This is a genomic window from Paenarthrobacter nitroguajacolicus (genome assembly GCF_031455195.1).
GTDB lineage: Bacteria > Actinomycetota > Actinomycetes > Actinomycetales > Micrococcaceae > Arthrobacter > Arthrobacter nitroguajacolicus_D.
This window is the reverse complement of the sequence record NZ_JAVDSH010000003.1, coordinates 170240-284252: the sequence shown is the minus strand read 5'-3', so window position 1 is coordinate 284252 and position 114013 is coordinate 170240. Positions and strand designations below refer to the sequence as shown.

General features: G+C 62.4%; 111 protein-coding genes and 1 tRNA gene (2 of these 112 cut by a window edge). 85 read left to right on the top strand and 27 right to left on the bottom strand.

Translation table 11 applies throughout. The annotated features are described in order from the left end of the window. From rpoB to J2Y68_RS08690, 8 genes are all read left to right on the top strand, one after another. Positions 1 to 334: the final stretch of a DNA-directed RNA polymerase subunit beta gene (gene rpoB / locus J2Y68_RS08725; protein WP_144648597.1), read on the top strand. Its footprint begins 3173 nt before the window's first position; 334 of the gene's 3507 nt are visible here — the last part of the coding sequence; its start codon lies off the left edge, out of view; it ends in the stop codon at positions 332 to 334. Positions 335 to 439: 105 nt separating this feature from the next. Next, entirely contained in the window at positions 440 to 4339 is a 3900-nt protein-coding gene (locus tag J2Y68_RS08720) for a DNA-directed RNA polymerase subunit beta' (protein WP_309992221.1), read from the top strand. A gap of 414 nt (positions 4340 to 4753) precedes the next feature. Then, on the top strand, positions 4754 to 5128 hold the full coding sequence (gene rpsL / locus J2Y68_RS08715) for a 30S ribosomal protein S12 (RefSeq protein WP_009358312.1): 375 nt from the start codon (positions 4754 to 4756) through the stop codon (positions 5126 to 5128). A 1-nt stretch (position 5129) separates the two neighbouring features. Continuing rightward, positions 5130 to 5600 carry a 30S ribosomal protein S7 gene (gene rpsG, locus J2Y68_RS08710; RefSeq protein ID WP_003803829.1) on the top strand — a complete coding sequence of 157 codons (471 nt, stop codon included), beginning with the start codon at positions 5130 to 5132 and terminating at the stop codon, positions 5598 to 5600. Between the two features lie 69 nt (positions 5601 to 5669). Further along, positions 5670 to 7784 carry an elongation factor G gene (fusA, locus tag J2Y68_RS08705; protein WP_309992218.1) on the top strand — a complete coding sequence of 705 codons (2115 nt, stop codon included), beginning with the start codon at positions 5670 to 5672 and terminating at the stop codon, positions 7782 to 7784. A gap of 231 nt (positions 7785 to 8015) precedes the next feature. Beyond that, the gene (gene tuf, locus J2Y68_RS08700; RefSeq protein ID WP_167263535.1) at positions 8016 to 9206 is read left to right on the top strand and encodes an elongation factor Tu; all 1191 of its coding nucleotides are present in this window, start codon (positions 8016 to 8018) and stop codon (positions 9204 to 9206) included. Positions 9207 to 9360: 154 nt separating this feature from the next. After that, positions 9361 to 13557, top strand: coding sequence for a hypothetical protein (locus tag J2Y68_RS08695; protein ID WP_309992213.1), 4197 nt, complete (start codon positions 9361 to 9363; stop codon positions 13555 to 13557). Between the two features lie 28 nt (positions 13558 to 13585). Next, positions 13586 to 13714 (top strand): hypothetical protein, encoded by a 129-nt coding sequence (locus tag J2Y68_RS08690; protein WP_283091469.1) that lies wholly within the window; start codon positions 13586 to 13588, stop codon positions 13712 to 13714. 31 nt (positions 13715 to 13745) lie between these two features. On the opposite strand, the gene J2Y68_RS08685 is transcribed toward J2Y68_RS08690, so the two are convergent. Next, positions 13746 to 15179 carry a GH1 family beta-glucosidase gene (locus J2Y68_RS08685; protein WP_309992210.1) on the bottom strand — a complete coding sequence of 478 codons (1434 nt, stop codon included), beginning with the start codon at positions 15177 to 15179 and terminating at the stop codon, positions 13746 to 13748. Between the two features lie 383 nt (positions 15180 to 15562). Here J2Y68_RS08685 and rpsJ point away from each other — a divergent pair, with 383 nt between their 5' ends. The 23 genes from rpsJ (at position 15563) to map (ending at position 28452) form a co-directional block, all read left to right on the top strand. Then, positions 15563 to 15871: a 30S ribosomal protein S10 gene (rpsJ, locus tag J2Y68_RS08680; protein WP_003803825.1), complete on the top strand. Its 309-nt coding sequence runs from the start codon at positions 15563 to 15565 to the stop codon at positions 15869 to 15871. Between the two features lie 17 nt (positions 15872 to 15888). Then, complete coding sequence (gene rplC, locus J2Y68_RS08675) at positions 15889 to 16539, top strand: 50S ribosomal protein L3 (RefSeq protein WP_211712127.1); 651 nt, start codon at positions 15889 to 15891, stop codon at positions 16537 to 16539. Between the two features lie 4 nt (positions 16540 to 16543). After that, positions 16544 to 17161 carry a 50S ribosomal protein L4 gene (gene rplD, locus J2Y68_RS08670; RefSeq protein WP_211712128.1) on the top strand — a complete coding sequence of 206 codons (618 nt, stop codon included), beginning with the start codon at positions 16544 to 16546 and terminating at the stop codon, positions 17159 to 17161. Further along, entirely contained in the window at positions 17158 to 17463 is a 306-nt protein-coding gene (gene rplW / locus J2Y68_RS08665; RefSeq protein ID WP_011775593.1) for a 50S ribosomal protein L23, read from the top strand. Before rplD ends, rplW begins: the two co-directional genes overlap by 4 nt. Before the next feature lie 29 nt (positions 17464 to 17492). Continuing rightward, a complete protein-coding gene (gene rplB / locus J2Y68_RS08660) occupies positions 17493 to 18332 on the top strand; it encodes a 50S ribosomal protein L2 (protein WP_011775592.1) in 840 nt (279 codons plus the stop codon). Positions 18333 to 18344: 12 nt separating this feature from the next. Continuing rightward, on the top strand, positions 18345 to 18626 hold the full coding sequence (gene rpsS / locus J2Y68_RS08655; RefSeq protein ID WP_011775591.1) for a 30S ribosomal protein S19: 282 nt from the start codon (positions 18345 to 18347) through the stop codon (positions 18624 to 18626). 39 nt (positions 18627 to 18665) lie between these two features. Further along, on the top strand, positions 18666 to 19031 hold the full coding sequence (gene rplV, locus J2Y68_RS08650) for a 50S ribosomal protein L22 (protein WP_018776683.1): 366 nt from the start codon (positions 18666 to 18668) through the stop codon (positions 19029 to 19031). After that, on the top strand, positions 19032 to 19853 hold the full coding sequence (gene rpsC / locus J2Y68_RS08645; RefSeq protein ID WP_011775589.1) for a 30S ribosomal protein S3: 822 nt from the start codon (positions 19032 to 19034) through the stop codon (positions 19851 to 19853). Then, the gene (gene rplP / locus J2Y68_RS08640) at positions 19854 to 20270 is read left to right on the top strand and encodes a 50S ribosomal protein L16 (RefSeq protein ID WP_003803795.1); all 417 of its coding nucleotides are present in this window, start codon (positions 19854 to 19856) and stop codon (positions 20268 to 20270) included. Positions 20271 to 20272: 2 nt separating this feature from the next. Next, a complete protein-coding gene (gene rpmC, locus J2Y68_RS08635; protein ID WP_014922387.1) occupies positions 20273 to 20593 on the top strand; it encodes a 50S ribosomal protein L29 in 321 nt (106 codons plus the stop codon). Beyond that, entirely contained in the window at positions 20590 to 20886 is a 297-nt protein-coding gene (rpsQ, locus tag J2Y68_RS08630) for a 30S ribosomal protein S17 (RefSeq protein WP_142938371.1), read from the top strand. Before rpmC ends, rpsQ begins: the two co-directional genes overlap by 4 nt. Positions 20887 to 21238: 352 nt before the next feature. After that, on the top strand, positions 21239 to 21607 hold the full coding sequence (rplN, locus tag J2Y68_RS08625) for a 50S ribosomal protein L14 (RefSeq protein ID WP_003803789.1): 369 nt from the start codon (positions 21239 to 21241) through the stop codon (positions 21605 to 21607). 3 nt (positions 21608 to 21610) lie between these two features. Further along, positions 21611 to 21970, top strand: coding sequence for a 50S ribosomal protein L24 (gene rplX, locus J2Y68_RS08620; protein ID WP_026539810.1), 360 nt, complete (start codon positions 21611 to 21613; stop codon positions 21968 to 21970). Continuing rightward, entirely contained in the window at positions 21970 to 22548 is a 579-nt protein-coding gene (gene rplE, locus J2Y68_RS08615) for a 50S ribosomal protein L5 (protein WP_011775585.1), read from the top strand. The genes rplX and rplE overlap by 1 nt, the downstream gene beginning before the upstream one ends. Before the next feature lie 78 nt (positions 22549 to 22626). Beyond that, on the top strand, positions 22627 to 23025 hold the full coding sequence (rpsH, locus tag J2Y68_RS08610) for a 30S ribosomal protein S8 (protein WP_309992205.1): 399 nt from the start codon (positions 22627 to 22629) through the stop codon (positions 23023 to 23025). 18 nt (positions 23026 to 23043) lie between these two features. Further along, on the top strand, positions 23044 to 23580 hold the full coding sequence (gene rplF / locus J2Y68_RS08605) for a 50S ribosomal protein L6 (RefSeq protein ID WP_018776680.1): 537 nt from the start codon (positions 23044 to 23046) through the stop codon (positions 23578 to 23580). 3 nt (positions 23581 to 23583) lie between these two features. Further along, positions 23584 to 23967 (top strand): 50S ribosomal protein L18, encoded by a 384-nt coding sequence (gene rplR / locus J2Y68_RS08600; RefSeq protein ID WP_011775582.1) that lies wholly within the window; start codon positions 23584 to 23586, stop codon positions 23965 to 23967. Positions 23968 to 23996: 29 nt separating this feature from the next. Next, positions 23997 to 24668, top strand: a complete 672-nt coding sequence (gene rpsE, locus J2Y68_RS08595) for a 30S ribosomal protein S5 (protein WP_211712129.1) — start codon at positions 23997 to 23999, stop codon at positions 24666 to 24668. Positions 24669 to 24670: 2 nt separating this feature from the next. After that, positions 24671 to 24877: a 50S ribosomal protein L30 gene (gene rpmD, locus J2Y68_RS08590; RefSeq protein ID WP_018776677.1), complete on the top strand. Its 207-nt coding sequence runs from the start codon at positions 24671 to 24673 to the stop codon at positions 24875 to 24877. Then, positions 24877 to 25359 (top strand): 50S ribosomal protein L15, encoded by a 483-nt coding sequence (gene rplO, locus J2Y68_RS08585; RefSeq protein WP_211712130.1) that lies wholly within the window; start codon positions 24877 to 24879, stop codon positions 25357 to 25359. Before rpmD ends, rplO begins: the two co-directional genes overlap by 1 nt. 185 nt (positions 25360 to 25544) lie before the next feature. Next, entirely contained in the window at positions 25545 to 26855 is a 1311-nt protein-coding gene (gene secY / locus J2Y68_RS08580) for a preprotein translocase subunit SecY (RefSeq protein ID WP_211712131.1), read from the top strand. Positions 26856 to 26860: 5 nt separating this feature from the next. Next, positions 26861 to 27430, top strand: coding sequence for an adenylate kinase (locus tag J2Y68_RS08575; protein ID WP_309992615.1), 570 nt, complete (start codon positions 26861 to 26863; stop codon positions 27428 to 27430). Positions 27431 to 27624: 194 nt separating this feature from the next. Continuing rightward, a complete protein-coding gene (gene map, locus J2Y68_RS08570; protein ID WP_309992197.1) occupies positions 27625 to 28452 on the top strand; it encodes a type I methionyl aminopeptidase in 828 nt (275 codons plus the stop codon). Positions 28453 to 28514: 62 nt separating this feature from the next. Here map and J2Y68_RS08565 read toward each other — a convergent pair whose 3' ends face one another. From J2Y68_RS08565 to J2Y68_RS08555, 3 genes are read right to left on the bottom strand one after another with little or no spacing between them, the layout of a single operon-like run. Further along, the gene (locus J2Y68_RS08565; protein ID WP_309992194.1) at positions 28515 to 29861 is read right to left on the bottom strand and encodes an ABC transporter substrate-binding protein; all 1347 of its coding nucleotides are present in this window, start codon (positions 29859 to 29861) and stop codon (positions 28515 to 28517) included. 48 nt (positions 29862 to 29909) lie between these two features. Further along, positions 29910 to 30818 carry a carbohydrate ABC transporter permease gene (locus tag J2Y68_RS08560; RefSeq protein WP_309992191.1) on the bottom strand — a complete coding sequence of 303 codons (909 nt, stop codon included), beginning with the start codon at positions 30816 to 30818 and terminating at the stop codon, positions 29910 to 29912. Then, complete coding sequence (locus J2Y68_RS08555; RefSeq protein ID WP_309992188.1) at positions 30815 to 31804, bottom strand: carbohydrate ABC transporter permease; 990 nt, start codon at positions 31802 to 31804, stop codon at positions 30815 to 30817. The genes J2Y68_RS08560 and J2Y68_RS08555 overlap by 4 nt, the downstream gene beginning before the upstream one ends. A 239-nt stretch (positions 31805 to 32043) precedes the next feature. Between J2Y68_RS08555 and J2Y68_RS08550 the strand changes: the two genes are divergently transcribed. The 8 genes from J2Y68_RS08550 to J2Y68_RS08515 all read left to right on the top strand — a co-directional run bounded on the left by J2Y68_RS08550 (position 32044) and on the right by J2Y68_RS08515 (position 37362). Further along, positions 32044 to 33024: a P1 family peptidase gene (locus J2Y68_RS08550; protein WP_309992185.1), complete on the top strand. Its 981-nt coding sequence runs from the start codon at positions 32044 to 32046 to the stop codon at positions 33022 to 33024. Positions 33025 to 33218: 194 nt separating this feature from the next. Further along, positions 33219 to 33440, top strand: a complete 222-nt coding sequence (gene infA, locus J2Y68_RS08545; RefSeq protein ID WP_011775571.1) for a translation initiation factor IF-1 — start codon at positions 33219 to 33221, stop codon at positions 33438 to 33440. Positions 33441 to 33512: 72 nt separating this feature from the next. Next, positions 33513 to 33626 (top strand): 50S ribosomal protein L36, encoded by a 114-nt coding sequence (gene rpmJ, locus J2Y68_RS08540; protein ID WP_011775570.1) that lies wholly within the window; start codon positions 33513 to 33515, stop codon positions 33624 to 33626. A gap of 195 nt (positions 33627 to 33821) precedes the next feature. After that, a complete protein-coding gene (gene rpsM / locus J2Y68_RS08535) occupies positions 33822 to 34199 on the top strand; it encodes a 30S ribosomal protein S13 (protein ID WP_011775569.1) in 378 nt (125 codons plus the stop codon). Between the two features lie 51 nt (positions 34200 to 34250). Beyond that, the gene (gene rpsK, locus J2Y68_RS08530) at positions 34251 to 34652 is read left to right on the top strand and encodes a 30S ribosomal protein S11 (protein WP_014922380.1); all 402 of its coding nucleotides are present in this window, start codon (positions 34251 to 34253) and stop codon (positions 34650 to 34652) included. Positions 34653 to 34801: 149 nt separating this feature from the next. Next, positions 34802 to 35812, top strand: a complete 1011-nt coding sequence (locus J2Y68_RS08525) for a DNA-directed RNA polymerase subunit alpha (RefSeq protein ID WP_011775567.1) — start codon at positions 34802 to 34804, stop codon at positions 35810 to 35812. A gap of 66 nt (positions 35813 to 35878) precedes the next feature. Next, positions 35879 to 36439 (top strand): 50S ribosomal protein L17, encoded by a 561-nt coding sequence (gene rplQ, locus J2Y68_RS08520; protein ID WP_211712137.1) that lies wholly within the window; start codon positions 35879 to 35881, stop codon positions 36437 to 36439. 32 nt (positions 36440 to 36471) lie between these two features. Next, positions 36472 to 37362 (top strand): tRNA pseudouridine synthase A, encoded by an 891-nt coding sequence (locus J2Y68_RS08515; RefSeq protein ID WP_309992180.1) that lies wholly within the window; start codon positions 36472 to 36474, stop codon positions 37360 to 37362. A 123-nt stretch (positions 37363 to 37485) separates the two neighbouring features. On the opposite strand, the gene J2Y68_RS08510 is transcribed toward J2Y68_RS08515, so the two are convergent. The 9 genes from J2Y68_RS08510 to J2Y68_RS08470 form a co-directional block, all read right to left on the bottom strand. Beyond that, positions 37486 to 38364 carry a type II secretion system F family protein gene (locus J2Y68_RS08510; RefSeq protein WP_309992177.1) on the bottom strand — a complete coding sequence of 293 codons (879 nt, stop codon included), beginning with the start codon at positions 38362 to 38364 and terminating at the stop codon, positions 37486 to 37488. A gap of 10 nt (positions 38365 to 38374) precedes the next feature. After that, positions 38375 to 39313: a type II secretion system F family protein gene (locus J2Y68_RS08505; RefSeq protein WP_309992174.1), complete on the bottom strand. Its 939-nt coding sequence runs from the start codon at positions 39311 to 39313 to the stop codon at positions 38375 to 38377. Between the two features lie 2 nt (positions 39314 to 39315). Continuing rightward, positions 39316 to 40758: a CpaF family protein gene (locus J2Y68_RS08500; protein ID WP_309992171.1), complete on the bottom strand. Its 1443-nt coding sequence runs from the start codon at positions 40756 to 40758 to the stop codon at positions 39316 to 39318. Beyond that, complete coding sequence (locus J2Y68_RS08495) at positions 40755 to 41954, bottom strand: AAA family ATPase (protein ID WP_309992168.1); 1200 nt, start codon at positions 41952 to 41954, stop codon at positions 40755 to 40757. Before J2Y68_RS08495 ends, J2Y68_RS08500 begins: the two co-directional genes overlap by 4 nt. Then, positions 41951 to 42718: a Flp pilus assembly protein CpaB gene (cpaB, locus tag J2Y68_RS08490; RefSeq protein WP_309992166.1), complete on the bottom strand. Its 768-nt coding sequence runs from the start codon at positions 42716 to 42718 to the stop codon at positions 41951 to 41953. The genes J2Y68_RS08495 and cpaB (J2Y68_RS08490) overlap by 4 nt, the downstream gene beginning before the upstream one ends. A 54-nt stretch (positions 42719 to 42772) precedes the next feature. After that, a complete protein-coding gene (locus J2Y68_RS08485; protein WP_309992163.1) occupies positions 42773 to 43735 on the bottom strand; it encodes a Tad domain-containing protein in 963 nt (320 codons plus the stop codon). Between the two features lie 71 nt (positions 43736 to 43806). Continuing rightward, entirely contained in the window at positions 43807 to 44214 is a 408-nt protein-coding gene (locus J2Y68_RS08480; protein WP_309992160.1) for a TadE/TadG family type IV pilus assembly protein, read from the bottom strand. 95 nt (positions 44215 to 44309) lie between these two features. Beyond that, a complete protein-coding gene (locus J2Y68_RS08475) occupies positions 44310 to 44504 on the bottom strand; it encodes a Flp family type IVb pilin (RefSeq protein WP_309992158.1) in 195 nt (64 codons plus the stop codon). Between the two features lie 323 nt (positions 44505 to 44827). Next, positions 44828 to 45472 carry a prepilin peptidase gene (locus J2Y68_RS08470; protein WP_309992156.1) on the bottom strand — a complete coding sequence of 215 codons (645 nt, stop codon included), beginning with the start codon at positions 45470 to 45472 and terminating at the stop codon, positions 44828 to 44830. A 287-nt stretch (positions 45473 to 45759) separates the two neighbouring features. Here J2Y68_RS08470 and rplM point away from each other — a divergent pair, with 287 nt between their 5' ends. The 3 genes from rplM to glmM all read left to right on the top strand — a co-directional run bounded on the left by rplM (position 45760) and on the right by glmM (position 48283). Continuing rightward, positions 45760 to 46203 carry a 50S ribosomal protein L13 gene (rplM, locus tag J2Y68_RS08465; RefSeq protein ID WP_024817563.1) on the top strand — a complete coding sequence of 148 codons (444 nt, stop codon included), beginning with the start codon at positions 45760 to 45762 and terminating at the stop codon, positions 46201 to 46203. 38 nt (positions 46204 to 46241) lie between these two features. Further along, the gene (rpsI, locus tag J2Y68_RS08460) at positions 46242 to 46751 is read left to right on the top strand and encodes a 30S ribosomal protein S9 (RefSeq protein ID WP_024817562.1); all 510 of its coding nucleotides are present in this window, start codon (positions 46242 to 46244) and stop codon (positions 46749 to 46751) included. Positions 46752 to 46918: 167 nt separating this feature from the next. Continuing rightward, positions 46919 to 48283 carry a phosphoglucosamine mutase gene (gene glmM, locus J2Y68_RS08455; RefSeq protein ID WP_309992150.1) on the top strand — a complete coding sequence of 455 codons (1365 nt, stop codon included), beginning with the start codon at positions 46919 to 46921 and terminating at the stop codon, positions 48281 to 48283. Between the two features lie 64 nt (positions 48284 to 48347). Here the strand turns inward: glmM and J2Y68_RS08450 are convergent, their stop codons facing one another. Together J2Y68_RS08450 and coaA are read right to left on the bottom strand one after the other, a co-directional pair. After that, positions 48348 to 49130, bottom strand: a complete 783-nt coding sequence (locus tag J2Y68_RS08450; protein WP_309992614.1) for a M15 family metallopeptidase — start codon at positions 49128 to 49130, stop codon at positions 48348 to 48350. A 64-nt stretch (positions 49131 to 49194) separates the two neighbouring features. Next, the gene (coaA, locus tag J2Y68_RS08445; RefSeq protein ID WP_211711187.1) at positions 49195 to 50166 is read right to left on the bottom strand and encodes a type I pantothenate kinase; all 972 of its coding nucleotides are present in this window, start codon (positions 50164 to 50166) and stop codon (positions 49195 to 49197) included. A 139-nt stretch (positions 50167 to 50305) separates the two neighbouring features. On the opposite strand from coaA, the gene glmS reads away from it, so the two are divergent. The 8 genes from glmS (at position 50306) to J2Y68_RS08405 (ending at position 63018) form a co-directional block, all read left to right on the top strand. Continuing rightward, entirely contained in the window at positions 50306 to 52189 is a 1884-nt protein-coding gene (glmS, locus tag J2Y68_RS08440; RefSeq protein ID WP_309992147.1) for a glutamine--fructose-6-phosphate transaminase (isomerizing), read from the top strand. Between the two features lie 4 nt (positions 52190 to 52193). After that, on the top strand, positions 52194 to 52541 hold the full coding sequence (locus J2Y68_RS08435; protein ID WP_284986492.1) for a holo-ACP synthase: 348 nt from the start codon (positions 52194 to 52196) through the stop codon (positions 52539 to 52541). A gap of 17 nt (positions 52542 to 52558) precedes the next feature. After that, positions 52559 to 54136, top strand: a complete 1578-nt coding sequence (locus J2Y68_RS08430; protein ID WP_309992143.1) for an NAD(P)H-hydrate epimerase — start codon at positions 52559 to 52561, stop codon at positions 54134 to 54136. A gap of 68 nt (positions 54137 to 54204) precedes the next feature. Beyond that, entirely contained in the window at positions 54205 to 56511 is a 2307-nt protein-coding gene (gene glgX, locus J2Y68_RS08425; RefSeq protein ID WP_309992140.1) for a glycogen debranching protein GlgX, read from the top strand. Beyond that, positions 56508 to 58820 (top strand): malto-oligosyltrehalose synthase, encoded by a 2313-nt coding sequence (gene treY, locus J2Y68_RS08420; protein ID WP_309992139.1) that lies wholly within the window; start codon positions 56508 to 56510, stop codon positions 58818 to 58820. Before glgX ends, treY begins: the two co-directional genes overlap by 4 nt. 58 nt (positions 58821 to 58878) lie before the next feature. Beyond that, positions 58879 to 60651, top strand: coding sequence for a malto-oligosyltrehalose trehalohydrolase (gene treZ, locus J2Y68_RS08415; RefSeq protein WP_309992612.1), 1773 nt, complete (start codon positions 58879 to 58881; stop codon positions 60649 to 60651). Between the two features lie 76 nt (positions 60652 to 60727). Next, positions 60728 to 61765 (top strand): L-glyceraldehyde 3-phosphate reductase, encoded by a 1038-nt coding sequence (mgrA, locus tag J2Y68_RS08410; RefSeq protein WP_309992136.1) that lies wholly within the window; start codon positions 60728 to 60730, stop codon positions 61763 to 61765. A gap of 167 nt (positions 61766 to 61932) precedes the next feature. Beyond that, on the top strand, positions 61933 to 63018 hold the full coding sequence (locus tag J2Y68_RS08405) for an inositol-3-phosphate synthase (RefSeq protein ID WP_309992134.1): 1086 nt from the start codon (positions 61933 to 61935) through the stop codon (positions 63016 to 63018). 100 nt (positions 63019 to 63118) lie between these two features. Here J2Y68_RS08405 and J2Y68_RS08400 read toward each other — a convergent pair whose 3' ends face one another. Beyond that, complete coding sequence (locus J2Y68_RS08400) at positions 63119 to 64807, bottom strand: formate--tetrahydrofolate ligase (protein WP_309992131.1); 1689 nt, start codon at positions 64805 to 64807, stop codon at positions 63119 to 63121. A gap of 100 nt (positions 64808 to 64907) precedes the next feature. Then, complete coding sequence (gene mshA, locus J2Y68_RS08395) at positions 64908 to 66152, bottom strand: D-inositol-3-phosphate glycosyltransferase (RefSeq protein WP_309992128.1); 1245 nt, start codon at positions 66150 to 66152, stop codon at positions 64908 to 64910. A gap of 111 nt (positions 66153 to 66263) precedes the next feature. Here mshA and J2Y68_RS08390 point away from each other — a divergent pair, with 111 nt between their 5' ends. After that, positions 66264 to 66782, top strand: a complete 519-nt coding sequence (locus tag J2Y68_RS08390) for a GNAT family N-acetyltransferase (protein WP_309992610.1) — start codon at positions 66264 to 66266, stop codon at positions 66780 to 66782. 4 nt (positions 66783 to 66786) lie between these two features. On the opposite strand, the gene J2Y68_RS08385 is transcribed toward J2Y68_RS08390, so the two are convergent. After that, a complete protein-coding gene (locus J2Y68_RS08385; RefSeq protein ID WP_309992125.1) occupies positions 66787 to 68166 on the bottom strand; it encodes a family 4 glycosyl hydrolase in 1380 nt (459 codons plus the stop codon). 46 nt (positions 68167 to 68212) lie between these two features. Between J2Y68_RS08385 and J2Y68_RS08380 the strand changes: the two genes are divergently transcribed. The 6 genes from J2Y68_RS08380 to tsaD all read left to right on the top strand — a co-directional run bounded on the left by J2Y68_RS08380 (position 68213) and on the right by tsaD (position 73489). Further along, on the top strand, positions 68213 to 69307 hold the full coding sequence (locus tag J2Y68_RS08380; protein WP_309992122.1) for a carbohydrate kinase family protein: 1095 nt from the start codon (positions 68213 to 68215) through the stop codon (positions 69305 to 69307). A 70-nt stretch (positions 69308 to 69377) separates the two neighbouring features. After that, entirely contained in the window at positions 69378 to 70628 is a 1251-nt protein-coding gene (alr, locus tag J2Y68_RS08375) for an alanine racemase (protein WP_309992119.1), read from the top strand. Next, positions 70625 to 71209, top strand: a complete 585-nt coding sequence (gene tsaE / locus J2Y68_RS08370; RefSeq protein WP_309992117.1) for a tRNA (adenosine(37)-N6)-threonylcarbamoyltransferase complex ATPase subunit type 1 TsaE — start codon at positions 70625 to 70627, stop codon at positions 71207 to 71209. Before alr ends, tsaE begins: the two co-directional genes overlap by 4 nt. Further along, complete coding sequence (gene tsaB / locus J2Y68_RS08365; RefSeq protein WP_309992114.1) at positions 71209 to 71880, top strand: tRNA (adenosine(37)-N6)-threonylcarbamoyltransferase complex dimerization subunit type 1 TsaB; 672 nt, start codon at positions 71209 to 71211, stop codon at positions 71878 to 71880. The genes tsaE and tsaB overlap by 1 nt, the downstream gene beginning before the upstream one ends. 29 nt (positions 71881 to 71909) lie before the next feature. Beyond that, a complete protein-coding gene (gene rimI, locus J2Y68_RS08360; RefSeq protein ID WP_309992113.1) occupies positions 71910 to 72365 on the top strand; it encodes a ribosomal protein S18-alanine N-acetyltransferase in 456 nt (151 codons plus the stop codon). Beyond that, positions 72362 to 73489, top strand: a complete 1128-nt coding sequence (gene tsaD, locus J2Y68_RS08355) for a tRNA (adenosine(37)-N6)-threonylcarbamoyltransferase complex transferase subunit TsaD (RefSeq protein WP_309992110.1) — start codon at positions 72362 to 72364, stop codon at positions 73487 to 73489. The genes rimI and tsaD overlap by 4 nt, the downstream gene beginning before the upstream one ends. A 33-nt stretch (positions 73490 to 73522) precedes the next feature. On the opposite strand, the gene J2Y68_RS08350 is transcribed toward tsaD, so the two are convergent. After that, a complete protein-coding gene (locus J2Y68_RS08350; protein ID WP_309992108.1) occupies positions 73523 to 74674 on the bottom strand; it encodes a glutamate--cysteine ligase in 1152 nt (383 codons plus the stop codon). A gap of 165 nt (positions 74675 to 74839) precedes the next feature. Between J2Y68_RS08350 and J2Y68_RS08345 the strand changes: the two genes are divergently transcribed. From J2Y68_RS08345 to J2Y68_RS08335, 3 genes are read left to right on the top strand one after another with little or no spacing between them, the layout of a single operon-like run. Further along, a complete protein-coding gene (locus J2Y68_RS08345) occupies positions 74840 to 75991 on the top strand; it encodes a GTP-binding protein (protein WP_309992104.1) in 1152 nt (383 codons plus the stop codon). Positions 75992 to 76020: 29 nt separating this feature from the next. Continuing rightward, complete coding sequence (gene ykgO / locus J2Y68_RS08340; protein WP_011775528.1) at positions 76021 to 76143, top strand: type B 50S ribosomal protein L36; 123 nt, start codon at positions 76021 to 76023, stop codon at positions 76141 to 76143. 39 nt (positions 76144 to 76182) lie between these two features. Further along, complete coding sequence (locus J2Y68_RS08335) at positions 76183 to 76995, top strand: shikimate 5-dehydrogenase (protein ID WP_309992100.1); 813 nt, start codon at positions 76183 to 76185, stop codon at positions 76993 to 76995. A gap of 4 nt (positions 76996 to 76999) precedes the next feature. On the opposite strand, the gene J2Y68_RS08330 is transcribed toward J2Y68_RS08335, so the two are convergent. Further along, complete coding sequence (locus tag J2Y68_RS08330) at positions 77000 to 78226, bottom strand: class I SAM-dependent methyltransferase (protein WP_309992097.1); 1227 nt, start codon at positions 78224 to 78226, stop codon at positions 77000 to 77002. Between the two features lie 67 nt (positions 78227 to 78293). On the opposite strand from J2Y68_RS08330, the gene J2Y68_RS08325 reads away from it, so the two are divergent. The 3 genes from J2Y68_RS08325 to groL all read left to right on the top strand — a co-directional run bounded on the left by J2Y68_RS08325 (position 78294) and on the right by groL (position 80843). Beyond that, positions 78294 to 78656 carry a hypothetical protein gene (locus J2Y68_RS08325; RefSeq protein ID WP_309992094.1) on the top strand — a complete coding sequence of 121 codons (363 nt, stop codon included), beginning with the start codon at positions 78294 to 78296 and terminating at the stop codon, positions 78654 to 78656. Between the two features lie 192 nt (positions 78657 to 78848). Then, the gene (gene groES, locus J2Y68_RS08320; RefSeq protein ID WP_211711208.1) at positions 78849 to 79145 is read left to right on the top strand and encodes a co-chaperone GroES; all 297 of its coding nucleotides are present in this window, start codon (positions 78849 to 78851) and stop codon (positions 79143 to 79145) included. A gap of 84 nt (positions 79146 to 79229) precedes the next feature. After that, positions 79230 to 80843 (top strand): chaperonin GroEL, encoded by a 1614-nt coding sequence (gene groL / locus J2Y68_RS08315; RefSeq protein ID WP_309992090.1) that lies wholly within the window; start codon positions 79230 to 79232, stop codon positions 80841 to 80843. Between the two features lie 299 nt (positions 80844 to 81142). Here groL and J2Y68_RS08310 read toward each other — a convergent pair whose 3' ends face one another. Next, positions 81143 to 82129 carry a DUF389 domain-containing protein gene (locus tag J2Y68_RS08310; protein ID WP_309992087.1) on the bottom strand — a complete coding sequence of 329 codons (987 nt, stop codon included), beginning with the start codon at positions 82127 to 82129 and terminating at the stop codon, positions 81143 to 81145. Between the two features lie 182 nt (positions 82130 to 82311). On the opposite strand from J2Y68_RS08310, the gene J2Y68_RS08305 reads away from it, so the two are divergent. From J2Y68_RS08305 to J2Y68_RS08255, 11 genes are all read left to right on the top strand, one after another. Next, positions 82312 to 84414, top strand: coding sequence for an acyltransferase family protein (locus tag J2Y68_RS08305; RefSeq protein ID WP_309992608.1), 2103 nt, complete (start codon positions 82312 to 82314; stop codon positions 84412 to 84414). Next, positions 84411 to 86492, top strand: coding sequence for an acyltransferase family protein (locus J2Y68_RS08300; RefSeq protein ID WP_309992085.1), 2082 nt, complete (start codon positions 84411 to 84413; stop codon positions 86490 to 86492). The genes J2Y68_RS08305 and J2Y68_RS08300 overlap by 4 nt, the downstream gene beginning before the upstream one ends. A 240-nt stretch (positions 86493 to 86732) precedes the next feature. Continuing rightward, positions 86733 to 88244, top strand: a complete 1512-nt coding sequence (gene guaB, locus J2Y68_RS08295) for an IMP dehydrogenase (RefSeq protein ID WP_309992082.1) — start codon at positions 86733 to 86735, stop codon at positions 88242 to 88244. 93 nt (positions 88245 to 88337) lie between these two features. Then, positions 88338 to 90215, top strand: coding sequence for an ABC transporter ATP-binding protein (locus J2Y68_RS08290; protein WP_309992079.1), 1878 nt, complete (start codon positions 88338 to 88340; stop codon positions 90213 to 90215). 71 nt (positions 90216 to 90286) lie between these two features. Continuing rightward, the gene (locus J2Y68_RS08285; protein ID WP_211711214.1) at positions 90287 to 91423 is read left to right on the top strand and encodes a GuaB3 family IMP dehydrogenase-related protein; all 1137 of its coding nucleotides are present in this window, start codon (positions 90287 to 90289) and stop codon (positions 91421 to 91423) included. A 94-nt stretch (positions 91424 to 91517) separates the two neighbouring features. Further along, a complete protein-coding gene (locus J2Y68_RS08280; RefSeq protein ID WP_309992076.1) occupies positions 91518 to 93272 on the top strand; it encodes a glycerol-3-phosphate dehydrogenase/oxidase in 1755 nt (584 codons plus the stop codon). 48 nt (positions 93273 to 93320) lie between these two features. After that, a complete protein-coding gene (locus tag J2Y68_RS08275; protein ID WP_211711216.1) occupies positions 93321 to 93809 on the top strand; it encodes a PTS sugar transporter subunit IIA in 489 nt (162 codons plus the stop codon). A 60-nt stretch (positions 93810 to 93869) separates the two neighbouring features. Then, positions 93870 to 94727 (top strand): SURF1 family protein, encoded by an 858-nt coding sequence (locus J2Y68_RS08270; RefSeq protein WP_309992072.1) that lies wholly within the window; start codon positions 93870 to 93872, stop codon positions 94725 to 94727. Continuing rightward, entirely contained in the window at positions 94724 to 95224 is a 501-nt protein-coding gene (locus J2Y68_RS08265) for a DUF3817 domain-containing protein (RefSeq protein WP_309992069.1), read from the top strand. Before J2Y68_RS08270 ends, J2Y68_RS08265 begins: the two co-directional genes overlap by 4 nt. Positions 95225 to 95333: 109 nt before the next feature. Next, positions 95334 to 96923, top strand: a complete 1590-nt coding sequence (gene guaA, locus J2Y68_RS08260) for a glutamine-hydrolyzing GMP synthase (RefSeq protein WP_309992066.1) — start codon at positions 95334 to 95336, stop codon at positions 96921 to 96923. Positions 96924 to 97083: 160 nt separating this feature from the next. Further along, positions 97084 to 101247 (top strand): DUF4011 domain-containing protein, encoded by a 4164-nt coding sequence (locus tag J2Y68_RS08255; protein WP_309992064.1) that lies wholly within the window; start codon positions 97084 to 97086, stop codon positions 101245 to 101247. Between the two features lie 38 nt (positions 101248 to 101285). Here J2Y68_RS08255 and cpaB (J2Y68_RS08250) read toward each other — a convergent pair whose 3' ends face one another. From cpaB (J2Y68_RS08250) to J2Y68_RS08240, 3 genes are all read right to left on the bottom strand, one after another. Continuing rightward, complete coding sequence (gene cpaB, locus J2Y68_RS08250; protein WP_309992062.1) at positions 101286 to 102080, bottom strand: Flp pilus assembly protein CpaB; 795 nt, start codon at positions 102078 to 102080, stop codon at positions 101286 to 101288. A 69-nt stretch (positions 102081 to 102149) separates the two neighbouring features. Continuing rightward, a complete protein-coding gene (locus tag J2Y68_RS08245) occupies positions 102150 to 102428 on the bottom strand; it encodes an FmdB family zinc ribbon protein (RefSeq protein WP_309992059.1) in 279 nt (92 codons plus the stop codon). A gap of 154 nt (positions 102429 to 102582) precedes the next feature. Further along, the gene (locus tag J2Y68_RS08240; RefSeq protein ID WP_309992056.1) at positions 102583 to 103185 is read right to left on the bottom strand and encodes a 5-formyltetrahydrofolate cyclo-ligase; all 603 of its coding nucleotides are present in this window, start codon (positions 103183 to 103185) and stop codon (positions 102583 to 102585) included. Between the two features lie 131 nt (positions 103186 to 103316). Here J2Y68_RS08240 and galU point away from each other — a divergent pair, with 131 nt between their 5' ends. The 5 genes from galU (at position 103317) to J2Y68_RS08215 (ending at position 106784) form a co-directional block, all read left to right on the top strand. Then, on the top strand, positions 103317 to 104222 hold the full coding sequence (gene galU, locus J2Y68_RS08235) for a UTP--glucose-1-phosphate uridylyltransferase GalU (RefSeq protein WP_309992053.1): 906 nt from the start codon (positions 103317 to 103319) through the stop codon (positions 104220 to 104222). A gap of 6 nt (positions 104223 to 104228) precedes the next feature. Then, complete coding sequence (locus tag J2Y68_RS08230) at positions 104229 to 104855, top strand: GNAT family N-acetyltransferase (RefSeq protein WP_309992050.1); 627 nt, start codon at positions 104229 to 104231, stop codon at positions 104853 to 104855. 130 nt (positions 104856 to 104985) lie between these two features. Then, the gene (locus tag J2Y68_RS08225) at positions 104986 to 105867 is read left to right on the top strand and encodes a hypothetical protein (RefSeq protein ID WP_309992606.1); all 882 of its coding nucleotides are present in this window, start codon (positions 104986 to 104988) and stop codon (positions 105865 to 105867) included. A gap of 8 nt (positions 105868 to 105875) precedes the next feature. Beyond that, entirely contained in the window at positions 105876 to 106676 is an 801-nt protein-coding gene (locus J2Y68_RS08220; protein WP_309992047.1) for an SDR family oxidoreductase, read from the top strand. Between the two features lie 35 nt (positions 106677 to 106711). Further along, positions 106712 to 106784, top strand: a tRNA-Ala gene (locus J2Y68_RS08215). Positions 106785 to 106985: 201 nt separating this feature from the next. On the opposite strand, the gene J2Y68_RS08210 is transcribed toward J2Y68_RS08215, so the two are convergent. Next, positions 106986 to 107516, bottom strand: coding sequence for an aminotransferase class IV (locus J2Y68_RS08210; RefSeq protein WP_309992045.1), 531 nt, complete (start codon positions 107514 to 107516; stop codon positions 106986 to 106988). 539 nt (positions 107517 to 108055) lie between these two features. On the opposite strand from J2Y68_RS08210, the gene J2Y68_RS08205 reads away from it, so the two are divergent. Genes J2Y68_RS08205 through J2Y68_RS08180 form a run of 6 tightly spaced genes read left to right on the top strand, consistent with a single transcriptional unit; the run spans position 108056 to position 112267 of the window. Continuing rightward, the gene (locus tag J2Y68_RS08205; protein WP_211711232.1) at positions 108056 to 108598 is read left to right on the top strand and encodes a PadR family transcriptional regulator; all 543 of its coding nucleotides are present in this window, start codon (positions 108056 to 108058) and stop codon (positions 108596 to 108598) included. A gap of 5 nt (positions 108599 to 108603) precedes the next feature. Continuing rightward, positions 108604 to 110310, top strand: a complete 1707-nt coding sequence (locus tag J2Y68_RS08200; RefSeq protein WP_309992042.1) for an ABC1 kinase family protein — start codon at positions 108604 to 108606, stop codon at positions 110308 to 110310. A gap of 59 nt (positions 110311 to 110369) precedes the next feature. Continuing rightward, the gene (locus tag J2Y68_RS08195) at positions 110370 to 110894 is read left to right on the top strand and encodes a universal stress protein (protein ID WP_309992039.1); all 525 of its coding nucleotides are present in this window, start codon (positions 110370 to 110372) and stop codon (positions 110892 to 110894) included. Beyond that, positions 110881 to 111324, top strand: a complete 444-nt coding sequence (locus J2Y68_RS08190) for a fluoride efflux transporter FluC (protein ID WP_309992036.1) — start codon at positions 110881 to 110883, stop codon at positions 111322 to 111324. The genes J2Y68_RS08195 and J2Y68_RS08190 overlap by 14 nt, the downstream gene beginning before the upstream one ends. Then, positions 111321 to 111692 carry a fluoride efflux transporter CrcB gene (gene crcB, locus J2Y68_RS08185; RefSeq protein ID WP_309992034.1) on the top strand — a complete coding sequence of 124 codons (372 nt, stop codon included), beginning with the start codon at positions 111321 to 111323 and terminating at the stop codon, positions 111690 to 111692. Before J2Y68_RS08190 ends, crcB begins: the two co-directional genes overlap by 4 nt. Before the next feature lie 44 nt (positions 111693 to 111736). Beyond that, on the top strand, positions 111737 to 112267 hold the full coding sequence (locus J2Y68_RS08180) for a ferritin (RefSeq protein WP_309992031.1): 531 nt from the start codon (positions 111737 to 111739) through the stop codon (positions 112265 to 112267). Positions 112268 to 112300: 33 nt separating this feature from the next. Here the strand turns inward: J2Y68_RS08180 and zapE are convergent, their stop codons facing one another. Both zapE and corA read right to left on the bottom strand, forming a co-directional pair. Continuing rightward, the gene (zapE, locus tag J2Y68_RS08175; RefSeq protein WP_309992028.1) at positions 112301 to 113452 is read right to left on the bottom strand and encodes a cell division protein ZapE; all 1152 of its coding nucleotides are present in this window, start codon (positions 113450 to 113452) and stop codon (positions 112301 to 112303) included. Further along, positions 113449 to 114013: the 3' portion of a magnesium/cobalt transporter CorA gene (corA, locus tag J2Y68_RS08170; protein WP_309992024.1), read on the bottom strand. 431 nt of this gene lie beyond the right edge of the window; the window shows 565 of its 996 coding nt (coding positions 432-996); the start codon falls outside the window, past its right edge — the gene reads right to left on this strand; its stop codon occupies positions 113449 to 113451. Before corA ends, zapE begins: the two co-directional genes overlap by 4 nt.

The following is a 114013-nucleotide window of genomic DNA, read 5'->3' as shown; positions in this document are numbered from 1 at the left end:
GCGCTTCGGTGAAATGGAAGTGTGGGCGCTCGAAGCTTACGGTGCCGCCTACACGCTTCAGGAACTCCTCACGATCAAGTCGGATGACATCCACGGTCGTGTGAAGGTCTACGAAGCCATCGTCAAGGGCGAGAACATCCCTGAGCCTGGCGTTCCCGAGTCCTTCAAGGTCTTGATCAAGGAAATGCAGTCGTTGTGCCTGAACGTGGAAGTTCTTTCCACGGACGGAACCACGATCGAAATGCGTGACTCTGATGACGCAGTCTTCACGGCTGCGGAAGAACTGGGCATCGATCTGTCTCGTGCAGAGCCCAGTTCCGTAGAAGAGGTTTAGCAGCTGTTCCGGCGGGACAGTTCATCAGGACTGCCCGCCGGAACATCTCCCTCTTCCCGTAACCAAGACTTCAGAATTTAGAGAACAAGAGAGAACAGGGACCATATGTCCAGCGAATCCTCCTTCGGCCTCATGCAGATCGGCCTCGCCACCGCGGAAGACATCCGCGGATGGTCTTACGGTGAGGTCAAGAAGCCGGAAACCATCAACTACCGCACCCTCAAGCCTGAGAAGGACGGACTCTTCTGCGAGAAGATCTTCGGACCGTCCCGCGACTGGGAATGCTACTGCGGTAAGTACAAGCGCGTCCGCTTCAAGGGCATCATCTGCGAGCGTTGTGGCGTTGAAGTCACCCGCGCCAAGGTGCGCCGTGAGCGCATGGGCCACATCGAACTGGCTGCGCCGGTAACCCACATCTGGTACTTCAAGGGCGTTCCCTCGCGCTTGGGCTACCTTTTGGACCTGGCACCGAAGGACCTTGAGAAGGTCATCTACTTCGCTGCCTACATGATCACGAGCGTTGACACGGAAAGCCGTCACGCCGAACTGCCGAACCTCCAGGTTGAGCATGACCTCGAGAAGAAGCAGATGGTGGACAACCGCGACAGCGACATCGCCACGATCGCCCGCGACCTTGAGGACGAGCTTGCCCGTCTTGAAGGCGAAGGCGCCAAGGCTGCCGACAAGAAGAAGGCCCGCGACTCTGCTGACCGCCAGATGGCGAACGTCCGCAAGCGTGCCGACGCCGACATCGAGCGCCTCGAGCAGGTCTGGGACCGCTTCAAGAACCTTAAGGTCGCCGACCTCGAAGGTGATGAAGGCCTTTACCGCGAACTGCGCGACCGTTACGGCCTGTACTTCGAAGGCTCCATGGGTGCCGAGGCAATCAAGAAGCGCCTTGAGACCTTCGACATGCAGGCTGAGGCTGAGTCACTGCGCGACACCATCCAGAACGGCAAGGGCCAGCGCAAGACGCGTGCCCTGAAGCGCCTGAAGGTTGTCAACGCGTTCCTGACCACCAACAACAGCCCGCTCGGCATGGTTCTCGACGCCGTCCCGGTGATCCCGCCGGAACTGCGCCCGATGGTCCAGTTGGACGGTGGCCGCTTTGCGACCTCCGACCTCAACGACCTCTACCGTCGTGTGATCAACCGCAACAACCGACTCAAGCGCCTGCTTGACCTCGGTGCTCCGGAGATCATCGTCAACAACGAGAAGCGCATGCTTCAGGAAGCTGTTGACAGCCTCTTCGACAACGGTCGTCGCGGCCGTCCGGTAACGGGTCCGGGCAACCGTCCGCTGAAGTCCCTGAGCGACATGCTCAAGGGCAAGCAGGGCCGTTTCCGCCAGAACCTCCTCGGCAAGCGCGTTGACTACTCCGGCCGTTCGGTCATCGTCGTCGGCCCGCAGCTGAAGCTGCACCAGTGTGGTCTGCCCAAGCAGATGGCCCTGGAGCTCTTCAAGCCGTTCGTGATGAAGCGCCTGGTTGACCTCAACCACGCCCAGAACATCAAGTCCGCGAAGCGCATGGTGGAGCGTTACCGTCCGCAGGTCTGGGACGTGCTCGAAGAAATCATCACCGAACACCCGGTGCTGCTCAACCGTGCACCTACCCTGCACCGCCTCGGTATCCAGGCGTTCGAACCGCAGCTTGTTGAAGGCAAGGCCATCCAGCTTCACCCGCTGGTTTGTGGCGCGTTCAACGCTGACTTCGACGGCGACCAGATGGCAGTCCACCTGCCGCTGAGCCCCGAAGCCCAGGCTGAAGCCCGCATCCTGATGCTGTCCTCGAACAACATCCTGAAGCCTTCCGACGGTCGTCCGGTGACCCTGCCTTCGCAGGATATGATCATCGGCCTGTACCACCTGACCACCAAGCGCGTCGGTTCTGCCGGTGAGGGCCGCATCTTCTCCTCGGTTTCTGAAGCGATCATGGCGTACGACGCCCGTGACCTGCACCTGAACTCCCAGGTCAAGATCCGCCTTGACGACTTCGTGCCGTACGCCGGTTGGGAAGCTCCGGAAGGTTGGGAGCCCGGTCAGCCGGCTCTCGTTGAAACCTCCCTGGGCCAGGTCATCTTCAACCAGACCCTGCCTGAGGATTACCCGTGGGTTGAGGCTGTTGCCGACAAGGGCGAACTGTCCCGAATCGTCAACGACCTCGCTGAGCGCTACCCGAAGGTTGTTACGGCGGCAACGCTGGATAACCTGAAGGACGCCGGTTTCTACTGGGCCACCCGTTCGGGTGTCACGGTTGCCATCTCCGACATCGAGGTACCGACTTCCAAGCCTGCCATCCTGGCCGGTTACGAGGCCATGGCTGCCAAGATCCAGGGCCAGTACGACAAGGGCCTGATCGACGACGACGAGCGTCGCCAGGAACTGATTGAGATCTGGAACAAGGCAACCAACGAGATCGCCCAGGCGATGCGCGACAGCCTGTCCCCGATGAACACCATCAACCGCATGGTGTCCTCCGGTGCACGTGGTAACTGGATGCAGGTCCGCCAGATCGCGGGTATCCGTGGTCTTGTGGCCAACCCTAAGGGTGAGATCATCCCGCGTCCGATCAAGTCCTCCTACCGCGAGGGCCTGTCGGTGCTGGAATACTTCATCGCCACGCACGGTGCCCGTAAGGGTCTGGCCGATACCGCTCTCCGTACCGCCAACTCGGGTTACTTGACCCGTCGTCTGGTGGACGTTTCGCAGGACGTCATTGTCCGCGAAGAGGACTGCGGTACCGAGCGCGGCCTGGTCACTCCGATCGCCGTGCCGGACGCCAACGGTGAGCTCGTCATGGACGAGAACGTCGAGAACAGCGCCTACGCACGTACGTTGGCTGTCGACGTCGTCGATGCCCAGGGCAATGTCCTGGCTGCCGGCGGCACCGACTGTGGTGACGTTGTCATTGACCAGCTGCTTGCTGCAGGCATCACCGAGGTCAAGGTCCGCTCCGTACTCACCTGTGAGTCCAAGGTCGGTACCTGTGCACTTTGCTACGGCCGTTCGTTGGCTACGGGCAAGACCGTGGACATCGGCGAGGCCGTGGGCATCATCGCCGCACAGTCCATCGGTGAGCCGGGTACCCAGCTGACCATGCGTACGTTCCACACCGGTGGTGCTGTTTCCGCCGGTGGTGGCGACGACATCACCCAGGGTCTGCCCCGTATCCAGGAGCTCTTCGAAGCCCGTACTCCGAAGGGTGTCGCACCGATTGCTGAAGCAGCCGGCCGCATCACCATCGAAGAGTCCGAGCGCCAGATGCGCCTGGTCATCACTCCGGACGATGGTTCCGAAGAGATTGCCTACCCGGTGCTGCGCCGTTCACGTCTCCTCATCGAGGATGGCGAGCACGTCAGCGTCGGCCAGAAGCTGATCAACGGTCCTGTGGACCCGAAGCAGGTTCTGCGCATCATGGGTCCGCGTGCTGCACAGAAGTTCCTTGTGGACGAAGTACAGGGCGTTTACCGCAGCCAGGGTATTGGTATCCACGACAAGCACGTCGAGGTTATCGTCCGCCAGATGCTGCGCCGCGTGACCGTCATCGAATCCGGCGACTCCGACCTGCTCCCCGGTGAGCTTGCAGAGCGCGCCCGCTTCGAGGACGAGAACCGCCGCGTCGTGTCCGAGGGCAAGGCACCGGCTTCCGGTCGTCCGGAACTCATGGGTATCACCAAGGCCTCCTTGGCTACCGAGTCCTGGCTGTCGGCTGCTTCCTTCCAGGAAACCACCCGCGTCCTGACGCAGGCGGCCATGGAAGGCAAGAGCGATCCTCTGCTCGGCCTCAAGGAAAACGTCATCATCGGTAAGCTCATCCCGGCTGGTACGGGCCTGCCCCGCTACACAGAGGTCACTGTGGAGCCGACGGAAGAAGCAAAGGCAAGCCTGTTCACGGGCCCCAGCGCTTTCACCGACTTCTCCTATGACGCCCTGGGTGGCGACGGCGCTCCCGAGTTCCACGCCATCCCGTTGGATGACTACGATCTCGGCAACGACTTCCGCTAAACACGGTTGTTAGCGCTTTGACGGTCGGGTCCCGCACTTTCGAGTGCGGGGCCTGACCCGTTTAACGCGCCTTCCGCCGGGGTGACCCGGGGGCGTGGAGGACGACGGCGGCAGCCCGCTTCCGCCGTCGTCCTCCATACACCCGATTAAGGTGCGAGATCAAGCCGTGCTAGACTTTTGGTAATTGTTCTGTGTGGCAGTGGATGAAGGCCGCCGCAGCATCATTTTGGTTTTGTTCTCATGGTGCTGGGTGGAGCCTGTTTCCGGGTTGCGGGCAACATGCGCAACGAATGCCGCACTTTTGCACGCCTACCGGAGTTTCGGCCGGCTGCACGAGCAACGCCAAAGTTCCCACGTTTACACCGGCTGGCGCCGATGTGTGGGGGCAGAGATCAAACAACGGAGAACACGAAAGTGCCTACGATTAACCAGCTGGTCCGCAAGGGCCGCACGCCGAAGGTCTCCAAGACCAAGGCTCCCGCGCTGAAGGGCAGCCCGATGCGCCGCGGTGTTTGCACCCGCGTTTACACCACCACCCCCAAGAAGCCGAACTCGGCTCTTCGTAAGGTGGCACGTGTGCGCCTCAACGGTGGCGTTGAAGTTACCGCCTACATCCCCGGTGTTGGCCACAACCTCCAGGAGCACTCCATCGTGCTCGTCCGTGGTGGTCGTGTGAAGGACCTTCCGGGTGTCCGCTACAAGATCGTCCGCGGCGCACTCGACACCCAGGGTGTCAAGAACCGCAAGCAGGCCCGCAGCCGTTACGGCGCAAAGATGGAGAAGAAGTAATATGCCTCGCAAGGGTCCGGCCCCGAAGCGGCCGCTAGTTTCCGATCCCGTTTACGGCTCCCCGTTGGTCACGCAGCTGATCAACAAGGTTCTGGTTGACGGCAAGAAGTCCACCGCAGAGCGCATCGTTTACGGCGCACTCGAAGGTGCACGTGCCAAGTCCGGCGGCGACCCCGTTGCCGCCCTCAAGAAGGCCATGGACAACGTCAAGCCTTCCCTCGAGGTGCGTTCACGCCGTGTTGGTGGCGCCACCTACCAGGTTCCGGTTGAGGTCAAGCCGGGCCGCTCCACCGCCCTCGCTCTGCGTTGGCTCGTGGGCTACTCCAAGGCCCGCCGGGAGAAGACCATGACCGAGCGCCTCCAGAACGAAATCCTGGATGCCTCCAACGGTCTCGGTGCCGCTGTCAAGCGTCGCGAAGACACCCACAAGATGGCCGAGTCGAACAAGGCCTTCGCACACTACCGCTGGTAAAACTTCCCGAACGCCGCCGGCTCCACCGAGCCGGCGGCGGACGTGTAGTCCATCCGAAAGGGAGACCCCGTGGCACAGGACGTGCTTACCGACCTTAACAAGGTCCGCAATATCGGCATCATGGCCCACATCGATGCCGGCAAGACCACCACTACCGAGCGCATCCTGTTCTACACGGGTGTGAACCACAAGATCGGCGAGACGCACGATGGCGCCTCGACGACTGACTGGATGGAACAGGAAAAGGAACGCGGCATCACCATCACGTCTGCCGCCGTGACTTGCTTCTGGAACCAGAACCAGATCAACATCATCGACACCCCGGGCCACGTGGACTTCACGGTCGAGGTTGAGCGCTCCCTGCGTGTCCTCGACGGTGCAGTTGCAGTGTTCGACGGCAAGGAAGGCGTGGAGCCGCAGTCCGAGACTGTTTGGCGCCAGGCTGACAAGTACAACGTTCCGCGTATCTGCTTCGTCAACAAGATGGACAAGCTGGGCGCAGACTTCTACTTCACCGTAGACACCATCATCTCCCGCCTTGGTGCCAAGCCGCTGGTTATGCAGCTGCCCATCGGCGCCGAGAACGACTTCATCGGTGTGGTTGATCTCCTCGAAATGCGCGCCCTGGTTTGGCCTGGCGACGCTAAGGGTGACGTCACCATGGGTGCTTCCTACGAAGTGCAGGAAATCCCGGCGGACCTCCAGGCCAAGGCCGAAGAGTACCGTGCACAGCTCGTTGAGACTGTGGCCGAGGCTTCCGAAGAGCTCATGGAGAAGTACCTCGAAGGTGAAGAACTCACCCTTGAGGAACTCAAAGCCGGCATCCGCAAGATGACCATCAACTCTGAGCTCTACCCGGTCTTCTGTGGTTCTGCCTTCAAGAACCGCGGCGTTCAGCCGATGCTGGATGCTGTTGTCGACTACCTGCCGAACCCGCTCGACGTCCCGCCGATGATCGGTCACGATCCCCGCGACGAAGAGAAGGAACTGACCCGCAAGCCGTCTGCAGACGAGCCGTTCTCGGCCCTCGCCTTCAAGATTGCTGCGCACCCGTTCTTCGGCCAGCTGACCTTCGTCCGCGTGTACTCCGGTCACGTTGAGGCCGGCGCCCAGGTGGTTAACTCCACCAAGGGCAAGAAGGAACGTATCGGCAAGCTGTTCCAGATGCACGCCAACAAGGAAATGCCTGTCGAGGGCGCTACTGCCGGCCACATCTACGCAGCCATCGGTCTGAAGGACACCACCACGGGCGACACCCTGTGCGATGCCAACAACCAGATCGTCCTCGAGTCCATGAGCTTCCCGGAGCCCGTGATCTCGGTTGCCATCGAGCCCAACACCAAGGGTGACCAGGAGAAGCTCTCCACGGCCATCCAGAAGCTCTCCGCTGAGGACCCGACCTTCCAGGTCTCCCTCAACGAAGACACGGGCCAGACCATCATCGCCGGCATGGGCGAACTCCACCTGGATATCCTGGTGGACCGCATGCGCCGCGAGTTCAAGGTCGAGGCAAACGTTGGCAAGCCGCAGGTTGCTTACCGCGAAACCATCAAGCGCGCCGTCGAGCGCCTTGACTACACGCACAAGAAGCAGACCGGTGGTTCGGGTCAGTTCGCTAAGATCCAGATCGCGATCGAGCCCATGGACACCGCTTCAGGCGAGCTGTACGCGTTCGAGAACAAGGTCACTGGTGGCCGCGTTCCGCGCGAGTACATCCCGTCGGTTGACGCCGGTATCCAGGATGCACTGAACGACGGCGTCCTGGCCGGTTACCCGGTTGTTGGCATCAAGGCCACGCTGATTGACGGCGCGTCCCACGATGTTGACTCCTCGGAAATGGCGTTCAAGATCGCCGGACGTATGGCTTTCAAGGAAGCTGCACGCAAGGCGAACCCTGTTCTGCTCGAACCGCTGATGGATGTTGAGGTCCGCACACCTGAGGAATACATGGGTGATGTTATTGGTGACCTGAACGCCCGCCGTGGCCAGATGCAGTCCATGGAGGACGCAGCAGGTGTGAAGGTTATCCGTGCACACGTTCCGCTGTCCGGCATGTTCGGCTACATCGGCGACCTCCGGTCCAAGACCCAGGGTCGTGCTGTGTACTCCATGACGTTCAACAGCTACGCGGAGGTCCCGAAGGCAGTAGCCGACGAGATCATCCAGAAAACCCGCGGCGAGTAATCTCCCGGTAACGGATGCAATTCCGGTCCCGGGAAGGCATCTAAGCGTCTGAGGCGGGGCTGCGGCGGAAGCTGCAGCCCGGCCCCTGCGCAAACAGGCTCTAGGAACTAAGATTGGTTCCTGAATCTGCAATTTCACCAAAACCAAGCCCCCAAGTAGACTTGCTAAAGTTTCTGCCGCGAAAAGCGCGGCCGAGGAGCACTTCACTTGAAATCGTTCTAGGAGGAACCTGTGGCAAAGGCAAAGTTCGAGCGGACTAAGCCGCACGTCAACATCGGCACCATTGGTCACGTTGACCACGGTAAGACGACGCTGACTGCCGCCATTTCCAAGGTGCTGTACGACCAGTACCCGGATCTCAACGAGCAGCGCGACTTCGCGTCGATCGACTCCGCTCCGGAAGAGCGCCAGCGCGGTATTACCATCAACATCTCCCATGTGGAGTACCAGACCGAGAAGCGCCACTACGCACACGTAGACGCCCCCGGTCACGCTGACTACATCAAGAACATGATCACCGGTGCTGCCCAGATGGACGGCGCAATCCTCGTGGTTGCCGCAACCGATGGTCCGATGGCTCAGACCCGTGAGCACGTTCTGCTCGCCCGCCAGGTTGGTGTTCCCTACCTGCTGGTCGCACTGAACAAGTCCGACATGGTTGATGACGAAGAACTCCTCGACCTCGTCGAAATGGAAGTTCGTGAGCTCCTGAGCTCGCAGGGCTTCGATGGCGATGAGGCTCCGGTTGTTCGCGTTTCCGGTCTCAAGGCTCTGGAAGGCGACCCGGTTTGGGTCAAGTCCGTCCAGGACCTGATGGCAGCTGTCGACGAGTCCGTTCCGGACCCCGTACGTGACCGCGACAAGCCGTTCCTGATGCCGATCGAAGACGTCTTCACGATCACCGGTCGTGGCACCGTTGTAACGGGCCGCGCCGAGCGTGGAACCCTCGCCATCAACTCCGAGGTCGAGATCGTCGGCATCCGCCCGGTCCAGAAGACCACGGTTACCGGTATCGAGATGTTCCACAAGCAGCTCGACGAAGCATGGGCCGGCGAGAACTGTGGCCTCCTGCTCCGCGGTCTCAAGCGCGACGATGTCGAGCGTGGCCAGGTTGTCGTCAAGCCGGGTTCCATCACCCCGCACACCGACTTCGAGGCTAACGTCTACATCCTGTCCAAGGACGAAGGCGGACGTCACAACCCGTTCTACTCCAACTACCGCCCGCAGTTCTACTTCCGCACCACGGACGTGACCGGCGTTATCACCCTGCCGGAAGGCACGGAAATGGTTATGCCTGGCGACAACACTGAGATGACCGTTGCGCTCATCCAGCCGATCGCTATGGAAGAGGGCCTCGGCTTCGCTATCCGCGAAGGCGGCCGCACCGTTGGTTCGGGACGTGTCACCAGCATCATCAAGTAGTTCCTACTTGTAGATCAGTGACGTTCCGGCCCAGCCGGTAGTTACGCACAAGAAGAGCCCCACCGCTTCGGCGGTGGGGCTCTTCTTTGCTATAGTTTCTCTATCGACTGGATAAACGCGGCAGGTTTGAGGCCGACAGATCTAAGGACCTTCCATGAATGGACTGCTCGTTTTGCTGCTCCTGGTCATCACCGGGGCGATTGCTTATGCCCTGGGACTTAGGAAGGGGAGCAAGAGCCGGCCGCCCTATCCAACCAGCAATATCTCCGCCGGACCGGACCCGGCAGGCGGATCGAACGCCTACCGGGCGGGCTACCTGGCCGGGCACGTGGCGGGCTGGCGCGACGCCGAAGCCCGGCGGGACCCTGTGGCAGAGACGACCAGGCAGGTACCGGACCTCCACATTGGAGCTTCGTTTCCGAATGCCACCCCAGCGGCGACGATGCCTCTGCAGCCGCCGACTTCCGTCACACGCCCGTATTCCGTGGTTCCGCCCACGCCCCCGCAGCAGGCGCCCTACCAGCCTGCTCCCCGGCAGGCAGCGCCCCACCCGCCAGCGCCCCGGCAGCCCATGGTGGCCAGCGTCCAACAGCCCCCTGTCCCTCGGGAGACGCCGGAAGCTGCCGCAGCCCGCAAGGAGAAGCGGGACCAGCAAAACATCAACATCACGCTCTACGTCGCGAGTCTTTTGCTGGTAGCTGCGGGCGCCTTGTTTGTGGGTACGAGCCTGCCTGAACTTTTCCGCTTTATGGGCATCTGGTTCATTACGGCTTTGTTCTACATCGCCGGACTCATCATCCACGCCAAGGTTCCCCGGCTCCGTCCGGCCGCTGTAGCTTTCGTCGGAACGGGTCTGGCACTTATCCCGGTGACGGGCCTGGCCATGTACAACTTCGCCCTTCACGATGGTCCTGCCGCTTGGTTGGTGACGTCGTTGTTGGGGATCGCGATCTACTCTTATACCGCCGTTCGGCTGGACAACAAGGTCCTCGCATTTCTTTCCCTCAGCTTTGTGGTCTCCACGGCATGGTCAGGGGTTTCCATCCTCGGAGGTGCCCTGGTGTGGTACTTCATCGCGATGATCGGCGTGGCCGTACTGCTGACCCTGGGTGCGTTGTTGCGTCCGCGTTGGATACCGCCTCTCTATATCCGTCCGCTGATGATGCTGCATCCTTTTGTCGTCCCTGCGGTTGCCATAGCTGTGACGTTGACTCCGGCTCTTCTGTCCCGTGGCGAGTATGCACTGGTTATGGCGGTTTGTGGCACCTACTTCACGGTTATGGCCTTTGTCCCTGGCGGACTTTTCCGGCTCCAGCACGTCTATGCTGCCCGGCTCGCCTTCACATTGGCGCTGCTGGGAGTTGTGTGGGATCTGTCCGCGGACGTAAGCCTGGTGATGTTCGCCGCCATCGTTTGCCTCGGCGTGCAGTCGCTGGGAGTCGCGTTCGCGGGGGAGAGGGTTGCCCCGCGGTACTGGTGGAACGACGCCGTGTCGTGCCTGGGCTTGCAACTGGTGACGGCGGCGGCCCTGACAGTGGTCCTGGGGATCGGTCAGTTCGATCTTCCCCCTTACCTGCCGCTGTTTGTCACGATGCTGACAGCCATGGTGGTGGGGTGGAAGGCAGGCGGCCGTGTGGAGTTCGCGCCGGGGGTAGTCCTGGCTGTGGCTCTTCCGTTCATGGGGGTGCTCGGCGCGTGGCCCCTCTCAGGGCTCCTGCTATCTGCCGGGCTGTACTGGTTCCTCCGGGGGGCCATCCAGCCGGGTGCGCTTCGTCAGCACTTGGTTCTTGCTGGACGTATCGCCCTGACGCTGAGTGCGCCAGCAGTGGCGGCCGGCATCTTTGAAGAGAGCGCCAACCGGGTTGCTGCCTCTGTGCTGGCTTTCATCGGTGCCGCCGTCCTCCAGCAAGTAGCCAACGCACTCCTGATGGGAGGGGGAGTCCGGCTCCTGGCACCGTGGGCCTCGATCGCAGCGTTCGGCGGTTCCGGGATGGCTGGGCTACTGATCCTGCCGGTAGTCGATCACGTTGCAGGCAGGCCTGCCGTGGTTACGGCTGTCTATTTGGTCCTGCTGGCAGGCGTCGCCTCTGGATACTTGCTCTTCCGCCGGGACGCTGAAGGTGACGGCCCGTGGCGACCCGCTTTGTGGGAGTTCCTTGCCCCGACTGCGGTCCTCGTATCTGGGGTGGTGGGCGCGGTGTCGGTTTCCCTCGCCCTGGGCAACGTGGTCCTCCTGGTCGGGATCGGATATATCTGCTTGACTGCTCTGAGGCTCGTCCCGTCCTTGCATCGTCAGTGCTACTGGTGGCTGGGTCGGGCATCGGCTACCTTACTGGCCGCATCAGCAATCTACGATGCCACTCGCGACAGCGGAGGCTTGCAGGTAGCGGGGGAGGTTCCGTCGGTCGCGGTCGTCGTCGTCGCCATGTGCGCACTTCAGCTTGTCCTCCCGCTGCTGCCGGGCATGCGCCGACGGTACCCGCAAGCTTCCATGGTTGATGCAGGGGTCGTCCTGACGGTCATGGCTGCCGCCACCTCGCTCCTGACACTCGCAGGCAGCGTGGGACTCCTTCTAAAGCATGGGTGGCAGCCAGGCTTTACCACGACGGCCACAGCCCTGGCCGCTGTTGCCTGCGGAATGGTGCTTCGCCGCCATTCCGCCGCCTGGATCTTCGCCCCGGTTTCCCTGGTGCTGCTCCTGGCACTTCGGATGCAGAGTATCCGTGATGTCGAAATCCTGTTGGGAATCTTCGCGGCTTACAGCGGATACATGGTGTCTGTTGTCCGTGAGCGTCGTGTCCGTGGGGGATACCTGTTGGGTGTCCGTGTCCTTGCGACCGCGTTCGTGGGCGTTCTCGCGGCTGATATCACGGACTCTGCCACGACCGTGTCCTTGGTGATCGCGCTGGCCCTTGTGGTCCAGCACGTAGCTGGGTTGGCCGTGCGGAGCCGGGGTACCGATGTCGCCTTCCAGCAGGTAACAGTATGGGCCACCTTGGGCGTTCAGCTCGCCCTCCCGGTGGGCTACCTGCTGATGCGGAATTTCGACGGCGGCGGCCGGTGGGTGGTGCTCGTCGAGTTGGCGCTGGTCCTGGCTTGCGCCCCGATTGCCCGGCGTTACCTCAAGGTGCATGGCTCAGAGTACTTCGTCATTGCTGCCGCTGGCCTCGGCGTGGTCCTCGCTGGCCCGGCCGCCAACTTTCCCACCGCCACGTGGTTGCACCAGCCGCTCCTGGATAAGTACCAGGTACCCATGGTGCTTCTTGCGCTGTCCACTGCGAGCACTGTGGCGCGGTGCATCGTCAGGTCCCGAGGCTCCGGCGCCGATACCCGTGCGCAGGGCAGCGATCGATGGTTCTGGCTGTCCTCCGCATTGGGCTTCGTCGTCGTCGGCGGCCTGTTCTCGACCGGCGTCTCGCTGACCCTCACCGGGCTGTCGATGCTGGTCCTGGCATTGGCGCTCTTCGCAGCCTCCCACATCGAGAAGGTCCCCGCCCTCTACGCTGTAGCGGCGCCGGCCGTGCTCATGGGCTCCATAGCCGCCGTCGATGGTTTGCTGGATGGACTGCCCTTGGGTGTCTGGGCCGCATTCATGCCGTGGCTTCTGGGCGGGGTGGGCGCGTCTGTACTCCTGTACTCCGCGAAGGCGCTCGGGGGCCGGGATATTGGTGGCGTACTTTGGCGGCGTAACGCGTTGGCGGGTACCGCCGTCGTCGGTTTGGTTTCCTCCGCTGCGGTGGGCCTGCTACGGGACGGGACCGCCCTGGTTGGAGCGGCCCTCATCATCGCAGCGGGCCTGCTGGCGGTTGTCGAGATTCCCTACAGCAAATGGGTGGCCGCTGAGCTCGCGGGGGTGCTCTCGTTGGCTGCTTTCCAGCGCGCGCTGCTGTTTGTGGACAATTCCCGGCCCGACTGGTTCTGGGCGATCCAGTGGTACGTCATTGCGTTGGCTGTTCTAGCAGGACTGCGCTACCTCAGGGGGCAACGGAGCGATGGACTGCTCCGGCTCTGCGTGGCAGCAGGTGCCCTGTCGCTGACATCCCTGGGAACGATCTTCGGCGGCACTCCGGCGCAGCAACTCTATGTGCTCGTGGCACATGTGGTTGTTCTTGCGGCTGGCCTGCTGCTGGCCGAAAGGATCATTGTGTGGTGGGGTGCAGCCGGGGTTGCGCTCAGCATCATGTGGGCGCTGCGTTCTTACGCCTTCGCCATGTTGGCCCTCGTTGCGCTGGGGCTGATTGTGCTGGCGGTCTGGCGGCTGAACAAGCGACCCCATGCTGGTGCGGCAGCGGAGCGCCCGGACAGCAATCCGGATGACGTCCCGTCGCAGGCCAAGGACGGGATCCGATAATGTTGCAGTCTACGGAGAGGAGCCGTGCATGGAATTCCTGATAGTTCTCGCAGTCATTGCAGCAATTGGTGGCGGGGTCGTGTGGGGACGCAAGAACTTCCGCACCGAAATCGATCGTGCCAAGCGCATTAGGCGCGCCAACAAGAACAACCAATAGCGCCCGAATGAAGCTATTTAACCGATCTGGGCTATAACCCGCGGGCCCGGGCACGGCCCAGCGCACGGTACCAATAGAACGAGTCCTTGGGTGTCCTTTCCAAGGTGTCGAAATCCACGTGCACCAGTCCGAAGCGCTGGGAGTAGCCGGCCGCCCACTCAAAGTTGTCCAGCAATGTCCACACGTAGTAGCCGCGAAGGTCTACGTCCTCTGCGATTCCGCCTGGTCCTGTTGCCGTCAGGGCATGCCCCAGATGGTCCGCGAGGTAGGAGATGCGGTTCGCGTCCTCGATGGGGCCGTCCACTTGGGGAGGTTCGGGGAAGCTCGCTCCGCCCTCAGTGATGAACAGGGGAGGCAGCGCATCGCCGTACCGGTCCTTCATTTCACGCAGGAGCAAAGCCAGACGTTCCGGGGCCACTGGCCAGCCAAAACCTGTGGTCTCGTACTCCTGGTACGCCGCCAGATGGAAAGGAACCTTCGCCATCTCGGTTGAGGTTCCCGTAGGGATCTCGGCCGGACCCGGACCGATGGCTACCTTGATCGGGTAGTAGTAGTTGAGCCCATAAAAATCCAACGGTTGGCTGATGAGCTCCAGGTCGCCGTCGTGGATTGTGCCCAAGGATCGGAACCACGGTTTCATCGGCAGTGGTGGTTTGGGGTATTGGCCAAGCAGTATCGCATCGGCATAAATTCGGTTGAGGATCAGGTCCAGGGCCTGCGCCATCAGGCGGTCGCCAAGGCTGCTGCTGGCCGGCTGCACGGGGGAGTGCATGTTGGACACTCCGATCTGACCTTTAACGCCGGCACCCCGAAGGGCCTGAACTGCGAGCCCGTGTCCCAGCAACTGATGATGTGCGGCAGGCAGTGAATCGAACAACAACTGGCGGCCGGGGGAATGGACCCCCAGCGCGTATCCCTGCAGAGTCACGGAAACAGGCTCGTTCATGGTGACCCAGTACTCCACCCGGTCGCCAAAACGTTCCGCCACGGCGGCGCAGTAGACGGCGAAGCGTTCGGCCGTTTCCCGGTTCATCCACCCACCGGCGTGCTCAAGTTCAAGCGGGGTGTCCCAATGAAACAACGTGGCCATGGGGGAGATCCCGGCGGCCAGCAGCTTGTCGATCAGGCGATCGTAAAAGTCCAGTCCCCGCGGGTTTACGGCGCCTTTGCCGCCGGGCTGGATGCGCGGCCACGAGAGTGAGAACCGATACGAATCCACGCCCAGTTCCTGCATCAGGGCGATGTCCTCATCCGCGCGGTTGTAATGGTCGCAGGCTATGGTGGGGGAGTCGCCGTCGACGATTGCTCCTGGCTTCTCCGCGAAGGCATCCCAACCAGACGGTCCCCGGCCGTCCGCGGTCAGTGAGCCCTCGATCTGGAAGGCGGCGGCTGCGACGCCAAGCACGAAACCCGGGCGGAGGCGGGCCGCGAGATCCTCCACCGAACCTTGATCCTGGACGGTCATGTCCCAATCTTCCTCAGCCTGGGGCGGGCGGGCAATGGCCTTCACGGGGCCGATTGGCCTTTGCCCCAACTTTCCGCCATACTGGATGAGTTGTTCAAGCGCTTCTTCGTGTCCCGATCCGGATAATGCCGGGTGTCAGGGTCCAGGTCGAAGCCCAAACATAACCCTGAACCCCATGGAATGCGGTCGAGTCTGCGTGGAAATCGCGACACGCCCGACCGCGGGGGTCGGTGCGCCGGCAGGTTGAGGAACCCGGAATATCCGGATTCAGCTTGTGCGGCGTGTGGTGGTAGATCCTCAAACGCCTCGGCGGCCACATCAACAGGTAAGTAAACAGAGCAGCCCTAACTAGAGCAGCACTAGCTGAAAGAGAGTCAGGCGACATGGCGGGACAAAAAATCCGCATCCGGCTGAAGTCATATGACCACGAGGTCATTGATGTTTCAGCGCGGAAGATCGTTGAGACGGTCACGCGCGCAGGCGCAACGGTAGTCGGCCCGGTGCCGCTGCCCACGGAGAAGAACGTTTACTGCGTAATTCGCTCTCCTCACAAGTACAAGGACAGCCGTGAGCACTTCGAAATGCGTACTCACAAGCGTCTGATCGACATCATCGACCCCACGCCGAAGGCCGTTGACTCGCTTATGCGTCTCGACCTGCCTGCCGACGTGAACATCGAAATCAAGCTCTAGGGAGGTGCTGAGAGACTATGACCGCAACCCGTAACGTAAAGGGCCTGTTGGGCACGAAGCTCGGCATGACCCAGGTCTGGGACGAGAACAACAAGCTCATCCCGGTAACTGTCGTCCAGGCTGACTCCAACGTCATCACCCAGCTGCGCAACGCAGAGGTAGATGGCTACGTCGCCGTCCAGATCGGCTACGGCCAGATCGATCCCCGCAAGGTCACCAAGCCGCTGGCTGGCCACTTCGAAAAGGCTGGCGTCACCCCTCGTCGCCACGTCGTCGAACTGCGTACCGCAGACGCCGCATCCTACGAGCTGGGCCAGGAGCTCTCTGTTGAGATCTTCGAAGCCGGCCAGAAGATCGACGTCGTCGGCACCTCAAAGGGTAAGGGCTTCGCCGGTGTTATGAAGCGTCACGGCTTCCACGGCGTTGGCGCTTCCCACGGTGCCCACAAGAACCACCGTAAGCCTGGCTCCATCGGTGGCGCATCCACCCCGAGCCGCGTCTTCAAGGGCCTGAAAATGGCCGGCCGCATGGGCGCCGAGCGTCACACCACGCTGAACCTCACGGTTCACGCTGTTGACGCTGAGAAGTCGCTGCTCCTTATCAAGGGTGCCGTCCCCGGTGCCCGCGGCCAGGTCGTACTCGTACGCACCGCCGTGAAGGGAGCCTAGTTAAATGACTAGCACTGTCAAGGTAGACCTGCCTGCAGAGATCTTCGACGTTCAGACCAACGTGCCGCTGCTGCACCAGGTCGTCGTCGCACAGCTCGCTGCCGCACGCCAGGGTACCCACAAGACGAAGACCCGTGCCGAGGTTTCCGGTGCAGGTCGCAAGCCGTTCAAGCAGAAGGGTACCGGCCGCGCCCGTCAGGGTTCCATCCGTGCTCCTCACATGACCGGCGGTGGCGTTGTCCACGGTCCGACCCCTCGTGACTACAGCCAGCGCACCCCCAAGAAGATGAAGGCTGCTGCACTCCGCGGCGCCCTGTCTGACCGCGCCCGCAACGGCCGCATCCACGTCATCGCTGAACTGGTAGCCGGCACCAAGCCGTCCGCCAAGGACGCACTGGCTTCGCTGCGCTCCGTCACTGAGCGCAAGAACCTGCTCGTCGTAATCGAGCGCGCCAACGATGTTGCTGCACTGTCCGTGCGCAACCTCCAGGATGTTCACGTTCTGTACGCAGACCAGCTGAACACCTACGACGTGCTTGTCTCCGACGACGTGGTCTTCACCAAGGCTGCTTTCGAGGCGTTCATCGCTGACAAGGCAAAGAACGAGGAGGCCTCCAAGTGAGCGTAACCACCATCAAGGACCCGCGCGACGTCGTGCTTGCACCCGTCGTATCGGAAAAGAGCTACGGTCTGATCGACGAAGGCAAGTACACCTTCCTGGTGGACCCTCGCTCGAACAAGACCGAGATCAAGCTGGCCGTCGAGAAGATCTTCTCGGTCAAGGTTGACTCGATCAACACCATCAACCGTGCCGGTAAGCGCAAGCGCACCAAATTCGGCTGGGGACAGCGCAAGAGCACCAAGCGTGCAATTGTCACCCTCAAAGAAGGCACAATCGACATCTTCGGCGGTCCGCTCGCGTAGCGGAGACCACTTTAACGAGGAAATAAATTATGGGAATCCGTAAATACAAGCCGACTACCCCGGGCCGTCGTGGCTCGAGCGTAGCCGACTTCGCTGAAATCACGCGATCGACTCCGGAAAAGTCGTTGCTGCGTCCGCTGCACAAGACTGGCGGCCGTAACAACTCCGGTAAGATCACCACCCGCCACAAGGGTGGTGGGCACAAGCGCCAGTACCGTCTGATCGACTTCCGTCGTCACGACAAGGACGGCATCAACGCCCGCGTTGCCGAAATCGAGTACGACCCGAACCGTACGGCTCGCATCGCACTCCTGCACTACGTTGATGGCACCAAGCGTTACATCATCGCTCCGAACAAGCTGTCCCAGGGTGACTTCGTCGAGGCTGGTCCCGACGCTGACATCAAGCCGGGCAACAACCTGCCGCTGCGCAACATCCCGGTTGGTACCGTAATCCACGCAGTTGAACTGCGTCCGGGTGGCGGCGCCAAGATGGCTCGTTCCGCAGGTGCTTCGGTACAGCTCGTTGCAAAGGAAGGCCGTTTCGCCCAGCTGCGTCTGCCCTCCGGCGAAATCCGCAACGTTGACGTGCGCTGCCGCGCAACCGTCGGCGAGGTCGGCAACGCCGAGCAGTCGAACATCAACTGGGGTAAGGCCGGCCGTATGCGCTGGAAGGGCGTTCGCCCGACTGTCCGTGGTGTAGCCATGAACCCGGTTGACCACCCGCACGGTGGTGGTGAAGGTAAGACTTCCGGTGGACGTCACCCGGTCAACCCGAACGGCAAGCCCGAGGGCCGTACCCGCCGTCCGAACAAAGAGAGCGACAAGCTTATTGTTCGTCGCCGCCGTACTGGCAAGAACAAGCGATAGGAGCCTGGACACATGCCACGCAGCCTGAAAAAAGGTCCTTTCGTTGACCAGCACCTCTTTGTGAAGGTCGCACGGGAAAACGATAAGGGCACCAAGAACGTCATCAAGACCTGGTCCCGCCGTTCGATGATCATCCCCGACATGCTCGGGCACACGATCGCCGTACACGACGGACGCAAGCACATCCCGGTGTTTGTCACTGAGTCGATGGTCGGGCACAAGCTCGGCGAATTCGCTCCCACGCGGACATTCCGCGGCCATGTTAAGGACGACCGTAAGGGCAAGCGCCGCTAAGGCGCCTGACTTTACGTCTTAGACGAGAGAAGGAAAGCAATGGAAGCCAAGGCTATTGCGCGTCACATCCGCGTAACGCCTATGAAGGCCCGGCGCGTCGTCAACCTTGTTCGTGGTAAGCAAGCGAATGAGGCTCTGGCAATTCTGAAGTTTGCCCCCCAGGCAGCTTCGGAGCCGGTATTCAAGGTACTTCAGTCGGCAATGGCCAACGCACGCGTCCTCGCGGACCGTGACGGCGTTGCATTCGACGACAGCGACCTGTTCATCAGCGAAGCATTCGTTGATGAAGGCCCGACCATGAAGCGGTTCCAGCCGCGTGCCCAAGGCCGCGCCTACCGCATCAGGAAGCGGACCAGCCACATCACGTTGGTCGTGGCAACCCCCGAGAAAGAGGAGGCTCGCTAAGTGGGACAGAAAGTAAACCCGCACGGGTTCCGACTCGGCATCACCACCGACCACGTTTCGCACTGGTTCGCTGACAGCACCAAGCCCGGACAGCGCTACAAGGACTTCGTCCGCGAGGACATCAAGATCCGTCAGCTCATGTCCACCGGCATGGAGCGCGCCGGCATCGCCAAGGTCGAGATCGAGCGCACCCGTGACCGTGTCCGCGTGGATATCCACACGGCACGCCCGGGCATCGTCATTGGTCGCCGCGGCGCCGAAGCAGACCGCATCCGCGGCGAGCTCGAAAAGCTCACCGGCAAGCAGGTTCAGCTGAACATCCTCGAGGTCAAGAACCCCGAGATGGAAGCACAGCTTGTTGCCCAGGGCATCGCTGAGCAGCTGACTTCCCGCGTGGCTTTCCGCCGTGCGATGAAGAAGGCAATGCAGTCCGCGCAGCGCGCAGGTGCCAAGGGCATCCGTGTTGCTTGCTCGGGCCGTCTGGGTGGCGCAGAAATGTCCCGCTCGGAGTTCTACCGCGAAGGCCGTGTGCCCCTGCACACCCTCCGCGCGAACATCGACTACGGCTTCTACGAAGCCAAGACCACCTTCGGCCGTATCGGCGTAAAGGTTTGGATCTACAAGGGTGACGTCACTGCCAAGGAACTGGCTCAGCAGGCAGCTGCTGCTCCGTCCCGTGGCCGTGCAGGAGACCGTCCGGGCCGCCCGGGTGGCGACCGCCGTCGTCGTAACGACCGTCCGGCAGCTGAGGCAGCACCTGCTGCCGTTGAAGCACCGGCCGCTGAAGCTGCTGCACCCGCAGCAGAAGGAGGACAGGCTTAAATGCTTATCCCACGTCGAGTCAAGCACCGTAAGCAGCACCACCCGGGTCGTTCCGGCGCTGCTACGGGTGGCACCAAGGTCAGCTTCGGTGAGTACGGTATCCAGGCTCTCAGCCCGGCATACGTAACCAACCGTCAGATCGAGTCCGCCCGTATCGCGATGACCCGCCACATCAAGCGTGGCGGTAAGGTCTGGATCAACATCTACCCGGACCGTCCGCTGACGAAGAAGCCTGCTGAAACCCGCATGGGTTCCGGTAAGGGTTCTCCGGAATGGTGGGTCGCAAACGTCAAGCCGGGCCGGGTTCTCTTCGAACTCTCCGGTGTCAATGAAGAGGTAGCTCGCGAGGCCCTGCGCCTGGCAATCCACAAGCTGCCGTTGAAGGCACGCATTGTGCGTCGCGAAGGTGGTGAATAGAAATGGCAGTAGGGTCGAAGGATCTCGCACCCGCACAGCTGGACGGTTTCGACAACGAGCGTCTCGTTGAAGAACTCCGCAAGTCCAAGGAGGAGCTGTTCAACCTGCGTTTCCAGTCCGCCACCGGACAGCTGGAGAACCACGGTCGCCTGCGCGCGGTAAAGAAGGACATCGCACGCATCTACACCGTTCTCCGTGAGCGCGAGCTGGGCATTCGTGCCGAGGTTGCCGCACCGGTTGTGGAAGCCAAGGAAGAAAAGAAGTCCAAGAAGGCTGCCAAGGCTGAAAAGGCCGAGGTTGAAGCTGGAGAGGACGCCAAGTGAGCGAGAAGGAAACTGTGACGGAAGCAGCAGCCAGCGCTGAACAGCGCGGTTACCGTAAGACGCGTCGCGGCTACGTTGTCTCTGACAAGATGGAAAAGACCATCGTTGTTCAGGTTGAAGACCGCGTGAAGCACGCTCTGTACGGCAAGGTTATTCGCCGCACCTCGAAGGTCAAGGCTCACGACGAAGAGAACACCGCCGGCATCGGCGACCTCGTTCTCATCTCTGAGACCCGCCCGCTCTCCGCTACCAAGCGGTGGCGCCTGGTGGAGATCCTCGAAAAGGCAAAGTAAATCCGACGTCGGGCATCGCCTGGCAGGATTCAGCGGAAGGCCCGTATTCCCTTGGGAATGCGGGCCTTCCCGCGTTCACCCTCGGTTCGGATTCAAGCTCTAATCGTGCTAGGATATTGAGTTTGTATGGCGCCACTTGTGCGTCGTCCACTACCTCGTAAACAATCGTGCCGCTGCATACTGCCCCGCGCAGAGTTTTCTGCAAGGGAAGCTGATGCTTGTGGCACGGGCGTTTAGGCCTGTTCTGGCAAAATCCAGGCAGGTCAAGAGACACCCCGATCAACCGTTCCGCAAGGCTCATTCCGTATGCATGATTTCGGTCTGAGAACCGGCGCGACGCAAGGAGTAGAAATTGATTCAGCAGGAGTCGCGACTGAAGGTCGCCGACAACACGGGTGCTAAGGAAATCCTTACCATTCGCGTTCTCGGTGGATCTGGCCGTCGCTACGCAGGCATTGGCGACGTTATCGTCGCAACCGTCAAGGACGCTATCCCTGGCGGCAACGTAAAGAAGGGCGACGTCGTTAAGGCGGTCATCGTCCGTACCAAGAAGGAACGCCGCCGTGCGGATGGTTCCTACATCAAGTTTGACGAAAACGCAGCTGTGATCCTGAAGAACGACGGTGACCCCCGCGGTACCCGTATCTTCGGCCCGGTTGGTCGTGAACTTCGCGACAAGAAGTTCATGAAGATCGTTTCGCTGGCCCCGGAGGTGCTTTAGTCCATGGCTAAGATCAAGAAGGGTGACCTCGTTCAGGTCATCACCGGCGCCAAGCAGGAACGCGGCGGCGACCGCGGCAAGCAGGGCAAGGTCCTGCGCGTATTCCCGGACACCAACCGCGTGTTGGTAGAGGGCATCAACCGCGTCACCAAGCACACCAAGGTCGGTCAGTCGCAGCGCGGCACCAAGACCGGTGGCATCGAGGTCGTAGAGGCCCCGATCCACGTTTCCAACGTTGCTTTGGTTGACCCGTCGACCAAGAAGCCGACCCGTGTTGGTTTCCGTCTCGACACCGTTGAGAGGGATGGCGCTACCAAGACCGTCCGTATCCGCGTGTCCAAGGCCACCGGGAAGGACATCTAATGACTGAGACTCTCGAGACTCCAGTAAAGATCGTTCCGCGTCTGAAGACCAAATACGCAGAGACCATCAAGAAGTCCCTGCAGGACGAATTCAGCTACGCGAACGTCAACCAGGTTCCCCGCCTGGTGAAGGTTGTAGTGAACATGGGTGTTGGAGATGCCGCCAAGGACTCCAAGCTGATCGACGGCGCTGTCCGCGACCTCACCCTGATCACCGGCCAGAAGCCGCAGGTAACCAAGGCCCGCAAGTCGATCGCACAGTTCAAGCTGCGCGAAGGCATGCCGATCGGTGCACACGCAACTCTGCGTGGAGACCGCATGTGGGAATTCGTGGATCGTCTGGTTTCGCTGGCACTGCCGCGTATCCGTGACTTCCGCGGCCTCAACGGCAAGCAGTTCGATGGCAACGGCAACTACACCTTCGGTCTGACCGAGCAGGTTATGTTCCACGAAATCGACCAGGACTCCATCGACCGCGTTCGCGGTATGGACATCACGGTCGTCACTACCGCCAAGACCGACGACGAAGGCCGCGCGCTGCTCAAGGCGCTTGGTTTCCCGTTCAAAACCGAAAACTAACTACGTGACAGGTCCGGCTGTGCACGCCCTTGAGGGCAAGCGCAGCGGAAACCGTTACGAGGAAGGGCTATAGCCCAAATGACTATGACAGATCCTGTCGCAGACATGCTCACGCGTCTGCGCAATGCAAACTCGGCATACCACGACACCGTGACCATGCCGTACAGCAAACTGAAGGCACGCGTTGCCGACATCCTTAAGGCCGAGGGCTACATCGCCGGCTGGAAGGAAGAGGAAGCAGAGGTTGGCAAGAAGCTGACCATCGACCTCAAGTTCGGTCCTAACCGCGAGCGTTCAATCGCTGGTGTCCGCCGCATCTCCAAGCCGGGTCTCCGCGTTTACGCGAAGTCCACCAACCTGCCGCACGTGCTGGGTGGCCTGGGTATCGCAATCCTGTCCACCTCTTCCGGCCTCCTGACTGACAAGCAGGCCGGCAAGAAGGGCGTGGGCGGCGAAGTCCTCGCGTACGTCTGGTAACGGGAAAGGAAGAGAATAATGTCACGTATTGGACGTCTCCCCATCACCGTTCCTGCCGGAGTTGAGGTCAAGCTCGATGGCTCCGTCATCAGCGTCAAGGGATCCAAAGGCGAGCTGAGCCACACTGTGGCCAGCCCGATCGAGGTCTCCCTGGAAGAGAACACTCTCACGGTCACCCGCCCGAACGACGAGCGCAACTCGCGTTCGCTGCACGGCCTGACCCGCACCCTGATCGCCAACATGATCCAGGGCGTTACCGAGGGCTACGAGAAGAAGCTTGAAATCGTTGGTACTGGTTACCGCGTTCAGGCCAAGGGTTCTGACCTGGAGTTCGCTCTGGGCTACAGCCACCCTGTCAACGTCTCTGCACCCGAAGGCATCACCTTCGTAGTAGAGGGTCCGACCAAGCTCTCTGTTGCGGGTATCAACAAGCAGCAGGTCGGCGAGGTTGCTGCCAACATTCGCAAGCTGCGCAAGCCCGACCCCTACAAGGGCAAGGGTGTCCGTTACGCCGGCGAAGTCATCCGCCGCAAGGTCGGAAAGGCTGGTAAGTAAACCATGGCCATCGCAATTAACAAGAAGCGTTCGAACAAGAGCAAGTCTGCTGCACGCAGCCGTCGCCAGCTTCGTATCCGCAAGCGCATCACCGGTACGGCTGTACGTCCTCGTTTGGTCGTCAACCGTTCGGCACGTCACGTATTCGTCCAGGTTGTCGATGACAGCAAGGGTGTAACCGTGGCTTACGCTTCCACCCTGGAAGCTGACCTTCGCGCATTCGACGGAGACAAGACTGCCAAGGCCAAGCGCGTCGGCGAGCTCGTTGCCGAGCGTGCCAAGGCTGCAGGCGTCGAGGCTGTTGTCTTCGACCGTGGCGGTAACAAGTACCACGGCCGCATCGCCGCCGTCGCTGACGGTGCTCGCGAAGGTGGGCTGGCACTGTGACCGTTGAAAATAACGAAAAGGACATTCAGGTGACTGAAGCTGTAGCTGCTGAAGCAACTGAGACCGCACCCGCTACCGATGACCGCCGTGGCGCTCGTCGCGGCGAGCGTGGCGACCGTGGCCAGGGCCGCGGCGACCGTGGTGGCCGTGGTGGCCGCGACGGCGGTCGTGAAGCCGAGAAGAGCCAGTTCGTAGAGCGCGTTGTCACCATCAACCGTGTTGCCAAGGTCGTCAAGGGTGGTCGTCGCTTCAGCTTCACCGCTCTCGTCGTCGTCGGTGACGGCAACGGTATGGTCGGCGTCGGCTACGGCAAGGCCAAGGAAGTTCCCGCAGCAATCGCAAAGGGCGTTGAAGAGGCCAAGAAGTCCTTCTTCCGCGTTCCCCGCGTTGGCAGCACCATCCCGCACCGCGTGCAGGGTGAAGCTGCTGCAGGTGTCGTCCTGCTGCGTCCGGCTTCCGCCGGTACCGGTGTTATCGCTGGTGGTCCGGTCCGCGCGGTATTGGAGTGCGTGGGCATCCACGACATCCTCTCCAAGTCGCTCGGTTCTTCCAACGCGATCAACATCGTTCACGCGACCGTTGCCGCTCTGAAGCAGCTCGAAGAGCCCGCTTCCGTGGCTGCCCGCCGTGGCTTGCCGCTGGACGAGGTTGCTCCTGCTGCTCTGGTGCGCGCGCTCCAGAACCAGAAGGCAGGTGTTTAGTCATGGCTAAGAACCTGACTCCCTCCGACGCCAAGTTGGAGATCACCCAGATCAAGGGCGTCATCGGCGCCAAGCAGAACCAGATTGCGACCCTTCGGTCCCTCGGCCTGAAGCGCATCGGACACACCGTTGTCCGTACCGCTGATGCCGTGACCGTTGGCATGCTCAACACGGTTCCGCACCTCGTGAATGTAGAGGAGGCGAAGTAATGGCAGAGAACAAGACCGCCGCAGAGGCTGCTGAGAAGCAGAACGCTCTGAAGGTCCACCACCTGCGTCCCGCCCCGGGTGCCAAGACCGCCAAGACCCGTGTTGGTCGTGGTGAAGGCTCCAAGGGTAAGACCGCTGGTCGCGGTACCAAGGGTACGAAGGCCCGCTACCAGGTAAAGGCTGGCTTTGCCGGCGGCCAGCTGCCGCTGCACATGCGCCTGCCGAAGCTGCGCGGCTTCAAGAACCCGTTCCGGGTTGAGTTCCAGGTTGTAAACCTGGAAAAGCTCAACGAGCTGTTCCCGGAAGGTGGCGCTGTCACCGTTGAGTCCCTGGTTGAGAAGGGTGCCGTTCGCAAGAACCAGCCCGTAAAGGTGCTTGGCACCGGCGACATCACCGTCAAGGTCGACGTCACCGCCCACGCATTCTCCGCCAGCGCTACGGAGAAGATTGCTGCAGCAGGCGGAAGCACCACTGCTCTCTAAGAGCCAGTGGGGCAAAAGCCCGTTGTAAAAGGATCCCGGTATGCGGGGCTTCGGCCCTGTATACCGGGATTTTTTGCGTGATTGTGGACTCTCGATTATTACGACGGCGTCACAAGCAGTTAGACTCGGTTGTTGGGTTTCATTGAGTCCCATCACATCCTTGTACTTTCTACTCAGGAGGACGCTTGCTAAGCGCATTCGGCCGGGCGTTTCGGACGCCTGATTTGCGACGCAAGTTGTTGTTCACGCTGGGAATCATCACAATCTTCCGCTTGGGAGCTTTCATCCCCTCGCCTGGTGTGAACTACCAGAATGTCCAGCAATGCTTGAACAACGGTGACACCTCGCAGGGCATCTACCAGCTGGTGAACTTGTTCAGCGGCGGCGCGTTGCTGCAGGTTTCGATCTTTGCCTTGGGCATCATGCCCTACATCACGGCGAGCATCATCGTGCAGTTGCTCCGGGTTGTCATTCCCCGGTTCCAGCAGCTCTACGAGGAAGGTTCCTCCGGGCAGTCAAAACTGACGCAGTACACCCGGTACCTGACCATCGCCCTCGGCTTGCTGAACGCCACCACCCTGGTGTCGCTGGCCCGGTCCGGACAGTTGCTGCCTGGCTGTAACCTGCCCATCATTCCCGATGAGAGCATCATTACAACCCTCCTGTTGATCATCACGCTGACCGCAGGCACGGGCCTCATCATGTGGATGGGCGAGCTCGTCACCGAGCGCGGAGTCGGCAACGGTATGTCCCTCCTCATCTTCACGTCCATCGCTGCGGGCTTCCCCCGCTCACTGGGTTCCATCTGGGAGACCAAGGGCGCCGGAACGTTCTTCATCGTTCTTGCCATCGGTCTGCTCACTGTGGCGCTGGTGGTCTTCGTGGAGCAGTCCCAGCGCCGTGTCCCGGTCCAGTACGCCAAGCGTATGATCGGTCGACGCACCGTGGGCGGAACCAGTACCTATATCCCCATCAAGGTGAACATGGCCGGCGTCGTGCCCGTCATCTTTGCTTCCTCCATGCTGTACCTGCCGGGCCTGATCTCACAGTTCAACCAGCCCAAGCCGGGGGAGCAGATTGCTCCATGGGTCGAGTGGATCAACAACAACCTCACCCGTGGCGACCACCCCATCTACATGGCGCTCTACTTCGCCATGATCGTGTTCTTCACGTACTTCTATGTGGCCATCACCTTCAACCCTGAAGAAGTGTCGGACAACATGAAGAAGTACGGCGGGTTCATTCCGGGCATCCGGGCGGGTAAACCGACCGCGGACTACCTGCAGTACGTGCTTTCCAGGATCACTCTTCCCGGAGCCTTCTACCTTGGCTTCGTGGCGTTGATTCCGCTGGTCGCACTCGTCCTGATCAATGCCAACCAGAACTTCCCGTTCGGTGGCACATCAATCCTGATCATGGTGGGTGTTGGCCTGGAGACCGTCAAGCAGATTGATGCGCAGCTACAACAACGTCACTACGAAGGGCTTTTGCGATGACGAGAATGCTGATCATTGGACCTCCCGGTTCGGGTAAGGGTACGCAGGCCGAGCGCATTTCCGAGCGCCTCGGCGTAGTCGCCATCTCCACCGGCGACATCTTCCGTGCCAACGTCAAGGGCGAAACCCCCTTGGGCATTGAAGCCAAGAAGTACATGGATGCCGGCGACTTCGTTCCGGACAGCGTCACGAACAAGATGGTTCGCGACCGCCTCGGCCAGGACGACGTCGAGAACGGCTTCCTGTTGGACGGCTACCCGCGCACAACGGCGCAGGTTGACTACCTTGACCAGATCCTCGCTGAGGGCCAGCAGGAGCTCGACGTCGTGCTCCAGCTGACTGCCGACGACGAAGAACTGGTTGCCCGTCTTCTGGGCCGTGCCAAGGAAACCGGCCGCTCCGACGACAACGAGGCTGTGATCCGTCACCGTCTCGACCTGTACCACGAGCAGACCGAGGCCGTCGTCGCCAAGTATGCCGAGCGCGGCATCCTGACACAGGTTGACGGCATTGGCGGTATCGACGAAGTTACCGACCGTGTCCTCACGGCGATCGAGTCGGCCAAGGCTGTCTAGTACGTTCTCCACATAGCCGGGTTACCGGCGCTGGAGTGAGGGGTGGGTCCCGTACCGTTTGGTGCGGGACCCACCTTTTTTGTTCCCGCTCATTCGGTGGGCAGAAGCCAATTTCGGTCCAGCCCACGGATACGGGAAAATAGTTGAAGCACGGGGCCCGGCGGGTCCCACCAGCAAACCTTCCGAAGGAGAACATGGCGTTCGGTCAGCCCCGTATTGAATACAAGTCCAACGAGCAGATGCGCACCATGCATCAGGCAGGCCTCGTGCTGAGCCGTGCGCTGGACGCTGCTGTTGCGGCGGCTAAGGCCGGAGTCACCACCAAGGACCTGGATGACGTGTTCGCGGCGGTCCTCAACGAGGCCGGCGCGAAGTCGAACTTCCTTGGCTACCACGGCTTTCCGGCCACCATCTGCACGTCAGTGAATGAAGAGGTGGTTCACGGCATCCCCGGTGGCCGTGTCCTGCAGGACGGGGACATCATTTCCATCGACGGCGGCTGCATTGTGGATGGATGGCATTCAGATTCCGCACGGACAGTCATCGTTGGAACCGCAAATCCTGAAGACCAGCGCCTCTCCGACGTCACGGAAGCCGCCATGTGGCGTGGAATCGCTGCTTTGGCGACCGGCAAGTTCGTGGGGGACATTGGCAACGCAATCGACGACTACGTATCTTCTGTCCAAGGCAAGCCCCTTGGCATTCTCGAAGACTACGTAGGCCACGGTATTGGGTCTGAAATGCACATGGCCCCGGACGTCCTGAACTACAGGACCGGTCACCGCGGCCCCAAGATCCGGCCAGGCCTGTGCCTGGCCATTGAGCCAATGTTGGTTCGCGGCGACATTGAAACCGCCACCCTCGACGACGACTGGACAGTGGTCACCACCGACGGCAAGCGCTCCTGCCAGTGGGAGCATTCGGTCGCCGTGCATGAGAAGGGCATTTGGGTCCTGTCTGCCCCGGACGGCGGAGCAGGCAAGCTGGCGCCGCTCGGCGTCGTGCCTGTCCCGATCCCGTAACGGCACCATGAACAGGAGCCGGGCTGCTGAAGCAGCCCGGCTCTCTTCGTGTCCGAGGAGGGTTATGCCTTCAGCTTGGGCTTGACGTCCTTGGTGTAGATGCCTTCGAGCGTCTTCTTAAGTTCGGTCATGGTGGCCTGCACGTCGCCCTGCTGGGTGAGGATCTTCGCAGCGGCCTTGGCCATTTCCTGGTCCGCGCCCGGAAGGAACACCCTTGCGTTGTCCTGGACCTTGGTGACCGCGAGCTGGTCCATGGCAATCTTGATCTGCGGCGTGGTGGCCAGGACGGTGGACATGTCTGCGGAAAGCCGCGTGGGCATGTACCCGGTGGCGGCGGAGAACGCAGCAGTGTTCTCGGGTTCAGTCATGAACTTGAGGAACGTCGCGGCGGCCAGCTGCTCCTCCTTGCTGATCCCGCTCGGAATGCCAAGCCCTGCGCCGCCAGTGGGGCAAACGCCGCTGGGAACCTCGGGACCGCCGGGGAGGAACCCGACACCGACGTTGAACTTGGCAGCCTTCAGGACACCCAACAGGGAACCGGTGGAGGAGATCGTCGACGAGGTGATGCCGGCGGCGAAGTCGTCAGCAGCTTCCTTCGACGAAACGCCGGCCCAACCGTCCTTGTAGATGGAGTCCTGTGCCCACTGCAAGGCAGCCACGGATTCTTTGGAATCGCAGGTGATGTCCCACTCTTTGGACCAGCTTCCGCCCCAGCCCCACAGGTTGTTCTGCAGCGTCCAGCCGGCGTAGCCGGCCAAAGCCGGGTAGATGTAGGCGTACTGCGCGCCGGAGGTGGCCTTCAGCTTCGGGGCCCACTCCGCGAATTCCTGCCAGGTTGCCGGAGCGCGGTCCGGAAGCCCTGCCGCCTTGAAGTGGTCCTTGTTGTAGTAGAACAACGGGGTGGATCGGCCATACGGGAGTGCCCATTGTTTGTTGTCGTACTTGTAGTCGTCAACCAGGGACTTCTGGAAATCGTCGATCTTGATGTCCAGTTGCTTGACCAGTCCGTCAATGGGGATGATGCTGCCGTTGGAGAAGTAGCGGAACCACCACACGTCGGAAAGGACCACCAAGGCAGGCAGTCCCGACTTTGCCGCCTGTGAGGTCTGGAACTTCTGGGCAATCTCTTCATAGTTGGCGCCGGCAGTGACCAGGTTGACCTTGATGTCAGGGAACTTGGCATGGAACTTCTCGATAATGGCTTTTTCCACGTCCTGCGACTTGCCCGGGTGGTTGGTCCAGAAATCGATGGAGGCAGCCGGCTTTACGCCGCTGAAGTCGATGGTTGCGGTGTCGACGGCGTCTGCCGTTCCCGCCGTCGACGGTCCGCCACATGCGGCGAGGGCCGCTGCTCCGGCCCCGAGGCCCGCAAGTCCCAGGAAATGTCGGCGGTCAAGGTTGGTGCGCATGGTGCTTCCTTTCAATAACGTACTTCGATGCGAGTGGTGGTGGGAGAATCAACCGGTGACGCTTCCCTGCGTCAGGCCGGCAACGATGTAGCGCTGGAGTGCGGCGAACACCAGCAGGATGGGAACGATCACCAGGACGGCGCCGGCCATGAGGATTCCCCAGCCGGCTCCGTTGCTTTCGGAGTTCTGCAGCAAGGTGAGGCCCACGGGCAGGGTCATCGTTTCTGGGCGGTCGGTGATGATGAGGGGCCAGATGTAGTCATTCCATTCGCTGACCACCGTCACCAGTGCCACCGTCGCGATGGACGGTACCGACACGGGAACGATGATCTGCCACAGGCGCCGCCAATGGCCGGCGCCATCGATCTCAGCCGCTTCGAGGATTGAGGGTGGCAGGGTCAGGAAGTGTTGCCGAAGGAGGAAAGTGCCGAACGCGGTGCCGAGGCCGGGAAGGATGATGCCCCACAGGGTGTTCTTGCCTCCCATGCCCGCTATCAGGATGTAGTTGGGCAGGATGGACACCTGCGCCGGGACCATCAGGGCAACCAGGATGAGCACGAAGATGACGTTCTTGAACGGAAAACGCACGAACACCAAGGCGTAGGCGGTCAGGATCGCCAGGATGACCTTGACGGTGGAACCAACCACGGTAACGATCAGGCTGTTCGCGAAGAACTGGGCGAACGGAACGGTGGTCATCGCCGTGGCATAGTTCTCCAGGTTCAATGACTCGGGCAGGATCTTCAGGTCCATGGTGACGATTTCGCCCGGTTGCTTGAACGAGCTGAGCAGCATCCACAGCAATGGCAGGGCCACCACAAGCGTGGCGATGATCAACGGGACGTAGCCGGCGGCGACGGTCTGGAGAAGATTCGCGGGCGAAAACGGCCGGGCCCTTCGGGGTGGCTCAGCTTCATGCGGGGAAACGACGACGGCGGCTGGTGACGGTGCGCTCATGAGTAGTGGACCTTTCGCTCAACGAACCGCAGTTGGAGGACCGTGATGATCAGCAGGATGGCGAAAAGGATCACCGAGATCGCCGCCGAATAGCCCGCCCTGTTGTAGGCGCCGAAAGCCTGGAGATAGGCCTCATAGATCAGCGTGCTGGTGCCATTGCCCAGCGGAGTCATAATGCGGATCAGGTCAAATGCCTGCAGCGAACTAAGCATGGTGGTGATCAAGAGGAAAAACGTGGTGGGGGAGAGCAGCGGGAGCGAGATGTTGAGGAACCGGCGTAAACCGTTCGCCCCGTCCAATGCCGCAGCTTCCATCACGTCCCGCGGCAGCGACTGAAGTCCGGCCAGATAGACCACGGCGCAATAACCCAGGTTCTTCCAGACATACACAATGATGACCATCACCAACGAAAGCTGTGGGTCGTTGATCCACTGGGGGCTCTGCTGCCCCAGGCCCCGAAGGATCCATGCAAGGACTCCGTAGCCGGGATCGAAGATGAACAGCCACACCAAACCGACGCCCACTCCGGAGAGCACGTACGGCGCAAATACAGCGGACCGCGCGAAGGTGGTGCCGCGAACCTTCGAGTTCAATGCGAGGGCAACCAACAAGCCGAGCATCATGGAGCCGCCCACCGTAATCACGGTGAAGACTGCAGTGGTCCCGAGGACTTTGGACGCATCCTCGCTGGTGAAGAACGTGACATAGTTCTGCAGCCCCACGACCGTGGCCGAAGCAGAACCCAGCGTCCAATCCAACGTGGAGTAGTAGATGTTATTAATCAGCGGCCAATACGTGAAGGTGCCAATCAGCACCAGGTTGGGAAGGGCCATGGCCAGGAAGACAACGAAGTCCTTGCGGCTGCGGCCGGACCAGCGCCGTCTCTCCCGGCTTGGCCCGGGCGTCGCAACTGGCGGGGCGGGAGCCGCAGCGTCCGGGCCTTCCGCAGGCGCGGTGCTGCTCTTGTGAATCAGTGGGGCAGTCATGGGTCACTAACGTTTTCGGGCGAATGTGGGGTCCGCCAGCGCCCGGACCGGGGCGGCGAAGACAGGCCTAGCTCACCACACGGGAGCGGTCTGTCGGGGCCAAAACTGCGTCCATCAGCGATAGTTGTCTGACACTTCCCAGCCCGTTTACTCGGCGTTCCCCGCGTGTTCGTATTTGAGGCTCGGCTCCCACTTGTTGCCTCGGCGAGTCGCTGGCGCGTCCGGTGGAGAATGGAGCCATGAATTCAATCACCGATGTTGCTGGCGTACGGGTTGGTCATGTGCAGAGGGTCGGGGATGGGTGGTTGTCTGGGGTGACGGTGGTTCTTCCGCCCGTGGGGACGGTCGGATCGGTCGATGTGCGGGGCGGCGGGCCGGGGACGCACGAGACCGACGCCTTGGATCCCACCACGCTTGTCTCCACCGTGGATGCCGTGGTGTTGACCGGTGGCAGCGCCTTCGGCCTGGTTTCCGCGGCGGGCGCCCAACGCTGGTGTGAGGAACAGGGGCGGGGCTTTGCCGTCCCGGGAACCGTGGTGCCAATTGTTCCGGCCGCCGCGATCTTCGACCTCGGGCGTGGTGGCGACGTGCATGCACGGCCCGACTCCGACATGGGTTACCAGGCAGCCGCCGCGGCGTTCGCCTCCGGTGACCATGCCGCCGTCGAGCGTGGAAACGTTGGTGCCGGAACCGGTGCCGTCATTGCCCGCGGCCAGTACAAAGGCGGTGTGGGGACGTCATCGATCACCCTCGAGGGTGGAGTGGTTGTGGGGGCCATCGCAGTCGTCAACGCCTTGGGGTCGCCGGTGTTTCCTGCGGCTGGGCCGAAACCCTCTGCGCGCTCGGGCCCCACCTCAGACGCGCGCGGCCGGGCTCCGGCCCAGCCGCAGGGCCTCAACACCACGTTGGTGGTGATCGCGACGAATGCCGTGCTGGATGTTGCCGAGTGCACGCGGACGGCATCTGCCGGGCATGCCGGGCTGGCCCGGGCCCTGGATCCGTCCCACACCCTTGCCGACGGTGACACCGTGTTCGCGTTGGCGACTGGCGCCGTCGGGCTTGACCGCAGTACTGAACAAGCGAGGCAAGTCTCCTTGATAACGCTCCAAAGCGCGGCGGCGGAAGCGGTTCGTTTGGCCATTCTGGATGGCGTCCTGGCGGCGGAAGGCGTCACGACGGCGGCAGGTGATTTTCCGGCGTTCGGGACTGCGGGGGAGTGACGGCGGCGGATGCTTGCGCTACCATGGACGGATTTAACTTTCCGGCCCGATTGGCGTAGAGTTATTTGTTGGTTGTCTGTGCAGCCACGCCCTTTTTAGTGTCGTGGTTCCAAGGGGGCCAAGCAAACAAAAAACGTCCGCTGGATCTTCGGTGCCTACTGGAGGACAGCGGCAAACAACAGTTAGCGGAGGATATGGCCAAGAAGGACGGGGTCATTGAGATCGAGGGCGTTGTGACTGAGGCGCTGCCCAATGCGATGTTTCGCGTTGAGCTCACCAACAAGCACGTCGTTCTCGCACACATCTCTGGGAAGATGCGACAGCACTACATTCGAATCCTCCCCGAGGACCGGGTAGTGGTTGAGCTGAGCCCATACGACCTCACACGTGGTCGTATCGTCTACCGCTACAAGTAAATTGCTGGGCGGCAAGGCAACAGTGCCTAAGCCGCTCCAGCAGATCAACTGCAAAACACGCAAAGGAACGCCATGAAGGTCAAGCCGAGCGTCAAGCAGATCTGCGACAAGTGCAAAGTGATCCGCCGTAACGGCCGGGTCATGGTGATCTGCGAGAACCCGCGCCACAAGCAGCGCCAGGGCTAATTCCCCTTCGGGAATCAGTGTCCGCAAGGACAAACCTGGGCTGCTAGCCCACGCAAGTAAATAAAGGCAGCACAAGCTGTGCCAGGACTGCATTACAGAGCCTGGTCAGCGAACCCCCGGTCGGAGGCTGGGGCCACACTGAACGTGTGGGTGTACTGCCTACGACCTCCGGTTTATTCAAGGAGTACTGCCACTATGGCTCGTCTCGCTGGCGTAGACATTCCCCGCGAAAAGCGGTTGGAAATTGCGCTTACTTACATCTACGGCGTGGGCAAGACCCGTGCACACGAAACCCTGGCTGCCACCGGCATCAGCGCTGACGTTCGCGTCAAGGACCTGACTGACGCCGAGCTGGTCCAGCTGCGTGACTACATTGAAGGCAACTACAAGGTTGAGGGTGACCTTCGCCGCGAGGTAGCCGCTGACATCCGCCGCAAGGTAGAGATCGGCAGCTACGAAGGCCTGCGTCACCGCAAGGGCCTGCCCGTACGCGGACAGCGTACGAAGACCAACGCCCGTACCCGCAAGGGCCCGAAGCGCACCGTCGCCGGCAAGAAGAAGGCCGGACGTTAATCCCTCGGGATTGATCCGGTTTTCCCCCGATAACTTTCTGTAGGAGAAACAATGCCCCCGAAGACTCGTGGAGCGGTTCGTAAGCCGCGTCGCAAGGATAAGAAGAATATCGCGCTTGGCCAGGCGCACATCAAGAGCACCTTTAACAACACCATCGTGTCCATCACGGACCCGAACGGTGCTGTCATCTCATGGGCTTCCGCCGGTGAGGTTGGCTTCAAGGGCTCCCGTAAGTCCACCCCGTTTGCTGCCCAGATGGCTGCCGAAGCTGCTGCAAAGCGCGCTCAGGAGCACGGTCTGCGCAAGGTTGACGTATTCGTCAAGGGCCCGGGATCCGGACGCGAAACCGCAATCCGTTCGCTTCAGGCCGCTGGCCTCGAGGTTGGCTCCATCCAGGACGTCACCCCCAGCGCCCACAACGGTTGCCGCCCCCCGAAGCGTCGCCGCGTCTAATTAGGTCTTCCCTGCCTGACCGGCCGGGCCTGCTGTGAATGGTTTCGACCCTTCATAAGCATGGCCCGGCTGGTCAGGCTGGAAACCGAAGCCGATTTCCACCACCTGTGTTGCGTCATATAGCGGATGCTCGCCGAAAGGAAACCTAAGTGCTCATTGCACAGCGCCCCACCCTGTCTGAAGAAGTTGTATCCGAGAACCGCTCCCGTTTCATCATTGAACCGCTGGAGCCGGGCTTCGGTTACACCCTCGGAAACTCCCTCCGCCGTACCCTGCTCTCCTCCATCCCCGGTGCCGCTGTAACCAGCATCCGGATCGATGGCGTGCTGCACGAGTTCACCACGGTTCCGGGTGTCAAGGAAGATGTCACCGAGATCATCCTGAACATCAAGAACCTTTCGGTTTCCTCCGAGCACGATGAGCCGGTTGTTGCTTACCTGCGCAAGCAGGGCCCCGGAGTCGTCACCGCCGCGGACATCGCTCCGCCGGCCGGCGTCGAATTCCACAACCCGGATCTGCACATTGCCACTCTGAACTCGAAGGGCAAGTTCGAACTCGAACTGACCATCGAGCGCGGCCGTGGCTACGTTTCGGCAGCTCAGAACAAGTCCGGCGACTCCGAGATCGGCCGTATTCCGGTTGACTCGATCTACTCGCCGGTCATGAAGGTAACTTTCCGCGTGGAAGCTACCCGTGTTGAGCAGCGCACCGACTTCGACAAGCTCATTGTCGACGTCGAGACCAAGCAGGCAATCGCTCCCCGCGATGCTGTTGCTTCCGCAGGTACCACCCTGGTGGAACTGTTCGGTCTGGCCCGTGAGCTGAACACCGCAGCTGAAGGTATCGAGATTGGCCCGTCGCCGACGGACGCTGCCCTGGCAGCCGACATGGCTCTGCCGATCGAGGATCTGGACCTCACGGTCCGTTCCTACAACTGCCTCAAGCGTGAGGGCATCCACACCGTGGGTGAACTCGTTGCCCGCTCCGAGGCTGACCTGATGGACATCCGTAACTTCGGTGCGAAGTCCATCGACGAGGTCAAGGCAAAGCTCGTCGAACTGGGTCTGTCCCTCAAGGACTCCCCTCCCGGTTTCGATCTCGCAGCCCGCGCCGCAGCCATCGAAGAGGACGACGCCGCGTTCAGCGACGACGAGCTCTAAACAGCAGATCTTGGCCGCCGGGTCCAGCAATGGACCTGACCGGCTTACACAACAGGAGAAATAACTATGCCTACCCCCACTAAGGGTCCGCGCCTCGGAGGCGGCCCGGCTCACGAGCGCCTCATGCTCGCGAACCTGGCAGCTGCTCTGTTTGAGCACAAGCGCATCACCACCACGGTTACCAAGGCCAAGCGCCTCAAGCCGTACGCAGAGCGTCTGGTCACCTTCGCCAAGCGTGGCGACCTCGCTTCCCGCCGCCGCGTTCTCGGCCTGATCAGCGACAAGGGCGTTGTCCACGAGCTGTTCACCGACATCGCCGGCGCCGTTGCCAACCGCGATGGTGGCTACACCCGCATCACCAAGATCGGCAACCGCAAGGGCGACAACGCTCCCATGGCTGTCATCGAGCTCGTCCTTGAGCCGGTTTCCCCGAAGCAGGCCGTTGTTGCTGAAGCAACCAACGCTGCTGCCAAGGCTGCTCCGGCTGCTGAAGCTCCGGCTGCCGAGGAAGAGGTTGTTGAGACCGAAGCTGCTGAGACCGAAGAGGCTCCGGCCGCTGAGTCTGACGCTGCTGAAGCTGAAGCTGCTGAAACCGAAGAGGCTCCGGCCGCTGAGGACAAGAAGTAATTCTCTGAATTCTTCCCAGTAGACTTAAGTCTATGAACGAACGAAAACCCGCTGCCCCCGTTATGGGGGGCGGCGGGTTTTTGCGTGTCCGGCTGGATCTTTCGTACGACGGCGGTCCCTTCAGCGGCTGGGCACTGCAGCCTGGTCTTCGCACGGTGCAGGGGTCGCTTGAGGAAGCACTGACGCTCCTGCTGCAGCGGCCAGTCCGCGTGACGGTTGCCGGCAGGACTGACGCCGGGGTCCATGCCCGTGGGCAGGTAGTTCACCTGGACCTGACAGAAGCCGAGTGGCTGTCACTGCCGCGAGGGCACGAACTCGATCCCGCCGTCGCGCTTTTGCGTCGTCTCCGTGGTGCGTTGAGCCGGATTCTTGGCGACCTGACCGGCGCTGTGGAGGTGCACGACGCCGGCCTGGCGCCCGAAGGTTTCGACGCCCGCTTTTCTGCGTTGTGGCGTAGATACAGTTACCGGATTGCCGACGGTCCGGAACGCTGGGACCCTGTCCTTCGAAGCATTACCTTGTGGCACAAGTCCGCTGTGGATGTCTCTGTAATGAATGAAGGTGCCACGGCTCTGTTGGGGCTGCAGGACTTTCGTTCTTATTGCAAACCCCGCGAAGGTGCCACGACGGTCCGTGAATTGCAGAAGTTCTCGTTTGCGCGGGGGAGCGACGGCGTCATCGTGGCCACCGTCCAGGCGGATGCCTTTTGCCACAACATGGTGCGGTCGTTGGTAGGTTCTGCGCTGCGTGTGGGTGAGGGCCTGGAATCGCCGGGCTGGCTGCACGCTCGATTGTTGGAACGGAAGCGGGATGCCAAATCCGTTCTTGCTGCGCCCCACCCGCTGGTATTGGAGGAAGTTGCGTACCCGTCGGATGGCGAGTTGCTGGGGCGGGCTGAACTGACGCGGGCGCGCCGGGAGTAGCTCGCTGGTTGGGGCCCGGACGTTGGAGGACCCCCTCCCGGCTCTGGGTACCGGAAGGGGGCCGTTGTGGCACTCCGCGGTCTGGGATCCGCGAAGTGCCGGTCTGTTTCCCTGCGGGAAGGATCAGCTGAAGGTTTGCATGATCTTGATGGCGGCAGGGCCCAGAAGGACTATGAACAGCACCGGGAAGATGCAGAACAGCAAGGGGAAAAGTACCTTCACAGGGAGCTTCATGGCCTTCTCTTCGGCGTTCTGCCGGCGCTTGACCCGGGCTTGCTTTGCTTGTGCACGGAGGACGTTGGCGATGCCAATGCCGTACTTGTCGGCCTGAATGATGGCCAGGACAAAGCTGCGAACGTCTGGCACAGCGCAGCGATCAGCCAGTGCCTCGTAAGCCTCACGCCGTGGTCGTCCCACCTGCATATCCTGGAGTGTCCGCACCAGTTCCATAGCGAGCGGTCCTTCGCCGTGAATCGACGCCCTCTCCATGGCGGACTCGAAACCCAGCCCCGCTTCAACCGATATGAGCATCTGATCCAGGGTGTTGGGAAATTCGAGCTTGATGGCGTCCTGCCTCTTAATCCCCATGTTCACAATCAAGAGATCCGGCAAGAAGTACAGGAGCACACCCAAAATCAAACCGAAGACCATGGCTGCACCATTCTCACTGGCCAGAACCAGCATGATGCCTGTGAGTGCGCCGATGAGGGCAAGCAGTGGTTTGAAGGCAATGACCTTGCTCAGCGGCATGGAACTGGGCCGCCCGGCCAAGGCCAGCCAATGGTCCAGTTTGGCTTCATAACTGCCGGGCATCAGTCTTTTGGCTGGCCCAAGCATAAAGGGGGAGCGTTGGATCTTGGGCTCACCGCCGCGGCCAAACCCGGAGCCAAGGTTGGACTGGATGGACACCAGACCTTTCCGGTCAATCGATGCCAGGGACCATGCGAAGTACGCAATCGGTGTGACGATGAGCGCAATGAAAAGCCATACCAACGGAGTCATGATGGGCCTCCTAGAATTTGATCTTTATGGTGCGGCTCATCCAGAAACCACCCACGGCGAATAGCAGGCAGCTGAGCACAGTCATGGCTATCCCCAAAGGGTGGTCGACGAAGAGACGCATATATGTGGGATTCATGACGGCGACGGCTAGCGCCACTACAACTGGTAGGGCCATGAGGATCAAGGCAGACATCTTGCCTTCGGCACTTAGGGACCGCACATGTCCCTTGATCTCACTGCGTTCACGAATTGTCCCTGACACCTGTTCGAGGACTTCTGCCAAGTCGCCACCCACTTCGCGGTTTATCTGGACGGCCTGGCCAATCCATCGAAAGTCTTCACTTTGCATTCGTGTCGCAACATCTTCGAGGGCCTGCCGGGGGTCTTTGCCTATTCTGACCTCGTTGACTACCCGTGCCAGCTCTTCGGATGTGGGCACTTGTGCTTCACGTGCTGCCGCTTCCAACGACCGCATGATGCTGTGGCCCACACGGAGTCCGCCGATTAACATCTGAATGGTGTCCGTTAGTTGGTCCTCAAACGCGGCCCGTCGCTTCGCCGTTTTGGCGATCAGTATGAACTTGGCGCCGAAGGGGACTGCAATCCCCAGAAGAACGCCGATGATCGGGCTGATGAGCAGCCATCCGAAACCTCCCAGGATCAGGAGGGCGATGCCAACCACCACCGTGATGTCAGCCGGGGCCTGTTTGACCCCTGCGTTGTACAGAACCGCCCTATTAAAGGGCCCACCGGACTTGCCAATCGCGCCATCAACCCAGCGGACGGCCGACTCGGACACACGGCCCACGGCTGAAGGGTCCAACGTTGTTTCGATACGCCGGCGTTCAATCGGAATAGCAGCATTCTTCGGCTTCAGGACCACAACCACCAACAGCATCAGTGAGCCTACGCACAGGCCGATTGCTGTAAAGAACACCCAAGTCTCCACGGCTACCTCCTCCCCACGGGCAACGCCGATACGCCGAAGGTGGATGGTGAAACCGAAATTCCCAACTCAACAAACCGGTCAAGGAACCTGGGCCGTATGCCAGTGGGAAGTGCTTTGCCTAGAAAGCGACCCTGGGCGTCAAGGCCTGCCGAGTAGTCGAAAAGGAAAGCATCCTGCAAGGTCACAACGTCTCCTTCCATGCCCTGGACCTCGGTCACGTGAGTTACCCTGCGGCTGCCATCCCGCAGTCGAGTGACCTGAACAATAAGGTCGACGGCTGAGGAAACTTGTTCTCGGACGGCACGCAGGGGAAGGTCCATGCCCGCCATCAGCACGAGGGTCTCCAAGCGGGCTATGGCGTCACGGGGAGAGTTGGCATGGACTGTGGACAACGATCCGTCGTGGCCCGTATTCATTGCCTGCAGCATGTCCAGGGATTCGCCGCCGCGCACTTCGCCAACGATGATGCGGTCGGGACGCATGCGGAGGGAGTTTCGGACGAGATCGCGGATGCTGATAGCACCCTTTCCCTCGATGTTCGGTGGACGGCTCTCCAAGCGGACCACATGTTGTTGCTGCAGTTGGAGTTCTACAGCATCCTCGATAGTGACAATGCGGTCCGATTCAGGGATGAACGACGACAGGACATTCAGCAACGTCGTTTTACCTGTACCAGTGCCTCCCGAAACAATGATGTTGAGCCGTGCCTGCACGCAAGCGCTTAACAGCTCCGCCATCTCCTGGCTTACGGAGCCCCACTCGATGAGGTTCCGTACTGTGATGGGGATATGGCTGAACTTTCGGATCGTCAGCGATGGACCGTTGACTGCCAGTGGAGGGATGATGGCGTTGACTCGGGATCCGTCTTCCAACCGGGCATCGACAAGGGGCGAAGACTCGTCAATTCGGCGCCCCACCTTGGAGACGATCCGTTCGATGACCTTCCGGAGATGGGCATCGGAGCTGAACTGCAGATCGGTTAGGGCGAGATGTCCATGACGTTCCACGTAGATCTGGTCGAATCCATTGACCATCACTTCAGTTACCGATGGGTCCTCCAGTAGACGTTGAAGCGGCCCGAAGCCCATTACTTCATCAGCTATTTCGCGGATGAGGCGACGCCGTTCCTCGGGTGACAACGGGACCTGCTCGTCATCGATGACTGCTGAAAGCTCATCAACAGCGAAGGAACGCAGGTCCTCTTCGGAGGACGAGGTATCCCCGGTCCTGTTGCCCATCCTTTCAAACAGAGCCGAGGCTGCGCGTCGCTTGAGGCCGGCCAGCGCATCAACGGCTGGGGCTGCCGGAGTTCCGCCCAAAAATGGGCCGGAGACCAGCGACGCGGCTGGCCCCTCGCCAGCCACAGAGTTCTCGGGGAGCGGGGAATCGGCGAAACCTGCCGCCGCAAGCGGATTGTTCCTGGTCAGTCTCTCGGACAGTTTCATGACACCACCACCCTGCGGTGCAGCTTATTTTGCGGCGCCGACTCCAACCGGGGATCGAAGCGTTGGACGAGCTTTCGCAATCCTTTGGTTGCGACCTCTCTGGCGGTACCTTGAAGGACCGGAACACCTCGGTTTGTCGAGTACGGGAGAGTCCGGGAGCGGGGAATGACTGTGTCAACGGGCACCCCAATGGTGGCTTCAACGTCCTGGACTGAAAGACCGCTCTTTCTGTCCGCGAAGTTCAATACGGTGTGACGGCCCTGCGGCAGGAGCTGAAGTTCCTTCAACACACTGAAGCATTTCCGGAGGCCCCGAATGCTTGGCACATCCATCCCACAGACCCAAACGCCGTCGGTTGCCAGTTCCAGTGTGGCGAGGCAGTGTTCGCCCAAGCCCGGTGCCGTATCCACAACGACGTACTTGAACTCCGTGGCCAACTGATTGAGGAGGCGGGTCACATGGTCGGCCGTGATGTAGTCCGAATCGGACGGCTTCTGTGGTGCGCAGAGCGCATAGATTCCGGCTGGATGGACTGTCAGGAACGCCTTGAGGACCATGGAGTCCTGGGCGGCCGCACCGTGAACTGCCTCAGTGATGGAGTGCTCCGGTTCCAAGAGCAGGCCGGAGGCAACATCCCCGAACTGCAGGTCCAGGTCCACTATCACCACACTCATCGGTGCAAGCGCCCCGAGACCAATGGCAAGGTTAGTGGCCACGGTTGTTTTGCCCACGCCACCCTTAGGTGACATTACGGCTATGATGCGCCCCTTTTCCTGTCCCGGATCTGCAGCGGGTTGCATACCTCGCCGCCGACTAGCAGCTGCCAGACACGCACGCTCCAGGAGGATGCGAAGCTCGTTGACTTCGGCGTCTGGGGCTACGACATCCCTGACCCCTGAATGCATGGCTTTCAGGACGATATCCGCACTCGGCTCTGCCACCATTAGCAGGCTGATCTCCGGGTACTGGAGGTCGATGACCGTGGCCAGTTTGAAAGCATCGTCGGGATTTACACCCGGGCCGAGGATCATTACCTCCGGGGGAGCACCTGTCAATTGCTTGAAGAGTTCGTCCGTACCAGCTTGGAGGATAGAAGGGGATAACGTTTGCAGGTCGCCGTGAAGTGCCCCTGAGATGGCCTGGCGTACGCGGGCTTCAAAGTCTCTGACGGCGGTGATGGCTACGAATCGGCTCATTGGAGCAGCCCTCCGAATGTGGTGGTTGGGGGATCGCTCTTGGCGGTCTTCTCATTCTGCTTCGAGAGCCACAAGGTCCCGAACTCCGCACCAAAGACCATCTTTGAAGCGTTGGCGTCGCTGAGGGCAACAGTTACATAGGCGGATCCATTTGGCAGTGCGACTCCCTTATCTGCACCTGCCGATTTCTCAGCGTCAGGTGCGGCCTGCTGGACAGCAGTGACCAGGACGTCGTGATAGAGGAGCTCGGTAAAGTTCTTCCAGCCGGTGAGGCCGGCTGGAAGATTCGCGCCGGCCGCTATGGCGTCATCCACTTTGAAGGATGCGTATACCGTAACGGTATCGCCGGCCTCGATACGGCCTCCGAGGATGCGCTCCGGCGAAAGGACGAAAGTGGACTCCTGCAGCCCTTCTGGGACCGGCACGGTGCCAGGTGCCAGTTCCTTGGGGCTTACTAGTTTCATTCCCAGTAACTGCTCGCCGGGCTGCAAGTCAGCGGACGTCACCTTGCCTGTTTGATCTGTAAGGGCGCTGATGGTCCCGGGCGCAACTGCCGATTGAGGCAGCGTTTCGACTTTGACTTTGGACTGAATCTCTTCAGCCTTGGTGCCGGCCGGAATGCGTTCCTTTACTACCAGAACGCTCACGGGATCGAGCCCTTCTTGTGCACGTTTGTCGGCCCCCTGAACGTAAGTGACCAGTAAGACAGTGCCAATGACTGCCAGAAGCAGTGCTGCGATGCCTCCCAGTAGGCGTGTTTTCACTTTGTAGCTCCTTTCGGGTTCTTGCGCGGTTATTGAGCAGGCACACCTGAGTGCCTACCTGGTGAGCGTCACAACAGATGCTCCATAGTTCGGAAGGCCACCCGTTGCTTGGGAACCCTCTTCGAGAGATACGAAACGGGAGAAGTAGCCTTGGAGGGCTCGACAATTGTTGTTGCAGCCGGGCGCGGCCGGATCCAGCTGCTGGCCGCCGTCGAATTTGTAGCCGGTTACCTGGAATGCGGCGAAACCAACCAGCGTGTATTTGGTCTTGTTCCCGTTTTGAGCAGCCGTTCTGAAGAGTGGTATCAGCGCGGGCTCATCCATGATGTGGGCCAGGACGGAGTTGCAGGCACCCGCAGTGGGGAAGTGGTTGCCCGGTTGACCCGTAACGACGGCGCTGATGCTGATATCGGTTGTGCACCCGGAGTTGGTTTCAAGCCAACCGAATCCACCTGGCTGATAGCCGTTCTGTGCAACGCAACCGCCTACTGCAGGTGCATTCGTGTCGTACCGAAGGGTCACGTGCGTCGGGATAGGGTCTCCCGAGAAGTTTCCAGTCGAATTCAGGGATGCCAGTTGTGCGGGTGAGAGGTACTTTTTGAAGACGCACTCGCTCGCGGTCCACGGGAGTGTTGTGGCGCTTGTTGGCGAACCCCACGTGGCTTCGGCCGTAGCGCCAACCTGCGCAGTTTGGACACCCAGCGCCCGTGCAAACATTAACGAGAAACTGTTGGCACCGGTTCGCGCATCCCGGGCATTGGTCACCACACGGACTCTGGTAGCCGCCGGGAATGTCACCACGGCACCGCTGGAGTTGTCGTTCGCGTTGCTGTTGGCGAACTGGCTCCCGGTTGCGGCGCTGCTTCCGCATGCGCCTTCCGCACAGTCCGTAGCGATAGCCAAGGCAGCTGCGTCGGCCCCATTTTGGAGCTGGGCCTTCTCGGCATAGACGGCGCCAACATCCACTGCAAGGGCAGCAAAACCGAGAAGGACCACCATCATCAGTGCAACCAGCACAGAGACGGCACCTCGCTCCTTGTCCTCGCATTGGGCTTTGCCGGCAGTAGGGGCATTTGCCGGCGAACAAGTTATCCGCCGCATCGCATGACCCCCACTCCTGTCATAGTGATCGGGAAGATGCCTGGAGCTCCAAAGAAGCCCGAGTCCAGGAAACCGGACATCGAACGAAGCGAAACACGGGTGGTCACCGTGACGTTTGAACCGGGTGCGCAGCTTGCGGCGTTGTTGGTGACAGTCACACCCAGGCCGTTGAGCCCCGGGGCCGCAGCCAGCGCCGTGCCGGTGACATTGAGGCCGCCCTCCCTGTAATGAACCGCGGCATACCGGGCACCCTCACGAGCCGCTTCGGTGAGGGACACCTGGACGTTGTAGGCACGGCCAAACTCCATGATGCCAAGAAGGATCAGCAGCAGTAGGGGAAGGACAATTGCCATTTCAACGGCAACTGCTCCTTTTTCCTTGGTTCTCGCTTTCATTGTTTTTCTCCCAGAGCCAGAAAGAACGATGCCTTAAAGGGCGTTGGCCGGTCGTGATGGCATTTCAGCCTCACGACCGACCGTCCCTTGACTCGCTACGGCGCCAACGTGATGCCGTTGAAAAGGGCGAGAACCCGGCCACCAAGCAGGAACGCTGCGCCGCCGACCACTACGGCGATGGCGGCGACCATGATGCCGTATTCAACCATCGTGGCTCCCTTCTCCTCCTTGGTGAAGCGGTCCTTGACGCCGGCGATGTACGAAGTGATGGTGAACATAAAAGTAGACATTGGAAAATCCTTCCCAGAAAAAGTGAATGCAAAATAGGTTATAGGTCCAGCAAATTATCGGAATTTGCTTCGACTTCCGAACTACCCCCATGTTTCCTTTAGCGGTTCGGAATTCGATGACATAAGAATTCACCCTGGGTGGCCGTCGCGACAATGCGTAGCCGTACTCGATTTCCTGGTAAGGGCTCTACTTGGCGGGGCGTGCCCGAGCTGGGAAGTACTCAGTTTTGGGGGTGCGAGGGGCCAAAACTACCTGGTTTTGACAGTGGCCTTATTAATTGCGAAGGAGTAGTCAGCCTTGGTTAGTGCGTACTCAGTTGGAGCTAGGCCATGACCATGGCAACGGCCAGGGCGGCGATGACCATGGCAGGTCCGTGGGCGGTTTCCCTCGGTTTTTCCCCGCGTCGCAGGCGTAACATCAGCACCGTGAGCATCCCGCCCACCACGAATCCCAGCAGCCCGCCGTAGAGTACCTGCGCCCAACCCAAGTAGCCCAAGTACAGGCCCAAGGGAGCTGCGAGCTTTACGTCGCCCATTCCGATGCTCCCGGGCGAAAAAAGTCCCAGAATCAGGTAGCCGGCGAACAAGATGGCCCCACCCGCCAGGGCACGGAGCAGCTCGCTCCACGCAGGAGCCAGCGTTGCGGCGGTCGCGAGAAGACCCCCGCCACCACCAAGCAGGAGCAGAACCAGCGGATTCGGCAGCAAATGCAGCGTGAAATCAATGCGGGAAAGTTGCACCCCACAAAGCGCCAGAAAAAGGAAAGCCGGCAATTCGGCAGAGAAGCCAAACCGCCACGCGAGCAAGCCAAACAGCAAGGCGGTGACGGCCGCCGTCGTGATCCGGACCCTGGGGGAGGGGATTCCGCCAAGCCGCGGCAGCCAGGCGTGGATGAGGGACTCGGCCAGCGGGCTCAACAGCAGACCGGGCAGGGCAAGCAGGAGCGGAAAGGCAAGTCCATCGGTCACGTGTTCCCCCTCATTAACACAGGTACCCCCATGTGCGGTAACCCCATTTTGACCCGGGCGCCCCGTTGAAGGTATTGTTTAGAGTCGTTGTGCGTGTCCTATCTCGATGACACATGCCTTATGGGGGATCCAGTTGCAGGATCGCTAACTCCTGAGGCATTTCGAGATCCTGGGATGACTGGTACATAGAGCCCTCACCTCTGCTCCGGTAGCGCATACATAGTAGGTACACGCCTTATTGCGTGTCGCCTAAAACATGAACGCCAGAACAAGAACGAGGCAAAACCGTGCGTACGTACACCCCGAAGCCCGGCGATATCAACCGCCAGTGGCACGTCATTGACGCCACCGACGTTGTCCTTGGTCGTCTTGCCAGCCAGACCGCAACACTGCTGCGCGGAAAGCACAAGCCGACCTTTGCGTCCCACATGGACATGGGCGACTTCGTCATCATCATCAACGCTGAAAAGGTTGCCCTCACCGGCGCCAAGCTGGAGCAGAAGCGCGCATACCGCCACTCCGGTTACCCGGGCGGCCTGACCTCCGTCAACTACGCCGAACTGTTGGAATCCAACCCGGTTCGCGCTGTTGAGAAGGCCATCAAGGGCATGCTCCCCAAGAACTCCCTCGCTGCACAGCAGTTGGGCAAGCTCAAGGTCTACCGTGGCGCTGAGCACCCCCACGCTGCACAGCAGCCGAAGACTTTCGAAATCACCCAGGTCGCCCAGTAGTCCTGGCCACCAACCAACTTTTCATTACAAGGAGAACCGTGGCTCAGAACGAAGAACTGACCGCCGAAGCCGTCGAGGCCGAGGAAACCCTCACCAGCTACACCTCTGAAAGCAGCAACGCTGCTGAAGATGCTCCCAAGAAGGAGCGCCCGGCACTGACCGTTGCCGGCGCAGCTGTTGGCCGCCGCAAGGAAGCCGTTGCACGCGTTCGCGTTGTACCGGGCTCCGGCAAGTGGACCATCAACGGCCGCACGCTGGACAACTACTTCCCGAACAAGCTGCACCAGCAGGACGTCAACGAGCCCTTCAAGATCCTTGATCTCGAAGGCGCCTACGACGTCATCGCCCGTATCCACGGTGGTGGCATCTCCGGCCAGGCCGGTGCGCTGCGTCTCGGTGTTGCTCGCTCGCTGAACGAGATCGACGTCGACAACAACCGCGCAACCCTCAAGAAGGCCGGTTACTTGAGCCGTGACGCCCGCGTCATCGAGCGCAAGAAGGCTGGTCTCAAGAAGGCACGTAAGGCTCAGCAGTACTCCAAGCGTTAATTCGCTGCACCCCTTTTGCAGGGGTATCGAAAGCCCGTTCCGCCACTTTGGCGGGGCGGGCTTTCGCCGTTTAAGGCGGCCCGCAGGCGCCTGGATTGGGGCTCCAGTGTGACGCCCCGACGCGTCCCTGAACTGATGGCGCCCCGGCGTCGTCTAAACTTGAGCCGATGTCTAGATTATTTGGAACAGATGGCGTGCGCGGTCTCGCGAACGGATTGCTTACCGCTGAGCTGGCTATGCAGCTTGCCCAGGCCGCCGCCGTCGTACTCGGCCATGACCGCGCAACCAACGGCAAGCGGCCCCGCGCCGTCGTCGCCAGGGATCCCAGGGCAAGCGGTGAGTTCCTCGCCGCGGCTGTCGAAGCAGGGCTGTCGAGCTCCGGCATCGACGTCTATGACGCCGGTGTCCTCCCGACTCCGGCTGCCGCCTACCTGGTGGCAGACCTTGATGCAGACTTTGGGGTGATGCTTTCGGCATCCCACAACCCGGCTCCGGACAACGGGATCAAGTTCTTCGCACGTGGCGGCCAGAAGCTGCCCGACGACGTCGAAGACGCCATCGAGGCCCAGCTGGGGCAGGAGCCGCAGCGCCCGGTGGGTGCCGACGTCGGACGCATCCAGCGGTTCTCCGACGCCGAAGACCGCTACATCGTCCACCTGCTGGGCACCCTGCCGAAGCGCTTGGACGGCTTGAAGGTTGTCCTCGACTGCGCCCACGGTGCAGCGAGCGGATGTTCACCCCAGGTCTTCAAGGACGCCGGCGCCGATGTTGTGGTGATTGGTGCTGAGCCGGACGGCCTGAATATCAATGAGGGCGTTGGATCCACCCATCTTGGCCCGCTGAAGGAAGCTGTCGTCAAGCATGGAGCGGACCTCGGCATAGCGCACGACGGCGACGCCGACCGCTGCCTGGCAGTGGACCATGAAGGCAACGAGGTGGACGGCGACCAGATCATGGCGATCCTGGCCCTCGCCCTCAAGGACGCCGGGAAGCTCAAGGACAACGTCCTGGTGGCCACCGTGATGAGTAACCTTGGCCTCAAGATCGCCCTCCGCGAGGCCGGAATCACCATCCTCGAAACGGCAGTGGGTGACCGCTACGTGCTTGAAGGCATGCGCGACGGCGGCTACAACCTTGGTGGCGAACAGTCCGGCCACGTGATCTTCTCTGATTACGCAACCACGGGCGACGGTGTCCTGACCGGCCTTCAGCTTGCAGCGCAGGTGGCCCTGACCGGACGCAGCCTCAAGGAACTGGCCACTGCGATGACCAAGCTTCCGCAGCTCATGATCAACGTCAAGGGCGTGGACAAGGCCCGCGCTGGTACTGATGAAGGCGTCGCTGCAGCGGTTGCCGCCGCGGAACTCGAATTGGGCGAGACCGGCCGCGTGCTGCTTCGTCCGTCCGGTACCGAGGCCCTTGTGCGGGTCATGGTGGAGGCCGCCGACATGGAAACGGCCGAGCGGATCTGTACCGATCTTGCGGCTGTGGTCCGGGAGCGCCTGGGCGCTTCCAGCGAATTGGCTGTCTAGGAATTGAAAAGGCCCGCTCCCTGATTCAACAGGGAGCGGGCCATTCTTCTTTAACCACAAACACTCAGAGGTAGTCCGGCGCCGCTTCGAGCCCGAAGTACTCCTCCAACGTCGCGATGCCTCGCGCCGCCATGTCTGTTGCGGCTTCCACCCCGATGTAACGCAGGTGCCAGGACTCGTAGAAGTAACCGGTGGTGTCGTGGAACATCCACGGGTACCTCACCACGAAACCGAACCTGCTTGCGTTGGCCTTAGCCCACACGGCAGCGGGCTGATCGGCGAAGCACGGCTGGAAGCTGCAGGCACCCCCGCCGTCGCCGATGTCGAAGGACCAGCCCGTTTGGTGTTCGGAGTGTCCGGGGCGGGCAGATGCGCGGTCGGCTGCTGCTTGCCCGGTGCTGGCGACGTAGCCGTTGTAGGTGGCTACCTGGGTGGAGTAGGAGCGGTAGCCCGATGCCAACGTCATGATGACGCCCTCCGCGGCTGCGGCGGCGAACATCTTTTCCGCGGCGGTCGCCGTCGTGCTGTTGACCAGGGCTGCCTCGCCGCTGACGGCGAGCCGAATGTTCGGCTGCACCAGGTCTGCGGGGACGAAGTCCTGCGGGTTCAGCGGCCGGTGCTTGTTCACTACCACCCACGGGCTGGTGGGGTCGGTGAGGGAGAGGCGGGTGGCGGCAGCGCTCGACGGCGGGGCGCTGGGTGCCGGTGTCGCGGCGACGTCGGCAGGGGTGACGTCAGGCGACGCGGATGGGGCCGGAACCGTGGGGCTCGGTGATCCAGTGGAGGCATCGGCCACGGCGGTGGCGGGTGCAGCGTTATCCGGCGTGCAGGCTGACAGTGCGAGCATCCCGGCGCCGGCCGTTAGCAGGCCTGTGAAGGCCCTGCGGCTTGGTTGTGGGGTAGCCAAGGGCTTAGACCTTCCGGAGGAGCATACGGCGGATTGAATGGTCTGCGTCCTTGGTGAGCACCAACTGGGCGCGCCCACGGGTAGGCAGCACGTTTTCCTCGAGGTTCGGCTCGTTGATTCGTTTCCAGATGCCACGGGCCGTCGATTCGGCGTCGTCGTCGGAGAGCGTGGCGTAACGGTGGAAGTAGGACTCCGGCTGCGCAAAGGCCGTACTGCGGAGCTTGCGGAACCGGTCCACGTACCATTCCTCGATGTACGAGGTTTTGGCGTCCACGTAGATGGAGAAGTCGAAGAAGTCGCTGACAGCCAATCCTTGCTTGCCGTCCATGCGGGGACGCGCCGGTGCCAGCACGTTCAGGCCTTCGACGATCAGGACGTCGGGACGCCGGACCACGACTTCCTTCCCGGGCACGATGTCGTAGGTGACATGCGAATACCAGGGCGCGCGGACTTCCTCCGCACCTCCCTTGACTTCCGAGACGAAGCGGAGGAGCCCGCGGCGATCGTAGGACTCGGGGAAACCCTTGCGTTCGAGCAAGTGGCGCCGCTTCAGCTCGGCCAGCGGGTACAGGAAACCGTCAGTGGTGATGAGTTCCACATTGGGCGTCCCGGGCCAGCGCCTGAGCATTTCCCGGAGCACACGCGCGATGGTCGACTTTCCGACGGCGACGGATCCTGCGACGCCGATGACGAAAGGCGTGCGCTGCGTCTGTTCGCCCAGGAACGTGGTGGTGGCGGCATGGAGTTGGTGCGAGGCCTGCACATACAGGTGGAGGAGTCGCGAAAGGGGCAGGTAAACTTCCCGGACTTCCTTCATGTCGAGGGGGTCGCCGAGGCCCCGGAGACGGAATATGTCCTCTTCGTTGAGGGGCTGCTCCATCTGTGCTGCAAGCCTGGACCAGGTCTGGCGGTCCAGCTCAACAAACGGGGAAGCGCCGTCGCCATTAGCTTCGGTGCGTTGCAAAGTCACGCTCATGATTCTGCCCTCCACGCGGCGGATCAGGAAATGCGCGACGACGGGCGGGTGAATTGTGCGTGACCCACCTCTCGTCACAAACCCCAAGAGCTAGGACGTCCCACATCAGTTGTTTGCACTAGCCGCTAAGCTTGAGCCCATGTGTGGAATCGTAGGCTATGTTGGCAATTCGTCTCGCAAGGCAGCTGGTCACAGCGCCCTTGACGTCGTCGTGGAAGGGCTGCGTCGTCTTGAGTACCGCGGCTATGACTCCGCCGGCGTCGCAGTGGTGGCTGACGGGACCATCTCGTCCCGTAAAAAATCCGGAAAACTGAGCAACCTGATCAGTGAGCTGGAAGCAAACCCCATCCCGGAATCCCTGACCGGTATCGGTCACACCCGCTGGGCAACGCACGGTGGCCCGACCGACCGTAACGCGCACCCGCACCTTTCCGACGGCGGCCGCCTGGCCGTCATTCACAACGGCATCATTGAAAACTTCGCCGAACTCAAGCAGGAGCTCCTGGGCAAGGGCGTCACCTTCGAATCGGAAACCGATACCGAAGTAGCTGCAGCCCTCCTCGGGGACATCTTCAGGACGCAACTGAACGACGGCGGCGGAAGCCTGACCGAGGCCATGCGGCTGGCCTGCCAGCGCCTTGAGGGTGCCTTCACCCTCCTGGCCGTCCACGCGGACCAGCCCGACGTCGTCGTGGCCGCCCGCCGCAACTCCCCGTTGGTCGTAGGCCTGGGTGAGGGCGAGAACTTCCTCGGCTCCGACGTCTCCGGCTTCATCGACTACACCCGTCGCGCAGTGGAACTGGGCCAGGACCAGATCGTTACCATCACCGCAGAATCCGTGGAGATCACCGACTTCTTCGGCGCCCCCGCCGAAGGCAAGGAATACCACGTTGACTGGGACCCGGCATCGGCTGAAAAGGGTGGCTTCAACTCCTTCATGGAGAAGGAAATCCACGACCAGCCTGACGCCGTAGCGCAGACCCTCCTGGGACGTTCGGACCTTGACGGCAAGCTGACCCTGGATGAGCTCCGCATCGACCCTGAACTCCTCAAGCAGGTCAACAAGATCATCGTCCTCGCTTGCGGCACCGCGGCCTACGCAGGCCTGGTTGCCAAGTACGCGATCGAGAACTGGTGCCGCATCCCCACGGAAGTTGAGCTCGCACACGAGTTCCGTTACCGCGACCCGATCGTCGACTCCAACACGCTGGTGGTCTCCATCAGCCAGTCCGGCGAAACCATGGATACGCTGATGGCCGTCCGCTACGCCCGCGAGCAGGGTGCCAAGACCATCTCCATCTGCAACACCAACGGTTCCACCATCCCGCGTGAATCCGACGCCGTGCTCTACACGCACGCCGGCCCGGAAATCGCCGTCGCGTCCACCAAGGCGTTCCTGGCGCAGATCACCGCTGCTTACCTGTTGGGCCTGTACTTGGCCCAGCTGCGCGGCAACATCTTCTCCGGCCAGATCAAGGACGTCCTCGCGGACCTGTCCAAGATCCCGGCCAAGATCCAGCACATCCTGGACAACGCGGGCCCCCTCCGCGAGCTCGCCCGCAGCATGAAGGACGAAAAGTCCGTCTTGTTCCTGGGCCGCCACGTTGGCTACCCGGTAGCCCTCGAAGGTGCTTTGAAGCTCAAGGAAATTGCGTACATCCACGCAGAAGGCTTCGCGGCCGGCGAGCTCAAGCACGGCCCGATCGCCCTGATCGACGACGGCCAGCCCGTCTTCGTCGTGGTGCCATCCCCGCGTGGCCGCGACTCCCTGCACTCCAAGGTAGTCAGCAACATCCAGGAAGTCCGCGCACGTGGCGCCCGCACCCTGGTGATTGCCGAAGAAGGCGACGAGTCGGTCAAGGACTATGCAGAGCAGGTGTTCTACGTTCCTGAAACGCCCACTCTGTTGATGCCGCTGCTCACCACGGTTCCGCTGCAGATCTTTGCCGCTGAACTCGCCGGAGCCAAGGGTTACGACGTTGATCAGCCGCGTAACCTGGCCAAGAGCGTGACCGTAGAATAACGCCATGATTGTTGGCATAGGCGTAGACGTCGTAGACATCGAACGGTTCGGCAAGCAGCTGGAACGGACGCCGGGACTCAGGGACCGCCTGTTTGTACCTGCGGAGCGGGAACTCAACACCCGGTCCTTGGCTGCGCGCTTCGCGGCCAAGGAAGCCGTGGCCAAGGTGCTCGGCGCGCCCGCAGGAATGAACTGGCAGGACTGCTGGATCGGGCTCGACGAAAACGGCCCCACCGTTCAGGTCAAGGGCACGGTGCTTGCCGTGGCCGAGGCCAAGGGCGTCAAACGTTGGCACTTGTCCATCAGCCACGACGGCGGCATCGCTACGGCGACTGTCCTCGCCGAGGGCTGAACGGACGTAACAAAGCAATGATCAGTGCCTTCACCGGACAACAGATCAGGGATGCGGAAAAACCGCTCCTGGACTCCGGTGAGGGCGCTGTTCTTATGCAGCGGGCAGCCTACGGGCTGGCGCAAGAGGTAGTCCGGCAGGTCAAAAGGAAACGCAAGCTGACCGGCGCCAGCGTCACCGTCCTGGCAGGCAAAGGAAACAACGGTGGGGACGGCCTTTTCGCCGCAGCTTTTCTTGCCCGCCGCGGAATGCGCACGACGGCGGTCCTCGCCGCCCCCGAAGTCCATCCCGAGGCGCTTGCTGCTTTCACCGCCGCCGGTGGGCGGACCCTGCGCCTGGAGCCAGGGAATGCCGAAGAGCTCGCCGTCATGTGCGCCGGCGATGACGCAATCATCGACGCCCTACTTGGTACGGGTGCGCGCGGAGGCTTGCGTGGGGCCGCAGCCGAAATGATTGCCTCCCTGCAGGAGCTACGGCCGTCCCTGGTGGTGGCTTGCGACCTCCCCAGCGGGCTGGACGCCGGCACAGGGGAAGTCCATTGGCCGGTGCTGGACGCGGACGTTACTGTCACTTTTGGCGGCATCAAAGCCGGTCTGATGACTGATCCGGGCGAGGGCTGCGCGGGCCGCGTTGAACTGGTGTCCATCGGCATCGAACCCGGGCTTCGCTCCGTGAGCCCGGAATTGCGGCGCCTTACTGCCAGGGATCTTGGTCGCCTGCTTCCGGCGCCTGATCGCCGCGCGCACAAATACTCCCGCGGCGTCCTTGGGGTGGTAGCGGGCTCAGCGCGGTTCGCCGGCGCTGCCGTCCTCAGCGTCCACTCTGCGGCACTGGCCGGGGCGGGGATGGTGCGTTATCTGGGCCCGGAAAGCGCTGCGAGGGCGGTGCTGTCCCGGACCCCTGAAGCACTGTGGGAGACCGGCGATCCTGGTCGCGTCCAAGCCTGGGTACTGGGACCTGGGGTGGATGGAGCCGAACAATTGCGTCGGGTCGGGGACGCGGCGAAAACAGCCATGGACACCGGGTTGCCCGTGGTGGTTGATGCTGGCGCGTTGGGCGCCTTGCCGGATCGCTGCCCGCCACACTGGATCCTGACACCGCACGCGGGTGAGCTGGCCACACTGCTCGATTCGCTTCCATCCTTGGGCGAGATCGCTGTTACCCGCGACGACGTCGAAGCCCGTCCACTGCACTTCGTACGGTTGGCCGCCGAGCTGACCGGCGCCACGGTGCTGCTGAAGGGTGCCACCACACTCGTGGCCTCGCCGTCGGGCGTTGTCTTCAGCCAATCGGAAGGCATCGCGTGGATGGCAACCGCGGGGAGCGGCGATGTCTTGTCCGGCGTCTTGGGCGCCGTGGTGGCGCAGTCCGCCGAAGAGGTCAGGGACGACGACGGCGCGTATGCCGCCTTGGGCTTGGAGCAAGCGGACCGTTGGGCTGCTGTGGCAGCTGTCGCGGCTAGCGTCCACGGGAGGGCGGGAGCAGAGGCATCCGCCAATTTCGAGGGTGGCCCCCTTACAGCCTCGGCGATCATGGCGGGGGTGCCACGCGTAATTGGTTCGCTTGCGGCGGAATACGACCGCCCAAGACCGTAAGGTTACTGTCTGTTCATAGGTCGTCTGTAGGCTTGCAACAGTTGTTCGCATCATCAAGAGGAGAACGCATGGAAGTCTGGCCCGGATCGGCTTATCCGCTGGGTGCCACCTTTGACGGCACCGGCACCAACTTCGCGCTGTTTAGCGAGAAGGCCGAAAAAGTGGAATTGTGCCTCTTCGACGACGACGGCGGGGAAGTCCGCGTAGATGTCACCGAGGTTGATGGTTATGTATGGCACTGTTACCTTCCCCAGGTTCAACCCGGGCAGAAGTATGGGTACCGCGTACACGGGGCCTACGACCCCGACGCCGGCCAACGGTTCAACCCCAACAAGCTGCTGCTGGATCCTTACGCAAAGGCCATCCATCGCCAGATCGACTGGGACCCGTCCCTGTTCTCCTACAACCTGGGGGACCCGGAGTCCCGAAATGACGAGGACTCCGCGGCGCACATGATGCTCGGCGTCGTCATCAATCCCTTCTTTGACTGGGATGGCGACAAGCTGCTGCGGATTCCGTACCACAAGTCGGTCATCTACGAGGCCCACGTCAAGGGCCTGACGCAGATGCACCCCGAGGTTCCCGAGGAGCAGCGCGGCACCTACGCCGGCGTTGCGCACCCGGCGGTCATTTCCCACCTGCAGAAGCTGGGCATCACCGCCATCGAGCTCATGCCCGTGCACCAGTTCGTCAATGACGGCATCCTGCAGGACAAGGGACTGAACAACTACTGGGGCTACAACACCATTGGTTTCTTCGCACCCCACAACAGCTACAGCTCCAAGGGCGATACCGGCCAGCAGGTCCAGGACTTCAAGGCCATGGTTCGGGCCCTGCACACCGCAGGCATCGAAGTCATCCTGGACGTCGTGTACAACCACACCGCCGAAGGCAACCACCTGGGCCCCACCCTGTCTTTCAAGGGCATCGACAACTCGGCGTACTACCGCTTGGTGGAAGATGACCAGAAGTACTACATGGACTACACCGGCACCGGCAACTCGCTGAACGTCCGCAGCCCGCACTCCCTGCAGCTGCTGATGGACTCACTGAGGTACTGGGTCACCGAAATGCATGTCGATGGTTTCCGTTTCGACCTCGCCTCCACCCTGGCCCGCGAGTTCTACGACGTGGACAAGCTGTCCACGTTCTTCGAACTCATCCAGCAGGATCCCGTAGTTTCCCAGGTCAAGCTGATCGCCGAGCCGTGGGATGTTGGCCCGGGCGGTTACCAGGTAGGAAACTTCCCGCCGCAGTGGACCGAATGGAACGGCCAGTACCGCGACACCGTCCGTGACTTCTGGCGCGGTGAACCCTCCACCCTGGGTGAATTTGCTTCCCGCCTGACCGGTTCGGCCGACCTGTACGAACACTCGGGCCGCCGCCCGGTGGCCTCGATCAACTTTGTCACCGCCCATGACGGTTTCACCCTGGCTGACCTCGTTTCCTACAACGAGAAGCACAATGAGGCCAACGGCGAAGACAACAACGACGGCGAATCCCACAACCGTTCCTGGAACTGCGGCGAAGAAGGGCCCACAGACGATCCCACAGTACTTGCGCTGCGGGCCCGCCAACAGCGCAACTTCATCGCGTCCCTGTTCCTCTCACAGGGCGTACCGATGCTCCTCCACGGCGATGAGCTCGGACGAACGCAGAACGGCAACAACAACGGATACTGCCAGGACTCCGAACTCACCTGGATCAACTGGGACAACGTGGACCAGCCACTGATCGAGTTCACGGCTGCAGTGAGCGCCCTCCGCGCGAAGCACCCAAGCCTTCGCCGAAGCCGATTCTTCGACGGACGCCCTGTCCTTCGAGGCGAAGGCGAACGTCTCCCGGACATCGTTTGGCTGGACGCTGACGGCACTACCATGAGCCCTTCCGACTGGGACGAGGCGTTTGGGCGTTCCGTGGGCGTCTTCCTGAACGGTGACGGCATCCATGGCCGTGACAACCAGGGGCGTCGGATCACGGACGTTAACTTCCTGCTCTACTTCAACGCTGACCAGGAAGAGGTGGACTTCCAAATCCCCTCGGACGAGTACGCGCCCGCCTGGGACGTCATGATCGATACTGCTGGAGAGGGCGCCGAAGCCGGAGTCATCAAGCCGGAGCAGAGCCTCAAAGTCGGTGGGAAGTCACTGGTGGTCCTCCGGGCACACAGCAGCCCCGAGGTGGAGCCCGACCACTCCGTAGCTGCATCCTTGGCTGCCCTGACCCAGACGAGCACCCCGGAAACGGCATCGCTCACTTCTCCTGCCGTAACGTCCCTGCCCTTCGACTACAAGGGGGAGGGGACCGCCACGCAGGAAAGCGGACAGGACGGCGACACTGCAGCTGAGCCGGCTCCAAAGGAGGACCAGTCGTGAAGACTCCCATTTCGACGTATCGGCTGCAGATCCGTCCGGGCTTCACCCTCCAGGATGCTGCCGGGCTGACCGGTTATCTGCGCTCCTTGGGAGTCGACTGGGTCTACGTGTCACCGATCCTGACGGCCGAACAAGGGTCCGACCACGGCTACGATGTCACCGATCCGTCCACCGTGGACCCCTCGCGCGGCGGACCTGAAGGCCTTGAGGCCCTTGCCCGGTCGGCCCGCGAACAGGGCCTCGGCATCTTGGCAGACATCGTGCCAAACCATATGGGAGTAGCTTCACCCAAGCAGAACTCCTGGTGGTGGCAGCTCCTGAAGGATGGCCGCGGTTCCAAGTACGCCGAAGCCTTCGACGTCGACTGGGACTTTGGCGGTGGCAAGATCCGTGTCCCAGTCCTGGGCAGCGATGATGACCTCAACGAACTCAAGGTCGTTGACGGCGAACTGCGCTACTACGACCACGCCTTTCCGCTGGCTGAAGGTACCTACGCCGACGGGGACAACCCGAAGGATGTGCACGCCCGGCAGCACTATGAGCTGGTTGGTTGGCGGCGTGCCGATGCCGAGCTGAACTACCGGCGCTTCTTCGCGGTAAACACATTGGCTGGTGTGCGCGTGGAAATCCCTTGGGTTTTCGACGAAGCGCACGAAGAAGTTGTCCGCTGGTTCCGTGAAGGCCTGGTTGATGGACTCAGGATCGACCACCCCGACGGCCTGGCCGATCCGGAAGGCTACCTGGCCAGGCTTCGGGAGGCCACCGGCGGGGCATACCTGCTGGTGGAAAAAATCCTTGAACCGGGCGAACAGCTTCCGGAGACCTTCGACTGTGAAGGCACCACCGGCTATGACGCACTAGCCGATGTGGACCGCTTGTTCGTGGACCCCTCAGCCGAGGAGTACCTGAACTCCCTCGACGCCCGCCTCCGAGGAACGGACGCGCCCGCTGACTACCACGCCATGATCCGTGGGACAAAGCGACGCATCGCCGATGGGATCCTGCGCTCCGAGATATTGCGGCTGGCGCGTTTGGTTCCTGAATCGCTGGAACTACCCCACGGGAAAGTCGCCGATGCCCTGGCTGAGGTCATTTGCTGCTTCCCCATCTACAGGACCTACCTGCCCTACGGTGCGAAGACCCTGAGCGAGGCCGTGGAGGAAGCGGCCCGGCATCGCCCGGACCTGGACACCGTGCTCCGTCGCCTGGAGCCACTGCTCCTGGACGAGTCCAACCCCCTGGCCCGGCGTTTCCAGCAAACATCTGGCATGGTCATGGCCAAGGGCGTGGAGGACACCGCGTTCTTCCGCTACACGCGGCTGGGGACGCTCACGGAAGTGGGAGCTGACCCCACCGAGTTCTCGATCCCCGCGGGGGTTTTCCACGAGCGCATGGCACGTCGTCAACAGCTCCTGCCATTGTCGATGACCACCCTCAGCACCCACGACACCAAACGGAGCGAGGATGCCCGCGCCCGGATTTCGGTCATTTCGGAGGCTGTTCCGGAGTGGGAGTTGTTCTTGGGAACGGTTCAGCAACTCGCCCCGATTCCGGACGGCCCCCTAGCAGCCTTGATCTGGCAGTCAGTCATCGGGGCCTGGCCGGCCGATCGTGGACGCCTGCAGTCCTACGCCCTTAAAGCGGCGCGGGAAGCAGGAAACTCGACTAACTGGACAGACCCCAACGCCGAGTTCGAACGGCACCTGGCTACCGCCGTCGACGCCGCCTTTGACGTCCCCGAAGTCGCGGCTGCACTCAACAACTTCGTGGCCGAGCTTGAACCCTTCGGGACGTCGAACTCGCTGTCAGCGAAGCTTATCCAACTGACCATGCCCGGCGTCCCGGACGTATACCAGGGCACGGAGTTCAGGGATGGCTCGCTGACGGATCCGGACAACAGGCGGCCGGTGGACTTCCAAGCCCGTATCGCGGCACTCGCGGAGCTGGATGGCGGTGCCAAGCCGGAGTTCACGGATGAATCGGCCAAGCTGTTGGTGCTGTCCCGCGCCCTGAGGCTGCGCCGCGATCGGCCGGAGCTGTTCGCAGGCTACCTGCCGGTGGCAGCGCGGGGTTCGGCGGCAGGCCATGTGGTGGCCTTCGACAGGGGAGCGGAAAAGCGGGGAGCCCTCACGGTAGCCACCCGGCTGCCCAGGCGGCTCGAACGGGACGGAGGGTGGCGGGACACTGTCATCGACCTCACGGTGGACAGCACCGACCAACTGACGGGTGCGTCCTACAGCGCCGGGGCCGTCCCTGTTGCCCGGCTCCTGGAGCGCTATCCAGTGGCCCTGCTGGTACCTGCCACCTGATTCCTGAACGACCAACGTCGTCACTGCAATGCACGCTTGAACACTTAAAGGGAGCATGATGCTGGAGCACGCTGCTGGAAAAGACCGTTATGACGTCTGGGCACCGAACGCTGGTTCGGTGCGGCTGGTCGCCGGCGGTCAAGAGTACGACATGGAACAACAGCACGACGGCGCCGCTTCCGGTTGGTGGCGCGCGCCGGCTGACGCGGTGGCACAGGGAGCGGACGGCGTGTCCTACGGTTACCTCGTCGACGGAGAAGGGCCATTCCCGGACCCCCGTTCCCGGAGGCAACCTGATGGCGTCCACGGCCTGTCCGCGATCTTCGATCCCGCTGCCCACCAATGGCAGGACGCCGGCTGGAAGGGACGTGCCCTGAAGGGCTCGGTCATTTACGAGCTGCACCTGGGCACCTTCACCCCGGAAGGAACGCTGGATGCTGCCGTGGGGAAACTGGACTACCTGGTTGACCTCGGCGTCGATTTCATCGAGTTGCTGCCTGTCAACGGCTTCAACGGCGTCCACAACTGGGGTTATGACGGCGTCCTCTGGTACGCCGTCCACGAGCCGTACGGTGGACCCGCCGCTTACCAACGGTTTGTGGACGCTGCCCATGCGGCAGGCCTGGGCGTCATCCAGGACGTCGTCTACAACCACCTCGGACCCAGTGGCAACTATTTGCCCAAGTATGGCCCGTACCTGAAATCGGGGGAGGGCAATACCTGGGGTGACTCCGTGAACCTGGACGGCCCGGGCTCGGACGATGTACGCCGCTACATCCTGGAAAATGCAGAAATGTGGCTCCGCGATTACCACGTGGATGGGCTCCGCCTCGATGCCGTTCATGCCCTGCGCGACGAACGGGCCGTCCACATCCTGGAGGAATTTGGGGCCTTGGCGGACCGGATCGAGGCCGAGACGGGCATTGTCAAAACCTTGATCGCGGAATCGGACCTGAACAACCCCCGCCTCATCTACCCCCGCCAGGACAACGGGTACGGCCTGAAAGGCCAATGGAGCGACGACTTCCACCACGCGGTCCACGTCAACCTCAGCGGCGAGACCACCGGCTACTACTCGGATTTCGATTCCCTCGCTGTACTGGCCAAGGTCCTGGAGCATGGTTTCCTGCACGATGGAAGCTACTCCAGCTTCCGCGGGCGGCACCACGGCCGGCCTATCCGGCACGACCAGGCGCACCCGTCAGCGCTGGTGGTCTGCCTGCAGAACCACGACCAAATCGGTAACCGGGCAATCGGCGACCGGCTCACCGCCTCGCTGTCTTTCGGGAAACTGGCCATCGGCGCAGTGCTGACCATGACGTCCCCCTTTACTCCCATGCTGTTCATGGGGGAGGAGTATGGCGCCTCCACGCCGTGGCAGTTCTTCACCTCGCATCCGGAACCTGAGCTTGGCAAAGCCACCGCCGAGGGACGGATCAAGGAGTTTGAACGCATGGGATGGGACCCGGCGGTGGTTCCCGACCCCCAGGACCCCGAAACGTTCCAGCGTTCGAAGCTCAACTGGGAGGAAGCCGCAGAGGGGGACCACGCCCGCCTGCTCCAGCTGTACCGGGATCTGGCACAGCTGCGCCATAACACGCCGGAGCTGGTGGATGGCGGTTTTGGCGAGACGTCCGTTGAGTTCGACGACGAGGAACACTGGCTGCAGTTCTCCCGCGGCGATGTGCGGGTCGTGTGCAACTTCGGCGAGGAAGCACTCGCGACACCTTTGGACGGCTCCATGCTGCTGGCTACCGACCACGAAGCAGTCCTGGACGAGGGAACATTGACGCTCCCCGGCGGTAGCGCCGTCGTCGTGCGCGTCAACTGACCTGATTCGAGGGTGACGGCGCCCACATAGCGGACGCGCCGTCACCCTCGGATTGTGCAGTGGCAGGATGGAACGTATGACTTATTCGGCTGCGGAGAACCGCTACGAAACCATGCCCTACCGCCGCGTCGGACGCAGTGGACTAAAGCTTCCCGCCATCTCGTTGGGCCTCTGGCACAACTTCGGCGACGACAAGCGGTTCGACGAACAGCGCGCCATCCTGCGCCGTGCGTTCGACCTTGGGGTCACCCACTTTGACCTCGCCAACAACTACGGACCACCGGACGGATCCGCCGAGACGAACTTCGGGCGCCACCTGAAGGACGACTTCAAGCCGTATCGGGACGAACTCATCATCTCCACCAAGGCCGGTTACTACATGTGGCCCGGCCCCTATGGTGAATGGGGCTCCCGCAAGAACCTGATCGCCAGCCTCGACCAGTCGCTGGAGCGGATGGGCCTGGACTACGTCGACATCTTCTACAGCCACCGTCCCGATCCTGAGACGCCACTGGAAGAGACCATGGGCGCGCTGGACTACGCAGTCCGCTCCGGCAAGGCCCTCTACGCCGGCATCTCCTCCTACACTCCGGAGCAGACGCTCGAAGCCGCCCGGATCCTAAAAGAACTCGGCACGCCGCTGCTCATCCACCAGCCCAGCTACTCCATGCTCAACCGCTGGACCGAGAACGGCTCACCCAACCTTTACGAGGCATTGGACGAAGTGGGGGCCGGTTCCATCGCGTTCTCGCCGCTTGCCCAGGGGATGCTGACCGACCGATACCTCAACGGTGTCCCGGCGGATTCCCGTGCCGCCAAGGAAAGGTTCCTTTCAGAATCGGCGCTGACGGAAGAGAAACTGGACCGTGTGCGCGGGCTAAAGGCGATAGCCGAAGGACGTGGGCAATCCCTGGCCCAAATGGCCATTGCCTGGATCCTGCGCGACCAGCCCAAGGGCTCGCCCGTAACGTCGGCCCTGGTCGGGGCCTCCAGCGTTGCGCAGCTCGAGGACACGCTCAGTGCCATCAACAACCTGGCGTTCACCCAGGATGAGCTGACTGCGATCGACGAATTCGCGGTGGAATCCGACATCAACCTTTGGGCGCAGAAGTAGCCAGCAGTAACTGACACAAACAGCAGGGGCCGGTAAGGAACAAAACCGGTCCCTGCTGTGTTGGTTAGAATGCAAGTGTGCGCCGAATGGCGCCGTGCCAATCAGCCGCGCCCTGGACATACTCAGGGACCCGCCTGGCACCTGAGGTTATTTCTCAAAGGAGTTCCGTGTCTTCACATCCGATTCGTGTTGCCATTGTTGGTGTAGGAAACTGCGCTGCATCGCTGGTCCAAGGTGTCCAGTACTACCGCGACGCTGACCCGAAGGCCACGATCCCGGGTCTGATGCACGTTGAGTTCGGTCAGTACCACGTCAATGACGTCCAGTTCGTCGCGGCTTTCGATGTCGATAGCAAGAAGGTTGGACTGGACCTGGCCGACGCGATCGGCGCCAGCGAAAACAACACCATCAAGATCGCCGACGTCCCCGCCACCGGTGTCACCGTTCAACGCGGCCACACCCTGGACGGCTTGGGCAAGTACTACCGCGAGACCATCGTCGAAGCCCCCGAAGAGTCAGTGGACATCGTCGCAGCGCTCCGCGAAGCCAAGGTCGACGTCATGGTGTGCTACCTGCCCGTGGGTTCGGAACAGGCCGCCAAGTTCTATGCGCAGTGCGCCATCGACGCCGGTGTCGCATTCGTCAACGCCCTGCCCGTGTTCATCGCTGGTACCAAGGAGTGGGCTGACAAGTTCACCGAGGCCGGCGTTCCGATTGTTGGTGACGACATCAAGAGCCAGATCGGCGCCACCATCACCCACCGCGTCATGGCCAAGCTGTTCGAAGACCGCGGCGTCACCCTGGACCGCACGTACCAGCTGAACGTCGGCGGCAACATGGACTTCAAGAACATGCTTGAGCGCGACCGCCTCGAGTCCAAGAAGATCTCCAAGACCCAGGCCGTGACCTCCAACGTGGAGGCTGAACTGCACGCCGACGACGTCCACATTGGACCGTCCGACTACGTTGCCTGGCTCGATGACCGCAAGTGGGCCTTCGTCCGCCTCGAGGGGCGCAACTTCGGTGACGCCCCCGTGTCCCTCGAGTACAAGCTCGAAGTATGGGACTCCCCGAACTCTGCCGGCGTGATCATCGACGCCATCCGCGCCGCCAAGATCGGCCTGGACCGCGGCATCGGCGGTCCGCTGCTCTCCGCTTCCAGCTACTTCATGAAGTCCCCGCCGGAGCAGTTCAACGACGACCTCGCCCGCGACAAGGTGGAAGCCTTCATTCGCGGCGACATCGAGCGCTAAAGTCCGAACGCCTGCAACAAGCGCCCCCGCAACCTGGTTTTAACACACCTGGTAGCGGGGGCGCTTGTCGTTTGGCGGGTGGATTCTGGGTAGGGGCGGGCTAGAAGAGGCCCGTGGGGTTGCCCTCGGAGTCGACGTCCATGCGCATGGCGGCCGGTTCCTTGGGAAGGCCGGGCATGGTCATCACCGCACCGGTCAGGGCAACAATGAATCCCGCCCCGGTCTTGGGGATGAGATCACGTACGTGCACTTTGAAACCCTTGGGCGCGCCCAGCCTGGAGGCGTCGTCCGTGAAGGAGTACTGCGTCTTGGCCATGCAGACGGGCAGTCCCGACCAGCCGTTCTTCTCGATCTCGGCGAGTCGTTTGAGCGCCGGTACGGAGAAGTCCACACCATCTGCCCCGTAGATTTCCTGGACGATGGTCTGGATTTTTTCTTCCACGGAGAGCTCCAACGGGTACAAGTGGTGGAAGTCCGAGGGCCGGGCCAGTGCGGCGGCTACCTTCGTGGCGAGCTCATCCCCGCCGTCTCCTCCGCCGCCGCGCCCCCAAACATCGGCGACTGCCGCGTCCACGCCCTCCGCTGCGCACCAGGCCAGAAGCCATTCCAGTTCTTCCGGGGTGTCGGTGGCGAACTTATTGATGGAGACCACGGGGGCGATGCCGAACTTTGCCACGTTGCCGACGTGCCGCTTCAGGTTCTCCACGCCGGCCGCGACGGCCTCGACATTGGGCTGGTCGAGCTGGTCCTTGGGAACCCCGCCCTGCATCTTCAGCGCGCGGATGGTGGCAACGACTACGACGGCGGAGGGCGCCACGTCTGCGATGCGCGCCTTGATGTCCATGTACTTTTCGGCGCCGAGGTCTGCTCCGAAGCCCGCCTCGGTGACGACGATGTCGGCGAGCTCCATGGCCGTGCGGGTTGCAATCAACGAATTGCAGCCATGGGCTATGTTGGCGAACGGGCCGCCGTGAACCAGCGCGGGGGTGCCTGCGATGGTTTGGACGAGGTTCGGCTTGATCGCGTCCTTGAGCAGCATGGTGAGGGCTCCCTCGACGCCGAGGTCGGCGACGGTCACCGGGGCCCGGTCGAAGGTGTAGCCGAAAGTGATCCGACCGAGCCTGCTCCGTAGGTCGTCCAGATCCGTGGAAAGGCAGAACACGGCCATGATTTCGGAGGCGACGGTGATGTCGAAGCCGTCTTGCCGGGGTACCCCCTGGGTTGGTCCGCCAAGTCCGATGACCACCTCCCTCAGTGCGCGGTCGTTCATGTCCAGCACCCGTTTGAAGGTCATCCGGCGCGGGTCGATGCCCAGGGCGTTTCCTTGGAAGATGTGGTTGTCCACCAATGCCATGAGGGCGTTGTTGGCAGACGTCACGGCATGGAAATCTCCGGTGAAATGCAGGTTGATGTCGTCCATGGGCAGGACTTGGGAGTAGCCCCCTCCCGTGGCTCCGCCTTTCATCCCCAGGATCGGACCAAGGGAGGGCTCGCGCAAGGCGATCATCACGTTGTTCCCTGCGCGGGCGAGGGAATCGGCCAGCCCCACGGTGGTGGTTGATTTGCCTTCGCCCGCAGGGGTGGGTGACATCGCTGATACGAGGACCACTTTGCCTGGTTTCTTGCCTTGGGGGAGCCGGAGCTTGGCTGGATTGATCTTGGCCTTGTAGGGTCCGTACAGCTCCAGGGCGTCCACCGCGATTCCTGCCCGTTCGGCGATCTGCTCAATGGGCAGCATGGTGGCGTTGTGGGCAATCTCGAGGTCACTCAAGACCTTTTGTTCAGACATCGATGTCCTTTGGCTGTGGCCTTACGGGGTGCTGCGGGCCGGACGTACTTGCGCTGTGCGCGACAATCTACCAGCACCCTTGGGTCAAACCGGCGAGGACTCAGCGCCGGGGGACCAACAAACCGCTGACAGCTTCCCGGTAGCTCTCCAGGGTGATCGCGGCCGTTCGCTGCCACCCGAAAGACTCGGCGTGGGTGGCAGCAAGCCGTCCCATGCCTTCGCGGGTCTGGACGTCGTCGTAGAGGTCTTCCAGGGCGTCCGCCCAGTCCGAGGGGTCGTGCCCATCCACCAGCAGACCGGTGCGCCCATCGGAGATGGCACGGGAAAGTCCGCCGACGTTGGTGGCAATTACGGGTGTGCCGCACGCCTGTGCTTCCAAGGCGACCAGCCCAAAGGACTCGCTGAAGGACGGCATGACCACAACGTCGGCGGAGCGGAACCAGCTGGCCAACTCGGGAGCTACGACGGGGGGCCGGTGGGTGACGACGTCGTCGAGCCCGGCGTCGTGGATGATCTGCGTGAGGTTGAAGTCCTTCGATCCGCTGAGGGATCCCAGGATGGTCATTTCGAGGTCGATGTCGGGCCGACGCCGACGCAGGATTCCGGCGGCTTTCACGAACACCTGCGGACCTTTGAGCCGCTGGATCCGGCCGGCGAAGAGGATGTGGAAACTGTCCGGGCGCACTCCCCTGAGGGCGCGGGATTTCTTACGGAAGGACGGCGTGAAGACGTTGAGGTCTACCCCGGGCGGTGCTACATCGATTCGGTCGCGGTCGGCCCCGTAGTGCGAGACGAGTTCTTCGGCCTCGGCGGGGGTGTTGGCGACAAGGCGGGCAGCACCGTCAACAATCCTTTGTTCGCCTTCTTCCCTTCGACGCGGTTCGGGGCGCTCGCCGGACTGGAGCACGAGGTTCTTGACCTTGGCCATGGTGTGCATGGTGTGCACTAGGGGAACACCCCAGAGCTCCGATAGTTCGAGGCCTGCCACGCCGGAAACCCAGTAGTGCGAGTGGATGGCGTCGTAGCGGCCGTGGAGTTGTTCGTGCCGGATCCGGTCGATTTCCCCGACCATCTGGTGGAGGAGTTCGGGCAGCTCCTCCTTGGGAATCTTCCGGCGGGGCCCCGCCATGACATTGTGGACGCAGACACCTGGCCCGGGATGCTCGACGGCGGGCTGGTTGGCTTTGGTGGAGCGCGTGAAGATTTCCACTTCCACGCCGGTCTCAGCCAAGGCCATGGCCAGGGCGCGCACGTAGACGTTCATTCCGCCGGCGTCCCCGGCGCCGGGCTGCTCCATGGGGGAGGTGTGCAACGACAGGAATGCCACGCGACGAATCAATGGCATGGCATTCCTCCTGACAAGACGGGGCAAGTGCTGTTTGCCCTGCAGAAAACACTACTCCTGCCTGCCATGGCCGAGCTGAAGCAACCCCGCTATGTGGACAACGCTGCTAGCGTGGCCGCTGTGACCGATGAACAGACTTTCGATATTCGAGAAGCAACAGCAGCGGACTGGCCCGGCATCTGGTCCGTGCTGGAACCCGTGATCCGGGAGGGTGAAACCTTCACCTGGGACCGCGACACCTCGGAAGACTCAGCCCGGGCCAAGTGGGTCAAAGAGGCCCCCGGCCAGACCTTCGTGGCCGTAGACAAGGGAAGCGGCGAAGTGCTGGGCACCGGCGAGTTCCATGCGAACCAGGGTGGTGGCGGCAGCCATGTGGCCAACGCCGGCTACATGGTGGCGGCCAAACACTCCGGCAAGGGCATTGCCCGGGCCTTGTGCACCTACTCTTTGGTGGAAGCAAAGGCAGCAGGCTTTTACGCCATGCAGTACAACGCCGTGGTGGAGAGCAACGTCCGCGCGGTCTGGCTCTGGCAGTCCATGGGATTCACCATCCTCGCCACCGTGCCAGAGGCCTTCAACCACCCGGAGATCGGCTACGTGGGACTGCATGTGATGTACCGGAAACTCTAGGGCCTCAGGACCACAGACCACGCAGTTCCGGGAAAGCCTGCTCGTACCGATCCAACAGATCCTTGCCCAGCGATACAGAACCCACCAGTGGATGGGCCGCGAAGGCCCGGAGCGCGGATTCACGGTCGCCCTCCCGGACAGCCCGGATGGTCAGCCGCTCCACCTCCTTGACGCGTTTCATCAGGGTGAGGAACTGTCTGGCGGGCCGGTCCTGCGCAAGCGGCAGGGCGCCGTCGGACGTTACCTCGCAGGGAACCTCGACGACGGCGTCCCCCGGGAGCCCGGGCACCGCACCATCCGCTGTGGCCGGGCCAGCGGCGGGAGCCACGGGAGAGTTGGGAACGTTCAGGATCAACTGGGTCTTCCCACCCCCGAAGAGTGCCTTCATGAGGGCCAACGCCACCCGTTCGTAGCCGCCACCGGCCAGGTCTTCCTCGTCCCGTTGTTCCCCATGGGTGCGGGCTTCGGCCAGGTAGCCTTCCTCCCGGGTCCGACGCGCGGCGTCCCACAGCGCATAGGCGTGGCCGGACTCCACCAGGGTCGGGTACAGCGAGCTTTGCTGCTGATGGATGGAGGCCCCGCGGGTCTCCTGTTGCGACCGGATGGCATCCGTAGCTTGCGCGGTTCGGTAATAGTAGTAGAGGTACTCGTTGGGAAGGCAGCCGAGCCTTTTCAGGACCTCGCGGCCGAACAGGCGCCCTTCTTCCATGGACCCAAGGGCCTGGTCGTCGTTGAGCAGGCCGGGCAACAGGTCAGTCCCGCCCGGAGCCAGCCGATATAGCCAGCCGAGGTGGTTCAGCCCGTAGTAGCCCACGCCGTCGAGCCTTCCGTCCTCCAGCTGCGCCCCCGCGGCGCGGGCCGCCCGCTGCACCAGGCCACCAGCGGAATCGCAGATCCCGATCACCTTCCCGCCCAGCAGCGGCCGCAGCGCCTCGGTGACCATTCCGGCGGGGTTGGTGAAGTTGATCAGCCACGCATCCGGGCAGTGGCGGCGCATGGCATCTGCCAGTTCAAGCATCCGGGGAATGGAGCGCAGCGCATAGGAAATCCCACCCGCCCCGGTGGTCTCCTGTCCCAGCAGGCCCAAGCCCAGGGCGACGCGCTCGTCGGCGATCCGGCCGGCCGTTCCGCCTGGGCGCATCGCCGCGAACACCACATCCGTCCCCTCAAGCGCATGTGCCAGGTCCGTTGAAACCACGACGTCGGGCCGGGAACCTGCCGCGATTGGCATATCGCGGAGTACTGCCTCAATGGCCGCGACCCGCAACGCGTCGACGTCGTAAAGCACCAGTGTGTCCACCAGCCCAGCGAAGGGGCCCGCGCACAAAGCCCGGTACACAAGGGGAACACGGAATCCGCCGCCACCGGCGATCATGAGCCGCATGGTCCGAGTCTATGCAGCCCGGAGGGTGCAGCGTAGTGTGCCGTGCATGGACGCTATGCCCCAGCGACGATACGACCCCCTTGCCGCCGTAAGGTCTGACGGCGATCACCAATGCGACCTCCTCCTCACCGGCACGGTTTTCCAGGACATCATCTTCACCGGTTTGCCCCACTCACCGGAACCCGGGACGGAAGTCTGGAGCGAAGGCATGGGAAGCTGCCCGGGAGGTGTGGCCAACCAGGCCATCGCTGCCGCCCGCCTGGGACTGCGGACCAACCTTGCCGCGACCTTCGGGGACGACGGCTATGGCGACTACAACTGGCAGATATTGGAGAGCCAGGAGCACGTGGACCTGTCCCTGTCCCGAACCATTCCCGGCTGGCACTCCCCGGTCACGGTGTCCATGTGCGTGAACCAGGACAGGTCCATGGTCACCCACGGCCACCCAGCCCCCATCAGCTCCTCCGAACTGATTGGGCAGCCACCCAAGGCGCTCGCCGCCGTCGCGGACCTGGGTGAGGAATTGGAGCCTTGGATGATGGCCGCTAAGAAGGCGGGAACCAAACTCTTCGGCGTCGTGGGGTGGGATCCCACCGGCAAATGGTCCGAGCGTCGGCTCGAGCAACTCGGGAACTTCCATGCTTTCCTGCCCAATGCACCCGAAGCGATGGCGTTCACGGGCAAGGCCGATCCGTGGGCTGCCCTGTATTCGCTGGCTGACCGGGTGCCTGTTGCGGTGGTAACCCTTGGTCCCCAGGGGGCTGTGGCAGTGGATTCGGAAACCGGGGAAGAGGAATGGGTCCCATCCCTTCCGGTCTCCGCCTCCGACCCAACGGGCGCCGGGGATTGTTTTGGGGCGGCCTTCATTGTGGGTTGCCTTGCGGGGTGGACGCTGGGGGACAGGCTGCGCTTCGCGAACCTCTGTGCCTCGCTGGCAGTCCAGGAAGTCGGAGGATCGCTGGCTGCGCCCGGATGGGGTGACATCGCCGACTGGTGGCACCGGGCAAACGCGCGTAAGGAGCGTCAGTCCAGCCAGTGGGTCCGTCGTTTCGCATTTCTGGAACCGATCGTCAAGGACATCCCTGCAGAGGCGCAACGCCGGGCACGCGCTACGATCGCACACCTGTCGGACGCCCGGTAACGCGACGGGGACACCGTCCGCAGCCACCGGCAGTTAACCCGAATTCACTGGCACTACTAGAATCTCTAGGGTGACTTACGAAGCAGCAGCAGATATCGGGATCGGGTCCAGGGCCTCCATAGCAAAGTCGGCGGTGCTGGAACGTTCGGCTGTGATCGATCTCGACGCGGTGCGGCACAACGTTCGTCAGTTCGTCGCCATCGCCTCGCCGGCCTCCGTGATGGCGGTAGTGAAGGCCGACGCCTACGGCCACGGTGCGGTCCAAGTGGCCCGGGCCGCCCTCGACGCCGGAGCGGCCTGGCTCGGTGTGGCACATATTTCTGAGGCGCTCGCCTTGCGCGCTGCCGGGGTGGACGCGCCGCTGTTGGCCTGGCTACACACCCGGGAAAGCAACTTCCAAGCGGCAGTCGCCGCAGGCATCGACGTCGGAATTTCCGGCTGGGAACTGGACGCAGTGGTAGCTGCAGCCCGGGAACAGGAACGGCCGGCACGGGTTCACCTGAAGGTTGACACGGGGCTTGGCCGGAACGGCTGCACCATTGAGGACTGGGACCAGTTGCTGGGCCAGGCAATGGACTACCAGGACCAGGGGCTCCTGCGCGTGGTTGGTATCTTCTCCCACCTCGCCGTGGCCGACGAACCGCACCGTCCCGAAACCGACGAGCAACTCGCCGTCTTCCGTGAGGCGATCGCCATGGCCGAGGACGCTGGGGTGGACACCGAGGTCCGTCATATCGCCAACACGCCCGCCACGTTGTCCCGCCCCGACTCGCATTTCGACCTGGTCCGGGTGGGTCTCGGCGTGTACGGGCTCTCGCCGTTCGAGGGCGCCACGTCGGCTGAACTTGGCCTGCATCCGGCAATGACGGTCCGCACACTCCTGTCCAACTGCAAGAAAGTCCCCGAAGGCCAGGGAGTGTCCTACGGGTTGAACTACCGCACCACCGGGGAAAGCACGCTGGGCCTTGTGCCGTTGGGCTACGCCGACGGCGTCCCGCGCATTGCTACTGGCGGCCCTGTGCGCGTCAACGGGGTTAATTACCCGGTGGTGGGCAGGATCGCCATGGACCAGATGGTGATCGACCTTGGCCCGCTGACAGCCGACGCCGCCAATGCCCTCAAAGGCGCCGAAGCTGTCATGTTCGGGGACGGTGCCCATGGCGGTCCGACGGCGGACGATTGGGCAGCCGCAGCAGGAACCAACAACTACGAGATTGTCACGCGCATCAGCTCCCGGGTTCCGCGCAGCTACGTCAACGAGCTCGCCACCCTACCAGCGGCGCCTGCTGGTGCCGTCGACGCCGGGACGGCGGCGCTGTGAACCAACCCCAGTGGGAACGCACAGTCAAGGTCACGACGGCGGACCAGACCCACGCTCTCGCCGCGGCGCTGGGTGGGGTGCTTGAAGCGGGGGACCTCGTGGTCCTGACCGGGGAATTGGGTGCGGGCAAGACCACGTTTACCCAAGGGCTCGGGGAAGGACTGGGCGTTCGCGCAGGAATCATCTCGCCCACTTTTGTCCTTGTCCGGATCCACCCGAACCTTCCTGATGGTCCCCGGCCCGGCGGTCCGGACCTGGTCCACGTCGATGCGTACAGGCTCGACTCGGCCGCGGAAGTGGACGACATCGATCTTGAGAACACCATGGACTCCGCTGTCACGGTGGTGGAGTGGGGCAGGGACCGGGTGGAGCATCTCTCCGACAGCCGCCTGGAAATCGATCTGCACAGGTCGGTGGGCGGTACCAACACCGCAGCTACCGGCGGCGTCCTGGACTTTGACACCGAAGACGACGACGAGCCCCGCACCATTGTGTTCCGGGGCTTCGGTCCCCGCTGGGCCGGAGCACCCCACCTGCTGGGTGAAGCAGAATCCCGCCCTGCCGAAGAAGGAGGCAACTGATGCTTATCCTGGCCATTGACACCTCCGCTGTTGCCAGCGCAGCCCTGATCTCGGATGACGCCATGGAGGGCGTGGTGGATTCCTTCGCCACCGAGGATACCCGCAGCCATGCCGAGGTCCTTGCCCCAGGCATTGAGAAGCTCCTGGCTGGGGCGGGTGTCACGGGAGCTGACATTGATGCGATCGTCGCCGGGGTGGGTCCTGGCCCGTTCACCGGGCTGCGTTCCGGTATTGCCACTGCCCGCACCCTCGCTTTTGTGTGGAACAAGCCGCTGCACGGGCTGATGAGCCTGGACGCGATTGCCCTTGAAGTGGCGGAATCCACGGCGTCGGTCTCCGAGTTCCTGGTTGCCACCGATGCCCGGCGCAAAGAGGTCTACTGGGCCCGGTACACGGTGGCCGATGGGCGGCTTCCCGAACTCGTGGATGGGCCGCAGGTGGGCTTCGCCGCGGAACTGCCGGACCTTCCCGTCTTTGGCGCCGGCGCAGGTCTGTACGCGGACGTCCTCAAGGCGGACGAGGACTTCGCCAGGACCCAGCCCAATGCCGCAGCCCTGGGCCAGTTCGCGCTGGCCCGGCTCGCCTCGGGACAGGCACTCCTCGACTCAACACCCCTCTATTTGCGGGAATCGGACGCCCAGGTTCCGGGCCCCCGGAAGCGTGCACTGTGACCGGGGCCGCCGAGATTTCCCTGCGTGACATGACCGAGGCCGACATTCCCGTGGTCGAGGCGTTGGAGCGTCGGTTGTTCCCCGTGGATGCTTGGCCGCTGCAGATGTTCTTTGACGAATTGGCTCAGCCGGAAACCCGCCGCTACGTGGTGGCCGAGGTTGCTGGGGAGATCGTGGCTTATGCCGGGCTGATGTGCATTGAGCCCATCGCGGATGTCCAGACGATCGCCGTCGTGCCTGAATTCGAAGGCCAGGGCATCGGCTCGGCGGTCCTGACCGAACTCATCGAAGAAGCGCGGCGTCGGCGGGCCGCAGACGTGCTTTTGGAGGTCCGTGCGGACAACCCGCGCGCCCAGAAGCTTTACGTGCGTTTCGGGTTCGAACAGATCCACGTCCGCCCGCGCTATTACCGGGATGGCACGGATGCCCTGATTATGCGCCTCCCGTTGAACGATTCCACTTCTTCCGAAGGAGCTCCGGCATGACCGCGACTTTCCCGCAGGACCTGAAGCACCCGTTGGTGCTCGGCATTGAGTCCTCGTGCGATGAGACCGGTGTCGGGATCGTCCGGGGGACCACGTTGTTGACCAACACCGTGTCTTCATCCATGGACGAGCATGTGCGCTTTGGTGGTGTCATACCCGAAATCGCTTCCCGCGCGCATTTGGACGCCTTTGTTCCCACGCTGCAGGAATCGCTGCATGAAGCCGGTGTCACCTTGGAGGACATCGACGCCATTGCGGTCACGTCAGGACCGGGCCTCGCCGGCGCCCTGATGGTTGGGGTCTGTGCCGCGAAGGCTTTGGCTGTAGCCACGGGCAAGCCGCTGTATGCGATCAACCACTTGGTAGCCCATGTGGGTGTCGGCCTGCTGGATGGAAAGCCCGACGCCGGTGCTGCCGCCGGCCTGGGTGCCGGGCAGTTGCCGGAGAACCTCGGTGCGCTTCTGGTGTCGGGCGGGCACACGGAGATCCTAAGGATCAGGAGCATCACGGACGATGTTGAGCTGTTGGGCTCGACCATCGATGACGCAGCCGGCGAGGCCTACGACAAGGTTGCCCGCATCCTTGGCCTGGGCTATCCCGGTGGGCCGGCCATCGATAAGCTGGCACGCCAGGGCAACCCCAAATCCATCCGCTTCCCGCGGGGTCTGACCCAGCCCAAGTATATGGGGACCGCCGAGGACAAGGGCCCACACCGCTACGACTGGTCGTTCAGTGGACTGAAGACAGCCGTTGCCCGCTGCGTGGAGCAGTTCGAGGCCCGCGGCGAGGAAGTGCCCGTGGCTGACATCGCTGCGGCCTTCCAGGAAGCCGTGGTGGATGTCATCAGTTCCAAGGCGGTCCTTGCGTGTAAGGAGAACGGCATCACCGATGTCCTGTTGGGGGGCGGCGTCGCGGCGAACTCACGGCTCCGCGAATTGACCCGGCAGCGCTGTACTTCGGCAGGGATTACCCTCCACGTACCGTCCCTTGACCTGTGTACGGACAACGGTGCCATGGTCGCAGCGCTGGGTGCGCAGTTGATCATGGCAGGCATCGGACCGAGTGGACTTACCTTTGCCCCGGACTCGTCCATGCCGGTCACCTCGGTGTCCCTGCCGGCCTAGGCTCTGAGCCCCGGCAGGTCACCAAGCCGTCAGCTAGGCGTCCGGCCCCTTGCGCATCTGCTGCACCAGGTCCATGACTACTGCCTGAAGGTCTCCGTCATGCTCGGCGGCGACGCGGCGTTGGCGCTGGTAGCTGGCGCCGCGTTCGATGATCTTCAAGACGTCGGCCAGTTCTTCGGAGCAGCCCAGCTTGGCAGCTACGGGTTCCAGCCGGGCTACCGTTTCCGCGAGGTGTTCGGTGACAAGCTGTTCGTTGCCTTCCGCGTCCAGGATGATGATGGCCTCCATGCCGTAGCGGGCGGCGCGCCATTTGTTTTCCTGAACGTGCCAGGGCGGCATGGTGGGGATGGTGCCGCCGGCGTCCAGGATGGAGGAGAACTCGTCCACCAGGCACTGGGTCAGGGCAGCTATGGCCCCGACTTCTTCGAGGGTGGCAAGGCCATCGCAAATGCGCATTTCGATGGTGCCCAGGTTGGCAACCGGCCGGATGTCCCAGCGGATTTCGGAGGTGGCGTCAATGACCCCGGTGGTGAACATGTCCTGGACGTAGGACTCGTAGGCCTCCCAGGTTTCGAACTGGAACGGGAGCCCGGCCGTGGGAAGCTGCTGGAACATCAGGGCGCGCTGGGAAGCGTAGCCGGTTTCCTCGCCTGCCCAGTAGGGACTGGAAGCGGACAATGCCTGGAAATGCGGGAAGTAGTTGACCAGTCCGTCCAGAATCGGGAGGACCTTGTCCCTGCGATCGATGCCCACATGGACGTGCACGCCGTAGATAACCATTTGGCGTCCCCACCATTGGGTCCGCTCGATCAGTTTGGCGTAGCGCTCTTTGTCGGTGACCGGCTGGAGCAGGGGAGGGCTGAAGGGGTGGCTGCCTGCGCAGAACACCTCAACGCCCATGGGGTCGGTGACTTCGCGGACAGCTGCCAGAGAACGGCTGAGGTCCTCTTTGGCGTCCTTCACCGTTTCGCAGATCCCAGTGACGAGCTCCACGGTGTTCAGGAGCAGCTCGCGCTTGATATGGGGGTGCTCATCGTCTTCGTTGAGGTCGGGATGGTTCGCGGCGACGCCTTTCAGGACATCGTTCGCGACGGAAACCAGTTCCCCGGTGCGTGCATTGACGAGCGCCAACTCCCATTCCACACCCAGTGTCGATTGCCTGGATGGCGCAAAATCAATCTGCACGTAGTCCCCTCATTGTGTTCTGTCAGCCGGGCGCGGTTCCCCGCTGCGGGGCCGCCAGCGGTCGGATCAAGTCTAATGCAGCCTGAACACCCGTGATATCGGCGCAGTGCGGGCTGCAATGAACAGTCATTTGCTAATTAGAATGATTCTCATTAGTATGGACCCATGCATCTCACAGTCGTCAGTTCCCTCGACAGCCAATGCCGGGAGGCGGCCACCGCGCGACTGGGCCGAACCCACGCCAATTCGGCAGTGGTACTCCACGATCTTCTGGATGGTTCACTGGTCCTGCGAAGGGTCTACAAAAGAGGCCGCTTGGTCGAACGCGAAACAACGGTCTTGGAGCATGGCTGCCTTAGCTGCACCGTTCGGCTTGACGTAGTACCCACGGCGGAGCGCCTTGCCGCGTGCGGTTTCGACCACGTTGTGCTTGGCTTGCCGCCCGGTGTCGCTGCAGGCATGGCCGTTGCGGAGCTTCGCCGGGGCCTCAGCCGCCCGGCAGCCATCGACAACGCCGTGCTGGCCTTGGATCCCGGAGATCTCGACGACCACATCTGGGACCGCCACACGCTGTTCGAGTCCGGCTTCACGTCCATGCCGCAGGATGACCGCACCAGTGGCGAGTTCCTGATTGGGGAGTTCGGCCAAGTGGATACGGTCATGGTTTACCCGGGTCTCGGTGCAGCCTTGACCGGGGAGCACCCTGAAGGATCGGCGCCATGGCTGACAGGAATGGAGTTGCTCGTCGAATTGGCTCCGCATGCGGCTGCAGTCGGAGCGGCCGACCCCTACCGTCCGGGCTGCTTCGACCAGGCCGAAGCAGCGGCACGCAACCGGCCCGGCGTCGTGCGTGTGCCTGCAAGTGAAACGCCAGGTTCTTTCCGGACGGTGCTTCACAAAGCGCGTCGTCCGCTGCACCCGGGACGCTTCCGTGATGCGCTGCCCCAACTTGCTGCGGGTACGCATTGGATGCGTGGCCGGCTATGGATCGCTTCAGCTCCCGCCACCCGGATCGCCGTCCAGGGAATCGGGCCCAGGGTTTGGCTCGAAAGTACCGGGAAATGGCTCGCCGACTCGGCTGACACGGCACCCAGCGGCGCATCGGCAGGCAAGCCGGGTCCCGACGTCGACTCCGTCCTTGACTGGCATCCGAGCCACGGCGACCGCGGCACGGTATTGGCGATGACCGGGCGCTCGGAAGATATTGATGCCCGCGTAATCCGCAGGCTACTGGACGAATGCCAACTGACGGAAGCGGAAATGGAACTGGACTTTGGCGTCTGGGACGATCCCCTGGAACTCAGCGACGCCCTCTAAGCCGCACCACCAACAAAAGGAGAAACACCATGAAGGTCAGGAACTCACTGCGTGCGCTCAAGAAGATCCCCGGAGCGCAGATCGTCCGGAGGCGTGGACGCACGTTCGTCATCAACAAGAACAACCCGCGGATGAAGGCGCGGCAGGGCTGATCCCAGGGCTGCATCCATCGGGCGTTGTTTAATGGGTGGATGCCCATCCTGAACAAAGACATGTCCCTGTGCATTTCGCTCGCGGCCCGGCCCAGCAACATCGGTACCCGGTTCCACAACTATCTGTACGATCTGCTCGGCTTGAACTTTGTCTATAAGGCGTTCGCGCCAGCTGACATCACCCTCGCGGTGGCGGGCATCCGCGGTCTCCCCATCCGGGGCGCCGCGGTGTCCATGCCCTACAAGGAAGCCGTCATCCCGCTGGTTGACGTGATGGATCCGTCGGCCAAAGCCATTGATTCGGTGAACACCATCGTGAACGACGACGGTGTCCTCACCGCCTACAACACCGACTACATCGCCATAGCGCGGCTCTTGAAGGACCATGAGGTCCCCAGCAGCCACACCGTGCTCCTCCGTGGAGCGGGCGGCATGGCCAAGGCCGTAGCGGCAGCGCTACGCGACGCGGGCTTCACCGCCGTCACCATCGTGGCCCGTAATGAAACCGCCGGCCGCGCCCTCGCCGACCTCTACGGTTTCGGCTGGCAGGACGACGTCAACGGAGCCACCGCGGATCTCATCATCAACGTCACCCCGCTGGGTATGGCTGGGGCCGACGAAGCGGCGCAGTCCTTCGATGACGCGACGATCGCAGCTGCGCAGGTGGTATTCGACGTCGTTGCGCTGCCTTCCGAGACGCCGCTTATCACCGCCGCGCGCTCAGCCGGCAAGCCGGTGATCACCGGTGCCGAGGTCATCGCCATCCAGGCTGAAGAACAATTCGTCCTATACACGGGGGTGCGTCCGACCCCCGGCCAGGTGCGCGAAGCTTCCGAATTCTCGCGACGCTGAAGCCCTAGGTGGATACCGGCTCCACCACGACAACCACTCGTTCCTCGCCGATCCTGGTGAGGACCAAGGTGGCTGTTTTCGCTTTGCCCTTGCCGGGCTTGGCGGGCAGCAACTGCTTCCTTAGCTCTTCGGGGGTCACCGCTGTACCGCGCTTCTTGATGTCCAGCACGGTGATGCCGTTGCTCTTCACCCAGGCTTTCAGGGCCTTGACGTTGTACGGCATGACCTCAAGCACCCTGTAGGCGCGGGCAAACGGGGTGTCATGCAACCCGGGAGCGCAAATGTAGGCGATGTGCTCATCCACCAAATGACCGCCAAGGCGTTCTGCGACATCGGCCACAAGGCCCGCGCGGATCACCGCCCCATCCGGTTCGTACAGGAAACCTTCCACCGGCCCGACGGCGGCTACCGGACCGCCGTCGAAATCCTCGCCGCTGGTGATTTCGGCAGCGCCCTGGCTGCCGAGGACCAGCGCCGCGCGCCGTACCCCGGGTCGCGCCACCGCGTTGAACCACAGCGTTACCTCGGTGACATCACCCCCGACGGAAATCCACTGGGCCTCGCAACCCTTAGGCACGGAATCGTGCGGGATCCCCGGACCCATTTTGACGCCAATGGCACGCCCGGTAGCGGCCAGGCTTTCCACGAACGACAAAGGGGGAGAGAAGGCCTCGGGGTCCCAAATCCGCTTTGTTCCCGAAGTGGATGTGGTGCGACGGGCGGGATCCAGCCACACTCCGTCAATGCCGTCCAGCTCAACGGAGGTAGCGTCCGCGTGCACCACCGTCGCGTGCGGGAACGGGATCAGGTTGATCGTCGCGCAGGCAGCAGTGGTCTCATCCATCTCCACGGCGGTCACAGCGATGTCCATGGAAGCCATGGCCAAGGAGTCGGCCCCCAAGCCGCAACCGAGGTCCGCGACGTGCGCAACACCTGCCGTGGCAAAACGCTCGGCGTGCCGGGCGGCCACGTTCAACCGGGTGGCCTGCTCCAAGCCCGCCTGCGTGAACAGCATCTGGCGGGCAAATTCACCGAACTTGGCCTCGGCCCGGGTCCGCAGGCGCGACTGGGTCAGGACCGCGGCCACAAGTTCGGGGGAGTGGCCTGCCTTCCGCAGGTCGGCGTTAACGCTGAATGCATCGGCTTCCTTGTACGGCCCCAGTGAGGCAAGAAGTTCCCATCCTTCGGTGGTCAGCAAGGGCGCGATCTGTTCCTGCGGTGCATGAGGCATGGAATCAAGCCTAACGTCGCAGGATATGACAGCGTGACTGGGGAAGCAGCCAGATAGGGTTGTTTTCATGGAAGACAACGCAGCCGCACAGCCGTCCCGCATCACCAAATATGCCCGTCCCGCACTTATTGCGGGCATCGTGATAGCCGTGGTCTGCATAGCCCTGCTCATCATCATCCTGGCCTTGGACTCCTTCAATGCGGCCGCATACTCCGTCACCGGCAAGAGCGTCAACGATGCCACCGATGAAGCACGGGAGATCCGCGACCTGTACAGCGGCGCTCGCATCGGCGGGATTATCGCCCTGGTGATCTCCGGCGTCGTGGCTGTCCTGTCCGCTGTAGTGCTGTACCGGAACCGCGGCAACGCCCCAGCGGACGGGGACGACGACGGCGAAGACTACGACCTGGACGACCTCACCGGCCGGTGACCGGAGTTCACCGATGACGAAATGCTGGCACTCACCTTGACCGAGTGCTAACGCTTACATAGAGTCTTATTAGCACTCTCCCCCGGAGGGTGCTAACCACGCCAGGCGTTCCTCCGGCACCGCGACGACGGTTGCACGCCCCGGCACCCCAGTTCTTAGTCCATGAATCAGCTCATGAAAAGGAGAGTCCGAGTGTCGGTCTCGATTAAGCCTCTTGAGGATCGTATTGTTGTTCGCCCGCTCGAAGCAGAGCAGACCACGGCTTCCGGCCTGGTTATTCCGGACTCCGCACAGGAGAAGCCGCAGGAAGGCGAAGTTGTTGCAATCGGCCCCGGCCGCTTCGATGACAACGGCAACCGCGTGCCGGTTGACGTAACCGTTGGCGACGTCGTCATCTACTCCAAGTACGGCGGAACCGAAGTCAAGACCGGCGGCAACGAGTACCTCGTTCTGTCCGCCCGCGACGTCCTCGCGATCGTCGTAAAGTAACTTCCCGGAGCCCGCACCGCCGCCGCGTTGGAATCATTCCGACCCGACAGCGGTGCGGGTTTTCTGTCTTGAAAGGACACAACCATGGCAAAGCAGCTTGCTTTTAACGATGCTGCCCGCCGGTCTCTTGAGGCCGGTATCGACAAGCTCGCCAACACTGTCAAGGTGACGCTTGGCCCGCGCGGCCGCAACGTCGTGCTGGACAAGAAGTGGGGCGCTCCCACGATCACCAACGACGGCGTCACCATCGCCCGCGAAGTTGAGCTTGACGACCCCTACGAGAACCTTGGCGCCCAGCTGGCCAAGGAAGTAGCCACCAAGACCAACGACGTCGCCGGCGACGGCACCACCACGGCTACCGTGCTGGCACAGGCCCTGGTCAAGGAAGGCCTGCGCAACGTTGCAGCTGGCGCCGCTCCGGGCGAAATTAAGCGTGGCATTGAGGTTTCCGTTGAAGCCGTAGCTGCCCGCCTCCTGGAGAACGCCCGCGAAGTCGAAGGCACCCAGGTTGCCAGCGTTGCTGCCATCTCCGCGCAGAGCGACGAAGTCGGCGAACTGCTGGCTGAGGCGTTCGGCAAGGTGGGCAAAGACGGTGTTATCACCATTGAAGAGTCCTCCACCACGCAGACCGAACTGGTTCTGACCGAAGGCATGCAGTTCGACAAGGGCTACCTCTCCCCGTACTTCGTCACCGACGCAGAGCGCCAGGAAGCCGTCCTTGAGGACGCCCTCATCCTGATCAACCAGGGCAAGATCTCCTCGCTGCAGGACTTCCTGCCGCTCCTGGAGAAGGCCCTGCAGGCCAACAAGCCGCTCTTCATCATTGCTGAAGACATCGAAGGCGAAGCCCTTTCCACGCTGATCGTCAACCGCATCCGCGGCACGCTCAACGTTGTTGCCGTCAAGGCGCCGGGCTTCGGCGACCGCCGCAAGGCCATGCTCCAGGACATCGCCACGCTTACCGGCGCACAGGTTGTCTCCCCGGACCTCGGCCTGACCCTGGACTCCGTCGGCCTCGAGGTACTCGGTACCGCACGCCGAATCACGGTCACCAAGGACAACACCACCATTGTTGACGGCGCAGGTTCGGCCCAGGACGTGGCCGACCGCGTTGCACAGCTGCGTGCCGAGCTCACCCGGACGGACTCCGACTGGGACAAGGAAAAGCTGCAGGAACGCCTGGCCAAGCTGGCCGGCGGCATCGGCGTGATCAAGGTTGGCGCAGCCACCGAGGTGGAGCTGAAGGAAAAGAAGCACCGCATCGAGGACGCCGTTTCCTCCACGCGTGCAGCCCTTGAAGAAGGCATCGTTTCCGGCGGCGGTTCCGCCCTCATCCACGCCCTCAAGGCACTGGACGAGTCCCCGGCCGTCAAGGCACTCGAAGGTGACGCGGCAGCAGCCGTTGGCATCGTCCGCCGTGCCCTGGTCCAGCCCCTGCGTTGGATCGCACAGAACGCCGGCTTCGACGGCTTCGTGGTTGTCGCCAAGGTTTCCGAGCTGGAAGCCAACCACGGCTTCAACGCCAAGTCCGGCGAGTACGAGGACCTGATCGCCGCTGGCGTGATCGACCCCGTCAAGGTCACCCGCTCCGCACTCCGCAACGCCGCTTCCATCGCAGCCCTGGTCCTCACCACCGAGACCCTGGTTGCCGAAAAGCCGGCCGAGGAAGAAGACGCACACGCAGGACACCAGCACTAAGCTGCCTGCTCCAAAGAACCCCGGCCACGTCATTGTGGCCGGGGTTTTTTGCTGTGCGCGCTCTGTCACGTCCCGCCTGTTTAGTGGCGACGCTCTCTCACGTCCCACCTGTTTGGCCGGGACGCTCTCTCACGTCCCACCCGTTTGGGGTGGGTGCTCTCTCACGTCCCGCCTGTTTGGCCGGGACGCTCTCTCACGACCCGGGTGTGGTGGAGCGTTGGGTTGAAGGGGGTGGGGTGTGGTGGAGCGTTGGGTTGAAGGGGGCGGGATGTGGTGGAGCGTTGGGCCCCAGCAGCCAGCTACCTGGCCCGCCGGGTTGCGCCGAATCGTCGTGCGGTAGCCGTGGGAGCAGTTGGCCGCCGGACCGAGGATGCGCGCTTGCCGATGAGCCGGTAGAACACGAGCACCGCGGCGGCAGCTGCCACGATGCCCACAAGGTTCAGGGCCAGCTGCATCGCCGACCCCGCCGCCTTGCTGTATTCGCCCAGGACGAGAGCTACGGCAACATAGCCGGCCGCAGGGACAGTGGTGACGGAGATAAAGACACCCACCAGGGCGGAAGACCTGTGGCTGATCATGGACAACATTCCGGCTGCACCCGCGAGGGCGGCCACAATCAGTGAATAGGGTCCCGGGTGATAGATGAACTCCACCGCGGAGCCCTGATCCAAAGCGTCAGCGGGGAACAATCCCAGCGGGACAGACAACCACGCTGCTGCGGCTGTCACTGCCATCGCTACAGGGAATCCGACTCCGAGGGCCAGCAACGAACTCCGTACCAGGCGCCACTTCCGTTCCACCAGTCCCACCGATAACGCGGCCAGGGGGCCAAACTCGGGGCCGACCACCATCGCACCCACAATGGCGATGGTGGAATCGGTCACAATTCCTATTGCTGCCAACTGCGCCGCAATGATGAGGAACGCGAGATAGCTCCATGTCAGTTTCGAGTCCTCCCCGGTTTGCCGGGATACCTCGTCCCAGATAACGGAATCGGCGGATTCCCCGGGAGCGGACGCTTCAGCGGCATCCGCGCGCGTGGAAAGGACAAGGTCCGGCGAGGAAACGGAGATGGAACCCAGCTCCGGAAGGTTGAGGGAGTGCAGCCTTTCAATCAGCTCTTCCGCGGATTCCCGGGCGATTTGGACTGTTATGACGTCTCCGGGTGGCTGCACGGAAGCGCCCTTGTGGAGTGCTGTTTCCGCGGCTCCGTTCTGCTCCAGGCAGCACTTAAGAACCGACTCGGACAATTCCGCCGGCACGCACAGGCGCAGCTGGACAATCATGGCCTTCCCTCCGTTGCATCAGGCTTTAGCGTAGTTCCCGGGAGCGGCCGGACGGCGCAACGGGCACAGGCGACGCACAGCTAAGGCTGGGAAGATGCATAGCTGAACCTGCGCTAATGGGGGCCTTGGAAGGCAGTCAGGAACACCGACCCAACTGGGTTGGCGCGGCCGGACCGCGTATGATGGATGCTTTGTGCCACAGCTTTGAGGAACTGCCTAACGTGACTACACCAACGATCCCAGCCCCTGCCCGACCCGGCAGGCGGGCTTCGGGACCCGTTGGAAAGTCAAAGTTCCGCCCCGAAATACAGGGTCTGAGGTCGCTCGCTGTCCTGATGGTGGTCAGTTACCACGTCTGGATCGGACGGGTCTCCGGGGGCGTGGATGTGTTCCTCCTCATCTCGGCTTTCCTCATGACCCTGCAGTTCACAGGACGCTACAAACAACGCCGGCCGATGGATCTCCTGCGGCACTGGCTGCACCTGTTCCGCCGCCTGCTTCCCGCCGTCGTGGTCGTCCTCCTGGCCACACTCGCAGCCAGCTTCGTCTTCCTGCCGGCCACCCGCTGGGTTGAGGTGGTCAACCAAGGGTGGGCCTCGCTGTTCTACTACGAGAACTGGCTCCTGCAGGGCCTGGCCGTTGACTACTACGCTGCGGACCACAGCCTGGCAAGCCCGTTGCAGCACTTCTGGTCGCTTTCCATCCAGGGCCAGGTCTTCATTCTGTGGCCCGTGATTTTCGCCTCCGTGGCGCTCCTGTGCCGGCGCTTCAGCCTCAGGTACCGTGCCACGCTCGCATACGTCTTTGCGATCATCTTCGTTATCTCGCTGGCGTACTCCATAATTTTCACGGCCAACAACCAGGCTGTGGCGTATTTCGATACTTTTGCCCGGCTGTGGGAATTCGCATTGGGAACATTGCTTGCGCTGGTTCTGCCCGGCCTGAACTTCTCCAAGCCAGTCCGCGTGGTGATGGGCTGGATCGGCGTTGCCGCGATGTTGAGTTGCGGAATCCTGCTGCAGGTCCAGACTGCCTTCCCGGGATTCGTTGCTCTCTGGCCAACCTTGGCTGCAGTCGCAGTGATCGCCGCTGGCCAGACGGGCAGCCGCTTGGGCGTTGACAGGATCCTGAGCTCCCGGTTCCTGGTCCGGCTGGGTGACAACTCCTACGCCCTCTACCTTTGGCACTGGCCCATTCTGGTGATTGCCTTGGCCTGGAGCGGCAAGGACCATGCGGGCTGGCTCTCCGGAACTCTGATCATCGCGCTGGCGTTGGTCCTGGCCTTCCTCACCACCAAGTACGTGGAGAAACCGTTCCGGGAATGGAAATGGCCCGAAGTGAAGCGCCGCCGCTCAGCCATTGCTATCGCTGCCTGCCTGGCCGTGGCGTGTGCGCCGCTGTTCGGATTCCAGTTCAAGCAGTATCTGGACTTGCAAGCCGCCCAGGCGCAGGCTTTCAATGACAATCCGGGCGCCCACGCACTCCTTCCTGGGTATGTGGACCTGGTCAGCCAGGACGCCAAAACCCTGCCCACTCCCGAGCAGCTGCCTGAGGATTGGGCAACACTCGCAGGCGCCTGTGAGGGGGAGTCCAAGCCCGAAGACAAGATGCTTCAGGAGAAGTGCCAGCAGAATGACGTGGGGGCTGACGCCACCAAGGACATTTTGGTGTTGGGCGACTCGCACTCACAGCAGTGGCTCGCCGCGATTGGACCTCTTGCCGAGGCCCACCACTGGAGGGTTACGGCCCTCCTTCTGGGCGGATGCCATTTCATGCCGGAGAATCCGGATGCCGACGACGCCTGCAACGACTTCAATGCTGCGGCGTTCAAATACGCTGCGGAAAAGTTACCCGACACCGTATTCATGGTTGGGACCGCGGCATCCCCGTCCTCTCCGGACGAGCAGCTGGTGCACGGCTTCGAGCAGACGGTGACTAACTTCAACGACTTGGGCATCGGCGTGGTCGCCATCCGGGACAACCCGCGGTACGACTACAACGTCACCGAATGCGCACTGGCCAAGGGCGTTGACAGTGCCGATTGCAAATCGAATGAGACTGAGGTCCTTGCCGCCCAAAGCCCCTTTGCCGCACTACAGGGAACTTTTGGTAACGCTGCGTTCCTGGACATGACTGACCTCCTCTGCGACGGCGTCACGTGCCCGAGTGTCGTGGGAAACGTGTTCGTGTATTTGGACGACAACCACTTGTCCAAGACCTACGTCACCAGCATGAGCGAGATGTTCGACGAGAGGTGGTTTGCCGCGACCGGGTGGCAAGAATGATGGAGACCCAGGGCAGCGCGGCTGCATCAGGAACCGCGGAAACCACGACGCCGGAACGCCGCTTCCGTCCGGAAGTCCAGGGCCTGCGCGCCTTGGCTGTGGTGATGGTGGCCGCCTACCATATCTGGCTTGGCAAGGTGTCCGGCGGTGTGGATGTCTTCCTGCTGATCTCAGCGTTCCTGTTGACGTTGTCCTTCACCCGCAAGCTTGAGGCAAATCGGCCCTTGCGCCTAGTGCAGCACTGGCTGCACGTGTTCAAGCGGTTGCTGCCCGCCGTCGTCGTGGTGTTACTGGCCGTCCTGGCCGGCACGTGGGCGCTTATCCCGCAGAGCCGTTGGCCCGATGTCCTCACGGAGGTGTGGGCTTCCCTCCTGTACCGGCAAAATTGGCAGCTTGCAGCTTTCGCAGTGGACTACTACGCCCAGCAGCACGTGGATGCCAGCCCGCTCCAGCACTTCTGGTCGCTGTCCGTGCAGGGCCAGGTGTTCATTGTGTGGCCGCTGATCTTTGCCGGCATTGCACTTCTGCAGCCTCACTTGGCCAGGCGGTTTCCGCAGCGGAAAGCCGTTGGTCACCGGCAGCTGCTTTTCATGGCGTTCGCCGTGGTGTTCGTGGCTTCGCTCCTGTTCTCCATCGACGAGACCTACAGCAACCAGGCCTACGCCTACTTCGACACCCGCGCCCGGTTGTGGGAGTTCGCCCTGGGTTCCTTGCTTGCATTAGCCCTGCCATACCTGAAACCCGGGCGGAAACTCCGGGTTTTCCTTGGCTGGGCCGGCATCACAGCCATGCTCTCCTGTGGTTTGCTGCTCACGGTGGACCGCTCCTTCCCGGGTTTCGTAGCCCTCTGGCCCACCCTCGCCGCCGCGGCCGTCATCGTCGCCGGGCAGAGCGGCAGCCGGTGGGGCGTTGACCGGATCCTCAGTTCCCGCCCGCTGGTCAAAGTGGGGGGCATCTCCTATGCCCTTTACCTGTGGCACTGGCCCATCCTTGTGTTCTTCCTGCTCGCCTCCGGGACCACCACGCCCAGCATCCTGGAAGGCATGGGAATCATGGCGGCTGCCGCAGTGCTTGCCGTGGCCACCACCAGGTATGTAGAACAACCGTTGCGGCGCTGGAAGTGGCCGGACGTACGGTCCTGGCGTGCCGCCGTCGTGATTGCCTCCTGCGGCGCGTTACTGGCGTTGCCGGTCACTGCCTGGCAGGGCGCCATCACTGCAGAGGCCACCGCGATTGCCTCCCAGCCCCACGAACTGACGCCGGGCGCGGCCGCGCTGTCCCCGGATTATGCGGGGAAGCCGTCGGAGGAGGCCCTGGTCATCCCGGCGCCGGCGGCCATGAAGGATGAATGGGCGAACGTGGATGGGGAGTGCACTGGGGATAACGTGCCCAGCGATCCTGTGCTGGAGGGCTGCCTCCAGAATGAGGAGCCTGAGGTGGTCACCAAGAGAATTGTGGTGCTGGGGGACTCGCATTCCCAGCAGTACATGGCTGCCCTGGGCCCCGTCGCCAAGCAGCATGGCTGGGAAGTGGTGACGCTCCTTAAGGGCGGCTGCCGGTTCGGAGCGCAATCGTCGGAGCGGGCCGATTTTTGCAACGAGTTCAACAGGGCAAGTTCCGCTTACGTCCTGGAGCACAAACCGGATGCCGTGTTCACGGTGGCGTCGCTGACGCACGTGGAGGCGCCCTTCGAAACTGAAGTGCCTGGCTACCTCGAAGGCATCAAACCGTTCACTGACCTTGGTATCGATGTGGTGGGTGTCCGGGACAATCCGCGTTTCAGCTTTAACATGCCCGAGTGCGTGCAGAAGAAGGGCAAGGATTCGCCCGACTGCAATGTTCCCCTTGAAGAGTCCCTGGCTGCGGCCTCGCCTTTGGACGATTATGTGGGCAAGGTGGACCGGCTTTACCTGATGGACATGAGCGACTTCATTTGCGAGCAAGGGACGTGCCCCGCAGTTGTGGGCAACGTGTACGTCTACAAGGACGACAACCACCTCAGCAAGACGTACGTGCAGACCATGATCCCGATGTTCGAGCAACGGTTGCTGGCGGCCACGGGCTGGTCGGACAGCTAGTCCCGCGTCCTGCGGCGCCCAGAAAACGTACGACGGCGACCTGCCGCCAGTGCTGTTGCTCACAGTCAGGCGTCGTGGAATATGGCGATCGCCGCGGAGGTTCTACTATTTATTCAATACCGGCAGCACCTTCTGCCATGCAGTACCTATGCACAGGCCAGTCCCGTAATGACGGGCTGGTCATCAGTTGCAACCCCTACCAGTTAAGCCCCCAAGAACCCAGGTAAGAGGCGCACACTCATGACCCAGCCCGAACATAATCCGTTTGGCTTCATTGGCCTGACGTACGACGACGTCCTGCTGCTCCCCGGACACACCGATGTCATTCCGTCCGAGGCAGACACCACGTCACGCATTTCCAAGCGCATCACCGTGCAGACCCCGCTGCTTTCCGCCGCGATGGACACCGTGACCGAGTCCCGCATGGCGATTGCCATGGCCCGCCAGGGTGGCTTGGGCGTTGTCCACCGCAACCTTTCCATTGACGACCAGGCCGAGCACGTGGACCGGGTAAAGCGCAGCGAGTCCGGGATGATCACCAACCCGCTGACCATCAACCCCGAGGCCACGCTGCAGGAACTGGACGAACTGTGTTCCCGCTACCGTGTTTCCGGTCTCCCGGTGGTGGATCCCGAAGGCCGCCTCCTGGGCATCGTCACCAATCGTGACACCCGTTTCATTCCGGAGTCCGAGTTCCCGACCCGCCGCGTCTCCGACACCATGACCAAGATGCCCCTCATCACCGGGCACGTTGGCATTAGCCGCGAGGAAGCCTCGCACAAGCTGGCCACCAACAAGATCGAAAAGCTCCCGCTGGTAGACGAGCAGGGCCGGCTCAAGGGCCTCATCACCACCAAGGACTTCACCAAAGCTGAGCAGTACCCGCTGGCCACCAAGGACGATGAGGGCAGGCTCCGCGTGGGCGCAGCCATCGGTTTCTTTGGTGACGGCTGGGAGCGCGCCATGAAGCTTATCGACGCAGGCGTTGACGCTTTGTTCGTGGACACGGCCAACGGCCACTCCCAGGGCGTGCTCGATATGATTTCCCGGCTGAAGTCCGATCCCGTAGCGGCACACGTGGACGTCATCGGCGGCCAGGCGGCAACCCGTGAAGGTGCGCAAGCCCTGATCGACGCCGGCGCCGACGGCATCAAGGTGGGCGTTGGCCCGGGCTCCATCTGCACCACCCGCGTTGTGGCAGGTGTGGGCGTTCCGCAGATCACCGCGATCTTTGAGTCTGCCAAGGCCGCTATTCCGGCCGGTGTCCCCCTGATCGCCGACGGCGGCCTTCAGTACTCCGGCGACATCGGCAAGGCTTTGGTCGCAGGTGCGGATACGGTGATGCTCGGTTCCCTCCTTGCCGGTTGCGAGGAGTCCCCGGGAGACCTCATCTTCGTCAACGGCAAGCAGTTCAAGAGCTACCGCGGCATGGGTTCCCTCGGCGCCATGCAGTCCCGCGGCAAGAACACGTCCTACTCCAAGGATCGCTACTTCCAAGCCGACGTCTCCGGTGATGACAAGCTCATCCCCGAGGGCATTGAAGGCCGGGTGGCTTTCCGTGGACCGCTGGCTTCGGTGGCTTACCAACTGGTGGGCGGCCTCCGTCAGACCATGTTCTACACGGGCGCCCCCACCATTCCGGAGCTCAAGGCACGCGGCAAGTTCGTCCGTATCACCCCGGCGGGCCTCAAGGAATCGCACCCGCACGACATCCAGATGACCGTCGAGGCGCCGAACTACGGCTCCCGCTGATCTGACCTGCTGGTCCCCGTGGAGTAATCCATGGGGACCAGCTGTTTAAGCCGGGGCGGCTGAAATGTCGGCCCGGAAGCATAGGCTGGGCACATGTCTGAAAAGCCCGCGAAACCGCGGCATCCGGAGTCGGTCCGGCTGAACAAAGCACCGCCCCGCAAGCTGGCGCTGCGTCCGTACGCACGCGCCGTCGGGCAGGTCCTTAAGGTGAGCTTCAAGGCCTCCCCGGCAGCGGTGGTCATGAAGGTCCTTGGGTCGCTGATCTCGGCCACCCTGCCGCTGGTCACCACCTACTTTGCCGCGCTTACCACCACCGCCCTGGCGGCCGGCTACGCGGGGGATCCCGACGCCGGTCCGCGCGCTGTTCTCTACGTCGTCGTCACCGCCGCGCTGGGGTTGTTTTGGGGTGCGTTCAGCAGTGTTGACCGCTACATCCAGCAGTTGATGAGCTTCCGGGTTGGCGCGATCGTGGGCGACATGATGTATGAACGCTTCCTGGCGTTGGACTTCTGGCGCTATGACGACAAAGAGACGGTGGACCTTTACGACCGCGCCAAACGGTTCTCCGATTCGTATGCCCGGGTACTGGACCGCATCGCTGCCATTTTCACGCAGCTTGTGTCCGTGATTCTGGCAATCGGTGCACTGCTTCTGGTCAGTTGGTGGATCGCAGTGATCGTGCTGGTGGCGATTGTGCCCAGCGTCTATTTGCAGTTCAAACTCTCCCGTGAGCAGATCGCGCACTGGAACACCCAAGTGGATTCGCGCCGGCAACGGCGGATGATCGAGCAAAACCTCCTCCGGCCGCAGCACATCGCGGAAATGCGGCTCTACGGGATCGTGGGGTACCTGATGGACCTGCGCTCCCGGTTGCGGGACGCGGACGAGCGGAGGCGCCTGGACTTCCAGAAGCGCTACATCCCCAAACAACTGGTGGCCGACTCCCTGCAATACGGTGCAGAGGTGGTTTCGCTGATCTGGGTGGTGGGGCAGATCATCGCCAGGGCTCAGCCCGTGGGCCAGTTCCTCTACGTCCAACAGATCGTGAGCCGTGCCCTGTCCACGGCCAACAACCTCGTGTCGTCGTTGAGTTCCATTGATGAGGACCTCGCCAACCTCAAGGACTACGAGCTCTTCATGGCACTGCCGGTTCCCGGTGGCAAGGAGAAGCCCCTGGCCGTTTCTCCTTCGACAGTGGAGTTGAAGGACATCCGCTTCAGCTACACCGGCAGTGACATCGAAGTCATCAAAGGCATTTCGATGACCATCAAGGCGGGGCAGCATATTGCCATCGTCGGTGAAAACGGTGCAGGGAAGTCCACGTTGATCCGAATCCTGGCCGGGCTGTACCGGCCTGATTCGGGCCAGGTCCTGCTGGACGGCGTGGACCTCGCCGGGATAGACGTGACCAGCTGGCACAGGCACCTCGCGGTCCTGAGCCAAGAGTTCCTCAAATACGAGTTCGCCACAGCGGCCGAGAACATCTACCTGGGCGATGTCGACGCACCACGGGATGATGCCCGCGTCCGGCGCGCCGCCTCCGACGCCGAGGCGATGGAGTTCATCAACAAGCTGCCCAACGGCCTGGAAAACCACGTCAGCAACTGGATGGAAGACCCCAGGGGGCGTAAGGGGAGCGGACTCTCCGGCGGCCAATGGCAGAGGCTGGCCATGGCGCGGAACTTTTACCGCGATGCCTCTTTCATGGTCATGGACGAGCCCACATCGGCAATCGATGCCTTGGCCGAACACCGCATCTTCACCCGCCTCTTCGCGGACCGCAGCAGCACCATCATTGCCATCAGCCACCGCCTGGCCACCATCGAGAAGGCGGACATCGTGTACATGCTCGAGGACGGCCGGATCGCCGAACAAGGAACGCACAAGGAGCTGGTTGCATTGCGGGGCCGGTATTTCCGGATGTTCGAGTCCCAGCTCTCGGTCGACGAGACCAGCCGGAACGTTCCTTAGTCACGGTGTCTCGTTGCGCCGCGTGGCGGGGCCGGGCCGGTGACGTGGAGTTGGTGGGATAAACTCGAGCAGTGACTTATGAGATTGAGATTGGCCGTGGCAAGCGTGGGCGTCGTGCCTACTCCCTGGATGACATTGCGATCGTTCCGAACCGCCGGACACGTGACCCGAAGGACGTCTCTGTCTCCTGGCAGATCGATGCCTACAAGTTTGAGACCCCGGTCATCGCAGCCCCCATGGACTCCGTGATGTCCCCTGATACGGCCATCGCGTTTGGCCGTCTGGGTGGTCTTGGCGTCCTTGACCTCGAGGGACTTTGGACGCGCTATGAGGACCCGCAGAAGGTCCTCGACGAGATCGCAGGACTGGCGGACGAGACCAGCAGCCCGGCCGTCACCCGGCGCATGCAGGACCTGTACATGGCACCCATCCAGCCTGAGCTCATCAGCTCCCGCCTTGCCGAGATCCGCGCCGCAGGCGTCACTGTTGCAGGCTCCCTGACCCCGCAGCGCACCCAGGAACACTACAAGACGGTGGTGGCGGCCGGCGTCGACATCTTCGTCATCCGCGGTACCACGGTCTCAGCGGAACACGTCTCCAAGAACCACGAGCCTTTGAACCTCAAACAGTTCATCTACGAGCTCGACGTTCCCGTGATCGTCGGCGGAGCCGCCGGCTACACGCCCGCACTGCACCTCATGCGCACAGGAGCTGCCGGTGTGCTGGTTGGCTTCGGCGGCGGTGCAACCACCACCACACGACGCGCGCTTGGCATTCACTCGCCCATGGCTTCTGCCATCTCCGACGTCGCTGCCGCGCGCCGCGATTACATGGATGAGTCCGGCGGCCGTTACGTCCACGTCATCGCCGACGGCGGCATGGGCAGCTCGGGCGATATCGTCAAGGCCATCGCCATGGGCGCCGACGCTGTCATGCTCGGGAGCGCTTTGGCCCGTGCCGAGGAAGCCCCCGGCCGTGGCTGGCACTGGGGCCCGGAGGCGCACCACCTCGAAACGCCCCGTGGTGACCGCGTCAATGTCGGTACGGTCGGTCCCTTGGAAGAGGTTCTTTTCGGACCGGGTCACCACACGGATGGCACGTCAAACCTCATTGGTGCGCTCCGGCGCTCCATGGCCACCACTGGATACTCGGACCTCAAGGAATTCCAGCGCGTTGACGTCGTCGTGTCACCGTACTCGGGCAACTAACTGATCGGGCCCACCCCGATCGCGGCCCTGCCCAAGGCGGCGAGCAACAAGTAGGGTAGGGAACTACCAGCTGTTGCGTTTGAGGAGGGGTCCGATGAGCGATATCGCAGGCGGTCCGCAGGGGAATTTCCAGGGAGCATTAAGCCCGGAATCCCGCGCCGCGTCGATCGAAGTCCTGAAAGCCACCGCGGAAGCCGGCAAGGAGCTCGACATCCTGATTGTGGGCGGCGGTGTTGTTGGAGCCGGCGCCGCGCTGGATGCCGTGACCCGTGGGCTGACAGTCGGCATCGTCGAAGCCAGGGACTGGGCCTCAGGAACCTCGTCCCGCTCGTCCAAGCTCATTCACGGCGGCCTCCGGTATTTGGAGATGCTCGATTTCGGACTGGTCCAGGAGGCACTCCAGGAACGCGGGCTACTGATCCAGCAGATCGCACCCCACCTGGTCCGCCCTGTGCCTTTCCTGTATCCACTGACCCGCCGTTTCTGGGAGCGCCCCTACGTCGGCGCAGGCATCCTGCTTTACGACACCTTGGGCCTGACATCCGGGCACAGTCGCGGCGTGCCCATGCATAAGCACCTCTTCCGGCGCGGCACCCTGCGTGCAGCTCCCAGCCTGAAGGACGACGCCTTCGTTGGCTCCATCCGCTACTACGACGCCCAAGTCGATGACGCCCGGCTGGTGGTCAACCTGGTGAGGACTGCAGCCCATTACGGCGCGTATGCAGCCAACCGGGTACGGGTGGTCGACTTCCTGCGGGAAGGCGAACGCGTCGTGGGCGCCAAAGTGGAAAACCAGGAGGACGGTAGTGTCTTCGAAGTCAGGGCCAAGCAGGTAGTCAACGCCACCGGCGTGTGGACGGATGAAACCCAGGCGATGGTCACGGACCGGGGGCAACTCAAGGTCAGGGCCTCCAAGGGCATTCACCTCGTTGTGCCGCGCGACCGTTTCCAGTCCACTGTGGGGTTGATCCTGCGTACGGAAAAGTCGGTGCTCTTTGTCATTCCCTGGGGGCGGCACTGGATCATCGGAACCACCGACACCGATTGGAAGCTCGATAAGGCGCACCCGGCTGCCTCCAGCAAGGACATCGACTACGTGCTGGACCACGTGAACAAGGTCCTGAAGCGTCCATTGACCCGGGAGGATGTGGAGGGCGTCTACGCAGGGCTCCGTCCGCTCCTGGCCGGCGACAACGATTCCACGGCCAAGCTGTCCCGCGAACACGTTGTGGCTCATCCTGTGCCGGGGCTGGTGGTTGTGGCCGGCGGAAAGTACACCACCTACCGGATCATGGCCAAGGATGCAGTGGACGAGGCAACCAGGGCAATGGACGAACGCGTTCCATCCAGTTGCACGGACACCATTCCGCTGCTCGGCGCTGAAGGATTCAAGGCCGCATGGAACCGGCGGGGCAGGTCCGCTGAGCAGGCGGGCGTCCACGTTGCCCGCGTTGAGCACCTGCTCAACCGTTTCGGCTCCATGACCCCGGAAGTCCTCGACATCATTTCCAATCGACCGGAGCTGGCAGAGCCACTTCCCGGTGCCGACGACTACCTGGCTGCGGAGGTTGTTTACGCGACAACCCACGAAGGCGCCCGTCACGTCGACGACGTTTTGACCCGTCGCACCCGTATTTCCATCGAAGCCTGGGACCGGGGTGTGTCTGCCGCGCCCGTAGTAGCTAAGCTGATGGGAGAAATCCTTGGCTGGAGCGAGACTCAGCGCGAAAGCGAAATCAAGCACTACCTGGCGCGGGTGGAAGCTGAACGACTTAGTCAACAGCAACCCGATGACGAATCGGCCGATGCCGCACGCATGGGAGTGGATGACATCGTTCCCCTTCGCTGACCAGTTCAGGAAAATGCGGCCTGAAGGCCACACTGGAGGGAACACGACTTGGCTGAACCACTTGACCGGTATGACGCGGAACTGACAACCCCGGATACCGTCATCCTCGAACTTGTCGCCCAGGACAAGATCGATGCCGCGGCCCAACTGGCCACGAAGCTCCACGCTGCTGGCCGCATCACCAACCTCGAGGGCTTCCTGGAGCAGGTACATTCCCGTGAGCACCAGCTGGCTACGGGACTTCCCGGGGGAATCGGGCTGCCGCACGCCCGCAGCGAGTACGTGGACAGAATCTCCATCGCAGTGGGCGTGACCAAATTTGGCCACGCCTTGGATTTCGGCGCAACCGACGGTCCCGCAACGCTGATCCTCCTCATCGCAACCCCGGCGAGCTCCTTCTCGGACCACCTAGAGGTCCTGGCCACCCTCGCCCGGTCCCTATCGAAGGAATCCTTCAGGGAATCCCTGCGCCGGGCGCACGATCCCGAAGTCATCTCCGAACTCATCAACTCCAGCCTGGTGTTCTTCGACCACTGAAGTCCCACGCACTGAACACCCGTTTCGTTGTTCTACAGCCGGACGAAGTACGGTTAAGGGGTGTTGAAAACCGCGTTGAAACCCCGCTGGATCGCAGGACTGGTCTTTGCGCTTGTCCTGTCCGGGGTGTTTGTGCTGCTCAGTCAGTGGCAGCTCAGCCGGTCCACGCAGCACGAACCGCCTGCGCCGTCCAGCATCGAGGAAGTAAAACCCCTGGTGGACGTCCTTAAGCCGGGCGAGTTCTTCCACGGATCCGTTTCCGACCAAATGGTCAGCGCGACCGGAAGCTATGACCCCGACAAGCAGGTTCTTGTTGAGGGCCGCCTGTACAACAACCAAAAGGGTTACTGGATCGTCACGGCCTTCGCGGTCAAAGACGCCCCAAAGCTCAGCGGCGTGGCCGCTTCGCCCCAGACCTGGATCCCGGTAGCCCGTGGCTGGGTGGCCGACGCCTCCCAAGCCGACCCGCCGCCGTCGGGCACTATCACCCTTACTGGTCGCCTCATCCCGTCTGAAGCCCCCGTACCAAACGTCGACGCCGGCCCAGGACGCGCGTCTGCGGTGTCTACCGCGGAACTCATCAACGACTGGGAAGTGTCCAGCTATCCCGGCTTCATCGCCGCGACGTCAGAGATGGCCGACGGGGTAGCAGTGCCGGCCTCCGACACGATGAAGGCCCTGAATATCCCCGCGCAGCCGCCCGCTGAGCAGGTCAACTGGCTGAACCTCTTCTACGCGGTGGAATGGGTGGTCTTCGCGGGCTTCTCGATCTTCATCTGGTGGCGGCTGGTCAAGGACGACTACCGCCGGGACCTGGAAGAGGATGAGGACGACGAGTTCGACGCCGAAAACGGCACAGTTACGACAGCCAGCACAGAACCTACAAGCCCAGAGCAAGAACAAAAGGTGCAGCAATGATTGAGCCCAAACCGGCCATCCAGCCCGAGCAATCCGGAAACAAGCCCAAGAAACGGCGGTTCGGCGGAACGGAAGCCCAGATCCGTTCTGCGCTGAAGTTCTACAAGGTGATGGCCTATCTCACGGGTGCGATGCTTCTGTTGCTGTGTGCGGAGCTGATTGCCCGCTACGCCTTCGGTGTCTCGCTCTTCGCGGGCGGTACTGACGCGGTCACCGGGCAGCCGTTCGGTTTCGGCTTTGCCGAGTCCGAGCCCAAGGGCGTCATCGCTGGGTTCAACATCTCCACGTCGGTGCTGATTGTCCACGGCTGGATGTACGTGGTCTACCTGGTCTCCAACTTCCGGCTGTGGTCCCTCATGCGGTGGCCATTCTCCAAGATGATCCTGCTGGCACTGGGCGGTGTCATCCCGTTGCTGTCGTTCTTCGTCGAGAAGAAATTCCACGCAGAGGTGGAGGCCGAGCTGGCCGCCAACCCGCAGGCCTCCAAGCGTTACTAAGCCCCGCTGGGCATCGCTGGTGTGAGATGCCTAACGACCGGCCCGGATTTGGCCGTCCTGCGCAGCTGCCAACGTGCACCGGGGTGGTCCGGCAAAGTAGTCTTGGTGGGTGACTACTCCCACCGCACCCCAGACTTCCCAGAAGCCGGTGCTGGTTGTTGACTACGGTGCCCAGTACGCGCAGCTGATTGCCCGCCGCGTCCGGGAAGCGAATGTGTATTCGGAAATCGTTCCGCATACCTTCACCACCGAGCAGCTTCTGGCCAAGAACCCGGCAGCCATCATTCTTTCCGGCGGACCCTCCAGCGTCTACGCCGAGGGCGCGCCGTTCGTGGGCCCGGACCTCTTCGAGGCCGGCGTTCCCGTTTTCGGCATCTGCTACGGATTCCAGGCCATGGCAAATGCCTTGGGTGGCAAAGTGGCCCAGACCGGTTTGCGGGAATACGGCGCAACCGAAGCGCTCCTTGTGGGTGACGCACGGTCCATCCTCGATGGCGTCCCGGCGTCCCAAAACACCTGGATGAGCCACGGCGACTCTGTTCACGAAGCGCCCGATGGCTTCGAAGTGCTGGCTACTACGGCCGGAGCCCCGGTAGCGGCCTTCGCCAATGACGAGAAGCGCCTTTACGGTGTGCAGTGGCACCCCGAAGTGAAGCACTCTGTGCTTGGCCAGCATGTCCTGGAAAACTTCCTGTTCAAGGGAGCGGGCCTGAGCCCCAACTGGACAACCGGCAACATCCTCGAAGAGCAAGTGGATCGTATCCGCGAGCAGATCGGGGACTCCAAGGTCATTTGTGGTCTTTCCGGTGGCGTTGACTCCGCCGTTGCCGCAGCCCTTGTCCAGCGCGCGGTCGGCGATCAGCTGACCTGTGTCTTCGTGGATCACGGTCTCCTGCGCGAAGGCGAAGCCGAGCAGGTGGAGCGGGACTTCGTGGCCGCTACGGGTGTCAACCTGTATGTTGCGAATGAGCAGGAACGCTTCCTGTCGGCGCTTGCCGGCGTCAGCGATCCCGAAACCAAGCGCAAGATCATCGGCCGTGAGTTCATTCGCGCCTTCGAGGAAGCGGAACGGGCCATCATCGCCCAGGCCGCGGCCGACGGCGAGAAGATCAAGTTCCTGGTCCAAGGCACCCTGTACCCTGACGTCGTCGAGTCCGGCGGTGGAGAAGGCGCTGCAAACATCAAGAGCCACCACAATGTGGGCGGACTTCCCGAGGACCTGCAGTTTGAGCTTGTCGAGCCTCTGCGCGCCCTGTTCAAGGACGAAGTCCGTGCCGTAGGCGCCCAGCTTGGCCTGCCGCAGGAAATCGTTGGCCGCCAACCGTTCCCCGGCCCCGGCCTGGGTATCCGCATCGTTGGTGAAGTGAACAAAGAGCGCCTGGACCTGCTGCGCAAGGCTGATGCCATTGCTCGTGCAGAGCTGACAGCCGCCGGTTTGGACAACGACGTCTGGCAGATGCCCGTTGTCTTGCTCGCTGACGTACGCAGTGTTGGTGTTCAGGGCGACGGCCGCACCTACGGACACCCGATCGTGCTCCGCCCGGTGTCCTCCGAGGACGCCATGACGGCTGACTGGTCCCGGTTGCCGTATGACCTCCTGGCCCGGATCTCCAACCGCATTACCAATGAAGTGGAAGGGGTGAACCGCGTGGTGCTGGACGTCACCAGCAAGCCACCGGGAACCATCGAGTGGGAATAGCATTCTGAGTGGCCGGCCTCCGTTGGGGGCCGGCCACTGTGCTTCAACCAGGGGCATTGTGAGCCGTCGACGGGCAGCCAGTTGCTAACTGGCGGCGAATTTCGCGTCGGAACAGCGTTGCGAAGTGGGCTGGCCGGGTATTCCGGCTACCCTCGAAAGTATGCCGGTATGGTCCAGGGCGTCTAAAGCTAGTACAGAAAAGAAGGCAGAAGTTGTGTCATTAGGTCTAGGCCAGGAAGAGGGCTCCGAGGAGCTCAGGAAATGGCTGTCTGGTCTTAAGCCCGTTACCGGGGCGGATACGATGCTGCGTTTCGTTAAGACCCCGGAAGGCGCCATCGATCTCAGCAATGCCCACCCGTCCGGCCTCGCCCAGCTGCTCGCGGGCCGCAGGACGCGTTTGTCCACTCTGATCAGGGACCGACAACAGTATTTGGTTGCCGCCCGGGCAGCCCGGAATATCCGGTCCAAAATCTTCGAACTCAGCAACGACCGCGGTATCGAAGCCGGATACTTGTCCGCCGGCACCGTGGTGTGGACCTCGGCGGTAGGTGGCAAGCCGCAGCGCATTTCCGCGCCGGTCATGCTCACGTCCATTGTTCTCACCGTCCGGCCCGGCGAGGACGACTTCGAGCTCCAGCTCACCGAACAGGCCCGTATGAACCCGGCCCTCGTTCGGCACTTGAAAACAGTTCATGGCATCGTTTTTGATGTCAACGCCGTGGCACGCATGGCCTACAACACGGCCAGGCTCGATCCCCAGCCGGTTTTGGATCGTTTGGCTACCTTGGTCCAGCCCATTCACGGGGCCGAGGTGGAGTTCAATCTGCTCGTCACCACTTTGGCTGATCTCTCGGGGAACCTGGATGATCCGTGGATCAACATGAACAACCCCACGGTGGCGGCTTTGGCCAGTGCCGCCAACGGTGGCGATATTGAGCCTGAACCCATCAAAGCGGGCAGGTTTGCCGATCTTGACCAGCGGGATCCCGCCGATGAACTCCTCCTGCTCGACGCCGACACGGACCAGCAGTACGTTGTGGACGCCGTCCGCGCTGGAGATTCCCTCGTTGTCAGTACCCCTCCCGGAAGTGGGCAAACGCAGACCGCGATCAATGCCATCGGCGCCCTGGTCAGCGAAGGAAAGTCCGTCCTCGTGGTGGGGGACAGGCAGTCCAGCCTTGCCGGCTTGTCCGCGCACCTGGAATCGTTGGGCCTCGATTCGATGTTCTTCCGGCCAGGCAACGGAACAACGCCGCAGCAGCTTAAGGGCCAACTGGTCCGGGCAATCATGCGCAGCGAGAAGGCCCTGGAGCCTCAGCTGGGGAACCTTCACCAGACGCTGACCGAACACCGGCATGCCCTGATGGACCACGTGGCGTCCCTGCACAATGTCCGTGAGCGCTGGGGTTGCTCGCCCTACCAGGCAATGCAGTCGCTCGCGGAGTTGACGTCCATCCACCCTGCGCCTTCCACGACCGTACGGTTGAAGCGCAGCGTCCTGGACAACATCAAGGATCGTGAAGAGCTTGCCGGCCGGTTGCGTCGTGCGGCCGAACTGGGCAGCTTTAGCCGCGCCTCGACTTCCAGCCCTTGGTATGGCGCACGTCTTGTGACCCGCAAAGAGACAGAAGAAGCCCAACAGTTGGTGCGGCTGGCTGAGGAGAAACTCCCCATCCTGCGTGACCGCATGAAGCAGGTCTCCGACCATGCCGAGATCAGGCTGGGCGAAACCTTCACCGAGTGGGGAGCGCAGCTCGAACTGCTCATTGCGGTGCGCGAAAGCCTGGACAAATTCACCCCGGATATCTTTGACCGGCCCGTCCACGACCTCATCTCCGCGACAGCCAGCTCCGCATGGCGCCGTGAACGAAACCTGGAAATGCCTTCCATGCAGCGTTCCCGGCTGCGACGCGTGGCCAAGGAATACGTACGGCCCGGTGTCCACATCGCAGACCTCCATAGTTCGCTGGTACTGGTCCAGGAACAGCGTGCCCTGTGGGCCGGCTACGCGACGACGCAGCGCCACCCGGCTGTGCCGTCCGGCCTTGCCGACCTCGGTGCCCTCTACCGGGAGCTGGACGGCGAACTGCTCCGGCTCGGTGAGGCCCTCAAGCACACCGCCGCCGGAGGCTCCCTGCACCAAACGCCGTACCTGGAACTCATGGAGCGGTTGGAACGCCTGGTAGCGGACACCGCCACCTTGGAGACTTTGCCCGAGCGGACGCTGTTGATTGAGGAGATGCGCGAGCACGGTCTTGGTGAGTTGCTCGCTGACCTCGCTGCCCGCGAAGTCCCGGCACCCTCGGTGGCAGCAGAGCTGGACCTTGCCTGGTGGCAGTCCGCGCTGGAAGCCATGATCAGCGGTGACGATTACCTTGCAATGTCCGATGGTGACTCGCTGCGCCGCCTCGAGGCCGAATACCGCCTCGCGGACCAGGCCCATATAGCCAGTGGTGCGGCCCGCCTTCGTTGGCAGTTGGCCCAGAAATGGCGTCAGGGCATCCTCGAACACCCGCGGCAGGCCGAGTTGCTTCGCGCCCTGTTGAAGGATGGCCGCGTGACGTTGCCAGCACTGAGCGCGCAGGCGCCGGATCTCGTGCCGCTGCTGGTGCCGGTGTGGTCGGTCAGCCCCTACCTGCTGACCGGCGTCCTTCCTGCCGAGCAAAAGTTTGACGCCGTGGTGATCATCGATGCTGAGTCCACCTCCCTGCAGGCAGTTCTTCCTGCCATTGCCCGCGCACATCAGGTAGTGGCCTTCGGGGACGCGAAAATCGCCAACGCGCGCACCTTCAGTGTTGCCGTGGAACCCCCGGTTGCTGGCGTAGCCAGCCACGAAGTTGTGGACAGCGCCTTCAAGGCCCTTGCCCGTGTACTGCCAACCTGGCAGCTGAATTGGGTCTACCGCGCAGTGGACGAGGACCTGATCCTCCAGTTGAGCAAGAACTACTACGACGGCGGACTGCGGCGCCTGCCCGACGGCAATTCCGTCACCGGCCTGGACCGTTCGATCCTGGTGGAATACATCCCCGATGGTACTGGCCTCCCGGGCGCTGACCACGAAGGCGTCGAGTCCGTCACCGCGGAGGTCAACCGTGTAGTTGACCTTGTGTTCGAACACGCGAGGCTTCGCCCCCGCACTTCCCTGGCCGTAGTAACGGCCAGCCTGCGCCACGCGGCCAGGATTGGTGAAGCCATCAGGCTCCAACTGCCCAACCATCCTCTCTTGTCCACCTTCTTCGGGGCGGGTCCCGAGTCCTTCAGGGTGGTGGACCTGGAGCGCGCTCAGGGTTTGGTACGGGATCACGTCATCTTCTCGCTTGGCTACGGACGCACTCCACATGGGCGTGCGCTCCACTCGTTCGGACCCTTGTCCACAGAAGGCGGGCGGAACCGCTTCGCTTTGGCAATGACGCGCGCACGGCGCTCCATGCACGTGCTGACGTGCTTCCGCCCCGAAGACCTCGACCAGGACCGCCTGGCTCATGGTGCCGTGGACTTCTACGAGTTGCTCGACCGTGAACTCTCTGGAAACAGCAACCTTGGAACGCCTGCTTCCCGTGCTGTCGCCAGCGAACAAGCACTGGGCGAGGATTCCCTGGTGGCAGATCTGGGGGAGCGGCTGCGTGCCCGTGGAGCGCGTGTCTGGCATCTCTACGATGGGGTACTGGACATCGCTGCTGCGGCGGATCCGGTGCATACCATTGGCCGGGAGGGTGCGGAGATTCCTACTCCGGTGGCCATTGAATCCGATGGAACCGAACGTTACAGGCGTATGAGCGTGCGTGAGCGAAGCCGCCTGCGACCACAACTGCTGGAGCGCATGGGTTGGCGCTACATGTCGCTGTGGACGATCGAAGTTTTCACTGACCCGTCCTCCTGTGCCGACCGTATCGGCTCCTACCTGGGACTTGAAGACCACATCCCGCAGCTCGCCTCCACTCCTCAGCATGGCTTCCTGGACGTGGATGTTGAACAATTGAACCTGGACAAAGCACAGCCATCCTTCACCCCAAGTGCGCGAAGGGCAGCCGGCAACATCGAGACTGGCACCAAGCCGGCCGATGCTGCTGCCGACAACGGAAAAGAAGCACCCATGACGGAACAAGTAACCGGCGAGGAAGACAACGCCGCGGAGCGCTCTGATGATGCTGTCCAAGGCAGCGCGGGGGACGCGGAGGAGTCGAAGGCCGTTCCTGCTAAGCCGGCCTCGCAAGGAATTCTTCCTACGAAGGCCGCGGAGGACGATCCCCGCCGGTGGGGAGACGAATCCGGTTATGACCATGAGGAGTGGCTGAAGGAGCAAAAGCCCCCGCACTGGGGCTAACGTTCCACCCTGAAGGCACGTGCCGACAGCACTTCCCATCACGGGCTGACCAGTACAAAGAAAAGCTTGCCTTGCGTTGATGCGCCGGCGAGCTTTTCTGCTTGCTGGGGATCGGCCGCCACTACCACCAGGCCGTCGCTGTCACCCGTACCGAGCCACTCACCGGGCTTCCCGCCCTGGGCAGAGGTCCAGAGCACGGCAACAGGACCCGCCAGGACCTGGCTTTCGCGCGACTCATCGTAGGTCCCGGCTGCGGTGAGGACCACGGTCACTAACTGCCCGGGGGAGAGCAGCTGGATGGATGACGGGTCGGCCATCCGCAGAGGGACTGCTGCCGTGCCAGGGGGTGCGCCAGTGAGCAGCCCAGGACCCAGCAGGCTCGATTCCGTGGGGATCTGCCCCCGGCCAAGGGGTGCGGCAAGCTGGCGGCCCACCAGGACGCCAGGGTCGTCAAATGCGGTGGAGATTGCCAGATCCCGGGACACGGGTATTGCAGTGAAATCGGAGGCAGCCAGGCTGGTGCCGCCCGGGAGGTCCCGGGCAGCCACCAGTACGTTGACGCGTTGCTCCGCTGCGGGTGTCAGTTGCTGGACTGCGATGCCGGCAGCCGCACAGAGCAGGAGTGCCACAGTGAGTCGGCGGTTGCGTGCGATCCATGATCCGAACCTGCGCCTCAGTCCACGCCGAGTGTCAGGGTTGCGCGGACGTTTCCGGCTGAACTTGGGATCAAACGGGGTGCGTACGGGCGGCCATGATTGAGGAGACCGGTTCCCAACGGACGCAGCTGAGCGCTCGGCGCGGGCAAGGAGGGTGCTTCGTGACTGGTGTGGCATGCAGCCACGCTAGCCAGCACGGGATCCACGGAAACAGTGCCGGGCTGTCCTATGTGGAAAAGACGGTTCCTAGCTGGCGGCGGCTGCGGCTGCGGGTGCTGGGGTTGCCGCTGGAGTCGACGACGCAGCTGCGGGCGCTGCGGGAGCAGCCGAAACCGTGCTTCCCTTGGCGTCGCGGGAGTCAGTGCGGTAGAAACCGGAGCCCTTGAAAACGACGCCGACACTGTTGAACTTCTTGCGAAGCGCGCCCTTGCATTCGGGGCACTCCGTCAGGGAGCTGTCAGAGAAGGACTGGACGATGTCAAAGGCATGGTCACAGTCTTTGCAGGCGTATGCGTAAGTGGGCACTGAATTCCTCCTTCAGGACAAGGTTCAGGTCCTGTGGCACGCCTCCGGAGCGTATCCGGCTTAGCAGTCGCAGGGCCTGAGTGCCAATTCTATCATCCGGTGCCTTGGCAGCAGTCGCGCCGGACTGAAGGTCATAACATCGCGACGCGGTCCCCTATTCCGGGCCGTCGAGGCGAATGAGCCCGGAGGGCGTGAGCACTTCCCGCACGGGGCGGTCGAAGGGTTCGGCGGGAATGGAACCGGAAGGCAACAAGTCGTCGTCGTACACCACCGCGATGGTGGGCGGCCGCCGGCCGGATGCGTCGAGTCCCTGGAGGAGCCGGTCGTAGTATCCGCCACCCTGGCCGATCCTGTTACCCTCCCGGTCTACGGCCGTGGCCGGCATGAAAATCCCTGCGGCGTCAGCTACTACTGAACTTTCCAGCCGTTCGCCCTCGGGCTCGTCGATGGGGGCGTAGGAGGACCGCACGAACACGGTTGACGGGGTCCAGTACACCCAGCTCAGTTGCCTCCCAGGCTCGCAGACCGGGAGCAGGATCCGGTGTCCGGCGTCGTGGAGTGCCTGAATGAGGGGCAGTGTGGGTGGTTCGAAGGCGACGCCGACGTAGACCGCAAAAGTGCCTGCGGCGGAGGTCCTTGAGGCCGCCCACTCCGTGCCGTGCCATGCAATCGACGTGCCGGCGGCTGCAATCTGCTCCGGGGTCAGGCTTCGCCTATGAAGCCGGCGGCTGCTCCGGATGTCTTCCTTCGTTGCCATTCGTATCCGTTCCTAGGGTCTGTCCGTGCCAACGGAAGGAGCAGCAGGGCTGCCCTTTCCTGAATCAAAAAACTCCCTGCCGGTGCGGCGGGGTTTAGCCGTTGATGTCTTCCTTCCGTTAGATTAGTCCGGTGACTCTCGATAACAATGCTGTCCGTAAGGCCGTCATCCCCGCAGCGGGCCTTGGCACCAGGTTCCTGCCTGCAACAAAGGCGATGCCCAAGGAAATGCTGCCCGTGGTTGATAAGCCAGCCATCCAGTACGTCGTCGAAGAAGCCGTCAAGGTGGGCCTGCACGACGTCCTCATGATCACAGGGCGCAGCAAGCGCGCCCTTGAAGATCACTTTGACCGTGTGCCTGCCCTCGAGGCAACGCTTGCTGAAAAGGGTGATACTGCCAAGTTGGAGGCCATTCAGTCGGCCACCAACCTGGGCGACATCCACTACGTTCGCCAGGGCGACGCCAACGGGCTCGGCCACGCAGTTCTTCGTGCAAAGCAGCACGTTGGCTACGAACCGTTTGCCGTGCTGCTTGGTGATGACCTGATCGATCCCAAGGACGACCTGCTCAGCGAGATGATTGCTGTCCAGCAGAAGACCGGCGGATCCGTGGTGGCCCTCATCGAAGTTGAGCCCTCAAAGATCAGCGCCTACGGCTGCGCGGACGTTGAGGACGAAGGCGAGGACGGCTACGTGCGCATCAAGCAGCTCGTGGAGAAGCCTTCGCCGGAAGAAGCTCCATCAAACCTGGCCGTCATTGGCCGCTACGTCCTCCACCCGGCCGTGTTTGAGGTCCTGGAGAACACAGGGCCGGGCCGCGGAGGGGAAATCCAGCTGACGGATGCCCTCGAGGTGCTGGCTGCAGGCGAGGGTGAAGGCTATGGCGTATACGGCGTGGTCTTCCGCGGACGCCGCTTCGACACTGGCGACAAACTGAGCTACCTCAAGGCCTGCATCGAGCTCGCCTGCGAACGCGAGGACCTCGGCCCCGAATTGCGCGAGTGGCTGCCGACCTTCACTGCAGCGCTTCCCAAGTAACAACGGATGTACGGCTCTGCGATCTGGCCGGTGACGCTGGAAAGCGGAGACCTGTTGCTTCGGCCCATCCGTTACCGCGATAAGCGGGAGTGGTCAGAAGTCCGTTCACGGAACAGTGAATGGCTGGCGCCATGGGAGGCGTCCAACCCGGCTCCGGGTGGGCGCCTCCCCAGCTATCGCCAGATGGTGGCTTCCCTGAACGATCAGGCCCGTCAGTCCACCGCACTGCCTTTTGTGATCGTTGAGCGGACCCCCGGCTTTCGTGAGCCGAGAATTGTGGGTCAGCTAACGGTTTCCTCCATTGTGTGGGGTTCGGCAATGATGGCCACCTTGGGCTATTGGGTGGACAAGGACCGTGCCGGGCGCGGAATCGCTCCCACAGCCGTAGCGATGGCCACCGACCATTGCTTCCGCGTGCTGGGCCTGCACCGGATGGAAATCAATATCAGGCCGGAAAACGCACCTAGCCTGCGGGTCGTCGAGAAACTGGGCTTCCGTGATGAGGGCTACCGGGAACGGTACCTGCATATCAACGGTGAGTGGGCCGATCACCGCTCCTTCGCGCTTACTTCCGACGAAGTTCCCGAAGGACTCCTGCGCAGGTGGCTGAGCGGACAAACGGGCAGGTCATAGGCCTTTTTGGCCCTAAGTCCAGTCATTTGCGGACTCGCCCACGACACACCGGCCTCAATGCCGCCGCCCCCGGTGATTTGCTTCTACGGTTTTGAATGTGGACTTCCCTCTCAGCAGCTCAGTGATACTCGTGGTCGCTGTCGCGCTGTGGATGGTCTGGGTGGCGCCTTACGTTTTACGGAACAGGCGTTCGCAAGTCCAAACTGTAGCTGTTCCAGCAGACGCTATCGACGACGAACCAGACGAACCGCAGGCAGGGGTGGTACTGACTTTGGCACCTCAGCAGGAGAAACCGATGGAGACCATGCACAGGACAGCACCGGCGTCGCCCCAAGGATCCCCAGCGGCCGCGTCTGCCCCCCTGAAGGCGTCCTCCACACCCTTCACTATTCGATATGCCCGGTTTACGTTGGCGTTGTCGGGGCTCGCCCTGCTCTTGACGGCGATGGTTTCAGGCGTCCTTTGCCTCTTCGGTACGGGATCGTTTTGGTTGCCGCTCGTCTCGGTGATCGGTGCGGTAGTCGCCGTCGTGGTGTTGCGCAGGCTCGCCCTTCGCGACCTTCGTGAACGGCGGGCACGGCGCGCAGCGCAGGCAGCGCCCATCCCGACTCCGGCGCGTTACCTGCCCAAGGAAGAGCCGGCCGAGCCGAAGGCCACCACAGTCTTCGATGCAGAGGCCGCCAGCCGCGAAGCCAACCGTCCTACAGCGGACGAGTTGCGTCAGGCAGCCCTGGCAGTTGCCGTTGCCGCCGGGGATCACTCAGCCAGCACTGCCAAGGAATCCAAGGGCGCAAGCTGGAAACCCGTTGAGGTCCCGAAACCCACGTATGTCGATGCCGCTAAAGCTGCCCGCCCGGCACCCGAGCCGCTGGATCTCCCGGAGGCCCCCAAGCCCGTAGGCAAGCCCATCCTGAAGCAAAAGGCCGAGCAGGCAGAGACCGCTGCGGTTTCCGCCAAGAGCCAGAGCGCCCTCAGCAACCTGGATGACGTCCTTCAACGCCGTCGAGCCTAACAGCCTTCATGTCCAGCATCTGCGTCGCAGGGGGCACTGGCCAGGTTGGCCGTGAGGTGGTCCGGCTCGCCCTGGCTGCGGGACACGCGGTGTCCGTGCTGAGCCGCCATGTGCCAGTCGCGGGTTCGGAGAAGCGTCTCGACGGCGCCACCTATTTCGCGGCCGACGTCACCACGGGCGAAGGGCTGGCTGCCGCCCTGGCGGGTGCCGACGTCGTTATTGATTGCCTTGAGGGACAGTTTGGCACAGCCAAAAAGCAGTTCGCCGACGGCGGCAGGCGCCTTGCCGCGGCTGCCCGCCTGGCCGGGGTGTCCAGGGTTGTGGCGCTGTCCATCATCAACTGCGATCTGAGCACCTATTCGTATTATGTTTCCAAGGCCGACAAGGAGCGCGCGTACGCAGAGTCGCCGTTGCAAACCGTGGTCGTCCGGGCCACCCAGTTCCACAGCCTCGTCGCGATGATCTTTTCCGCGGGTGCGCGACTCCGGCTCATTCCCACTTTCACGGGAGTGAGGTTCCAGACCATCTCGCCGGTGGATGCCGCCGCCTCGCTACTCGAAGCGGCAAGGGCCGAGGCCGGTGCCCCATCACATAGCGTCCGCACCATAGGAGGTCCGGAAGTGCTCACCATGAGGCAAATGGCGGAAGATTGGACACGTATCACGGGCACCCGCGGAAAGATCATCAGGTTGCCACTGCCGGGACCCATGGGCGCGTACCTGCGTGCGGGCCACAACCTGGTCCCCGAACGAAAGCTTGGGACCGAGACGTTCGTGTCGTGGTTGGAAAAGCGCGGCGAAACTTTATAGCCTAGGGACACTGGTCCGGCACCTATGCCGGCCCAGGGGCTATAGCTCAGTTGGTAGAGCGCTTCGTTCGCATCGAAGAGGTCAGGAGTTCGAATCTCCTTAGCTCCACAGTTTCAGGCCTGGAAGCACGAGGAATTTTCAGCATCCGCTGGCGCATCCAATCCCGTCGGACCTTACTCGAGGGCAGCATCATGGCTCGCAGCGGTCAAAGAAAAGAGTGCTTCCGAAAAGTGGGAACCAAGCAACTCAGCAAAGAACCCGGTATCGAGGGCGGCGGTTGGGTTCCTTCCGGGAACAACGTGATATTTGTCAGGACTGGATGGTGTCCCAGGCGCTGGCTTCGTACAGGGTGATGATTTCCCGGGAAGCGGTCTCATCATAAGAGGTAAGCCCACCGAGTCTGTGTACCGGTACAACGCCAACGGAATTGGCGACAAACGCTCCAGCAAAACCGGCCACATCATTGAGCGCCACGGGCTGCTTGCGAAAGTTGATTCCCGCGACCGTGAGGGCCTCGTCGAGGAGCTGCCAGGTGATTCCATACAGGGACGGGGCGGACGGCCAAACGATCTCACCACCGCTGTCGATGAAGCCGATGTTTGCGATGCTGGTCTCGGAGATCTCCGCGTCCGCCGTGGTCAGCAGCGCGTCATCGAAGCCTCGATCCCTCGCCAACCGACCGTGGTAGAGCTGACCGAAGCTGCCGACATGCTTGATGTGCGCGAGCGGGCGCTGATAGACAACCGGGAAGAGGCTGACCGCTGCCGAGGGTGGGTCCACAGGGGGCCGCAGGGCCGTCATGACGCGGACTTCTCCGGGACCAGACTCGAACAGCGTCACGCGGAGATACGCCGTCGGGCGCCACGGAGGCGGCCCGCCGAATATGCTCCAAGACGGTCGCTGGGTCAATAATCGTGCCGAACAATTCTGTGTGAGCCTGCTGCAGTCGCTTGATGTGCTTCGTTAAACCGCGGACCTGTCCGCCACGAATCTGCATTGCAGTGAAATGGCCGTAGTTCACCATGGCGAGGTGAGACAGGGCGTCATCAGGAACCTCAAGCCCATCCACCATGATGTGAACGTGCTCAGCCATTCTGGGGCTCACGTTCGATCTTTGCCACGGTTGGTCTGGTCTCCATCGGATGGAGCCTACCTGAGTTGGTTGGACGCGGTCGGTAGCGCGAACACCTGCCGCGCCGTGGGAAGCCCTACCGGAAGTGGATTGCCCGCCGACAGTACACGTTCTCACCCCGGATATCCGGACCGAAGGTGAGCTTCATTTGCTCGGATTCGCCCGGTAAGCCCATTGTCCTTGCCGAATCGGGAGCATATCGTTAACTATCGTTCAGTATCGTTCGCGACGTATTGAGGTGGGCAAGATGCAGGATTCATTCCCCGCAGGCGGATTCATGGGCAACAGTTTTGACGGGATGTGGCAGGCCGTTGACGAGTTTCGTTCGCGGTTCGAGAAGCGTTCCGGAACCAGGGCAGGGCGGGGCGAACTCCGCACGGCCGTCCTGGCGCTGCTGGCAGAGCGCCCCATGCACGGCTATCAGATCATTCGTGAAATCGATGAGCGCAGCAAAGGAAGCTGGAAGCCAAGCGCCGGGTCCGTCTACCCCACGCTGCAACTGCTCGCGGACGAAGGATTCGTCAGTTCGGAGGAATCCAACGGACGCAAGATCTACTCCTTGACTGAGGCTGGACGGGAGTACCTGGCCGACTCGGAAACCTCTTCACCATGGGAGTCCACGGGTACGGGGTCGGGCCCAGGGTTCGGGGCCCTACCCAAAGCCGGAATGGCGCTTGCGCAAGCGGCGGCCCAAGTGGGTCGCACCGGAACGCCCAAGCAAGTGCAGGAAGCGGTCACCGTGCTTGAAGAGGCACGACGCCGGCTCTACTCCATCCTCGCCCAGGATTGACAGGGGTGGCGTCGGTTCGGCGCGACCGGGCAGATCCAGCACCGGGCGCGGGGGACACCCGTGCCCGCTATCGCCGAATCCTGCGTTTCGCCGCTTGGCACCTTGCTGTCACCTGGTGGTTTGAGCTCCTGCTGCCGCGGGTGGGGCTGCGTCGGATTGGGGAACGCAACCGGGCCAGGAGGATGCGCACTTTCGCGCAACGGTTCCATGACCTGGCGGTGGAGCTTGGGGGACTGATGATCAAGGTGGGACAGTTCATGTCTTCGCGCCTGGATGTCCTTCCGCCGGAAATCACCGCCGAATTGGAAGGGCTGCAGGACGAGGTGCCTCCTGTGCCTTTCCCTGCGATCCGATCCCTTGCCGAGGCCGAGTTGGGCGCGCCGTTGGGGGCGGTTTTTGCCTCGATCGAGGAAGTGCCTATCGCCGCGGCGTCCCTGGGCCAGGCGCACCGGGCACAGCTCCTGCCCCCTAATGCCGCCGACACCGGACTCAGCAGCGTGGTGTTCAAGGTTCAGCGCCCGGGGATCCAAGCCATTGTCGACGTCGACCTGGCCGCCTTGCGCAGGGTGGGCGGCTGGCTAAGCCGCATCCGCCTCGTGTCAGACCGTGCCGATGTGTCGGCCCTCATCAAAGAGTTCGAAAAGACCAGCCTCGAGGAAATCGACTACCTGAACGAGGCGGCCAATTCGGAACGTTTCGCGGCTGATTTCGCCGACGATGCCCGGGTAACGGTGCCCGCGATCGTCTGGGAACGGACAACAAGGCGCGTGCTCACCCTGGAAGATGTCACGGCCATCAAAATCACCGACGCGGGGGCTTTGCGGGAAGTCGGCATAGACCCGGCCGAGGTCGCACCGGTTTTCGCCTCCGTCATGTTTGACCAGTTGTTCACGAACGGCTTTTTCCACGCCGACCCGCATCCGGGCAATATTTTCGTCACGCCGGCCAAAGGCCAAGCGGAGCATCCGTGGAAGCTGACGTTCATCGATTTTGGCATGATGGGCGAGGTTGCCCCGAGGACGCGAAGTGGCCTGCGCAAACTCCTGATCGCGGCCGCCTCCCGAGACGGCAAGGGGCTGGTGGATGCCATCGGCGACGTTGGCGTTCTGATGCCTTCGGCTGACAAACCTGAGCTGGAGCGGGCCATGTCGCAGCTCTTCGACCGGTTTGGCGGGATGGGCTTTGCCGAATTGAGGGACGTGGATCCGCGCGAGTTCCGTGATTTCGGTGCCGAGTTCGGAACGGTGGTCCGCTCGCTGCCCTTCCAGTTGCCGGAGAACTTCCTGCTCATCATCCGGGCAATGTCCCTCACGTCGGGGGTATGCAGCTCGTTGGACAGCCGGTTCAATCTCTGGGACTCCGTGGAACCCTACGCGGCGCAGTTGCTCCGCGATGAGCGCGGCGGTCTTGCCAAGGATGTGGCGGCCCAGGCGTTTGATGCCGCAGTCGTTGCCTTGCGCTTGCCCAAGCGCCTGGATGGCGTGATCACGCAGATCGAGGACGGCTCGCTGCAGATTTCCAGCCGACGGCTGGAACGGCAAGTGGGACGGCTCATTCGACTGGCACACAGGGCAGTGGGCGCGGTGGTCTTTGGCGCCGTCCTGATTGCGGGCGCCGTGGTTCGGCAAGCCGACCCCAGTTTGGGTACCGTGCTGATGTTCGGTTCGGTGCTCCCGCTGCTGGCCGGCTGGTGGGCGGGTCGCCGTCGATGATTCCAGCGGGTCGGGCAAAGCGTTGCAGGAGCGGTCGGGGTGCGTCTTAGACTTGCCGTGTGACTGACACGCCCGAACGCCCCTTACCGGAGCCCGGCCGCATGACCGGACCAATCCTGGTAGGCGTCATGCCTGGCCAACATCCCGTCGTGGTTGAACAGGCCGCCCAAATGGCTGCCCTCTCGGGACGGCCTATGGTGTGCGCCTACGCTGACGCTACGGTTTATCCGGTTGATGGCAGCGCAGGGGGTCCCTCGGCCCCGATCGATCCGGACGGTGTTGATGAAGAAACCGAGGCCATTCCCGGCTCGCTAAAGGCGTCGCTGGCCGCCCAACTCGCTGGTGCCGGCGTCGAATGGTCACTGGTGCCTCTGGCGGGGGAGCCTGCACACGCCCTGGCCCGTGAAGCCCACGAGCTGGGCGCGGCCATGATCGTGGTAGGCACCCGGGACCATACGTTGACTGCCGCACTCAAGGAAATGACCTCCGGCTCCGTTGCCCGCCATCTGTTCCATCGGCAAGACCGTCCCGTGCTGGTCGTCCCCGTAAACCCCAGGGTCCCGGCCAGCGATGACGACGACTGAGGCCAAGCGCCCAGTCCACCTTCATTGGCGATTCATCGGAACGGTGGCTGCAGGCGGAGTCCTGGGCGCGCTCGCGCGCTACGGCCTTGGCCTCGTCATCCCGGCGCCAGGAGGGTGGCCTCTTCCCACCCTGGCCATCAACCTGACCGGCGCGTTGGCGCTCGGCGCACTCCTCGAAGGACTGTCACGCAGAGGGCCCGACGTCGGCAGTCGCCGGGTCATCAGGCTCGCCCTGGGCACGGGGTTCTTAGGTGCCTACACGACGTACAGCACGTTGGCGGTGGACGCTGTGCACCTGTTTGCCGCAGGTACGGCGCCTGCAGCGTTGGGTTACCTTGCTGCCAGCCTCGTGGGCGGGGTGGCCGCTACTACTGCAGGTATCTGGTTGGGTTCATGGCAGCACAGGCTCACCAAAGGCCGAAATCCGTGACAGTCATCCTCTTGGCGCTCGCCGGCGGACTGGGCGCGGCGGCACGTTTCGTGGTGGACGGACTGATCCGCGCCCGCTTCCGGACGGCATTGCCTTGGGGCACGATCCTCATCAATGTTTCCGGGTCCTTGGTCCTGGGCTTCCTCTCCGGACTCGTCATGCGTGGTCAGGCGCCCGAGTCGCTGCTGCTGATCGTCGGCACAGGCTTCCTGGGAGGCTACACCACGTTCAGCACGGCCAGCCTGGAGACCATCCGCCTGGTCCAAAGCGGGCGAACGGGTTTGGCGCTTGTCAATGGTTTGGGAACCATGGCCGCGAGCGTGCTGGCAGCCGCGACAGGTGTGTGGATCGCTGTTCTGCTCCCGTAAATCGGAGGCCGTGAACTGTCCGGGCCCGACTGTAGGATCATGCCATGGCTAAGAAGACATTCAATGAACTGTTGTCCGCCCAGGTTGCCAACGAGTTTGCAGCGTCCCAGCAGTACATCGCTGTAGCTGTGTACTTTGACGGCGAGGATTTGCCGCAACTGGCCCGTCACTTCTATCGTCAGTCACTCGAGGAACGTAACCACGCCATGATGATGGTTCAGTACATGCTGGACCGCAATGTGCACGTTGAGATTCCGGGCGTTGCCCCTGTGCGCAATAACTTTGCCAACGCCAAAGAGCCGATTGCGTTGGCTTTGGAGCAGGAAAAGCAGGTTACCCGCGACATCGAACAGATGTTCCGCGCAGCCCGGGCTGAGGGGGACGCCCTGGGTGAGCAGTTCATGTTGTGGTTCCTGAAAGAACAGGTGGAGGAAGTGGCTTCAATGACCACCCTGCTGAACATTACCGAACGCGCCGAAAACCTCTTCGACATCGAAAACTATGTGGCCCGCGAGACCGTCGGAGATGGCGGAAACGATGCCAGCGCCCCTGGCGCCGCTGGCGGAGCCCTCTAGGCATCCGGACACTGTGGAGTGGCCGCCGGAAGCTCAGCTTCCGGCGGACTCTTCGCTGTGAAGAGGTCTGGCCGATTCGTATCGGGTCAGCAACGACAATCGGCTCGCGATGCGTGCCAGATCCACCGGCAGTACGCCCCCGGAACCGGCACCATCCCAGTCGAGGGGGCCCTTGCCTATCAGGAACAGGGTGATGTCCTGGTCGTGAAGCACGTCCACTACATTGCTGAACCGCTGCCAGGCGGGAGCTAGCGCAGGATGGCTGCCGGCTGGTGAGGGAACATTGTCGATCACCCATGTGGTGTAGCTGTCCGCCAGGGCAAGGTAGTCCGCGGGCGATGTCAACCCTCCGCATAGTTCATCAAAGCCCACCCAGAGCAGGTCCGGATCGGAATTCCTGACAACGATCGGCTGCGTGGTGGGGGTCAAAACGCGGCTCTGCGACTGGGTAGGCGCGAAGAGGCCCAGGCGACCCAGCTGGGTGGGCGTCCCAGGCGTAATGATGCGCCCCGACCGGAACCCTTCCGAAGGGCCCTCCGGTTTGGCCGCACCTGCAACCAAGCGTCGGAAGTCCGACGATCCGGAGATTTCCACGATGTCCATCATTTCTTTGATGGCCTGGATGGTGGGCACAAAATGCTCATGCCACAAGGGGTTGGGCAGCAGCTCGTCCGGAGCGTAGTTTGAGGTCACCACCAAGGGAATGCGTTGTTTTGCCGCATCCCGGAGGAGGCGTGCAATGAACATGCCGTCTCCAACGTCATGGACGTGGAACTCATCAAAAAACAGCACATCGATGTCAGCCAGCAGCGCGTCCACCGACTTCTGGATCATGGTTCCGTTGCCCGCTGTGGAACCATGCGTGCCGGCGTGGAGCGAGCGGAAGAAATCGTGGAAATGCACCCGTCGTTTCCGGACCGGCAACTTAGAGTAGAAGCTGTCCATCAGCCAGGTCTTGCCGCGGCCCACGGGTCCGTGAAGGTAGAGGCTCCGGGGTGCCTTTCGGGATAGTGCACGACGGCGGCCGGTCAGCTGGGCGCCGAAAGCCGCTAACCGCTCGGCTGCCAGCCGCTGGCTGTACTCGAGTTCGAAACCCGAGCGGCCGGCGTCGTCCGCTATGTCGTCAACCATGGCGCGGCGGGCGTTCCGCAATGAACGCGGACCCACCCCGAGGGCTGGTGTCACAGCCACCCTTTGCGCTTGAAGATGAGGTACATGAGCAGGGCGGCGCCGAACATGAGGCCTACCGCCAGCGGATACCCGAATTCCCAGTGCAGCTCAGGCATATGGTCGAAGTTCATCCCGTAGACGCCTGCCACGAAGGACGGGGCGAACAGAATAGCCGCCCAAGAGGAGATCTTTTTGACCTGCTCGTTCTGCGCGGCACTGGCCTCGTTTTGGCGGTTCGCCGTCAGCGTCCCGTCAAGCGTGAGGGCGTTCTGGAGGAGATCGCGGAAGGAGTTCGCGCGGGAGATGACACGCTGGACGTGGTCCTCAACATCCCGCAGTGAACGCTGCAGCTCAATGTCCACACCGTACTTTTCGAAGCCCTTTTCCAACAGGACCATCATTTCGGGCAGGGGGTGGATGGCCCGCTGGAATTGGATGACTTCCCGCGCCAGTTCGTAGATGCGGCGCGAGACGGCGCTGTCGCCACTGAAGAGCTGGTCTTCGATCTCGTCGATGTCGTTTTCCAAGCCTGCGACCACGGGTGCATAATCGTCCACCACCTGGTCCACCAAGGCG

What these genes read in the sequence shown, in the direction of transcription:
- J2Y68_RS08720 (WP_309992221.1), top strand. Translation starts at nt 440, where the DNA reads ATGTCCAGCGAATCCTCCTTCGGCCTCATGCAGATCGGCCTCGCCACC.
- rpsG (WP_003803829.1), top strand. Translation starts at nt 5,130, where the DNA reads ATGCCTCGCAAGGGTCCGGCCCCGAAGCGGCCGCTAGTTTCCGATCCC.
- J2Y68_RS08695 (WP_309992213.1), top strand. Translation starts at nt 9,361, where the DNA reads ATGAATGGACTGCTCGTTTTGCTGCTCCTGGTCATCACCGGGGCGATT.
- J2Y68_RS08690 (WP_283091469.1), top strand. Translation starts at nt 13,586, where the DNA reads ATGGAATTCCTGATAGTTCTCGCAGTCATTGCAGCAATTGGTGGCGGG.
- J2Y68_RS08685 (WP_309992210.1), bottom strand. Translation starts at nt 15,179, where the DNA reads ATGACCGTCCAGGATCAAGGTTCGGTGGAGGATCTCGCGGCCCGCCTC.
- rpsJ (WP_003803825.1), top strand. Translation starts at nt 15,563, where the DNA reads ATGGCGGGACAAAAAATCCGCATCCGGCTGAAGTCATATGACCACGAG.
- rplC (WP_211712127.1), top strand. Translation starts at nt 15,889, where the DNA reads ATGACCGCAACCCGTAACGTAAAGGGCCTGTTGGGCACGAAGCTCGGC.
- rplD (WP_211712128.1), top strand. Translation starts at nt 16,544, where the DNA reads ATGACTAGCACTGTCAAGGTAGACCTGCCTGCAGAGATCTTCGACGTT.
- rplB (WP_011775592.1), top strand. Translation starts at nt 17,493, where the DNA reads ATGGGAATCCGTAAATACAAGCCGACTACCCCGGGCCGTCGTGGCTCG.
- rpsS (WP_011775591.1), top strand. Translation starts at nt 18,345, where the DNA reads ATGCCACGCAGCCTGAAAAAAGGTCCTTTCGTTGACCAGCACCTCTTT.
- rplV (WP_018776683.1), top strand. Translation starts at nt 18,666, where the DNA reads ATGGAAGCCAAGGCTATTGCGCGTCACATCCGCGTAACGCCTATGAAG.
- rplP (WP_003803795.1), top strand. Translation starts at nt 19,854, where the DNA reads ATGCTTATCCCACGTCGAGTCAAGCACCGTAAGCAGCACCACCCGGGT.
- rpmC (WP_014922387.1), top strand. Translation starts at nt 20,273, where the DNA reads ATGGCAGTAGGGTCGAAGGATCTCGCACCCGCACAGCTGGACGGTTTC.
- rplX (WP_026539810.1), top strand. Translation starts at nt 21,611, where the DNA reads ATGGCTAAGATCAAGAAGGGTGACCTCGTTCAGGTCATCACCGGCGCC.
- rplE (WP_011775585.1), top strand. Translation starts at nt 21,970, where the DNA reads ATGACTGAGACTCTCGAGACTCCAGTAAAGATCGTTCCGCGTCTGAAG.
- rpsH (WP_309992205.1), top strand. Translation starts at nt 22,627, where the DNA reads ATGACTATGACAGATCCTGTCGCAGACATGCTCACGCGTCTGCGCAAT.
- rplF (WP_018776680.1), top strand. Translation starts at nt 23,044, where the DNA reads ATGTCACGTATTGGACGTCTCCCCATCACCGTTCCTGCCGGAGTTGAG.
- rplR (WP_011775582.1), top strand. Translation starts at nt 23,584, where the DNA reads ATGGCCATCGCAATTAACAAGAAGCGTTCGAACAAGAGCAAGTCTGCT.
- rpmD (WP_018776677.1), top strand. Translation starts at nt 24,671, where the DNA reads ATGGCTAAGAACCTGACTCCCTCCGACGCCAAGTTGGAGATCACCCAG.
- rplO (WP_211712130.1), top strand. Translation starts at nt 24,877, where the DNA reads ATGGCAGAGAACAAGACCGCCGCAGAGGCTGCTGAGAAGCAGAACGCT.
- J2Y68_RS08575 (WP_309992615.1), top strand. Translation starts at nt 26,861, where the DNA reads ATGCTGATCATTGGACCTCCCGGTTCGGGTAAGGGTACGCAGGCCGAG.
- map (WP_309992197.1), top strand. Translation starts at nt 27,625, where the DNA reads ATGGCGTTCGGTCAGCCCCGTATTGAATACAAGTCCAACGAGCAGATG.
- J2Y68_RS08565 (WP_309992194.1), bottom strand. Translation starts at nt 29,861, where the DNA reads ATGCGCACCAACCTTGACCGCCGACATTTCCTGGGACTTGCGGGCCTC.
- J2Y68_RS08560 (WP_309992191.1), bottom strand. Translation starts at nt 30,818, where the DNA reads ATGAGCGCACCGTCACCAGCCGCCGTCGTCGTTTCCCCGCATGAAGCT.
- J2Y68_RS08555 (WP_309992188.1), bottom strand. Translation starts at nt 31,804, where the DNA reads ATGACTGCCCCACTGATTCACAAGAGCAGCACCGCGCCTGCGGAAGGC.
- J2Y68_RS08550 (WP_309992185.1), top strand. Translation starts at nt 32,044, where the DNA reads ATGAATTCAATCACCGATGTTGCTGGCGTACGGGTTGGTCATGTGCAG.
- infA (WP_011775571.1), top strand. Translation starts at nt 33,219, where the DNA reads ATGGCCAAGAAGGACGGGGTCATTGAGATCGAGGGCGTTGTGACTGAG.
- rpmJ (WP_011775570.1), top strand. Translation starts at nt 33,513, where the DNA reads ATGAAGGTCAAGCCGAGCGTCAAGCAGATCTGCGACAAGTGCAAAGTG.
- rpsM (WP_011775569.1), top strand. Translation starts at nt 33,822, where the DNA reads ATGGCTCGTCTCGCTGGCGTAGACATTCCCCGCGAAAAGCGGTTGGAA.
- rpsK (WP_014922380.1), top strand. Translation starts at nt 34,251, where the DNA reads ATGCCCCCGAAGACTCGTGGAGCGGTTCGTAAGCCGCGTCGCAAGGAT.
- rplQ (WP_211712137.1), top strand. Translation starts at nt 35,879, where the DNA reads ATGCCTACCCCCACTAAGGGTCCGCGCCTCGGAGGCGGCCCGGCTCAC.
- J2Y68_RS08515 (WP_309992180.1), top strand. Translation starts at nt 36,472, where the DNA reads ATGAACGAACGAAAACCCGCTGCCCCCGTTATGGGGGGCGGCGGGTTT.
- J2Y68_RS08510 (WP_309992177.1), bottom strand. Translation starts at nt 38,364, where the DNA reads ATGACTCCGTTGGTATGGCTTTTCATTGCGCTCATCGTCACACCGATT.
- J2Y68_RS08500 (WP_309992171.1), bottom strand. Translation starts at nt 40,758, where the DNA reads ATGAAACTGTCCGAGAGACTGACCAGGAACAATCCGCTTGCGGCGGCA.
- J2Y68_RS08495 (WP_309992168.1), bottom strand. Translation starts at nt 41,954, where the DNA reads ATGAGCCGATTCGTAGCCATCACCGCCGTCAGAGACTTTGAAGCCCGC.
- J2Y68_RS08480 (WP_309992160.1), bottom strand. Translation starts at nt 44,214, where the DNA reads ATGAAAGCGAGAACCAAGGAAAAAGGAGCAGTTGCCGTTGAAATGGCA.
- J2Y68_RS08475 (WP_309992158.1), bottom strand. Translation starts at nt 44,504, where the DNA reads ATGTCTACTTTTATGTTCACCATCACTTCGTACATCGCCGGCGTCAAG.
- glmM (WP_309992150.1), top strand. Translation starts at nt 46,919, where the DNA reads ATGTCTAGATTATTTGGAACAGATGGCGTGCGCGGTCTCGCGAACGGA.
- J2Y68_RS08450 (WP_309992614.1), bottom strand. Translation starts at nt 49,130, where the DNA reads ATGCTCGCACTGTCAGCCTGCACGCCGGATAACGCTGCACCCGCCACC.
- coaA (WP_211711187.1), bottom strand. Translation starts at nt 50,166, where the DNA reads ATGAGCGTGACTTTGCAACGCACCGAAGCTAATGGCGACGGCGCTTCC.
- glmS (WP_309992147.1), top strand. Translation starts at nt 50,306, where the DNA reads ATGTGTGGAATCGTAGGCTATGTTGGCAATTCGTCTCGCAAGGCAGCT.
- J2Y68_RS08435 (WP_284986492.1), top strand. Translation starts at nt 52,194, where the DNA reads ATGATTGTTGGCATAGGCGTAGACGTCGTAGACATCGAACGGTTCGGC.
- J2Y68_RS08430 (WP_309992143.1), top strand. Translation starts at nt 52,559, where the DNA reads ATGATCAGTGCCTTCACCGGACAACAGATCAGGGATGCGGAAAAACCG.
- glgX (WP_309992140.1), top strand. Translation starts at nt 54,205, where the DNA reads ATGGAAGTCTGGCCCGGATCGGCTTATCCGCTGGGTGCCACCTTTGAC.
- treZ (WP_309992612.1), top strand. Translation starts at nt 58,879, where the DNA reads ATGCTGGAGCACGCTGCTGGAAAAGACCGTTATGACGTCTGGGCACCG.
- mgrA (WP_309992136.1), top strand. Translation starts at nt 60,728, where the DNA reads ATGACTTATTCGGCTGCGGAGAACCGCTACGAAACCATGCCCTACCGC.
- J2Y68_RS08400 (WP_309992131.1), bottom strand. Translation starts at nt 64,807, where the DNA reads ATGTCTGAACAAAAGGTCTTGAGTGACCTCGAGATTGCCCACAACGCC.
- mshA (WP_309992128.1), bottom strand. Translation starts at nt 66,152, where the DNA reads ATGCCATTGATTCGTCGCGTGGCATTCCTGTCGTTGCACACCTCCCCC.
- J2Y68_RS08385 (WP_309992125.1), bottom strand. Translation starts at nt 68,166, where the DNA reads ATGCGGCTCATGATCGCCGGTGGCGGCGGATTCCGTGTTCCCCTTGTG.
- J2Y68_RS08380 (WP_309992122.1), top strand. Translation starts at nt 68,213, where the DNA reads ATGGACGCTATGCCCCAGCGACGATACGACCCCCTTGCCGCCGTAAGG.
- tsaB (WP_309992114.1), top strand. Translation starts at nt 71,209, where the DNA reads ATGCTTATCCTGGCCATTGACACCTCCGCTGTTGCCAGCGCAGCCCTG.
- rimI (WP_309992113.1), top strand. Translation starts at nt 71,910, where the DNA reads ATGACCGAGGCCGACATTCCCGTGGTCGAGGCGTTGGAGCGTCGGTTG.
- tsaD (WP_309992110.1), top strand. Translation starts at nt 72,362, where the DNA reads ATGACCGCGACTTTCCCGCAGGACCTGAAGCACCCGTTGGTGCTCGGC.
- J2Y68_RS08345 (WP_309992104.1), top strand. Translation starts at nt 74,840, where the DNA reads ATGCATCTCACAGTCGTCAGTTCCCTCGACAGCCAATGCCGGGAGGCG.
- ykgO (WP_011775528.1), top strand. Translation starts at nt 76,021, where the DNA reads ATGAAGGTCAGGAACTCACTGCGTGCGCTCAAGAAGATCCCCGGAGCG.
- J2Y68_RS08335 (WP_309992100.1), top strand. Translation starts at nt 76,183, where the DNA reads ATGCCCATCCTGAACAAAGACATGTCCCTGTGCATTTCGCTCGCGGCC.
- J2Y68_RS08330 (WP_309992097.1), bottom strand. Translation starts at nt 78,226, where the DNA reads ATGCCTCATGCACCGCAGGAACAGATCGCGCCCTTGCTGACCACCGAA.
- J2Y68_RS08325 (WP_309992094.1), top strand. Translation starts at nt 78,294, where the DNA reads ATGGAAGACAACGCAGCCGCACAGCCGTCCCGCATCACCAAATATGCC.
- groL (WP_309992090.1), top strand. Translation starts at nt 79,230, where the DNA reads ATGGCAAAGCAGCTTGCTTTTAACGATGCTGCCCGCCGGTCTCTTGAG.
- J2Y68_RS08310 (WP_309992087.1), bottom strand. Translation starts at nt 82,129, where the DNA reads ATGATTGTCCAGCTGCGCCTGTGCGTGCCGGCGGAATTGTCCGAGTCG.
- J2Y68_RS08305 (WP_309992608.1), top strand. Translation starts at nt 82,312, where the DNA reads ATGGATGCTTTGTGCCACAGCTTTGAGGAACTGCCTAACGTGACTACA.
- J2Y68_RS08300 (WP_309992085.1), top strand. Translation starts at nt 84,411, where the DNA reads ATGATGGAGACCCAGGGCAGCGCGGCTGCATCAGGAACCGCGGAAACC.
- guaB (WP_309992082.1), top strand. Translation starts at nt 86,733, where the DNA reads ATGACCCAGCCCGAACATAATCCGTTTGGCTTCATTGGCCTGACGTAC.
- J2Y68_RS08290 (WP_309992079.1), top strand. Translation starts at nt 88,338, where the DNA reads ATGTCTGAAAAGCCCGCGAAACCGCGGCATCCGGAGTCGGTCCGGCTG.
- J2Y68_RS08280 (WP_309992076.1), top strand. Translation starts at nt 91,518, where the DNA reads ATGAGCGATATCGCAGGCGGTCCGCAGGGGAATTTCCAGGGAGCATTA.
- J2Y68_RS08265 (WP_309992069.1), top strand. Translation starts at nt 94,724, where the DNA reads ATGATTGAGCCCAAACCGGCCATCCAGCCCGAGCAATCCGGAAACAAG.
- J2Y68_RS08255 (WP_309992064.1), top strand. Translation starts at nt 97,084, where the DNA reads ATGCCGGTATGGTCCAGGGCGTCTAAAGCTAGTACAGAAAAGAAGGCA.
- cpaB (WP_309992062.1), bottom strand. Translation starts at nt 102,080, where the DNA reads ATGCCACACCAGTCACGAAGCACCCTCCTTGCCCGCGCCGAGCGCTCA.
- J2Y68_RS08240 (WP_309992056.1), bottom strand. Translation starts at nt 103,185, where the DNA reads ATGGCAACGAAGGAAGACATCCGGAGCAGCCGCCGGCTTCATAGGCGA.
- J2Y68_RS08230 (WP_309992050.1), top strand. Translation starts at nt 104,229, where the DNA reads ATGTACGGCTCTGCGATCTGGCCGGTGACGCTGGAAAGCGGAGACCTG.
- J2Y68_RS08220 (WP_309992047.1), top strand. Translation starts at nt 105,876, where the DNA reads ATGTCCAGCATCTGCGTCGCAGGGGGCACTGGCCAGGTTGGCCGTGAG.
- J2Y68_RS08205 (WP_211711232.1), top strand. Translation starts at nt 108,056, where the DNA reads ATGCAGGATTCATTCCCCGCAGGCGGATTCATGGGCAACAGTTTTGAC.
- J2Y68_RS08190 (WP_309992036.1), top strand. Translation starts at nt 110,881, where the DNA reads ATGACGACGACTGAGGCCAAGCGCCCAGTCCACCTTCATTGGCGATTC.
- J2Y68_RS08180 (WP_309992031.1), top strand. Translation starts at nt 111,737, where the DNA reads ATGGCTAAGAAGACATTCAATGAACTGTTGTCCGCCCAGGTTGCCAAC.